The sequence below is a fragment of the Flexivirga endophytica genome, from assembly GCF_014640635.1.
Lineage (GTDB): Bacteria > Actinomycetota > Actinomycetes > Actinomycetales > Dermatophilaceae > Flexivirga > Flexivirga endophytica.
Genome location: NZ_BMHI01000001.1, coordinates 170,077 through 283,438, shown reverse-complemented (window position 1 = coordinate 283,438; position 113,362 = coordinate 170,077). Strand labels below are relative to the sequence as shown.

The window sequence follows — 113,362 nt, the reverse complement described above, 5'->3', positions numbered from 1 at the left end:
CGGACCGTTTCGGGTGCTTCGCGAACCATTCGGCACGCCGATCCAACTGCTCCTGCTCGATCTCGGTGTGCAGCACCGACGGCCGGGGCTCGGACTTGTGGTGCTTGGGTTCGCGCTTCGGCTTCTCCGGCTCCGGGGGCCGCTGGGCGGCCTTGGCTTGCTTCTCCGCCTGCTCCACGTCGTATGCCGCCCGCCGCGCCTGACGCTCGGCGAGGACCTGGTCCCGCTCCGGCGTCTCCGGCGGGTCGTACTGTGCACGCACCGTGGCGACGGACTCCCAGCGCTGCTTGCGAGTGATGTAGGAGTCGCGGATCTTCTGCTCGCGCTCGGCCTGTGCCCGGCGTTCCTTGGCCTTCTTCTCGGCCTTCGCCCGCTGCCGGTCGAGCCGGTCGCGCACCACGCGCGACTTCTGCGCCTGCAGCAAGAAGGTGTCACGTCGTTGCAGTCGTGCTTCCTCGATCGCGGCTTGTTCCTCGGTGCCCACGGCGATCGCGCCTACCTCTCCGTCGTTCTTGGTGTCGGCCCGCGGCGCGGTCGCGTCGCGGGGACCCACCAGACCAGTCTTACCCGAGCGCTGCGACGTGCTGGCAGCACCCACCGCTTGGGCCGCGTGACCGGCAGCCAGTGCCGCCCGGCCGTAGATGTGCGGGTCGCCGGTGGCGTCCCGCATCGCGCTGAGGCGCAACTCGTGCGCGGTGTCGTATTCCCTGGCCGCCTTCAGGTCCTGCTTGGCGAAGGTCGCGTCGTCCTTGGGCGGCAGCAGGATCATCTCCTCGGCCGGAAGTCCGGACTTCAACTGGCGGGTGCGCAACAGTTCCGCGTCGACCTCGGCACCGAACAGCACCGCCAGGTTGGTGATCCACAACCACAGCAGGAAGATGATCGCGTTGGCGAACAGGCCGTACGTCTTCTGGTAGCTCGCGCCGTGGCTGAGTGTGATGTAGATGCCGAGCGCCGCTGACGCCAACAACCAGACGACGAAGCCGATGAGGGCGCCCCACGTGAAGAGGTCCTTCTTGGTCTTGCGCACGTTCGGTGCAGCCCAGTAGAGCATCCCGATGATCAGCACCACGATGAAGACGACGAACGGCCACTTGGCCCAGTCCCAGACGGTGACCGCCGTCTGACCGAGGCCGACCGCGTCACCCAGTTCCTTGGCCACCGATCCCGTGGTGACGATCGCGAAGATCACGACCAGCATCAGCACCACTTCGATGGCGGTGACGACGAACAGCGACGCCTTCAGCTTGATCGTCGAGCGGCCCTCGCGGATGCCGTACATCCTGTTCGTCGCCTTGCTGAACGCGGCGACGTAACCGGATGCGGAGTTGAGGGCGAGCAGGATGCCGACGACGAACGCGATGCCGCCGCCGCCCTGCGTCGTGATGTTCTCGATGAAGCTCTTGATGGTGTCGAGCGACTTGTCACCCGGCTCCTTGCCCACGATGGCGGCGAGCTTGTTGACGACGTCATTGGCCGTCTGTTTTCCGTTGCCGAAGAGTTTCAGCAGCGACAGGATGGCGATCAGTCCGGGGAACAGCGACTGCATCGAACGGTAGGTCAGCGCGGCCGCCAGATCGGTGCACCCGTCGGAGCCGAATTTCCCTGCGGCGCGCTTGAGCGCGACCTTCCAGTCGTTCTTCGCGTAGGTGTCCGGTGTATCCCTGGGGCGCTCTACTTCTTCGTCTTCCAACAAGAGCATCGACATCGGAGGGTGTCCTTCGATCGGGGTCAGAGACAGGCGTCAGCTTCGCAACCTAGCGCAGCCTGTGGGTGAGACCGGGGTACGGACGTGCGCACGCCCCCTCGATTTCATTTCTGCCGGTCGGTCCTGCTATCTTTCTCAGGCGTTGAACGAGCGCCATTAGCTCAATTGGCAGAGCAGCTGACTCTTAATCAGCGGGTTCGGGGTTCGAGTCCCTGATGGCGCACCACACCGAAGGCCAGGACACCAGTCGTGTCCTGGCCTTCGTCGTGTCCCGATCGCTCTCAGCCGCCCGTGCCCGATCTCACATCGGTCCGATCAGGCAGTTTCAGGCCAACCAGCGCAGGCCGACCCCACCCACGATCGCGGACCACTGCCGACCCAGACCCCACGTGTGACCGGCTCCGCAAGCGGCGAGCGCGATCGCCGTTGCGGCATACAGGATGAGCTCGTCGACCACCGGGTTGTTCTCCAGCGGCAGCGAAGCGAGCCACAACGAGCCCATCAGCATGGTCGCTCCCGCGGCCGCGGGGCGCAGAGCGATCCCGAGCAGCAGGGCGGTGCCCACCAGGAACATGCCCGACATGAATGCCCAGTCCACCCACGCCTGGCCGGCCATCGAGTGGGACGCATTGGCGAAGGTGCCGTCAACGCCGGCGAGGAACCCGCTGGTCGGCGACCCTCCGTGCACCCGTGCCCGCGCCCGCGGTGTCGCGAAACCGAGGCCGAACGCCTTGTCCAGGAACGCCCACAGGAAGACGAATCCGAGGAGCACACGCACCGCGGCAAGGGCGACCGGACGCGCCCCGGCACCGCGACAGCGACCAGCACTCGACAACACCGAGCCGTCGCGATGTCCGGGCCGAGTGAGACCTGCACGGGACCTCACATCTGATGCGCTCGGATCTGATGTGGCCACAGGACTTTTGGGCAGCCTGTAACCCCGCTCACATGCTGGACAGCCGCACGTAGCAGACTGTCCGCCGTGCGTGCACTGGCGAAGACAGGTGCCCGGCCGGGCCTGGAGCTGATCGATGCTCCGGAGCCGACCGCTGGGCCGGGCGAGGTCAAGATCAAGGTATGGCGGGCGGGCCTCTGCGGCACCGATCTGCACCTGGAGGGATGGGACGACTGGGCCGCGGCCACCGTCGAACCCCCGTTGATCATCGGTCACGAGTTCTTCGGCGAGGTCGTCGACATCGGACCCGGCGTCACCAGCGTCGAGGTCGGCCAGCGGGTCTCCGGCGAAGGGCATGTCGTGTGCGGCGAGTGCCGCAACTGCCGCGCCGGCCGGCGGCACCTGTGCATCCGCACCAGTTCGGTCGGCGTCAACCGCAACGGCGCCTTCGCGGACTACGTCGTCATACCGGCCACGAATGTCTGGGTGCAGCCGGATGACATGGACCCGGACGTCGGTGCCATCTTCGACCCGTTCGGCAACGCGACCCACACTGCGTTGTCCTTCCCCATCGCCGGCGAAGACGTGCTCGTCACCGGAGCCGGACCGATCGGTGTCATGGGTGCCGCGATCGCCAAGCACGTCGGCGCGAGGTACGTCGTCGTGACCGACGTCAGTGACTACCGGCTGGAGCTGGCCAAGGCCGCGGGCGCGGACCGGGTCGTCAACGTCAGCCGCGAACGCATCGCCGACGCACAGGCCGACCTCGGCATGCGCGAGGGCTTCGACATCGCCCTGGAGATGTCCGGAAACCCCACTGCTGTCAGCGAACTCATCGACAACATGAACCACGGTGGCCGCATCGCGATGCTTGGCCTGCCGGGTGACCCGTTCGCGATCGACTGGGGCCGGGTCATCACCCACATGCTGACGATCAAGGGCATCTACGGCCGCGAGATGTACGACACCTGGTACGCCATGAGCGCGATGCTGCAGTCGTCGCCCGAGCTGGCACACGCCGTGCAGTCGGTCATCACCCACCGCTTCCCCGCCGAGCAGTGGCAGGACGCGTTCAACGCCGCACGGTCCGGGGACTGCGGCAAAGTCGTCATGGATTGGAGCTGAGGAGATATGTACGCCAACAAGGACGCGCTCGTCGCGACACTCCAGGAGATCGAGGACGCAGGGCTTACCAAGCACGAGCGGGAGCTGTCCTCCCCGCAGTCGTCCAAGGTCGAGACCGGCGGCGCCGAGGCGCTCAACTTCTGCGCCAACAACTATCTCGGACTGGCCGACCACCCCGACGTGGTCGCCGCCGCCCGAGATGCGTTGGGCCAGTGGGGATTCGGTATGGCGAGCGTGCGCTTCATCTGCGGCACCCAGACGCAGCACCGGGATCTCGAGCGGCAGATCGCCGAGTTCACCGGCACGGAGGACGCGATCCTCTACTCGTCGTGCTTCGACGCCAACGGTGGCATCTTCGAGGTGCTCTTCGGTGCACAGGACGCGATCATCTCCGACGCGCTGAACCACGCGTCGCTGATCGACGGCATACGGCTGTCGAAGGCGAAGCGGTTCCGCTACCAGAACGCCGACATGACCGACCTGCGCGCGCAGCTCGAAGCGGCGAAGGCCGCCGGCGCGCGCCATACGGTCGTGGTGACCGACGGGGTCTTCTCGATGGACGGCTACTACGCACCGCTCGCCGAGATCTGTGATCTGGCAGAGGAATTCGGCGCCCTGGTGATGGTCGACGACTCGCACGCGGTCGGTTTCGTCGGTGAGGGTGGCCGCGGCACACCGGAGCACTGCGGCGTCATCGACCGTGTCGACATCGTCACCGGCACGCTCGGCAAGGCGCTCGGTGGCGCGTCCGGTGGCTATGTCGCCGCACACCAGGAGATCGTCGACCTGCTGCGGCAGCGGTCACGGCCCTACCTCTTCTCCAACGCCGTGGCACCGTCCGTGGTCGCGGGGTCCATGAAAGCGCTTGAGATCGCGGGCAACTCGCGAGAGCAGCGCGAGAAGCTCAACGCCAACACGGTGCTCTTCCGGACGATGATGGGCGAGGCCGGCTTCGAGGTGTTGCCCGGCAGCCACCCGATCACGCCGATCATGTTCGAGGGCGAGGACGGCGCACGCCAAGCGGCCCAGATCGCCGACGCGATGCTGCGACGCGGCGTCTACGTGATCGCGTTCTCCTACCCGGTGGTGCCGCAGGGCAAGGCGCGCATCCGCGTGCAGCTGTCGGCAGCGCACAGCGAGGACGACGTGCGGGCGTGCGTGAAGGCCTTCGAAGAGGCTCGCGCCGAAGTGCTCGGCTAGAGATACAGACCGGTGTTGCCGGTCTCGACACGCTGCGCGGCGACTGCGTGCAGGTCGCGCTCTCGTAGCAGCACGTAGTTGCGGCTCTGCAACTCGACCTCGGCACGGTCCTCGGGATCGAACAGCACCCGGTCGCCGACCTTCACCTGCCGCACGTGCTGACCGACCGCCACGACCTCGGCCCAGGCAAGACGTTTGCCGACCGAGGCGGTCGCCGGGATGACGATGCCACCGCCCGACTTGCGCTCGCCGCCATCACCGTCGACGGAGACGAGCACGCGGTCGTGCAGCATCTTGATGGGCAGGTTGCCCCCGGAGGGCTCAGCCACGCGCGCGGCGCAGGATGCCCAGTGTCAGCAGCACCGCGGCCACGCCACCGAGGGCGAAGCCGAGCTTCTGGGTGTTGAGCTCACCGTCGGGCGTGTGCGTGAAGCCGCCGACCTTGAGCTTGGCGCCTTCGACCTGGCGCTTGGCGAGCTCTTTGGGCTGTGCACGGAACGCCAATTCGTCGATCGTGCCGGTCAGGCGCTCGCGCGTCGCCGCGAGATCCGCCTCGATGTCCTTGGCGGAACGCGTGGCAGGTTTCGCGGGGGCCTTGTCAGCCATGGTTTCTCCTCGACTCGAAGTTCGTTCAATACACTCGCCGCCGCGTACGTCGGGCTCGCCTGAGACGATAACGGATATCGAATGACGTTCGCAGCGGCCCACACTTCTGTGTGGCGGCGAAGCACCCAGGAGGTTACAGATGGCTCGGCTCGAGATCGGCGACCAGGCACCGGCATTCACACTCACCTCGGACAGCGGGAAACAGGTCTCGCTCGCCGATTTCAGCGGCAAGCGCCTGGTGATCTTCTTCTATCCCGCAGCGATGACACCGGGCTGCACCAAGGAGGCGTGCGATTTCCGCGACTCGCTTGCCACCCTGCAGGGTGCGGGCTACGAAGTCATCGGCATCTCCCCGGACAAGCCGGAGAAGCTGGCGAAGTTCGTCGCCAAGGAGTCCCTGACCTACCCGTTGCTCGCCGACCCCGACAAGGCGGTACTCGAGGCCTACGGCGCGTATGGCGAGAAGAAGCTCTACGGCAAGACGGTCGTCGGCGTGATCCGCTCCACGATCGTGGTCGGCCCCGACGGCAAGGTCGAGCTGGCCCGCTACAACGTCAAGGCCACCGGACACGTGGCATCCCTCTCCAAGGCGCTGAAGCTCGTATGACGAGAGTCTCCCGCTGGGAACAGGGTCACCACGGCTACGGCGCCCGCTTCGCGCAGTTGCTCAAGGACGGCGTGGACATCACCGGTGAGGCACGACTCGCCGACACGCTGCTCCCCCGCTCCGGCAGGGTCCTCGACGCCGGCTGCGGCATGGGACGCATCGCCGCTGCCCTGGAGGAGGCCGGCCACGACGCGTATGGCGTGGACCTCGACGCCGAGCTGCTGGCGCAGGCCGGCAAGACCTATCCGGCACTGCCGGTAGCGCAGGTCCGACTGGAGGACGTCAGCCCGGATTCGCTTGCGGCTCAGGAATTTCCGTCGGCATACGACCTCATCGTGTGCGTCGGCAACGTCATGACGTTCCTCGCCGAGGACTCCGAGCGACCCGTCCTCGCGGCGCTGCGCACGGTGGTGACACCGGAAGGACGACTGCTCGTGGGCTTCCACCAGGGCGGTGGCTCCGGGCGGCGTAACTACCCGGCCGACGAGTTCATCGCCGACGCCGAGGCGGGCGGCTGGCAGCTCGAGTCGCGCTTCGCGACATACGACCTGCGGCCGGAGCCGGGCGAGGACATGTTCTTCGTCGGGATCTTCCGCGCCGCGTGAACGCGCCGCTCGGGCGACGTCATAGACTCCTCGTCCGAGCGGCCGTAGCCCAACTGGCAGGAGGCACGGGTTTTAGGTACCCGACAGTGTGAGTTCGAATCTCACCGGCCGCACCACATCTCAGTGAGTCGCGAGCAGTTCGTCCAACATCTGCGGCATGGCACCGACGCCGACCGACAGGTGTCCCTCGCCCTCCAGCAGGTGCGCGGTGGCACCCGGCACGTTCGCGGCGAGCCACTGACCGTGGGCGAACGGCACCATCAGGTCCGCGCTCCCCTGCCAGACGAACGTCGGCACCGTGATGGCCGCGAGGTCGAACCCCCACGGCACGGTGAACGCCAGGTCGTCGTCGGTCCAGCCGTCGACGCCGTTCTTCAGCGCCTCGCGGAAGTTCGCGGCCATCTCCTCGCCGGCCTCGTCGGTTATCTCCTTGCGGTCGACGTCGGGCAGCAGGGTGCTGAGCTCGCCGAGGATCGCCTCGGGTGTGGCTTCCTTCAGCTCCGCCCGCATGCCGTCCAGCATCGGCCGCAGATCGGCCTCGCCCTTGAGCGCAGCGCCGAACTCGTCGATGTTGCCCTCGCCCATGCCACCCAGGAAATCCAGGCCGTCCGCGTCGTATGGCGCGACCCCCGCGATGCTCAGCACCCCGGTGATGCGGTCGGGCAGCAGCGCACCGGTGGCGAGCGCGTGCGGGCCACCGCCCGACCAGCCGGCGGTCATCGCCTTCTCGACCCCGACGTGGTCCAGGATCGCGGTCACGTCGTCCGCGATGTCGGCCACGGTGCGCCCCGCTCGGCGCGACGAATCGCCATACCCTGCACGGGAATACGTGACCAGTCGGATGCCACGCTCAGTGGCCTGCTCGATCATCACCCGGCGTGGCAGCACCGACCCGGGTGTCCCGTGATGGAAGACGAGAACGGGGCCGTCGTCGGCTCCGTTCACTCGTATGTCGAGGGCACGTCCGTCCGGCAGCGAGATCGAAGTCATGACATCAGCGTGCCACGCGGGGTGCCCGCCCGCAGGCGGTCCCCGCGAAGTAGGTTCGTCGCCATGAGCCCGCGCGCTGCCGACGACTACACCGCTTCGCCGACCCTCGAATCGGTTGTCCTTCCCGTCCGCCTCGGGCAGGAGGACGAGTTCGAGCGGGCCTTCGCCGGCGCCATACCGATCATCAGCCGGCAGAAGGGTTTTCGCGATCTCCGGCTGACACGCTGTATCGAGCGGCCGAACGAATACCTGCTTCAGGTGCAGTGGGAGCAGCTCACCGACCACACCGTCGGATTCCGTGGGTCGGACGACTACCAGCTGTGGCGCGAAGCGCTGCACCGCTTCTACGACCCGGTGCCGACGGTCGATCACTTCGTCGAGGTGTTGCGCGGCTGACGTCCGAACCTGCCGTGCGTGGACCTCCCCGGTGTCGACACCCGCACGGGCAACTCTCGTCCGGCCGGACACCGGTCTCCCCCGTGTCGAGCCCGGTACGGGAAACTCTGCTCTCGCCGTACCGGACTCTCCACCGGGTCGAGTTGGACACAGCCGCGCGACACGAGCTCAGGCGACCCAGGGCGGCACCCCCGCCGACTCACCGTCGCCACGAGTCACCTCGCCGTCGCGGACCGTCACCACACCACTGAAACCCGTTGCACCTGCGGTGAACTGCCGCAGCTGACCCGAGGGGACCACGACGGTGTCGCCCGCCTCGAGTGGATACTCGACGCCGTCGACCAGCACACGCGCCGACCCCGCGGTGATCGACCAGAGCACCTCCCCCGCGAACGAATGCTCAGGGCCGCGTATGTCGGGCGGCATCTCGACCAGCCACAGGCTCGACCCCGCTCCACCGAGGGTCGGCGACGCCAGGGTGATCATGGTCGCGTTCGGAGTGGTGATTGTTCGCCGCTGTGCTGCACGCACGATCTGCATGGCATCTCCTATGATAGACAACATGGTTGACGATATAGACAACCCAGTTGACAATCAAGTCCCTGGCTGGCACCTGGCGCTCCTGCTGCTCGCCGGCTTCCGCGAGCTGGTCGACGAGACTCATCGCCGCCTCGCGGAGCAGGGTCACGCCGGCGCGCGCCCGACACACGGCTTCGCCCTGCAGGCGATCGGCGGTGGCGCGACCAACGCGGAGCTCGCCACCCGGCTCGGCGTCACTAAGCAGGCCGCCGCGAAGACGATCACCTCCCTGGAACGCGAGGGCTACGTCACGCGGACCAACGACACCATCGACGCGCGACGCGTCATCGTGCGTCCGACTGAGCGCGGCATCCAGTTCCTGAGCCTGTCGGCGACCGCCTTCGAACTCGCAGTCGCCGAGTGGCGCGCCCGGGTCGGGACCGACGCAGTCGACCAACTCGGCGCAACGTTGCGGGGCTTGGGTCTCACGACCGGGCGCTTCGACCTGGCTGCCTGGTCGGGCTGATCAGGCGGTGCGGAAAGACACCCAGACATCGTGCGGGACGTCGGAGTCGCCAGGAACCGCCCGCCGCTCGACCGTGTATCCGGCATCGAAGCTGCCCGCGACCGCGGGCCACAGCGCGACGGCAGCGGCGTTCGCGTCCTGGTAGGCCACGTCCCATCGGCCCGGGTACTCCCCGACGACGACCCGGGCGAGATCGAAGCCCAGACCAAATCGTCGAGCTCCCGACACCACGAAGAAACTGTTCAGCACGCGCACCGGCTCGTTGACAGCCCGGACCAGGGCAAGGCCACCCGGATGCTCACCGATCGTCAACATCCAGGCGTGCCAGTCTGATCGGGTCAGCGCGTATTCGAGCCACTCACTGCGGAAACTTCCGTCGGCGCAGGGTAATGATCCGACCACCCCGGACATGTCGTGCCGGTACATCAGCCACAGCCGCTGGAGAACTTCTCGATCATCAGCGCCCGCACGGCGTACACGGATCGGCGTCGGTAGACCGGAGCGGGGCGCGAGATCGATCACCGAGTGAGCTTCTCACCGAACGGTGATCGAGATCGAGTGATATCCGGTCGAACCGTTCGGCGCGGGCGGCGCGGGCTCCTCGATCTGGACGCCACCGTCGGCATCGATCGCACGCACGGTGAGCGTGTGGTGCCCGGGCTTCGCGTCCCACTGGTAGACCCACTGCCGCCATACGTCGGAGTTGCCGGCGGCACCCAGCCGGGCGTCCTGCCAGCCGCCGTCGTCGACCTTGACCTGGACCTTTGAGATCCCCACGTGCTGACGCCATGCCACACCGGCGACCGCGACGGTGCCTGCGTCGACCTTGGCACCGCTGCGTGGGACGTCGATGCGTGATGCGGTCTTCACCGGGCCGAGTGCCGACCAGCCACGCGGTGTCCAGTAGCCGGCATCCTGCTCGAACGTCGTCAGCTTCAGTTCACTGAGCCACTTCGTCGCAGAGACGTAGCCGTAGAGGCCGGGGACGACCAGCCGCACCGGGAAGCCGTGCTCGGCCGGCAGTGCCTCGCCGTTCATCGCGACCGCGATCAGGGCGTTGCGGTCGTCGGTCATCGCTTCCAAGGGAGTCCCGGCGGTGAATCCGTCGACGCTGCGCGACAGCACCATGTCGGCCCCCGGCTTGACGCCTGCCTGCTTCAGCAACTCACGGACCGGCCAACCCGTCCAGACAGCGTTGCCGTTAAGGTGCCCACCGACCTCGTTGGAGACACACATGAGGGTGACCATGGCCTCCTGCATCTGCTTGGAAAGCAAGGTGTCCCAGTCGATCTCGATCTCGTGCTCGACCATTCCGGTCACGCGCAAGCGCCACGACGCCGGGTCGACCTGGGGCACAACGAGCGCCGTGTCGATCCGATAGAAGTCACCGTTCGGGACGATGTACGGCGTCACACCCTTCACCCCCACCGACGCGCCGGGAGGCGGAGTGACCTTCCGTCGAACGTGCGGCATCACGAAGGAGTCACGTGCGGCCTGCACCGCGCGAGCGCCGTTCCCCCAGGCACGACCGACCGATCCGAGCAGCACGGCGACGCCGGCAGCTCCCGCTCCGAGCAGCACCGACCGGCGGTCGATCGAACGGGGCGCGTCGGCGCCGGCGTGGACCCGCAACACGTGTTCGCGCCACAGGTGCAGAGTGATCAGGCCGGCGGCCGCACCGACGAGCAACGGCGCCAGGTCCACGGCGCCTGCATGCGGCCTCGAGGTGACGGCCGCCGCCGCGACCATGATGAGAACGACGAACGTGGTCAATGCGGCCGTGAAGCGCCGCGGCAGCAACCACCCGATCAGCAGGCTGAGCAGGACCAGCACGACGGCGATCCCGCCGAGCAACACGTGTTTGTCGTTCGTGCCGAACGTGTCGATCGCGAAGGTCTTCAGCCACGCCGGCGTCCGGTCGATGAACGCGCCACCGACCGCGAGCACCGGGGACGGCGTGCCGTCGCTCCACCCCTGGCGGAGCAGGACACCGGCAAGGAACTCGGCGATGCCCACCGTGACGACGCCCGCGGCGAAACCACCGGCAGCGGCCAGCACCCCGTGGCGTGTCGTGGGCGACCCCGACGACCGGGAGTCCTGCGACGCTTCGACATGTTCGTGTAGCACGTCTCCATCGTCGCACCGGCGCCGCGGACGGCCTATTGTCCTAACAACTCCGTAATGTCCTGCCGCAGCGCGCGCAGCGCGTTGCCACGGTGTGAGATCGAGTTCTTCTCCTCCGCGCCGAGTTCGGCCAGGGAACGCCCATCGGGCAACTCGAAGATCGGGTCGTAGCCGAACCCGTTGTCCCCGCGCTGGTTCCGCGTGATCAGGCCGGGCAGCTCACCGATGCGCGAACGTTCCGTGCCGTCGGGAAGCGCAAGCACCACACAACACACGAACCGTGCCGTCAGCTTCTCGGCCGGCACGTCGCCGGTCTGCGCCAGCAGCAGGTCGATGTTCGCCTGGTCGGCGCCGTGAGTGCCGGACCAGCGGGCCGAGAAGACACCCGGGCAGCCGCCGAGCACGTCGACCGCGAGTCCCGAGTCATCTGCGATCGCAGGCAGTCCCGTGGCTTTCGCGACCGCATGAGCCTTCAACGAGGAGTTCTCCAGGAAAGTCACGCCCGTCTCCACGACGTCGTCGACGCCGTCGAAGGTCGCCACGGAGACGACCTCGACATCGGACAGCGCGGGCACCTCCGCGACCAGCTGGCGCATCTCGCGCAGCTTGCCCTCGTTGCGCGTCGCGAGGACGAGCTTGGTCACTTCGCGCGCTCCCGAGCGGGAGCCTCGAGGGCCTCCTGCTGCAGTGCCGTCAGATCGCCGATCCCCTTCTCGGCCAGGGCGAGCAACGCATCGAGCTCGTTCCGGTCGAAGGGCGCGCCCTCCGCGGTGCCCTGCACCTCGACGAAACCGCCCTCGCCGGTCATGACGACATTCATGTCGGTCTCGGCGGTCGAGTCCTCCGGGTAGTCCAGGTCCAGGACCGGCTGACCCTTGACGATGCCGACGCTCACCGCGGCGATGGAACCGGTCAGCGGCTGTGCCTTCGCCGCGATCAGGCCACGCTCGCGCGCGTCGGCCACGGCGTCGACCAGCGCGACATACGCACCGGTGATGGACGCGGTGCGGGTGCCGCCGTCGGCCTGCAGCACGTCGCAGTCGAGCACGATGGTGTTCTCGCCCAGTGCCTTGGTGTCGATGACGGCGCGCAGCGAACGACCGATCAGCCGCGAGATCTCATGCGTGCGTCCGCCGACCTTGCCCTTGCGCGACTCACGGCTGGAGCGGGTGTTGGTCGAGCGCGGCAGCATCTCGTACTCGGCGGTGACCCAGCCGGTCCCCTGTCCGGCCAGCCAGCGCGGGACGCCGGCGGTGAACGATGCCGCTACGAGCACGCGGGTCTTGCCGAACTCCACCAACACGCTGCCCTCGGCGTGGTCGAGCCAGTTGCGGGTGATGCGCACGTCGCGCAGTTGGTCGGGGGCTCGGCCGTCATGGCGGGTCACGTGATCAGTCATGCGTGCCAGCGTAGGAGGACGCCCCTCCCGTCTGATTGACCGGCATACCTTGTGATTGAGCGGCATATTGAATCGGGCGGAATCGATATGCCCCTCAATGCAGGGGTATGCCGCTCGATCAGTGGACGGCTCGGATCACTCGAGGCCGAGAATCGCCTTGCGCAGCAATGCATTCAACGCCACCAACTCCTTGGCACTCAGCGCTCCGAGCACCTCCTGCTCACGGCGCATCCCGGCGTGCACGTACTTGTCCCACGCTTCGCGCCCCGCCCGCGTCGGCCGGACGAGCACCCGGCGCCGGTTCGCGCTGTCGGTCTCACGAGTGATCATCCCCGACCGCTCCAGCCGATCCAGCCGACCTGTCATCGACGCCTTGGTGACGCCCACGGCCTCGGCCAGCTGCGTCGGCGTCGCCTCCGTGGGATAGGGCTGCACCATCAGATGATGCAGGGTGTCGTAGTCCTCCATCGTGAAGTCCTGCCCGGCGAACGCTGCCGCATCGCGCCGATTCTTCGCCCGCAGGATGAACTGCATGCGGGTCATCGCACCTTCGATCTCACCGTCGAAGGCCGGGTTGCCCTCCCACAGCGCAGCCCAGCGCGCCACGTGCAGGTCGATCGAGTCCTGGCCCTTCGTCATACCCCCGAGGTTAGTACGTCAACATATAATTCGTTGACGAACAGTTCGTCACCGAACTATTCTTGAATCCATGACCTCGGGCAACACTCATCGGCTCCCCAGCGACTTCCGGCTGGTCGCCGCAGGCCAGGGCCTGTCGTGGCTGGGCAACGCATTCCAGCCGATCGCGCTCTCCGTCGGCATCCTGTTGCACGGCGGATCGGTGGGCGAGCTCGGCTCCCTCATGGCCGTGCTCATGGTCAGCCGCACCATCTTCACGCTCGCCGGCGGCGTGTGGAGCGATCGGCTCTCGCCGCGCTCGGTGATGATCTGGTCGGACCTGGTGCGCGCGGTCGTCGCCGCCCTCACCGGGCTGGTCTTCGCGACCGGGTTCGCGTCGTTCGCGATGCTCGCGCCGCTGACCGTGGTCGCCGGAGCCGCGGGGGCCTTCTTCCAGCCGGCAATGCAGTCCCTGAAGCCCACCCTGGTGCGCGTCGACCAGCGCCAGCGCGGGAACGCCGTGCTGAGCGTGCTCCAGGGTGTCAGCTTGATCGTCGGTCCCGCACTCGCCGGCATCATCGTCGGATTCGCCGGCGCCCCAACGGGCTTCTTCATCAACGCCGCGACCTACCTCGCCTCGTGTGCAACTGTATGGCGGGTGCGCGCGGTCGTCATACGCGGTGACGATCGGGATAGCTTCGTCACCGACCTGCGCACCGGCTGGCGGGCGATGCGCGAACGCGACTGGTTGTTCGTCGGCGTCGTCGCAGCCGGGGTCTATCACGTCGCGAACGGCGTCCTCCTCGTGCTGGTTCAGGTCATCGCGTTGCGCGACCTCGGCGGCGCGCACGCGTTCGGCTTCATCGCGGCCGCAGAGGGTGCGGGCGGCCTGATCGGCAGCGCCATCGCCTTCCGGGTGAGCCCCAAATATCCGTTGCGCATCGGCTGGCTCACCTGCGCACTCATGCCGCTGTGGGCAGCGGGCTACGTCTGGCCCGGTCGGCTCGACACCGTGATCGTCACCGGCCTCATCGGGTATGCCGGGCTGATGTTCTTCAGCGTGATGTGGGAGACCGCGATCCAGGATCACGTTCCGCACCATCTGCTCGCCCGAGTGGCCTCCTGGGACATGCTCGTCTCGTTCGTCGGTATGCCGCTCGGCAGCGCCCTCGCCGGGCCGCTCGCAGCCTACTTCGGGATCAAGCCGGTGCTGCTCGGCTGTGCACCGGTCCTCGCCTGCTGCGCGCTCGCACCACTTGCCTGGCGAAGCAGCCGCGATCTGCGACGAACTGATCCGGAGCCGGAGACCGGGCCGGATCCCGCCGTCGTCGCTGCGGCGGACGCGCGCCATACCTAAGCTGTCCGTCATGGGACTCATGGACAAGCTCAGGGGCGAACTCGTCGACATCATCGAGTGGATCGACGACTCACACTCGGCACTGGCGTGGCGCTTCCCGCGCTACAACAACGAGATCAAGAACGGCGCGAAGCTGATCGTCCGCGAGGGACAGGAAGCCGTCTTCGTCCACACCGGCAAGCTGGCCGACCGGTTCGGCCCTGGTATGTACGAGCTCACCACCGAGAACCTCCCGCTGCTGGCGACCATGCAGGGCTGGCAGCACGGCTTCAACAGCCCGTTCCGCAGCGAGGTCTACTTCATCAACACCCGTCCGGTGACCGATTTCCGTTGGGGCACAGCCAATCCCGTGACCGTGCGGGATCCCGATTTCAAGATGGTGCAGCTGCGGGCCAATGGCCTGTGCATCGTGCGGGTGGTCGACCCGCACGATCTTCCTGCGGGAGGTCATCGGCACCGACAGCCGCGTCGACATCGACGAGATCGGTGAACTGCTGCGCCGGGTCATCACCCTCGCGTTCTCCGACATGATCATGGAGACCAAACTCGGCGTCATCGACCTGCAGGGCAAGCAGGTCGAGTTGTCCGGCAAGCTGCGCGACTTCGTCGCCGAGCGCGTCGACGACGAATACGGCCTGGGCATCGACTCGATCACCATGAACATCTCGCTGCCGGACGAGATCACCAACGCGATGACCCGCGGCGTCGCCAAGGGTGTCGAGGCTTCCGGCTGGACCGGCAACCTCGGCGACATGCAGCGCTACCAGCAGGCGATGGCCGCCGAAGCCATGACGACCGCGGCCGGCAATCCGGGTGGCGGCGCCATGGGCCAGATGATGGCCGCCGGCATGGGTGCGGCGATGGGCGCCCAGATGGCCGGCCAGACCGCCGGCTCGCTCGGCGGCGCACCGGCCGGCACTCCCCCGCCGCTGCCCGGCGGCAAGACCTTCTATCTGGCGGTCAACGGTCAGCAGCAGGGGCCGTTCACCGTCGATCAGCTGCGTGAGTCGGGCCAAGTGGCGCCACAGTCGCTGGTGTGGGCGGCCGGTATGCCGGCCTGGGCCGCCGCCGGCAAGGTGCCCGAGCTCGCGCCACTGTTCGCCCCCACCCCGCCACCGTTGCCGCCGACCGCTCCGCCGGCAACGCCACCCGCCCCGCCGGCCGAATGACGCGATGACCGACGACCGGCTGCCGCCGCTGCCACAACCTGTCAACCTGCCGCAGCCGCCCCCTCTCCCGCAACCGGCGCCGCTGCCCGATCCGGGTGCCCTGCAGGACCCGGCGCAGTTCCAGGTGTCGGAGGAAACCCGCACCTACCCGTGTCCGCAGTGCGGCGCCAACCTCTTCTATCACCCCGGTCACCATGAGCTGGTGTGCCGCTCGTGCGGACACCACGAGGCGCTCAGCGCACCCCGGGGCACCGTCACCAAACGCGATCTCGGGCAGGCCATGCAGCAACTCGCGGAGCGCGTCCGGGCCGGCGAGCGGGGTGGACCGCAATCGCTGACGCGCGAAGTCGTCTGCCAGAACTGCGGTGGCACAACGTCATTCGAGGGAACGCTGACCGCCACCAAATGCCCTTACTGCGCGACACCCATCCAGCGCAACGACCTACAGAAGGCACCCGAGCGTCTCCCCGTGGACGGCGTGCTCCCGTTCCAGATCGATCAGGACACCGCACACACCAAGATCCTCGAGTGGATCAACAGCCGGTGGTTCGCGCCGCGCGAGTTCAAGACCTACCGCGAGCTCGGGTCGTTCACCAGCATCTACCTGAGCTACTTCACGTATGACGCCCAGACCGTCACCGACTACACCGGCCAACGCGGTGATCACTACACCGTGACGGTCGGCAGCGGCGAGGACCGGCATACGGAGACGCGCACGCGATGGTGGCCCACCTCCGGCCGTGTCGGCAACGACTTCCGGGACGTTCTCGAGCCGGCCAACACCGGTCTGGATCACAAGAAGGTCGTCGAGCTCGAGCCGTGGCCGATTCCGTCGGCGCAGCCCTACTCCCCGCAGTATGTAGCCGGCCACCTCAGCCGCACCTACGACGAGGACGCGCAGCAGCGATTCGAGCACGGCGCGAGAGGTCAGATGGACAACGTCATCCGCTCGACCATCCGTCGGGACATCGGTGGCGACGAGCAGCAGATCGACCAGGTCCGCACCAGCTTCAACGCCCTGACCTTCGCCCAGCTGTTGCTGCCCGTGTGGTTGATGACAGTGACTTTCGAGGGCAAGCCGTTCCAGGTCTTCATCAACGGCGTCACCGGAGAGGTCCAGGGACGCCGGCCGTGGAGCAAGGTCAAGATCGCGTTCGCGGTGCTGCTGGCGATAATCGTTGTCGCGATCGTTGTGCTGGCTGTCAAGATGACCCGATGAATGCGACCGAGCTGCGAGACCTCCTGCGCGACGACCTGAAAACCGCTCTGCGGCAACGTGATCGGACTGCGATGTCAGCGTTGCGCTCGGCGCTGTCCGCGATCGACAACGCGGAGTCGGTGCCGACCGCCGCCAGTGCCGGCGCGATCGAGGACGCCTCTGTCGGTGTCGGCACGACGGAGACCGCTCGCCGCGAACTCACCCCTACGCAACTGCGGGACATCATGCGGAGCGAGGTGGACGAGCGTCACGCCGCCGCGGACGAGTGCGTAGCGGCCGCCCCGGACAGTGCGGAGCGCCTGCGTGCGGAGGCCGCGGTCATCGCGTCATACGCCGACTTGAACGGAGCCTGCGACTTCTGACAGGGGTCCAAGGGCCTCCACCGACGCCGCTTCCTTCAAACGTCGTATGACGCGAACGGCTCGGCGAGCTCCACGTCTCCGGGCCACACTGCGGCGGCCTGGTTGCGGCATACCTCACGGTCGTGCCACGCCGGGATGTGTGTGAGCATCAGCCGCCGCACACCACCGGCGGTGACGGCGGCTTCGGCTGCACGCCGGCCGGACAGGTGGATGCCTTCGGCGTCGTCGGTCTCGTCGCAGAACGCCGAGTCCGCGAGCGCCAGGTCGGCGCCGGTGAGCAACGGGGTCAACGCGGGCGTGCTGTCGGTGTCGCCGGTGTAGGCCAGCACCTTGCCATCGGCCTCGACCCGCAGGCCGAACGCCTCGACCGGGTGGTTCACGCGGTGTGCAGTCACGGTGAACGGCCCGACCGTGAACGACGTCAGGTCGGCGAGCTCGCGGAAGTCGAACTCCGGCTTCAGCAGCGCCGGTTGGGTGGCTTCCTCATCGGTGACACCGGCGGCGCGGGCGACGCGCAGGTCGGTGCCGACCGGACCCCACACCGGCACGGTGACGGTCTGTGGGTGCACGGGGTGGTAGCGCAGGACGACGTGCAGCCCGGACAGGTCCGCGCAGTGATCGGGGTGCAGGTGGGACAGCACGATGGCGTCGATGGCCAACGGGTCGATGAACCGCTGCAGAGAACCCAGTGCGCCGTTGCCCAGATCCAGCACGAGGTTCCAGGTCCGGCCCTCGTGCTGCGCCTGCAACAGATAGGAGGAAGCGGGCGAATCCGGTCCGGCGAACGACCCGGCACAGCCCACGATCGTCAGCTTCATGAGACTTCCTTCTGCTGCACCATGAGGCCTGAGATCCGTCTGCGTCGCAGGTCGCAAGCTCCCTGCAACGCGGCGGCTCTCATGCTTCCTGTCCTTGTCGTGAAGAACTTCCGTGCCGGAAATTGCCGGTGAAGACGTGGTCGAACTCCGGCCCAAGACCGAGGAATCGCTTTGCGAGTCTTCGGAATTCGTCCGGGTCACCCGTCGTGGTGAACGAATGCCCCGGGGTGTCGTCGGTGTCCGCACGGAGCAGGTCCGCGTCGGCCAGCACCCGGTAGAGGTCCTTGGCGGTCTCCTCCGCGGACGACACCAGGGTGACGCCCTCGCCCATGACGTAGGAGATGACGCCGGTCAGCAACGGGTAGTGCGTGCAACCCAGCACCAGCGTGTCCACATCGTCCTGCTTCAGCGGCTGCAGATAGGACCGCGCGCACTCCAGCAGCTCCGGGCCACCGGTGACGCCGGCCTCGACGAACTCCACGAAACGCGGGCACGGCACACTCGCGACATGCAGATCGGGCGCTGCGGTGAACGCGTCCGGATAGGCCCGCGACTGGTAGGTGCCTCGGGTGGAGATGACACCGACCCGACCGTTGGTGGTCGCACGCACGGCACGCCGGACAGCAGGACGGATGACCTCGACGAGTGGGACGTCATACCGCTCACGGGCGTCGTGCAACACGGCCGCCGACGCCGTGTTGCAGGCGATCACCAGCGCCTTGACGCCGTGGTCGACGAGCCGGTCGAGACACTCCAGCGCGAGCGCACGCACCTCACCGATCGGTCGTGGTCCGTATGGCGCCCGGGCGGTGTCGCCGAGGTAGGCGATCGACTCGTGCGGCAACTGATCGAGCACCGCACGGGCGACGGTCAGACCGCCATACCCGCTGTCGAAGATCCCGATCGGTGCGTGAGCGCGGCCGGAGGACGCCTCATCAGGCGCGGGCCTGGTCGACGATGAGGAACGAATCGGCGTATCGGACACGCTTTCCAGCCTAAGGCGTTCTCGAGTACGTACTCGCCGGTTCAAGAGTCGAACTCGTCACACCGGAGCGCGAGCTCAGTCCTCGGCCCCGTGCCGGACGAACGGGTTGTCCAGGACGCCGATATCGCCGATCTCGACGGACACCCGCTGGCCGGGTTGCACCGGACCAACACCTTCCGGAGTGCCGGTGAGTATGACGTCACCCGGCAACAGGGTGAACGCCTTGGACACGTAGGACACCAGGGTCGCGACGTCGAAGATCATGTCGGCGCTGGTGCCGTCCTGCACCGTCTCGCCGTCGAGCCGGGTGACAACGTGTTGCTGCGTCGGGTCGAGGTCGGTCTCGATCCACGGACCGAGCGGGCAGAAGGTGTCGAAGCCCTTGGCACGCGACCACTGACCGTCGGACTTCTGCAGATCCCGTGCGGTGACGTCGTTGGCGCAGGTGTAGCCGAAGATCACCGACCGTGCTTCGTCCGGCTCGATGTCCTTGCACATGCGGCCGATGATGACCGCGAGTTCGCCCTCGTAGTCGACGCGTTCGGACTGCGGCGGCATCACGACCGGGTCGCCGGGCCCGGCGACGGCGGTGTTGGGGATCAGGAACATCAGCGGCTCCGCCGGCACGTCGTGACCCAGCTCCGCCGCGTGCTCGGCGTAGTTGCGGCCGATCCCGATGACCTTCGAGCGTGGGATCACCGGTGACAGCAACCGGACCTCGTCGACGGTCGTCGTCACGCCGGTCAGCTGGATCTTCGTGTAGAGCGGGTCGCCGGAGATCTCGGCGATCTTCTCGCCTGCTCCGTCGACCAGTCCGAACGTCGGGTCCTCACCAGTGGTGTATCTCGCGATGCGCACCGAGTCACCCTATAGTCACCCCACGAAGTTTCTCCTCCGCTTCGTCACCCCACGAAGTTCTCCTCCGCTTCGCTCCCCCGATACTTCGCGGGGGCCCCGACCCGCTCCCCCGAATACTTCGCGGGGACCCCGACTCCGACCGCACAGTCGATCGTGTCGTTCGGGTTTCCGCTCACGGCTTGAGGTGGGGAGCCAGCGTCCACCACATCAACGTGTAACCGGCGTCGTTGGCGTGGATGTTCTGCATGCTGCACATCCACGTCCAGGTGCAGATGCGCGCGACGTTGGTCGGCACCTTCCCGAACGAGGTGGTGACCATCGGGGTGTCGGCATCGCTGAGGAAGGCCTTGGCGATGTCGGCGACCGGTGCGTTGATCGTCTTGGCCGCTGTGGCGATCTCGCCGTTGAACGTCGTCGCCAACCCCTCGGACGCCTTGGCGATCTGCTGGCCCTGCGTGCCGAGCAGGTAGGCGGCCAGGAACGGGTTGTAGTAGTTGAGGACCACGATCTTGGAGTTGGGCGCGGCCTTGTGCAGTGTCTGGAGGATCGCCGGCAGCTTGGTCGCGACGTCCGTCAGGCCGCCCTGGAGGCAGGCGAAGTCGATGTTGGTGCCCTTGACACAACGCTGTATGTCGTTGGCTCCCAAGTCGATCGTGATGACGCCCCGGGTGTTGGCGTGCGCCTTGAGGAAGGCCAGCGCCTTGGCCTGCTGGCTCTTCGCCGGGTCGTTGCCGCCGCAGATCGCGCCGCTGGTGAAGGTCTTGGTGTCCTCCCCCGAGCACGCGTAGTTGGTCAGTCCGATGTTGGGGTTCTGCAGCTTGAGCATCTGCAGTGCCCCACCGACATACCCGCCGGTCTTGTCATCGCCCTTGCCGGGCTGGTACCCGGCGGCGAGCGAGTCGCCGAGCGCGAGGTACCACTGCGGGGCGGTCGTCGTCGCGGCCCGCACGACCGTCGTCGTCCGCGTCGGCGAGGCGTCAGCTGCGGTCATCGGAAGCGAGACGGTTGCCGCGGCGATGCCGACGGCCGCGACAACGGAGAGCTGACGGCGCATGGGGGTGGCTCCTTTTCGATACAGACACAGGAGGCAGCATGAGCCTCGGTACGGCCTGAGCAGATTCACTGTAACGACGGAAGCGACCCGGACCACCGACTTCGCGAAAGATAAACTCGAGTAGATGTCGACCCGTCTCCCGTATGCCGCCTGGGCCCCTCTCGCCGCAGCGCACGAGCACCGGGTCGACGAGTTGACGGCCGCGCATCGGCAGCGCCGCCGGGGTGGGCGCGCTCATCCGGTCGAGGACTTCCTCTTCACCTACTACTCCCACCGTCCCAGCCGGTTGCGGCGCTGGCATCCCGGTGTCGGGGTCGCGCTCGAGGACGCCGGCGACCGGGCGAGCTGGCCGCTGCACCGGCAGGTCGACGGCGCCGCGGAGGTCGACCTGCCGCAGTTCCTCGCCAAGCGTGGCTCGACCGTGCGCTTCATCAGTTCGCTGCTGTCCGCGACCGAGGGACGCGCACCGGCCCTGGGCTGTTTCGGGCTGCACGAGTGGGCGATGGTCTACCGGTCCGGCGACATACGTCACGAGGACTGGCCGTTGCGGCTGGGCAGCGCCGGCACCGACGAGGTCGTCGAGCGCCATACGGTGCGCTGCTCGCACTACGACGCCTTCCGCTTCTTCACCGAGGACGCCCGACCGCGCAACACCGTGCAGCCGACCCGTGAGCGGCAGGTCGCCCTGGAGCAACCTGGTTGCCTGCACGCCGGGATGGACCTCTACAAGTGGGCCTACAAGCTGACGCCGGCGATCCCCAGTGATCTGGTGCTGGAGTGCTTCGAGCTGGCTCGCGACGTGCGGGTGCTCGACATGGAGGCCTCGCCATACGACCTGAGTGAGCTGGGATACCAACCGGTGCGCATCGAAACACCCGAGGGCAAGGCCGAATACGTCCGCCGGCAAAAGGAATTCGCCGCCCGCGGCCAAGAGCTGCGCCGTCGCCTGATCGCCGTCTGCGACGACTTGCTCTCGCCGCCCCCTTCGCCGACAGGACAGGCGATGCATTGAAAGGACAGGCGATTGGGCCGATTTCGGACCGAATCGCCTGTCCTCTCGATCGTTGCCTGTCCTCTCGGCATCACTTTCGAGGCTCGACGCCGCGCTTGAGCAGTCCGTAGGTGAACGAGTCGACCAGCGCGACCCAGCTGGCGTGCACGATGTTCGGTGCCACGCCGAGGGTCTGCCAGCTGCCGTTCTCGTCGCTGGTCTCGATCAGCACCCGCGTCGTGGCGTCGGTGCCGTGCGAGGCGTCCAGGATGCGCACCCGGAAGTCGATCAGCTCGAAGGCCGCCAGCTCCGGGTAGGCGTCGGCGAGCGCTTGGCGCAACGCGTGGTCCAGGGCGTTGACCGGGCCGTTGCCCTCGCCGGTGGCGACGGTGCGCTTGCCGGCGGCGGACAGTTTGACGGTCGCTTCTGACAGGGAGGGCTCGCTGCCGCCCGTGGAGTCCATGATGACCCGCCACGACTCGGCGTCGAAGTAGCTGAGCGGTTCGCCCGTGACCTCCTCGCGCAGGAGCAGTTCGAAGGACGCGTCGGCCGCGTCGAAGGTCCAGCCCTGCTGCTCCAGCTCCTTGACCCGCTTGACGGTGCGAGCGGCCAGTTGCGGGTCGTGCGTCAGGTCGTACCCGAGCTCCTTGGCCTTCAGCTCGATGCTCGCCCGGCCGGCCATGTCGGACACGAGGGTGCGCATGGAGTTGCCGACCAGCGCCGGGTCGGTGTGCTGGTAGAGGTCGGGATCCACCTTGAGTGCGGACGCGTGCAGGCCGGCCTTGTGCGCGAAAGCACTCGCCCCGACATACGGCTGACGCCCGTAGGGCACGACGTTGGTGACCTCGCTGATGGCATGGCTGAGGTGCAGGGCGCGGCCGAGACGCTCCGGTGCGACGACCTGCTGGCCCAGCTTCAACTGCAGGTTGCTGACGACGGTCACCAGGTCGGCGTTGCCGGTGCGCTCGCCATACCCGTTGATGGTGCCCTGCACGTGGTCGGCGCCGGCCTGCACCGCGGCCAGCGAGTTGGCGACCGCGCAGCCGGTGTCGTTGTGGCAGTGGATGCCGAGCCGAGCCTGGGTGCAGGTCAGCACGTCGCCGACGACATCGGTCACCTGAGGCGGCAGCATGCCGCCGTTGGTGTCGCACAGCGCGATCACCGAGGCACCGGCCTCGGCGGCGATCCGCACGACCTCCAGTGCGTATGCCGGGTCGGTGCGATAGCCGTCGAAGAAGTGCTCCGCATCCAGAAAGACCGAACGACCCTCTCGGACAAGGAAACTCACAGTGTCCGAGACCATCGCCAGGTTCTCGTCCAGCGTGGTGTGCAGGGCTTCGGTGACGTGCCGGGAGTGCGACTTCGCGACCAGCGTGACGACATCGGTCTGCGCATCCAGCAGCGCACGCACCTGCGGATCGTCGGCCGCCACAGCATGTGCCCGGCGGGTCGACCCGAAGGCAGCCAGCGTGGCGTTCTGCAGGTGCAACTCGGTGCGGGCGCGGGCGAAGAACTCGGTGTCCTTGGGGTTCGCGCCCGGCCAACCGCCTTCGATGAAGCCCACACCCAACTCGTCCAAGTAGGCCGCAATCGCCAACTTGTCGGCCACCGACAGGTTCAGACCCTCCTGCTGGGCGCCGTCCCGCAGGGTCGTGTCGTAGACGTGGAAGTCGGTCATCGTTGCGCCTTTCGAGGCGGGCTGGTCGGGGTCCTCGCGAAGTATCGGAGGCTGCGGGGGGGGAACTTCGTGGGGTGACTATGCGTGGTGTGGAACGTGGCCGCGGCGGGCCGGTCCTCCGCTCGCGCCGGGTGTGGGTGGCCCGGACACGAAAAAACCTCCCGGGGTAACGGGAGGTTGCGCGTCGGACCGGGTCCGACGCGCTAGCTGATAATGACCGATGCGGTGGTAACCGCGGTCACGAAGAGTGCCACGGGCACAGCTTGCCACCACTCATCCGAGGCGTGACACCGGCGTCTCGCCATACGGACGGCTGAGGGCGTGGCTGACCACACCGGCGCGACTCACCAGTTCCAGGGCCAACACAGCAGCGGCAGGCAGACCGGCGGAGGCGGCGTCGGCTGCGGGGGCTTGGTGCGGGTCGGCTTCGGCCGCACCGTCGGCGTCGCCGATGGCGGCGAGGGCCGCGTCGGGGTCGGACTCGGGCTGTGGCTCGGCGGTCGCGTGGTGGTCCGCACCGGCGGCGTCGTGACGACGATCGGCGGGGTGGAGCTGCCGGGCCGGGTCGACGACGGAAGGCTGACCGGTGAGCTGGTGGTCCCGGCGGGCGGCGCCGATCGTGTGGTGGACGCGGCCGAGGAGGGTAGATCACGCGACGAGCTGGGCGCCGTGGAGTCGGTCGACGCCGTCGTCGCGGACGACGCACTCGCCTTCGTGCTCGTGCTCTTGTTCCTGTTCTTGGCCGCCGCGGCGCTGCCGGACCCGGCTGCCGCCGCTCCCGGCGCGGACCCCGCACTCGACGGCGCCTGCGAACTCCGACTCACCGAGTGCGTGGCCGCCTGCGGCGGCGGGTTCGATCCGGTGCGGGTGAGCGCGAAGGCGGAGCAGGTGCCGGCGACCACGACAGCCGTGGCGACCCCGCCGATCGCCAGCTTGCGGGACTGACCGGCGCCGCTGCCCCATTTGAGCCAGAAGACACCTCCGGCGGCGGGCGCGACATGGCCGGCGGTCGCCCAGGCGATACCCGGACCGAGTGTCAGCAGAGCGGGGAGCAACGCGCCGCCGAGGTCGGCGTCGACGATCCGCAGATCCGCCAGCCGCCGGGCGCACGTGGGGCAGTCCTCGACGTGCTCGCGCACGTCGGATGCGGCGACGGTGTCCGCCTCGGGCAGCAGTTCCACCAGTCGCGGGACGTATGGCGCGCACTCCGGGGCGATGCCGTGGGTGGATCCGTGTGCCCGGATGTAGGCCGTCCGGAAACCGGTCCGTGCACGGCGCGCGAGTGCGGCGATCGCATTCGGTGACCGGCCCAGTTCCTCAGCCAGGTCGGCGTTCTTCTCATGGTCGACCGCGGTGCGCCACAGGACCATCTGCCACCGCGGCGGCAGCGTCGCGAACGCCTCACGCACCAGTCCGAGCTCGGCGTGGTGCGCGACCGGGTCGAGGGCATCCCTGTCGGCGTTCTCGAAGTCGGTGATCTCGTCGGTGAGGACATCGCTCGACGACGCGCGCCGTGCGCGGTTGGCCGCCTGGTTGCGGACCGAGGTGAGCAGGTAACCACGCACCGACGCCGACGGGCCGCCGTCGTTGCTGATCGCGTGGAGCATTCCCGAGAAGGCGTCGGAGGCGAGCTCTTCGGCGTCCTTCGGCTGCCGGCTCACCCGGCGTGCGGCAGCGAGCGTCGCGGGATAGTGCCGCGACCACAACTCGGCCATCGCTCGTGGGTCGCCGTCGCGCACCGCCATCAACAGGTCGGTGTCATCGGCTTCTGCCGCAACGGTCATCGCGTCTCTTCTTCGGGGAGGTGCCACCGTCGGATCAGGAGCCCGAACTCCCCAGGTGGCGCCCAGATTCTCGCACAACGCGGCCGCGTGCGGTCGACTCCCGGTTGATCGACCTCGCCGCCAGATCGATCAACCGGTCAGCCGGCGCCCGCGTTCCGGACCATCGCGACGGACGCCTCGCCCACGTCGGAGAGCGCGTGCAGCAGGTCCACCGGATCGATGCTCATCGGCTGGGACCGGGACTGGGCCACCAGCCGGCTGTACGTGCGCACCGCAGCAGCAAGCGTCTGAAACTCCTCCGAACCGGGGTCCGGCCCGATGCGTGGCTCATCATCCGTCACGTCCCGTCCTCCTGACACTGTCGCTCGCCGTTCGCGGCCCCTGTACCTGGTATGACGCACGAGGCCACGAAACGTGACGCGACGGCCGACCGGGCGGGTGTGATCGCCCGTCAGGGACGGGTTCACGGACCTCGCGTCACGGATTCGGGGGTGAGGTGTCTTCTCCTGATGACGGGCAACACTTCTCGGACAGGAGCACACTCATGGACCAGCCGGACCGCGGCACCTTGGCCGCCGAACTCCCCCGCCAGCTGCAGCGAGAGCTCACCCGCGCCCTCGCTTCCAAGCAGGACGCGCCGGACCTGTACCGCTACATCCGCTGGCTCCAGGCCTCGATCAACCGGTTGCACGGCAACCACGGAGCGCAGGAGGCGCAGGCCGTGTATGACGAGTGGGTGGCCACCCGGCCGCGTAGCGCCCGCCGAGCGACGAATTCCGGTCCTCATGTTCATGCCTGAGCCTGCAGCCGCACCCCACCTGCGCCGCATTCGAAGCAAGTCGCCGAGAACGGTCGTCGGTCGATGCCTCGTCAGCGTGGGCCATGTGCTCGAACGGCTGATCGCCGCCGTCGCGCTGGTGCTCGCGTCGCCGGTCTTCATGGGCATGGCGGTGCTGGCTCGGAGGCGGCCTTCGGGTCCGCTGCTGCGCAGCCAGCGCAGAATCGGTGCTCACGGCCGGATCTTCCGGATGCTCGGTTTCCGGACCGTCCGGCGGCACACGGCCCTCGACGCCCTGCCACAGCTGATCAACGTGCTGCGCGGCGACATGTCCCTGGTCGGGCCGCTTCCACCACGCCCGGAGGAACTTCGCCGCCAGCTACGGACGCGACCGGGCATCATCAGCCTGCGCCGAGCCCCCTGATCCCGGCTGGAGCGTTTCCAGCACGCGGGCGACGCCGTCCTCGGCGTTGCTGTCACACAGCCGGTCAGCGGCGGCGATCACGTCGGGGTGACCGTTCGCCATCGCGTATGACGTGCCCGCCCAGCGCAGCATCGGCAGGTCGTTCGGCATGTCCCCGAACGCCCACACCTCGGTGGCGTCGATGCCGAGGGAGTCGCACCAGTGCTGCAGGCCGCTCGCCTTGGTGACTCCAGGTGCCGAGATCTCGGCGGGACCGCCGTGATGCGACTGTGCGACGACGGCGCGATCGCCCAGGACCCGGCTCACGGCGGACACGAAGCGCTCGTCGTCCAGGACTTCACGCCGGGCCAGCAACTTGCCGACGACGGCGTTCGGGTCCAGCTCCTCGACGGGCGCCCGCACGGATCCGTCCGGGAGCCATTCGACGCCGACCTCCGGCAGCCATTCGGTGTCGGCGCCCGGATAGTCGGGCTCCATGTGCACGCCGGTCGCGAGCTCGGCCATGAAGCCGATGCCCGGGAAGCTCCCCCGCAACACTTCGGCGATCTCGAGCACCTGCGCGTGCTCGATGGGATGGGCCTGCCGGACGGTGCGACCGGGCACGTCGTACACGAACGCGCCGTTGGCGCAGATCGCGACGCCGTGGTCGCCGACGACCGCCTCCAGCGCGTGCAGCCACCGCGGTGGTCGTGCGGTCACCACGACCGACTCGACGCCGATCTCGGGCAGCCGCGACCAAGCCGCTGCGGTGCGTGGTGACACCGTCGCGTCCGGTCGCAGCAGGGTGCCGTCCAGGTCGCTCGCGACGAGCTTCGGGAAGATGTGAGACCCCCGGGAATCGGTCCGACGTGAGTTACGCGAGACGGGTCAGCCAGCCGTGGGTGTCCTCGACCCGGCCGTACTGGATGTCCAGCAGCGTGGAGCGGATCTTGCCGGCGACCTCGTCGACGTGACCGTCACGGCGGTGGTCGCAGGACCCGCCGTCCCAGCGCAACTCGCCGACCGGGGTGACGACGGCGGCGGTCCCGCACGCGAACACCTCGGCGAGCTCGCCACTTTCGGCGGCGTCCTTCCACTCCTGGATCGGGATGCGCCGCTCCTCGGGCGAGAGGCCGAGGTCCTTGGCCAGTTCGAGGATCGAGCTGCGGGTGACACCCTCCAGGATCGAGCCGGTGAGCTCGGGCGTGACGATGCGGCCGTCCTTGTAGACCAGGAAGAGGTTCATGCCGCCGAGCTCTTCGATGTAGGTGTGCGTCGAGGAGTCCAGGAACACTGCCTGGTCGCAGCCGGCCGCGATGCCTTCGAGCTGGCCGGCCAGCGAGGACGCGTAGTTGCCACCGCACTTGGCACCGCCGGTGCCACCTTCGCCGGCGCGGGCGTAGTCGGTGGAGATCCAGAGGTTGATCGCCTTGACGCCGTCGCCGCCGAAGTAGGCGCCCGCCGGGGACGCGATGACCGCGTAGGTGACCTTCCTGGCCGGCCGCACCCCGAGGAACGCCTCGGACGCGAACATGAAGGGCCGCAGGTAGAGGGATGCCTCGCCACCGTCGCCAGCCTCGGGCACCCACGCCTTGTCGACCGCGACGAGCTCCTTGAGCGATTGGACGAAGTCCTCCTCCGGCAACACCGGGAGTGCCAATCGCGTTGCGCTGCGGGCGAATCGGGCGGCATTCGCCTCGGGGCGGAAGGTCCAGACCGAGCCGTCGGCGTGCCGGTAGGCCTTCATGCCCTCGAAGATCTCCTGCGCGTAGTGCAGGACGGCGGCTGCCGGGTCCAGCTGGAACGGGCCGTATGCCGCGACGCCCGCGTCATGCCAGCCCGCCTCGGAATCCCACTCGATCCGGACCATGTGGTCGCTGAAGTGGTTGCCGAAACCCGGGTCCGCCAGGACCTTCGCACGGTCGGCTTCGCTCACGCGGTCGGTCCGCTCGGTGACCGTGAACTGCAGGCCCATGACTTCCTCCGGATAACTCTCTTTTGGTTGGACTTCCAAGCAATAGCGTAGGCCCACGCCACCGACCGCTCGCACGCGGTGGTGACGTGGGCCACAGGCTTTCCGGGCCGCGCGTGCTACCCGAGTCGGGCCGCGATCGCGTCGCCGACCTCGGTGGTGGACCGGGGCGTGCTTCCCCGCTCGGCGAGGTCGGCCGAGACGGCGTCCTGGACCCGTTGGGCGTCGGCATCGTGCCCGAGGTGGGCGAGCATCAGACCGACCGACAGGATCGCGGCGGTCGGGTCCGCGATGCCCTTGCCGGCGATGTCCGGGGCCGATCCGTGCACCGGCTCGAACATGCTGGGCGCGGTGCGGTCGGGGTTGATGTTGCCCGATGCCGCCAGGCCGATGCCGCCGGTGACCGCTGCCGCGAGGTCGGTGATGATGTCGCCGAAGAGGTTGTCGGTGACGATGACGTCGAACCGCCCTGGGTCCGTCGTCAGGTAGATCGTCGCAGCGTCCACATGCGCGTAATCGGTCTGTACCTCGGGGAACTCGGCTCCCACTTCCTCGACGGTGCGTCGCCACAGGTGACCGGCGTGGGTGAGCACGTTGTGCTTGTGCACCAGGGTGAGCTTCTTGCGCTCGCGAGCCTGGGCCCGGGCGAAGGCGTCCCGGACCGCGCGCTCGGCGCCGAAGCGGGTGTTGACACTGACCTCGGTCGCGAGTTCGTGCGGCGTGCCGACGCGCAGCGCGCCACCGTTGCCGGTGTAAGGGCCTTCGGTGCCCTCGCGCACCACGACGAAGTCGATGCCGTCCGGTGCCACCCTGGCGATGTCCAACGGGGACGACGTGCCGGGGAACAGCTTCGAGGGCCGCAGGTTGATGTAGTGGTCGAGCTCGAACCGCAGACGCAACAACAGGTTCCGTTCCAGCACGCCGCTGGGCACCGTCGGGTCACCAATAGCACCGAGCAGGATCGCGTCGTGGCCGCGCAGCTCCTCGAGTACACCGTCCGGCAGCGTCTCTCCGGTGGCGTGCCACCGCTGCGCGCCCAGGTCGTACTCCGTGCGTTCGACCTTCGCGTCGGACACCGCGTCGAGGACCTTGAGCCCCTCGGCGACGACTTCCGGCCCGATGCCGTCGCCGCCGATGACCGCCAGATTGATGTGCTGCGTGGGAGCTGTCGTCATACGTTCAGGGTAGGGCGACGTCTCGTCATTCGATATTGGAATCTTGTATGTCGGACATCGGCCGACGCGAGACGCACCAGGGCCCCGACCGGATCACGATCGGGGCCCTTTTAGGAGAATGCATCGAGCGCTGAACACGATGCGGTGCGCGGGAATTCGCCAACACCCGACGATTCCCGCACGTCTATTGCGACGCGGTCAGTCCCGGAGGTCCATGGACTCCTGCAGAGCGCGTCGGGTTTCGAGCTGTTCTTCGGTCATGATGCGGTCCTTCACGTGAAATGCGCGGCCACGGTGCTCCCCCGTGTGGAACCAGGCCGGGCGGAAGTGCGAAAAGTTTGGCGAGTCGTCAGCGCAGCGCGGGATCTCCGCGGCGAGGTGCTGACCTAGAGCTCGCCGCGGCAGCCGATGAGGATGAGGCTCCGCTTCATGTAGCCAAAGCTACGCCTCAGCGTCCGCTCTTCGATACCCAAATCTCATCATTTGGATGATGCGACTGTGACGTACGGCGAGACCCGCGCCTATTAGGCTCAGAGAGTGAGTGTCCGATTGATCGTGCTGCCGGAGGTCTCCTTCGACGGCACACCCATCAAGAGCGTGGCGATCGGACGCCTGACCGCGTGTCTGTCCGCCGATCTGCGCACCGGCGTGAGCAGTGGCCGGCTCATCGACGAACTCTGGCCCCAGCAGCGCCCCGAGCACCCGAACAAAGCCCTCCAAGTCCTGGTGTCGCGCGCCCGGTCGGCGCTCGGCCACGACGTCATCAGCAGCACACCGACCGGCTACCGTCTCGCGCTCGACGAGGAGGAGATCGACGCGACCGCGCTCCGCCTGCGCGCATCGGCCACCCGCAGGGCCGCGCGCGAGGGCGACGCAGCAGCGGCACTCGCGCACGCCGACGCCGGCCTTGCACTGTGGCCGGAGCCGACCGTCGACGATCTCGATGCGGCGGCCAACGCGGACGATCCGGTGCAGCGCCTGCGGCAGGACTCGCTGCCCCACCTGATCCTCCTGCGTCGCGAACGCGGGCTGGCGTTGACGGCCGTCGGCCGCCACGCCGAGGCCCGAGAGTTGCTCGCCTCCTGCCTCGAGGACACGCCCCGCGACGAAGCCGTCCTCGCCGCCCTGCTGCGGTCCGAGGCGGCCACCGGATCCCGTGCGACGGCGCTGGATCGCTATGAACACCACCGCCGTTCGTTGCGTGACGAACTCGGCACCGATCCCGGGCCGGCACTACAGGCCGTCCACCGCGAGCTGTTGGACAGCGACCGCCCGCAGGTCCGCACCGGTGTCGAGCACGACCCCAATCCCCTGCTCGGCCGGGATGACGACATCGACGCGCTCACGGCACTGACCCAGAGCGCTCGGGTGACCTCCATCCTCGGACCGGGCGGACTCGGCAAGACCCGGCTGGCACACGCCGTCAGCCGTCGAGCACTGCAACGATCCGTGCAGTTCGTCGGGCTGGCGGGCGTCACCGACCCGGACCGGGTGGTGGCCGAGGTGGCCTCCGCACTCGGAGTGACCGGGGTGAGCACGCGCGCCGGGCGCGCCACAGAGGCACCCACGGACCTGACCACCGCGATAGCGCGCAACCTCTCCGGCGGTTCGGCCCTGTTGGTGCTGGACAACTGCGAGCACGTCCTCGACGGGGCCGTCCGCCTGGTCAGTGCTCTCGTGGCGATGCTGCCCGACCTGCACATCCTCACCACCACACGCGCCCCACTGGGACTGTCCTCCGAGACCACCTACCCGCTGGCCGAACTCGACCCGGACATCGCGGTCGAGCTCTTCACACAACGTGCCCGGGCGGTGCGGCCGGGCATCGAGTTGCCCGACGACGTCGTACGCCGCCTGTGCGCCCGTCTCGACGGACTGCCGTTGGCCCTCGAGCTCGCCGCGGCACGCACCAATGTCCTGTCCGTGCAGCAGATCGAGCATCGGCTCGGCGATCGCTTCGCCCTGCTCAACCGCGGCGCTCGGGACGCACCTGACCGGCATCGCACCCTGCAGGCGGTCATCGACTGGAGCTGGCAGCTGCTGGGCAGGCCCGAGCAGGAGGCTCTCGCCATACTCTCGGTCTTCGCCGACGGCTTCGATCTCGAGGCCGCGGGCGATGTGCTCGCCAAGGCCGGCTCGACCGCCGGCGACCCCGTGGACATCGTCGAGCACCTGGTCGACCAGTCACTGCTGCGCCGCGCGGACCGCGACAGCCGGCCCCGTTTCCGGATGCTGGAGACGGTGCGCGAGTTCGGTGCCGAACAACTCAAGCGCACCGACTGCACCGAGGCAGCGCTCCGCGCAGTCATCGTGTGGGCCGCCGGAGCCGCCCGCACGCACGGGCCCGTGCTCTTCGGTCCGGCGCCGGACGATGCGCTGGCGTTCCTGCTCGCCGAGGAGGACAACCTCGCCGCGGCACTGCGCGCGGCCGTGGATCGCGAGGACCCGGCCGGAACGGCTGCGCTCTTCGGTGCGCTGGCCGCATTGTGGTCGGTCCAGTCGCGCCACGAGCAGGTCTTCGGACCGGCCGCCGACGCGGTCCGGGTGATCAGCCATTACCGGCCGGACCCGGACGACGTCGAGATCACTCGTCAAGCACTGGTCCTCGCCACGGTCAATCTCACCATCGTCGGCAACCCGACCGGCCTGCGCGCGCTGGTGCTCGTGCAGCGCCTCCCTCCGGCGAGCCGGACAGGTGTCGTCGAGGCGTTGGGGCGACTCGTCACGGACAGCGGTGGCCGGCTCCCGATCGGCGCTCGGGTCCTCGATGCCGATCGGGCGCTCGAGCTGGCCGACTCCGCCGACCCGATGCTGCGAGCCACCGCCATACTGCTCGCATCGCACATCCTGGAGAACGACGGTCGCGTGACGGAGGCACTGCAGACCGCGCGCCGGGGCGTGCAGGACGAGGCGATGATGTCGAGTCTCTGGGGCACCCTCGTCAACCAGTCTCGAGTCGCCGAGCTCGCCTCGTCCCTGGGCGAATACGCGGAGGCCGAGGCGATGGCCGAGCGCGTGCTGCCGCTGTTGGCACGCTTTGGCGCACAGGGCGACATCACCTCGATCCGGTGGATGCTGGCGACGCTGCGCCTGCACCGCGATGACCTGTCCGGAGCGGAGGACCAATTGCAGGCCGCGGGTTTCGATCCGGCGGCGGACTCCTTCGGTGAAGGCACCATGGGACTGACGATCCGCGCCGAGCTGGAGCTCGCCGGCGGTCAGGTCGACTCGGCCCTCCGCCGTTACCGCGCCGCGGTCGAACACGCCGAGACCCGTTCTCATCTGGCGCCGTTCATCGGCGAAGAGACCACCACGCCGTGGGTGACGATCGCCCGCGCCGCCTGCCTCGCCTCGCACGCCGCCAACGGCCGGTTCGACGCGGTCACCGAGCTCCCGGGCAAGCTGATCGAGTCCTTGCGGGACGTGGCGGCCGACATCATCAGCCCGACCTCGCTGGTGATCCGAGTGGATCTACCGGTGTGCGGCGGTGCCGTGCTCGGACTGAGCTACGCGCTCGCAGCGTCCGCCACGACCGCCGCTGAGCGCAGGCACACCGCACGAGGCGTCGCACTCTCGGACGCGCTGGGGGTCTCACGCACGCCCCCGGCCATGTCACGCGATCGTGCCGAACAGCTCGCCATACAGACGGACGCGCCGGCATACGCCTCCGCGACGAAGACGTATGCCGGCGCCGGCCGCGACGAGTTGCTCAAGCAACTCAGCACCTGGCTCGATGAGCTTCCGCAGAGCTGGCGTCAGAGCTGACGTCGATAACCGCGGACCGCGAGCGGGACGAAGATCGCGACCACCGCCGCACAGGCCAGCAGCGCCCAGCCGACCTCTCCGTTGACGGCGCCGTCGTTCGCCAGGGAACGCAGCGCTGACACGACGTGCGACACCGGGTTGACCTTCACGAACGCCTGCAGCCAGTCGGGCATGGTCGACGTCGGTACGTAGGCGTTGGACAGGAACGTCAGCGGGAACAGCACCATCATCGAGATGCCCTGCAAACCCTGCGCCGACTTCATGATGGTGCCCAGGAAAGTGAAGACCCACGACAGTGACCAGGCCGCGAAGATCACCAACAGACCCGCGCCGAGGACACCGAGCACCCCGCCACCGGGCCGGTAGCCCATCGCAATGCCGACCCCGAAGGTCAGCGTGGTGGCGATCGTGTAGCGGATCGTGTCGGCCACCGCAGGACCGGCGAGTGGTGCGACGCGGGACATCGGCAGGGACTTGAAGCGGTCGAAGACACCCTTCTCCATGTCCTCGCGCAGCGTCACGCCGGTCGCCATACACGTCGTCAGTGCGGTCTGCACGAGGATGCCGGGGATCAACATCGGCAAGTACTTCGACACTCCTCCGGCGACGGCACCACCGAAGATGTAGCCGAACATAGGTGTGAACAAAAGAGGTTGGAGCGTCACGTCGAAGAACTGCTCCGGGTTGCGGCGCATCTTGTGCAGGGCGCGACCGGCCATCAGCAGGATCTGCCGCAGCGTCTCGCGCGGGCTGACCCGTGGCTGCAGCTCGGGCAACGCGACGTCGCCGGTCGAGGTGAGCGTGGTCATCGGCTGACCTCCATCTGGTCGTGCTGCGCGTGGGCAGCGTTGTCCGTGCGGTCGTCGCCGGCAATCTCAGGTTCGGCGGTGGCGGGTGCTCCGGTCAGTGCCAGGAACACCTCGTCCAGCGTGGGTTCCTCGACCTTGACCTCCTGAATGCTGATCCCGCCGTGACGCAGTGCGATCAGTGCCTCGGCGGCGTCGTCCGCACGCTCCATCGGCACGGTGAGACGCGCAGCCTCGGGAGTGCGACTGGCCGGGCGGCCCAGGACCTGCGCGACGGCTCGCGCAGCGGCGTCCATGTCGTCCGGATCCGCCAGCCGGACCGCCAGTGTCGACCGGCCGACGGACGCCTTGAGCTCCCCCGAGGTGCCCTCAGCGACCTTGCGGCCCTTGTCGATCACGGCGATCCGGTCGGCGAGCTGGTCGGCCTCGTCGAGGTACTGCGTCGTGAGCAGGATCGTGGAACCCTGCCGGACGAGGTCGCGGATCGTGTCCCACATCTGTCCCCGCGTCCGCGGGTCGAGCCCGGTGGTCGGCTCGTCGAGGAAGATCAGCGGTGGGGAGGAGATCAGGCTCGCCGCGAGGTCGAGCCGGCGCCGCATGCCACCGGAGAACTTCTCCAGCAGCCGGTCACCGGCGTCGGTCAGGCCGAAGCGCTCGAGCAGGTCGTCGGCCGTATGCCGTGCCGCGGCACTCCCTTGCCCGTGGATACGGGCGAAGAGCACGAGATTCTCTCTCGCAGTGAGCTTTTCGTCGACCGAGGCGTATTGCCCGGTCAGTCCGATCAGTTGCCGCACCTTGTGCGGTTCGCTCCGGACGTCGACACCGAAGATGCTCGCGGAGCCGGCATCGATGCGCAGCAGGGTCGCGAGCATGCTCAGCATCGTCGTCTTGCCGGCGCCGTTGGGGCCGAGCACGCCGAAGACCTCGCCCGGACGCACCTGGAGGTCTATCCCATCGACAGCGCGCAGGCTGCCGAACTTCTTGACGAGACCGGTGGCCTCGACAGCCAGTCGGGTCATGGTGGTTGTCTCCCCGTCGGATGGAACGGTGACCCTTCACGGGTCACAGCCGCCGGCACGGCGCCGGGGCATGAGGACAACTTCAACCGACCTCGGATTCGCAGCGGTTTCAGGTCAGTTTCACGCGTTCGAACCTGCCGCCGCATGCGCGTGAGTAGTCTGCCAGGACCGAGTGCCGTGTAGCCGACCGTCCGCGGCTGTCACGCATCCCCGTGGGGCGGAGTCGGAGACTATGAGCAAGCGGTACCTCATGCGGCTCGGAAAGACACCTTTCGAAGCCGTGGACGCTTTCCACACACTCGACCGCAACACCCTGGGCACCAACAACGGCAACCTCGTCTACGGGGCGGCATCGCACAAGCTCTTCTCGACACGGGACACGGTCGTGGACGCCAACCGCTACAAGATCAACGCGGCTATGGCGGACCGGGTGAACGACGAGTACGACGGCTTCATCCTGCCGTTGGCCAACGCGTTCCGACCCGAGTTCGAGAACGAACTGCTGCGCACCGCACAGTTCCTGGAGCGGCTGACCATCCCGTTCCTGATGCTGTCCGGCGGCGCCCAGCTCCCCCCGGACGGCGATCCGGCGTCGCTGCGGAAGATGGAGCCGACCATCCGGCGCTTCGCTCGGGCGGTGCTTGACGGCTCGAGCAAGCTGTCGGTCCGCGGTGAGATGAGTGCCGCATACCTGCGCTCGCTCGGATTCGACGACGTGGTCGTCGTCGGCTGTCCCTCGATGACGTTGCACGGCCCCGGTCACCGGGTCGAGGTCCCGGACACCTTGCAGCCGGGTGCACCGATCGCCTACAACCTGGAGACCAAGGACCCGTTCGGCGGGGACCTGATCGAGGATGCCGAGCACAACTACCTCGCGACCTACCTGCCGCAGGAGCACGGGACCCTTGAGCTGATGCTGTGGGCGACGGCGCCATACTCCGAGGCCGACCTGCGGTTGCCTCTGGACTCCTCGCACCAGCAGTTCGCCTCCGGTCAGGCCGAGTTCTACCTCGACGCCTACCCGTGGATCGACCGGCTGGCCGAGATGGACTTCTCCTTCGGGGCTCGCGCACACGGCAACATCGCGGCCGTCCTCGGTGGCACACCGTGCGTGATGCTCGCGCACGACTCACGCACCTTCGAGCTGGCGCGCTATCACGGCATCCCGTATGTCGTTCGCGGCACCGAACCGTTGCCCGCAACAGTGCAGGAGCTCTATGCACTGGCCGACTTCTCGGAGTTCAACCGTGGCCACACCGAACGCTTCCAGCGGCTGAGCGATTTCATCCACGAGAACGGTTTCGAGCACATCTACGACCCCGGACAGGAGTCGGCGCGCGCGCACTACGAAGCCCGGATCCGGCGCATCGACTTCCCGCCACCGGTCCGGCCGACCTGGCAGGACCGACCCGCGGACGTGGCGCATCGGCACGCGGTGCTGCAGGAGCGGAGCAACCGGCAGAAGCAGCAACAGGCCCAACTACGCCGTGACCTGGGCCGGCTGAAGGCCCACAGCAACGATCAGCTCGCGCAGTTGACCGAGCGAGTGGACCAGGCGGAGAAGCGGGCCGCGGCAGCCGTGCGGCGCGCGGAAGCCGCCGAGCAGCGTGCCACGCGGGCCGAGAAGAAGCTGGCCGCCATCGACAAACGGGTGGCCAAGGTGTCCGCGGAAGCGCAGCGCGCCACCGACCGGTCCCAGCGTGCCGTGCGAGTGCCGACTCGGCTGCGCGGCCTCATCTCCCGCCTACGCCCCTGAACCACGAATGACGGCTCCCTCGACGAGTGACGGCCCAATTGGGCCGTCACTCGCCGAAGAAGCCGTCATTCGTGATGGGCCCCGGGTCGGGAGTCGAAGCAGACCCGAGGACTCAGCGGGCGGCTGATCCTTCGACGTAGTCGGTGTCGGTGTCGCTGTCCTTGAGCCAGCTCATCAGGCCGCGCAGCTTCTTGCCGGTCGCCTCGATGGGGTGCTGGGCACCCTTCTCGCGGAACGCCTTGAACTCCGGCGCGCCAGCATCTTGATCGTCGATGAACCGCTTGGCGAACGAGCCGTCCTGGATGTCGGCCAGCACGGCCTTCATGTTCTCCTTCACGTGCGGGTCGATGACGCGCGGGCCGGAGACGTAGTCACCGAACTCGGCGGTGTCGGAGATCGACCAGCGCTGCTTGGCGATGCCACCCTCGATCATCAGGTCGACGATGAGCTTCAGCTCGTGCAGGCACTCGAAGTAGGCGACCTCGGGCTGGTAGCCGGCCTCGGTCAACACCTCGAAGCCGTACTGCACGAGCTGCGACGCGCCACCGCACAGGACGGACTGCTCGCCGAAGAGGTCGGTCTCGGTCTCCTCGGTGAAGGTCGTCTTGATGCCGCCGGCGCGCAGGCCACCGATGCCCTTGGCGTAGGCCTTCGCCAGGTCCCAGGTCGTGCCGGACGCGTCCTGTTCGACCGCGAGCACGACCGGCACGCCGCGACCGTCGACATACTCGCGACGCACGATGTGGCCGGGGCCCTTCGGGGCGACCATCAGTACGTCGGCGTCGGACTTCGGTTTGATGTAGTCGTAGCGGATGTTGAAGCCGTGCCCGAAGACCAGCGCGGCGCCGGGGTTCAGGTTCGGCTCGATCTCCTCGGCGTAGAGGGTGCGCTGCACCTGGTCGGGCGCGAGGATGACGACGACGTCGGCCTCCTTGACCGCGTCGGCGACGGGCAACACACGCAGCCCTTCGTTCTCCGCCTTCTCCTTCGACTTCGAGCCGTCGCGCAGGCCGATCCGGACGTCGACACCGGAGTCACGCAGGTTGAGCGCGTGGGCGTGACCCTGGCTGCCGTAGCCGATGACGGCGACCTTGCGGCCCTGGATCACCGACAGGTCGGCGTCGTCGTCGTAGTACATCTCGGCCACTGGAATCTCCTTGGTTGATATGTGAAATTGGTTGGTATGTAGACGAATTCAAACCGCGAGGCCTCGAGACGCTCGCTCGTTCGTCACGAGCTCCTCGGCTCACCGTTCTGTGCTACGCGCTGCGCCGACCCCGGTCGGTGATGGACTTGCCACCGCGACCGACACCGACGAGACCGGACTGAACGATCTCGCGGACGCCATACGGATCGAGCACTTCGAGCAACGCCTCGAGCTTGCCGGGCGTGCCGGTCGCCTCGATGACGACCGCATCGAGCCCGACGTCGACGACGTTGCACCGGAACATCTGGGTGATCTGCACGATCTCGGCGCGCGACGCGGCGTCACACCGGACCTTGATGAGCACCAGCTCCCGCTGGACCGACCCGGTCTCCTCGAGTTCGACGACCTTGAGCACCTCGATGAGTTTGTTGAGCTGCTTGGTCACCTGCTCCAGGGCGGTCTCGTCGACGTCGACGACGATCGTCATACGGGAGACCTCGTCGTTCTCGGTCGGTCCCACCGCAAGCGAGTCGATGTTGAAGCCGCGCCGGGAGATGAGACCCGAGATGCGTGCCAGCACACCGGGTTTGTCCTCCACCAGCACCGACAAGGTATGGCGCGCCATCAGCGGCTCCCCTCTGCGTCGTCGTCGCGGTCCCACACGGGTGTCATTGCCCGCGCCGTGGTGACCAGGTCGTTGCTCACACCGGCTGGCACCATCGGCCACACCATCGCATCGCGCTCCACCACGAAGTCGATGACCACCGGAACATCGTTGATCTCCAACGCTTTCGCGATGGTCGCGTCGACGTCCTCGGTCTTCTCGCAGCGTAGTCCGACGCACCCGTAGGCCTCCGCGAGCTTGACGAAGTCGGGGATGCGCGACCCGGCGGCGGACGTATGCAGATCCGTGTTGGAGTAGCGCTCGTTGTAGAAGAGCGTCTGCCACTGCCGCACCATGCCGAGGCTGGAGTTGTTGATGATCGCGACCTTGATCGGGATCTTGTTGATCATGCAGGTGGCCAGCTCCTGATTTGTCATCTGGAAGCAGCCGTCCCCGTCGATCGCCCAGACGACGCGGTCGGGTTCGCCGACCTTCGCGCCCATCGCGGCCGGCACCGAGTAGCCCATGGTGCCGAGGCCGCCGGAGTTGAGCCAGGAGTTGGGGCGTTCGTACTTCACGAACTGTGCCGCCCACATCTGATGCTGGCCGACACCGGCGGCATACACCGCTTCGGGTCCGGTGAGCGCGCCGATCCGCTCGATGACGTACTGCGGCGGGATCGCCGTCGCATTGTCGGCAGGGCTGTAGCCCAAGGGGTAGGTGTCCGCCCAGCCGCGGGTGCGTTCGGCCCAGGCGGTGAAGTCGCCGCCCCGGCCGGCGTCCTGGTCGGACCGCAGAGCGGTGATCAGGTCGGCGATGACGGCCTTGGCGTCCCCGACGATCGGGACGTCGGCGACGCGGTTCTTGGAGATCTCGGCCGGGTCGATGTCGGCGTGGATGACCTTGGCGCCGGGCGCGAAGGACGGGAGGTGGCCGGTGACCCGGTCGTCGAAGCGGGTGCCGATCGCGATCAGCAGGTCCGACTTCTGCAGCGCGGTGACCGCGGCGACCGAGCCGTGCATGCCAGGCATACCCAGGTGCAGCGGGTGACTGTCGGGCACGACTCCGCGCGCCATCAGCGTTGTCACCAACGGGATCCCCGCGACCTCGACCAGTTCACGCAGTTCCTCCGCCGCCTCGGCACGCACGATGCCGCCACCGAGGTAGAAGACCGGGCGCTGGGCCTCCCGGATCAGCTTGGCCGCCGCACGGATCTGCTTGTGGTGCGGCCGGGTCACCGGCCGATACCCGGGCAGCGCGACGTCGGCCGGCCACTCGAACGTTGTCTTGCCGACCATCGCGTCCTTGGTGACGTCGACGAGCACCGGACCGGGGCGGCCGGTCGAGGCGATGTGGAACGCCTCCTTGATCGCGGCGGCGATGCCGCCCGGCTCGGTGACCAGGTAGCTGTGCTTGGTGATCGGCATGGTGATGCCGCGGATGTCGGCTTCCTGGAAGGCGTCGGTGCCGATCGTCTTGGAGCTGACCTGCCCGGTGATCGCGACCATCGGAACCGAGTCCATGTAGGCGTCGGCGATCGCGGTGACCAAGTTGGTCGCGCCGGGGCCGCTGGTCGCCATACAGACACCGACTCGGCCGGTCGCCGACGCGTATCCCTCGGCGGCGTGCCCGGCGCCCTGCTCGTGGCGGACCAGGATGTGGCGCACCTTGGTCGAGTCCAACAACGGATCGTATGCCGGCAGGATCGCACCACCCGGCAGCCCGAAGACGACTTCTACCCCGGCGGACTCGAGCGCGAGCACCAGGCTCTGTGCGCCGGTCACTTCTTCCGCGGGCACCGGCTGCTTCGCCGCCGGCGCCACCTCCGCAGGGGTCGGGATCTGACGCGCAGATTCGTCCCTCATCTCCGCGTCAGCTCTTGATGCTGTTGGCCGTCCTTCGGCCGGACTGTGCGTCGTCACCTTGTCGTCCTTAACTCTTCGGAAGCACGCTCGCGCATAAAAAAACCCTCATCCCGGAGTCCGGGCAGTGAGGGTCAGCGCGCGAGCCGAATGAATCAGCTTGCGCGCTTTGGAAGTACGAGAATTCGTGCCACCGCTCCAGTGTCGTGCGACCGCAATGGAGCGTCAACATTCTGAGATAGCGATCTCAAAATATGGACGTGACGTAAACCACCACCGCCCCGAGGAAACGACCTCGGGGCGGCTTGAACGGGTGTCGGGATCGCAGGTACGACGATGCCCGGCGGGTGAGCGTGCGAACCCGGCGGGAGGAGTACCTGCCAAAGGCACTACAGGATCGCTTGCAGGAACTTCTTGGTGCGCTCGTGCTGCGGGTCGGAGAACATCGCGTCGGGCTCCGCCTCTTCGATGATGTGCCCGGCGTCGAACATCATCACGCGGTGCGAGACGTCGCGAGCGAACTGCATCTCGTGAGTCACCAGCAGCATGGTGATGTCGGTGCTGTTGGCGACGTCGCGCAGCACACCGAGCACATCGCCGACGAGCTCGGGGTCAAGCGCCGAGGTGACCTCGTCGAGCAACAGGATCTCCGGCTCCATCGCCAGCGCCCGGGCGATCGCCACCCGCTGCTGCTGGCCGCCGGACAACCGGGTCGGGTGCTCCTCGGCCCTGTCGCCGAGGCCCACCTGGTCGAGCAGCTTCTTGGCCTTCTCCCGCGCCTCGTCCTTGGACTGGCCGAGGACGTGGATCGGCGCCTCGGTGATGTTCTCGATCACCGACATGTTCGGGAAGAGGTTGAACTGCTGGAAGACCATCCCGATCCGCTTGCGGATGACGGAGATTTCCTTGGGCTTCATGGCCACCCTTTTGCCGGCATCGTTCTTCCGGTGCGTGAGCGGATCGCCGTCGACGTAGATGAAACCGCCGCTGAGCTCCTCCAGAGTCATCAGCAGCCGCAGGATCGTGGTCTTGCCGGAACCGCTCGGGCCGATCAGGGTGACCCGCTCGCCCTTGGCGACATTGAAATTGAGGTCGTTGAGGACGACGTTCTTGCCGAACTGCTTCGAGACGTCCTCGAAAGCGATGCGCGGCCGGCCGTTGCCGTCGAAATCCGGTCCGGTCTGGACCGCCGCGCCCGATTGCTTGGACAGGTCGGGCGCACCCGCACCGTCGGTCTTGTCAGTAGGCAAGCTTCTTCTCCAATCGGCGCATGAGGATGGCGGTCGGATAACTCGCCACCAGGAAGATCAGCCCGGCAATGGTGAACACCTCGATGTAGTCGAAGTGGTCCCCGCCGATCTGTCTGGCTTGGGTCACCATCTCAATGACACCGATCGCCAGCAGGTAGGGCGTGTCCTTGAACATCGCGATCGCCCAGTTGCCGAGTGACGGCAGCGTCGCTCGCAGCGCCTGCGGGATGATTACGACGCGCCATGTCCGACTCTGCGGTAGTGACAGCGCCGTCGCGGCTTCCCACTGCCCCTTGGGCAGCGACTCAATGCCTGCGCGATAGGACTCGGCCATGTAGGTCGAATAGTGAACCGCGAAGACCACGATGCCGATGATCATCAGCCGGTGGTTCAGCTGGTCCGGGCCATCGAGGTGGGCCAGCCAGCCCTGCGGCGTGACGATCCCGTAGGTCACGATCAGCAACTGCAACGGCAGGGGCGTCATCCGTATGACGCCGAGCAGCCACCCCAGGACCTTGCTGAGCGGACCGGGCAGCTCCCGCAACGCAACGGCCCAGACCAGGCCGAGGAGCGCGGACAGAATTGACGCCGCGACGGTGACGAGGAGCGTGACCTCGAGAAACGCCTTGAGGATGTCGGGGAAGGCCTCGTTTGCGAGGCTCCAGTCCCATTTCACGGACGAGCTCATCAGGCCACCGCCTCCGCTGTCGCCTGGGCCGTCTTGACCTTGGAGGGTCTGATGCCCAGTCGCCGCTGCGCACGAACTTCCAGATGACGCAGGAAGGCCGAGAACGCCAATGCCGCCAGGTAATAGAGCACGAAGGAGATGCCGTAGACCGTCCAGGCATCCACGCCGGACTTGCGCAGGTCGTCACCGACCGACGTGAGGTCGGGCAGGCCGATGAACAACGCGATCGCGGTGCCCTTGACCAGCATGACCATCAGGTTATTGAGCCCCGGAAGCATCAGCGCCCACGCCTGTGGCCAGATAACCCGCCGGATCTTGGTAAGCCACGACATGGACAGCGCTGTCGTCGTCTCCCACTGACCAGGTGGCACGGCGTTCAGCGAACCGCGCACGACCTCGGAGCCGTACGCACCGTAGTTGAGGCCCAGTGCGATGACGCAGAAGAGCAGCGGATGCGAACCCACGCTGGTGGCCTGCGGCAACACGTACACCAGGACGAACAGCTGTACGACGAGCGACGTGCCGCGAAAGAACTCCACGATGATGCGGGACACCGTCCGGACCACGGCGAGCCGGGAGATGGCCGCGAGGCCGAGTACGACGGCGACAACGAACGCCACAGCGCCGCCGAACACGGACAGCTCAAGAGTGACCTTCAACCCGTCCAGCAGCGTGTGCCAGTGGTCCTGGAGGGTTTCGACGACGCCAGCCGGTGCGATGGACGACAAATCAGGCACGATCCTTGTGCTCCGATCGTCCGATCACTTACTTCGCGTCCGGCAGCTTGCCGGAGCAGAGGTACTTGGTGTCGGTCGTCTTGCCCTTGGGACGCTCGGCCTCGGTGAAGCCGTACTTACCGACGATCTTGTTGAACTGCTTCGGGTCGTCGATGATCTTCTTGAGTTCCTTGTTGTAGGCCTTGAGGAGCTTGGTGTCGTCCTTGCGGAAGACGGCGGCGCCCGCACCGATCTGCAGCTTGCCCTTGACCTCGGCGGTGAACGCCTTGGTGACCTCGACCTTGCTCTGCGCCTTCTGAGTCTTGACCAGCGTGCGCAGCGAGATCGCGGTCAGCGCGAAGACATCAGCCTGGCCGTTCTCGACCGCACGCAGGCCGTCCTGCGGCGATCCGACGGTCTGGGTCTGGATGCCCATCGTCTTGGCGTAGCCCTGCTCGATGGCGCCGTTCTCGGTGACCAGGTTGACCTTCTTCGCCTTCAGGTCCTGCATGGTGTGCAGCCCCTTAGGGTTGCCCTTGGGCACCAGGAAGGCCGTCTCGTAGGTGATCTCCGGGTAGCTGAACGCCGCCTTCTTGCAGCGATCCGGCAGGATCGACATACCGGCGCTGACCTCGTCGTACTGGCCGGAATTGAGGCCGGGGATCAGTGCGTCCCACTCGACCTTCTTGGCCTCGACCTTGTTGATGCCGAGCTTCTTGTAGACGGCCTTGTCCAGCGCGATGGTGGCGCCGTCCGGCTTACCGTCCTTGCCGATGAAGCTGTAGGGATTCTCGCCGTTGATGCCGACGGTGACCTTGCCGGCCTTCTTCAGCGACGACAGGGTGTCACCACCGCCACCGCCACCGCCACCGCTTGAACCACCACACCCGGAAAGGGCGAGAGCACCTGCTGTCAGCACAGCAGCAGCGGCGGTTGCACGTCGTGTACGCAGTCTCATGTTTCTGGGGCCTTTCGACACACGGGGAGCCACGCCGAACGCACCTCCGGGAGAACGGGACCTCTGGAGGCTATGTCGCCGTCCGGCACATCTCAATCACAGGTTTGGCGCAGGTAATGGGGGGGCCAAGGACGGTCAAACTCCTCTCGAAAGCGTCGCTGACCAGCCAAGACGACACATTGTCGACAAGTAGACGATACTCGCCCCGGGCGGGTTTGGGCCGGGATTCTTCGTTATCACTTTGAGACATTCGGCGGCCGAATCGCGCCGATCTGTGTCATTCGTCACAGCAGTCACACCCGGCTAAGGTGCCGTGCATGCAGGTACGACCGATCGCCGATGACGAGCTCCCCGATTACATAGCGAGCACCATGCGCGAGTATGCAGAGGACAAACACACCAACGGCGGTGTGCCGCTCGAGGAGGCCCACCGGCAGGCCGAGCTGGAGACTGCGCAGCTCTTTCCCGACGGGAAACTGGCGCCCGGGCACGCGGTCCTGATCGCAACGGATGACGCCGGGGACCGGGTCGGACGCCTCTGGATGGCGCGTCGTGGTGAAAGCAAAGAATTCGCGTTCATCTACGACATACAGGTCGAACCCGCCGCCCGCGGCAAGGGTTACGGCCGCGCCCTGATGCAGGAAGCCGCACAGTGGTCACGGGACAACGGTCTCGACACGCTCACGCTGCACGTCTTCGGCGGCAACGACGTCGCCATCAACCTCTACGAGTCGCTCGGCTTCGTCACGACCGACCGCATGATGAAGCTGGCACTCTGACGCCGTCATACCTGCCACGTACCGTCGTCGGGATGGAACAACGAACACGCCGCGCCCTGATCACCGCGAGCACCTCGGGCATCGGGTATGCCGTCGCGCAGGACCTCTTACGTCGCGGCGCGCAGGTGACGGTCCACGGCCGCACCCGCGGATCCGCAACAGCCGCGGCGGAAAAGCTCGACGCAACGGTCGAGTCGTTGCACGGCGACGTCTCGAGACCCGACGAGGTCCGGACGCTCGCCGCCCAGGTCGACGCCGGTCACTTCGACGTCCTGGTCCACTGCGCGGGGCCGTATGCCGAGCACACGCACAGCACTGCAACGCCTGCAGACTGGCAGTCGGCCTACCAGACGAATGTCGTGTCCGCCGTTCAGCTGGCGACCGCGGCATTGGCGCCGATGCGCGACCGTGGCTTCGGTCGGGTGGTCTTCATCGGCACACGCGCCACGCGCACGCCGATCCCCACGATGATCGAGTACTCCGCCGCGAAGGCAGCTCTGGCCAACGCCACGATCAGCCTTGCCCGGACCGCAGTGGCCCCCGGGGTGACAGTCAACATGGTCAGCCCCGGAGTCATCCTCACGCCGGCGATGCAGCGGCTGTTCGCGAGCCGGCCGGAGTCGGCCGGTCGCAGCTGGGATGAGATCGAGGCGTCTCTGGTGGCCGACTACGCGCCGAACCCACAGCAGCGCCTCGGCCGGGCCGAGGAGATCGCCGCGCTCGTCGGATTCCTGTCGACTGATGCGGCGGGCTACATCAACGGTGCGGACATCCCGGTGGACGGCGGCATCACCGGCACCCACTGAGAGGTAGTCGGCGCTCGGTCAGCTCCCGGGCAGCTCACGCACGGCGCCACGGTCGGCCGAGGTCGCCATGGCGGCATACGCCCACAGTGCCTTGCTGACGACGCGATCGCGGGCCACCGGCTGCCACGGGCGCTCGGAGGCGTCCATCTCCGCCCGACGACGCTGCAGTTCCTCGTCGTCGACCTGCAGCTCCAGCCTTCTGCTGACGACGTCGATCAGGATCGGGTCGCCGTCGCGCACCAGGCCGATGGCGCCGCCTGCGGCAGCCTCCGGGGAGACGTGACCGATGGACAGGCCGCTGGACCCACCCGAGAAGCGGCCGTCGGTGACCAGGGCGCACTTCTTGCCCATGCCGGTGCCCTTCATGAACGCGGTCGGGTGCAGCATCTCCTGCATGCCCGGGCCACCTGCAGGGCCTTCGTAACGCACGACGAGAACCTCGCCCGGCTGGATGATCTTGTTGAGGATGACGTCGACCGCCTCCTCCTGGGACTCCACGACCCGCGCGGGACCCTCGAAGTGCCACAGCTCCTCGTCGATGCCGGCGGTCTTGATGACGGCGCCGTCGGCCGCAAGGTTGCCGCGCAGGATCGCCAGGCCGCCCTCGGTCGTGTAGGCGTGCTCCTTGTCGTGGATGCAGCCGTTCTCGGCGTCGGTGTCCAGGTCAGCCCACCGATTGTCGGTCGAGAACGGCTCGACGGTGCGCACTCCCCCGGGCGCCGCATGGAAGAGCTCGAGCGCCTCGTCGGTGGTCTTGCCGGAGCGGATGTCCCAGTCGTCCAGCCACTGCTCCATGGTCGGCGAGTGCACGGTGCTGACGTCGGGCTCGAGCAGTCCGGCGCGACGCAACTCACCGAGGATGGCGGGTATGCCGCCCGCACGGTGCACGTCCTCCATGTGGAAGAACGAGTTGGGCGCGACCTTGGACAGGCACGGCACTCGCTTGCTGATCTCGTCGATGGTGGTCAGGTCGAAGTCCTTGACCTCGCCCTCCTGCGCCGCGGCCAGGATGTGCAGCACCGTGTTGGTGGAGCCGCCCATCGCGACGTCGAGCGCCATCGCGTTGCGGAAGGCCGCCGACGTGGCGATGTTGCGTGGCAGGACCGAGTGGTCGTCGTCGTGGTAGTACCGCTTGGCCAGATCGACCACGACGGACCCGGCGCGCTCGAACAACGCCCGGCGCGCCGAGTGCGTCGCCAGTGTCGAGCCGTTGCCCGGCAGCGCGAGGCCGAGCGCCTCGGTCAGGCAGTTCATCGAGTTGGCGGTGAACATGCCCGAGCAGCTGCCGCAGGTCGGGCAGGCGGAATTCTCGATCGCGGCGAGCGCTTCCTCGTCGACGTTGTCGTCGGCCGAGGCGGAGATCGAGGTGATCAGGTCCGACGACGGGTGCACGACGCCGTTCACCGAAACCGTCTTGCCTGCCTCCATCGGCCCACCGGAGACGAAGACCGTCGGGATGTTCAGCCGCATCGCGGCATTGAGCATGCCGGGTGTGATCTTGTCGCAGTTGGAGATGCAGACCAAGGCGTCGGCCGTGTGCGCGTTGACCATGTATTCGACCGAGTCGGCGATGATCTCGCGACTCGGCAACGAATAGAGCATGCCGCCGTGGCCCATGGCGATGCCGTCGTCCACCGCGATGGTGTGGAACTCACGGGCCACGCCTCCGGCCGCACGCACCCCCTCGGCGACGATCTCGCCCATGTTCTTCAGGTGCACGTGACCCGGGACGAACTGGGTGTAGGAGTTCGCGACGGCGACGATCGGCTTGCCGAAGTCGCCGTCGGTCATGCCGGTCGCTCGCCAGAGCGAACGCGCGCCCGATGCTGCACGACCGACTGTGGTTGTCCGAGACCTCAGAGCTGGCATCGCCACAGTCTACGCGGACGTCCACGGACTGGGACGGTGATCTCAATCACCGGACGTCCGTGCGGTGTGTATGGCGCTGAGCCGTGCCGTCCCGGGTGCCAGGTCCTTCCACTTGACCGCGACCTGTAGCACCGCTGCCGTGCACGTCGGGTACCCGCCCTCGAGATTCGGGCCGCCCTCCTCGACCTGCGCGCCCTCGATGAGGGCGGCCGCGAGGCCCGGCATACCAGGGGCATGCCCGACGACTGCGATCGAGCGGGACGGTCCGCCCTCCTCGGCGATCACGCCGAGCAGTCGTTGCACGGACGCGTTGTAGATGCGCTGGTCGTTGGCCACCAGCGCGCCGAGCCCGCTACTGGCGACGACGTCCGCCCAGGTCTCCCTGGTCCGGACTGCGGTCGAGCACAGCACGAGGTCGACCCGCAGCCCCTGCTCCTTGAACCAGTGGCCGAGCGCTTCCGCGTCGGCGTGCCCGCGCTGGGTGAGCGGGCGGTCGTGGTCGGCCTGGCCGTCGCGCGGTTCGGCGGCCTTGGCATGCCGGACGAGGATCAGCTGACGGGATGCCGACGTCATGCCGGACCCTTCGTTCCTCGGGTGCCGGCATCCGACCTAATGCCTTCTGGGCGCTCGCTTCGCTCGCTCATGGCTGCAGCATTTCACCTCTGCCCGGTGACCACGACATTGCGCAACGGCGCGCCCGCCGCGAACCGAGCGAGCTGCCCACGCAGCAGTTGCAGCGCACGCGGCTCGAACGCAGTGGAGGCACCGCCGACGTGCGGGGTGATCAGCACGCCCTCGGTGCGCCACAACGGATGCTCGGGCGGCAGCGGCTCCGGATCGGTCACGTCGAGTGCGGCCCGCACCCGCCCCGCGGCACACGCCTCGACCAGCGCGTCGGTGTCGACGATCCCGCCGCGCGCAACGTTGACCAGGAGCGAGTCTCGCGGCATACGGGCCAGGAACTGCGCATCCACCAGGTGATGCGTCTGCTCGGTCAGCGGCAGGATGAGGAAGACGATCTCGTGCTCCGGCAGCAGCGTCGGCAGCTCTTCGATGCCGTGAACGCTGTCGACGAAGTCGTCACCGGCGCGCGGCCGGGACGCGACGGCGGTCACCGAAACCTCCATCGCCACAAGCCGTTTCGCGATCGCAACACCGATCGAGCCGTAGCCGATGATCAACGCGTGCCGGTCCGCGAGCGACGGCATACCGGCCAGCCGCAGCCATTCCCCGTCCTCCTGCGCCCGCACCGCCTGCGGTATGCCGCGCTGCGCGGCGATCGCCAGCCCCACCGCGAGCTCCGCGGTCGACGTGTCGTGGATCCCCCGGCCGTTCGCGAGCGCGACACCATCGGGAAGGTAGGGCACTGCGTGCTCGAAGCCCGCGGTCACCAGCTGCACCGCCTCGAGTTTCGGCAGCTCGGCCAGCCGGGCCAGCCGCTTCGGGTTGCCCATGTATGGCGGCACGACCACCGCGATGTCGTCTCGTGGTGGCGCGTCCTTCATGTCCCACACGACCGGCTCGACGCCCTCGACGTCGGCCAGCGCGGCCACCCAATGTTCCTCCGGTAACGACACGACAGCCATGCATTGAACCTAATCGGGACACTCGACCCAGCAGAGCCCGGGCTCGACGTACCCACCCCTTGCGCCGAGAGGACAGGCAACACACCGAGGGGACAGGCAATTCGGGCCAGATTGGCCGAAATCGCCTGTCCTCTCGACGAATGGGTGTCCTCTCGGCGAGAAGAGCGCGGTCAGCTGGTGAGCTTGGCGAGGATGAGTTCGCGGGCCTTGGCGGCGTCGGCCTGACCCTTCAGCTCCTTCATCACCTGACCGATGAGCGCACCGGCGGCGTTGAGCTTGCCGTCGCGGACCTTCGCGGCGATCGGCTCGTTGGCGGCGATGACCTTGTCGACCGCGGCCTCGAGAGCGCCGTCGTCCTGGACGAGCTCCAAGCCGCGGGCGTCGGCGACCGTGGTCGGAGCACCCTCGCCGGCGATGACGCCTTCGAGGACCTGTCGGGCCATCGAGTCGTTGAGCCTGCCGCCCTTGACCAGTCCGTCGAGCTCGGCGACATACGCAGGGGTGACGTTGAAGTCCTCGACGCTCTTTTCCTCGGCGTTCGCGCGGCGGGCGAGTTCACCGGTCCACCACTTGCGGGCACCGGCCGGCGTGGCACCGGCGGCCACACTCGCCTCGATCAGGTCGAGCGCGCCGGCGTTGATGACGTCACGCATCTCCAAATCGCTGTAACCCCAGTCGGATTGCAGGCGCCTGCGGCGCTGCACGGGCGGCTCGGGCAGCGTGCCGCGCAACTCCTCGACCCGCTCGGCGCGCGGTGCGACCGGCACCAGGTCGGGCTCCGGGAAGTAGCGGTAGTCGTCGGCGTCGGACTTGGGACGTCCGGCCGTCGTGACGCCGGTGTCCTCGTGCCAGTGCCGGGTCTCCTGAGTGATCGTGCCGCCGTCGTTCAGCACCGCAGCCTGCCGACTGATCTCGTAACGGACCGCGCGTTCGATCGATCGGAGCGAGTTGACGTTCTTGGTCTCGGTGCGGGTGCCGAGCTTCTCGGTGCCGATCGGTCGCAGCGAAAGGTTGGCGTCGCAGCGGACCGAGCCCTGCTCCATCTTCACGTCGCTGATGCCGAGCGCCTTGACCAGGTCGCGCAGCGTGGCGACATACGCCTTGGCGATCTCGGGTGCCCGCTCCCCCGCGCCCTCGATCGGCTTGGTGACGATCTCGATGAGCGGTATGCCGGCGCGGTTGAAGTCGACCAGCGAGTACTCGGCGCCCTGGATGCGGCCGGTGGCACCGCCCACGTGCAGCGACTTGCCGGTGTCCTCCTCCATGTGCGCGCGCTCGATCTCGACACGGAAGATCTCGGTGCCCTTGCCGGATGCGGCCGGGATCTCGACGTCGAGGTGACCGTCGAAGCAGATCGGCTCGTCATACTGGCTGGTCTGGAAGTTCTTGGGCATGTCCGGGTAGAAGTAGTTCTTCCGGGCGAAGCGGCACCAGGACGCGATGTTGCAGTCCAGCGCGAGGCCGAGGCGGATGGCAGACTCGACGGCCTTGTCGTTGACGACCGGCAGGGCGCCGGGCAGGCCGAGGCAGACCGGGCAGACCTGGGAGTTGGGCTCGGCGCCGAATCCCGTTGCGCACCCGCAGAACATCTTGGTAGCGGTGTTGAGCTCGACGTGCACCTCGAAACCCATCACCGGGTCGTATGTCGCGAGAGCCTCGTCGTAGTCGACGACTGCGTCGGTCATCAGTTGCCCGCCTTTGCTGTCAGTGCCGGGGCTTGCGCCAGGATCGGGCCGCCCCACTTCTCGTGCAGCGCTGCCTCGAGCGCCGCGGCCGCGCGATAGAGCCGCTCGTCCTTGGTGGCCGGCGCGAGGATCTGGAAACCACTGGGCAGACCGTCCTCGGACGCCAGGCCATTGGGTATCGAAATGCCAGGAACGCCAGCGAGGTTCGCCGGGATGGTGGCGACGTCGTTGAGGTACATGGCCATCGGGTCGTCGAGCTTCTCGCCGAGCTTGAACGCCGTGGTCGGCGCAGTCGGGGTGACCAGCACGTCGACCTTCTCGTATGCCGCCGCGAAGTCCCGCGCGATCAGCGTGCGGACCTTCTGCGCCTGGCCGTAGTAGGCGTCGTAGTAGCCGGATGATAGGGCGTAGGTGCCCAGGATGACGCGGCGCTTCACCTCATCGCCGAACCCGGCCTCACGAGTGGCCGCCATGACCTGTTCGGCGCTGGGGCTGTCGACGCCCTCGGGCCCGACCCGCAGGCCGTAACGCATCGCGTCGAAGCGCGCCAGGTTGGAGCTGGCCTCGCTCGGCATGATCAGGTAGTAGGCGGCCAGGCCCTTCTCGAAGCTGGGGCACTCCACCTCCACGACCTCGGCGCCGCGGTCGACGAGCAACTGCACCGATTCCTCGAAGAGCTGCTTGACCCCCGGCTGGAAGCCTTCGCCCGAAATACCTTTGATGACACCGATTTTCATGCCCGAGACGTCGGCCTGACGGGCAGCCTCGACCACCGGCGGCACCGGCGCGTCGATGGACGTCGAGTCCATGACGTCGTGCCCGCCGATGACCTCGTGCAGGAGTGCGGCGTCGAGCACCGAGCGGGTGCACGGCCCGGCCTGATCCAGCGAGCTGGCCAGTGCGATGAGGCCGTAGCGCGACACTCCGCCATACGTCGGCTTGGTGCCCACGGTGCCGGTGACCGACGCGGGCTGGCGGATCGACCCGCCGGTGTCGGTGCCGATCGCCAGCGGCGCCTCGAAGGCAGCGACGGCGGCCGACGAGCCACCGCCGGATCCGCCCGGCGTGCGGTCGAGATCCCACGGGTTGTGGGTCGGGCCGTATGCCGAGTGCTCGGTCGAGCTGCCCATGGCGAACTCGTCCATGTTGGTCTTGCCGAGGATCGGCATACCGGCCGCGCGGAGCTTGGTGACGATCGTGGCGTCATACGGGGGGATCCAGCCCTGCAACATCTTGCTGCCGGCGGTGGTCTCCAGGCCCTTGGTCGCGACGATGTCCTTGACCGCAATGGGGACGCCCGCGAGCGGCCCGAGCTTCTCCCCTGCCGCGCGCGCTTCGTCGACCGCCTTCGCGGCGGCCAGCGCGCCCTCGGCGTCGACCTGCAGGAAGGCGTGTATGGCGCCGTCGACCTCGGCGATGCGGTCCAGGTGTGCCTGCGTGACCTCCACCGAGGTGGTGGTGCCGCTGGCGAGTGCGTCGGCGATCTCGGCAGCCGTGAGCCGGGTGTAATCAGTCATCGTGTTCTTCTCGGCTCTCAGTCCTCGTCCAGGATGCGCGGCACGGCGAATCGCTCGGCCTGCGCGTGCGGTGCGGCGGCAAGCGCCTGCTCGGGCGTCAGGCTCGGGCGGACCTCGTCCGGACGAGTGACGTTCTCCAGCGGCAGCGGGTGCGACATCGGCGGCACGTCGTCGGCGCCGATCTCGCCGACGGTGGCCACGAACCCGACGATCTGGTCCAACTGACCGGCCAGCCGGTCGAGCTCGGCGTCGGTGAGCTGTATGCGGGCGAGCATGGCGACGTGGGCTACCTCGTCGCGGGAGAGGTCAGACATGGGGACAGTCTATTTCGCGTGACTTCGCGCATTTCCTCCGGAGTAGGTCTGCTGCGGGATACGTTCAGGCGTCACACTGGTCACACGCAGTGATACAACTTGATAGCTGAACGAAGTTTCTCCGAGCTCGATGAAGATCATCCACCCGGCACAGGAGGCTGTCATGCCCGGCATCACCATTTCGTCCGCCTACGGCGCAGGGGGCGGAGTCGTCGCACCTCGCGTTGCAGAACGCCTCGGTTTCGCCATGCTGGACCGCGCGATCAGCGCCCGTGTCGCGGGCGAGCTCGATGTCTCGCTGCAGGAAGCCGAGGAGGGCGAGCGGAAGCTCAGCTTCGCCGATCGGTTCTTCCGCAACCTCGCTCCCCTGGCCGACACGATCAGTGGCGGCGCTGCGATCGCCGCCGCCGACGGTGCGGCCGCCGAGGAGTTCCGGGCCGAGGCGAACAAGATCATGTGCGAGGCGCTGACGGATGGCGCCGTCATCCTCGGCCGTGGTGGCGCCGCCGCCCTGCAGAACCGCACCGATGTCCTGCGGGTGCGGCTCTACGGCAGCCCCGAGGAACGCATCAAGGCTGCCGAGAAGTTCGGCGAGGGCAAGGTCTCCCCGGAGCAGGCTGCCAAGAACCTCGAGCAGGTCGACGCCGCCCGCGCCAAATACGTGCAGCACCTGTACTGCCGGGACATCGACGACCCGACGCTCTACCACCTGCAGGTCAACACGCCCCTGCTCGAGCTGGAGCAGTGCGTCTCGATGATCATCGACGCCTACCGCGCGTTCGCCGCCGGCCCCGGGGCGGGCAGCGACGCGCCCACCTACGCCCCGGATGCCGATTGAGTCCGGCGCCGATCGACAGGACGCGCGACGCCGAACAGCTCCATCGCGACCGGTCGCGTGCCGAGTCGTTCGGAGCGGTCGCTGCGGAGTATGACGAGCACCGCCCGGCATACCCGCCGGCTCTGATCGAAACCGTCCTCGCCGAGGTTCAGGCCGGCGTTCAGGCGAGCGCCGGCTGCACCCCTGAGGTGCTCGATGTGGGATCGGGCACCGGTATCGCCGCCCGACAGCTGCGTGCGGCCGGGGCGAATGTCCTTGCGGTCGAACCCGATCCGCACATGGCGGCGGTCGCCCGGGCGGGTGACCTCGACGTAGAGGTCGCGACGTTCGAGGCGTGGGACCCCTCCGACCGCAGTTTCGATGTCGTTTCCTTCGCGCAGTCCTTCCACTGGGTCGAACCTGCCTCTGCCGCACGCAAGGCGTGGGACGTGCTCCGGCCCGGTGGTGGACTCGCGCTCCTGTGGAACCGCTTCACCGAGATCGATCCGCCCCGCGAACGCATCTCCGAGGTCGACGAACGCCACCTGACCGCCGTGGGCAGCGCACGACCGTCGGAGAACCGCGAGGCATCCGTTGACGGTCTGCTGCGCGGCATCGGGTTCACCGTCGAGCGACGCACGTTCCACGAGGACCGGCGATATGCCCGAGATGCCTGGCTGGACCTGCTCTTCACTTACTCGCGATATCTCGTGCTCGACGACGCTCATCGAACCGCGGTGCGCGCTGAGCTCTCCGCGCTCGTCGGCTCGGGCGGCGTCCGCATCGAAAATGACGCGCTTCTGGTGCTGGCACGCAAGCCGGTCTGAGCTGCGTCCGGGAGTTCGGACCAGCAGAACGTGCGGTGCGACGCACCGCGTTGGGGCCATCACGGGCGAGAGTCGCACTACCCTGCCGGTATGGCGACCAAGTCCGAGCCCACGATCGTCGAGTGCACCGGGGAGACCGAACTCATCGGCGACCGGATGATCGTCCGGCTGCCCGACGACACGAGCATGGCGTTGCCGTCGCGAGGGCAGGTGGCTGCCACTGTGCTGGTCGACGGGCACACCCATCCCACCGTGATCGAACCCGACGGCCGGCGCGGCCACTGGATCGCGATCGATGACGGACTGCGCAGCGAACTCGATCTCGCAGCGGGGACATCGGTCGACCTGGAGATCCAGCCGACCAAGTCCTGGCCGGAACCCGATGTCCCCGAGGACTTTTCGGCCGCAATCTCCGAAGCGAGTGACGTCAGCGAGCTGTGGGACGACATCACGCCGATGGCACGGTGGGAGTGGGTCCGCTGGATCAACGCGACCAAGAACCCAGTGACTCGCGATCGTCGCGTCGAGGTCGGAGTCTCCAAACTGCGGTCCGGCAAGCGACGCCCGTGCTGCTTCGACCTGTCGTCGTGCACCGATCCGGAGCTGGCCAAGAGCGGCAAGCTCGTCGAGCCCGAAGAGCGCGGGTAGCGTCGCCACACAGGAGCAGTGGAATGCCGCCCTCGGCCCGCCAACTGACCGGTGACGAGGAAGAACTCGTCGCTCTCGCGGGGCGGACGATCGATTCAGGGACCGACACCGGCCCGGACGAGGGCGGCGTGCACACGAATCGACGAGGGCTCGGCGATGGTCTGAGCGGCGCCCGTCCTCAGACGCGGGAGCGCACGATATCGGCCGTGATGTCGAGGTGCCCGCGATGCTGTGCAAGCTCTTCGTAGACATGCATCAGCACGCCGCCCTGGGTGCGGACCTCGTCCCGGTCCATATTGTGCTCCTCGAGCGTCCCGCGCGGGACCGCCTCACCGTCGAAACCCTGCAGATCAGAACGGAAGGCCGCCCCCTGTCGCTCGACCAGCGCGACGAGCTCGTCGACCGTGCCGGAGGAGGTGAACTCGGCCGGGCGGTCCCGGGAGATGGTCCGGTCGGCCAGCACCTGGCCGCCCCAGAACTCCAGGACGCCGCAGCAGTGCCGCACGATCTGGTATGCCGTGTTGCCACCGGGCAGACCGGTCTGCGCGTTCGCCAGGTCGTCGCCCAGCTCGCGCAGGGTTGCCGACATACCGTTGAGTGCGCGGTCGATGTGGACCAGCGCGACGTGCAGTGGGACTGCTTCGCTCATGTGAAACTCCTTGCCCAAATTGCTGATTCGCGACACGGCACTTGGTCTCGAGTCGGCCGTCCCTACTCGGCGTCGTCGGCTTCCGGTGGGCCGTTCTCGAGGAGCTCCTCGAAGCCTTCCTCGTCCAGCGTCGGAACGCCCAGTTGCTCGGCCTTGTCGGCCTTGGAGCCGGCGTTGGCGCCGAGCACGACGTACGAGGTCTTCTTGGAGACCGAACCGGCCGCCTTGCCGCCGCGCGCGATGATCGCCTCCTTGGCCGAGTCACGACTGAAGCGCTCGAGCGAACCCGTCACCACGATCGTCAGTCCGCTCAGTGTCTGCACGATCGACTCGTCGCGCTCGTCGGCCATCCGCACGCCGTCCTCGGCCCACCGCTCGACGATCTGTCGGTGCCAGTCGACCTCGAACCAGTCGATGACGGCCTGTGCGATGACGCCTCCGACGCCGTCGGAGGCTGCCAAGTCCTCAACACTCGCCGCTCGGATCGCCTCGATCGAGCCGAACTCGGTCGCGAGCGCACGTGCCGCGGTCGGGCCGACGTGCCGGATCGAGAGTCCGACAATCACCCGCCAGAGCGGCTGCTCCTTGGCAGTCGAGAGGTTGTCGAGCAGCCGAACACCGTTGGCGGACAACACCTTCCCGTCGACGATGTCGTCCTCGGAGTCGGTCTTCTTCGCTGCACGCGTGTAGATCGGGACCTGCACGAGCTGCTCACGGGTGAGCCGGAACAGCGTCGACTCGTCGGTGATCACGTCGGACTCGAGCAGCGCGACCGCGCCCTCCCAGCCGAGCGCGTCGATGTCGAAGGCACTCCGCCCGGCGAGGCTGAAGAGCCGCTCGCGCAGCTGCGACGGGCAGGTGCGCGAGTTGGGGCATCGGATGTCCTTGTCACCGTCCTTCTCGTAGGCCAACTCCGTGCCACAGGACGGGCAGTGGGTGGGCATCTCGAACTCGCGCTCCGAGCCGTCGCGCAGGTCGACCACCGGCCCGAGGATCTCGGGTATGACGTCACCGGCCTTGCGCAGAACCACCGTGTCGCCGATCAGCACACCCTTGCGCTTGACCTCGAAAGCGTTGTGGAGTGTGGCATTCGCGACCGTCGAGCCCGCGACCACGACCGGCTCCATCACCCCGAACGGCGTCACGCGCCCGGTCCGGCCGACGTTGACCTCGATGTCGAGCAGCTTGGTGTTGACCTCCTCCGGCGGGTATTTGTAGGCGATCGCCCAGCGCGGGGCGCGCGAGGTCGAACCCAGCGCGCGTTGCACCGGCACTTCGTCGACCTTGACGACGACGCCGTCCAACTCGTGCTCGACGGAGTGCCGATTGGCGCCGGCCCACTCGACATACTTCTGCACCTTGGCGGCGGAGTCGACGACCTTGTAGTGGCTCGACACCGGCAGGCCCCACTCGCGCAGCAGGTCGTAGGCCTGCGACTGCCGCTGTATGTCGAACCCGGTGCGAGCACCGATGCCGTGCACCAGCATCCGCAGCGCACGGCTCGCGGTGACCCGCGGATTCTTCTGGCGCAGCGAACCGGCCGCGGTGTTGCGCGGGTTGGCGAACGGCGGCTTGCCGGACTCGACGAGCGCGGCGTTCAGCTGCTCGAAGTCGGACATGCCCATGAAGATCTCGCCGCGAACCTCGACGAGCTCCGGGATGTTGTCACCGGACAAACGGTGCGGAATGCCTTCGACCGTGCGGACATTGGAAGTGACGTCCTCACCGGTCGTGCCGTCGCCACGCGTGACGCCACGCACGAGGCGGCCCTTCTCGTAGGTCAAGTTGATCGCCAACCCGTCGATCTTCAGCTCGCAGAGGAAATGCAGCGGCTGGTCGCCCACCTCGCGCTGTACCCGGGCGATCCAGGCGCCCAACTCCTCGGCGCTGAACACGTTGTCCAGGCTGAGCATCCGCTCGGCGTGCTTGACCGCTGTGAAGTCGGTGTTGAAGATCGCGCCGCCCACCTGCTGGGTGGGACTGTCGGGGGTGCGCAGCGCCGGGAACTCCTCCTCCAACGCGTTGAGACGCCGCATCAGCTCGTCATAGGCACCGTCGCTGATCGTCGGGGCGTCGCGCACGTGGTAGGCGAACTGGTGACCGCGGGCCTCCTCAGCGAGCTCGGTCCACTCGTGCCGCTTTTCCACCGGTATGCCGTCCGTCTCGCTCACCCGCCCAATCCTGCCGTACGGCGCAGACAATGGTGCAGGCACTTGATCAGCGTTCGGCCAGGTCGCGTATGGCGTGCGCCGCGTCGACCGTGAGCCGGCCGATCCGCTGCGCTTCGGCCGGCGAGAGACCGGACAACCCGCACGCCGGCGTGACAACGACCTGCTCCAGCAACGCGGGCTCGAGACCGACCCGGTGCCACTGCCCCACGAACGGGTCGACGTGCTGATGGAAGGACTCGTACCTCGCCCTTCCATCAGGCTCTGCGTCATTGGCCGTCCTTCCGCCGGACTGTCGTGGATGCCGCGCGGTCGAATCGGTCGGCACCAGACCCGCCCACAGGCGCCGTCCGGACTCCACCAGCTCGGCGATGCCGTCCCACTGCGCCGCCCTGATGAGTGAGGTGTCCAAGCCCAGCTCGAGCCCGGCGACCTGCCGCACGAGCGGCACGGGAACATCGGCCGCGCAGCAGTGCATGATCTGCGAATCCGCTTCACGCCCAACGGTTTCGGTGAGGCGCAAAAGACCGTCGCGCACGACGTTCGGGTCGACTGCACGGACCCGCCCGTAACCCGAAGCTGTCGGCAGGCGGCCGGCCAGCACCGCCGGAAGCGCCGGCTCGTCCCACTGCACGGTCGCAACGGCCCCCGGCACCAGTCGACGGACCTGCTGCAGGTGCTCCACGACGGTGTCGGCCAGCGACTGCACGATGTCCCGTGCCGCACCGGGGTCGCTGACCACGCGCTCACCACGCGGCAACGCCAGCGTCGCCGCGAGCGTCCACGGGCCGCAGAACTGCACCTTGAGGGCGCCGGTGTAGCCGTCATACACCTCGGCGAGCACGTCGAGGTCCTGTCGCAGGTAGGCGCGGGCACGGGCGGCGTCCCGTCCGGCGGCATCGGTGAGCCGCCATCCCGCGGGCTGCAGGTCGACCGCCAGGCCGGTCAGCTGCGCCGCGGTGCGCCCGATCAGGTCGGCGCCAGGGCCACGGGCGGGCAGCTCCACGAGGTAGGGCAGGCCGCCGTCGCCATACAGCTCACGAACCGCACGCGCGGCGCCCTCGACGTCGGTGCCGGGCAGCGACCCGATCCCGCTCGCCGCTACTGCATTCATCGATAGTCCTTCAGCGGTTTGGTCTTGATGTCCTTGACGGACTTGGTCAGCTTGTCGCCCTTGATGTTGACGAAACAGGTCGCGTCGTGATCGCCGGCGTTCCACTGTGACTCGGACGGGCCGAGGGCGCCAACTACAAGGTCCTTGCGCTCGACCCCACCGAGGTGCTCGCGCACTTCGGGGGTGCAGACCTTCCGCATCGTGGCGCGTAGCGCCTTCTCCTCGGGATAGGGATCGGTGAGCTTGCCCAGCGACAGATCGGTCACGGCCTCCGAGGCGTGCTCCTGCGAACAGCGCACTGGCTCCGCCGTGCCCGAGTGGGTTGTCACCTCGGCGAGGCAGACGCGCCGAGACGCCAGTTTCTCCGGGTCCGACAACTGGCCACGCATCGGTCCGAAGGTCTGCACGATCTTCTCGTCGGGGGCCGATTGGTGAGTCAGGCAGACGATCCGGTCGGCTGACTTGGGGTCGGCCGCTGTCGGCAGCGGCACTGCCTGGAAGAAAGTCGCAACGATCGGCCCACCCAGGTATGCCGCGGCCACCTCGTTACAGGTCCACGTGCGCAACGCGCTGCGCGCCACGGCGTCGTGCTTGTCCCACTTGCTGGGCACGATCGCCGAGACCTCGAATTCGTGGCCCTTTGCGCAGTCCCCGCTCTTCCATTCGCCGGCGGGCTGGTCCAAGCAGTCGCCCACGGTGATGCCCTGCAGATAGTCCTCCGCCGGACTCGACGTCGAAGCCGATCCTGCGCTGCTACCCGTCGAGGCTACGGGTGGGCGGTCGGTCGTCACGGCAACGCTACCGTCCGACCCGCACCCGGCCAGTACGCCGACCGCGAGCGCGGCGGCGGCCAGGCCCAGCGATCGGCGTGCCATCACTTATATGCGGACAGTGGTTTGTTCTTCATGCCCTTGAGCGGCTTGGTGAAAGTGCCCTTGGTGGCCTCCACGAAACAGGCGGTCATCGTCGTGCCGCGCTGCCAGCCGGACTTGCCGGTGCTGTTGGCCGACGCGATCACGTCACCGCGGGCACCGCCGAGGTAGGTCTTGGCCAGGGGCACACACTTCGCCAGGGCCCGCTTGTCGACTGTCTTGCTGCCGGGGTACTTCCCGTCGGCCTTGCCGATCACGTAACCGCCGATGGTCTCGGCCTTGTGCGCCTGGGTGCACGGAACGATGTGCGGCGAGTCCGTCTTGCTCGGCCGATCGCTGGTGCAGATGCGGTAGTTGGTGTAGCCCTTGTCCTTGATGCGGTTCTTCAGGCGGTAGCTGATCTCCTCGTAACCGGAGTCGTCCGGCTTGGTGACCGCGGCCGCGCAGACGATCTGGTGCGCGGCGTTCGGGTCGGTGGACGCCGGCACCGGCTGGGCCAGGATCCGCGCGAAGCCGGAGCTCGGGCTGCCGAGGTAACCGGCCAGCGCGTTGTTGCACGACCAGGTCCGCAGCACGCCTCGCTTGACGATGTCGTCCGCGTCCTTGGACGTCTTGACGACCGAGATGACTTCGAGCTTGTGCGGCTGATCGCAGGACGCCGTTCCCCAGTCGATCGTGTTGTCGAGGCACTGCCCCGCCTTGTATGCCGTGGTCGCTGCGCTGCTGGAGCTCGACTCCGACGAGCTCGTGGGCGACTCGGACGAGGGGCTCGTCGAGGACGTGCTCGGGTCGGGGGTCGGCGCCGCCGACGTGCTCGACGAGGTCGATGTGCCCGGTGTCACCGTGAGCGAGGAGTCGCTGCCACCACAGGCTGCGAGCCCGAGGCAGAGCGTGCTGATGGTGGCGACGGCCAGCAACGGACGGGTCGGGCGGTGGTGGATCAAAGCCATTGCGCAGTCTCTCGTGTCCCTGAGGCGTGCTCAGACGTAACTTCCTGGGTGATCGGCCGCAACGATAGCTGGTGGCGCGTCGGGCCTACGTCATCCTGACGCGCGCGTAACCCGATCGGTTTCATCCGGACACCGGGTCGTCATGACCGGGACGCCTCGAGAACGCGGCTCAGGAGCGACCGGTGGACGTGATCGTCGCGGACCCGACGACACGCGTGCCGTCATACAGGACGACCGACTGTCCGGGTGCCACACCACGTGCCCGGCGGTCCAGCCGCACGGTCACGCGTCCGTCCTCGGCAACGGCCCGGCCGGCGAACTCCTCGCCGTGCGCCCGCAGCTGGGCACCGACCTGCAGCTCGCCCGTGGGCTCGGCGCCGCACCAACGGGCGTGGTCGCCGACCACGACGTCGATGCCCAGCAGGTCCTCGGTGCCGACGACCACCGTGTTGGTGCGCGGCTGCACGTCGACGACGTAGCGCTTGGCGCCGTCCTCGCGCGGCACCTTGAGCCCCAGCCCGCGGCGCTGCCCGACGGTGTAGGCGAACGCGCCCTGGTGCTCGCCGACCACGTCGCCGTCGGTGTCGACGATCTCGCCGGGCTGCTCCCCGAGCCGCTGGGTCAACCAGCCCTTGGTGTCGCCGTCGGCGATGAAGCAGATGTCGTGGCTGTCCGGCTTCTTGGCGACCGAGAAGCCGCGGGCCGCCGCTTCCTCGCGGATCCGTGGCTTGGTGGTGTCGCCCAACGGGAAGAACGAGCGCGCCAACTGGTCGGCGTCGAGCACACCCAGCACGTAGGACTGGTCCTTGGCCATGTCGACGGCGCGATGCAGCTCGCGGCCGTGCGGGCCGTCAACGATCTGGGCGTAGTGGCCGGTCGCAACCGCGTCGAAGCCGAGCGCGAGCGCCTTGTCCAACAGCGCCGCGAACTTGATCCGCTCGTTGCAGCGCAGACACGGGTTGGGCGTGCGTCCGGCGGTGTATTCGGCAACGAAGTCCTCGACGACGTCCTCCTTGAACCGCTGCGCCATGTCCCAGACGTAGAACGGTATGCCGACCTTGTCCGCCACCCGGCGTGCGTCACCGGCGTCCTCGATCGTGCAGCAGCCGCGCGCCGACTCCCGCAGCGTCGCTGCGGACTGGGACAACGCGAGATGCACTCCGACGACCTCGTGGCCGGCCTCGACCATGCGCGACGCGGCGACTGCCGAGTCGACTCCCCCACTCATTGCTGCGACGACCCGCATCAGCGACCACCCCGGCTCGCCGAGCGCGCCCGACGGGCGCGGTCGACCGCGGCAGGCAACGCCGCGAGGAAGGCCGCGACGTCCGCGTCGGTGGAGGTGTGCCCGAGGGTGAGCCGCAGCGCGCCGCGTGCGTCGTCCTCGCTGATGCCCATCGCCAACAACACGTGGCTGGGTTGCGGAACACCGGCCTGGCAGGCCGAGCCGGTCGAGCACTCGATGCCGGCGGCGTCCAGCAGGTAGAGCAGCGAGTCGCCGTCGCACCCGGGCACCCGCAGGTGCGCGTTGCCGGCGAGCCGCGCCGTCACGTCACCGACCTCGTGTGCGCCGGTCACCTCGATGTCCAGGCCGAGATCGAGCGCACCGCGGATCAGCTTGTCCCGCAACGCAGCCAGCTTCTCCTGCTCCTGAGGGAGCTCCTGCATCGCCAGGGTCGCCGCGACCGCCATACCCCTGATGCCGGGGGTGTTGAGGGTGCCGCTGCGCAGCTGGCGCTCCTGGCCACCGCCGTGCGTCAGCGGCACCAGCGACGCGTCTCGCCGGGCGACCAGCACGCCGACGCCCTGTGGCCCGCCGAACTTGTGCGCGCTCGCGGTGAGCAGGTCGGCGCCGGAAGCGGTGAAGTCGACCGGGACCTGTCCGATCGCCTGCACCGCGTCGGTGTGCATGGGTATGCCGTGCTCGTGTGCCACCGATGCGACGTCGGCGACCGGCTGGATGGCGCCGACCTCGTTGTTGGCCCACATCAGGGACACGAGGGCGACCGAGTCCGGGTCCCGCTCGATCAGCTCGCGCACCTGTGACGGGTCGCTGCGGCCCGACCGGTCGACGTCGATCCAGTCGACGATTGCGCCTTCGTGATGGACCAGGTGCTCGACCGCGTCCAGCACGGCGTGGTGCTCGGTGGCACCGATCAGCAGCCGGTTGCGCTTCGGGTCGCCGCCACGTCGTTGCCACCAGGTGCCCTTGACCGCCAGGTTGTCGGACTCGGTGCCGCCGGAGGTGAAGACGACCTCCGAGGGGCCGCACCCCAGCGCGTGCGCGACAGCTTCGCGGGATTCCTCCACGACCTTGCGCGCTGCCCTGCCGACGGTGTGCAACGACGAGGCGTTGCCGCCGGTGGCGAGTTCTTCGGTGATCGCGGCGATGACCTCCGGTCGCGCCGGGGTCGTGGCCGCGTGGTCGAGGTATGCCAGGGACTTCACCCGTCAAGGGTACGCGCGGCCTCCGATGGTGCTCGTGCGCCACCGGTTGCCGGAATTTGCGACACTGTGCCGTGTGTCAGCACTCGCACGCCGCTCACAGCCTCGCTCCCGCACACTGCTCGCCGTTGTCGCGTGCGCAGGTTCGCTCGCGCTGACGGGTTGCAGTTCGTCGAGCCACGACGGGGCCGCGCCGAGCACGACCGCGACCACGTCCGCCGGCCCGACCCTCTGCTCCTCGAAGTCCGGGGCGCACGTCACCGGCACCGCCGTACCCTTCGGCACGGCCGCACCCACCGGATCGTCCTCGGCGCTCGAGATCAGCGCCGGGCGGCCACGGGTGAGCTCGGTGCCGTCCGGCCGGCACGGCTACCGGCTGGTCCAGGTGCCGATCAAGGCAGCCGTCCGGACCAACGGCACGTTCGCTGTCGACCACGGCCAGTTCGAGCTCGTCGACCGCTCGGGCCACGTGTGCCGTCAGCCCTCGATCAACCCGTTGTCCGACGGCTTCGTCGCGCTCACCGTCGATGAAGCGCACACCGGGTCCGGGGTGGTCGCCTTCCTCGTCCCCGGGTCGATGCCGACCGGCCTGCTCGGAGTGCGATATCTGCCCGCCACCGATGCGACCTCGGCGAGCCTGGCCTGGCAGGCGACGGCGCCGACACCGGCGGCCACCAAGGCTTCGAACTCCTGCGACGGGGGCAAGGCGAAGCTGTCCACCTCCGGCAGCGACCAGACCGCCTTCGGAGACACCATCAGCCACGGCGACGACGTGGTCTCGGAGTCGGTGCGCGCCGGGAAGCCCCATCGGAGGGCGTTCAAGCCCGGACCGACCCAGCCCAACGACGTCGACGCCATCGACATCACGGTGCGTGTCTCGGCCAAGGGGGCGGACGCGTATGTCGACCGCCGCGCCTTCGCCCTCGTCGACGGCACCGGTCGGTCGTGCCGCAGCTCCCAGCTCGGTAGCCAGGGCGAGACCCTCACCAGCGCACTGGTGAAGAAGGGCCACTCCAAGGACTACACGATCGTCTTCTGGGCGCCGAAGGGCAGCGCCATACACGGACTGCGGCTGGTGCAGCTCAGCAAACCCGGTGGCACCAAGGCGCAGTCGGTCTGGTCCGACTCCAAGCTGACACTCAAGCCGCTGAAGGGCTGAGCAACGGCGACGGCTCGGCACCCCTTGCGGGATGCCGAGCCGTTGCTCGTATGACGTCGGTCAGCTCTTGGCGGCCTGCACTGCGTCGTTGGCCTGCGGCAGGACGGTGAACAGGTCACCGACGACGCCGAAGTCGACCAGCTCGAAGATCGGGGCTTCCTCGTCCTTGTTGATCGCCACGATCGTCTTGGAGGTCTGCATCCCGGCCCGGTGCTGGATCGCACCGGAGATGCCGCACGCGACATACAGCTGCGGCGAGACCTGCTTACCGGTCTGGCCGACCTGGTTGGAGTGCGGGTACCAGCCGGCATCGACCGCCGCACGCGAGGCACCGACCGCAGCACCCAGGGTGTCGGCGAACGCCTCGACCGGTGAGAAGTCGCCGCTGGTGCCGCGGCCACCGGAGACCACGATCTGGGCCTCGGTCAGCTCCGGGCGCCCGGACTTGGCCTTGGCCTCGGTGCCGGTGATCTTGGCGGCCTTGGCCACCTCGGACACGGTCACCTCGACCGGCACCACCGTCGCACCGGCCTGCGCCGCCGCCGGCGCGGCCGCGTTGGCCTTGACCGTCACGATCGCCGGCGACTTGGTGACAAGCGACTCCACCGTGTAGTTGGACGCGAACGCCGACTGCGTCGTCGCCACGCCGCCGTCACCGGGCTGCACATTGGTCGCGTCGGTGATCAGACCGCCACCGGTCTTGACCGCGAGGCGGGCACCGGCCTCCTTGTTGACGCCACCGGTCGGCAGCAGGATCGCCGCCGGTGACGCCTGCTCTGCCACCGCGGCGAGCGCCTCGGCCAGCGGCGCCGCGACCGCGCCGGTCACGTCGGGGTTGTCCACGACGTAGACCTTGGCGGCGCCGAACTGCGCCAACCGCGGACGCGCGGCCTCGACGCTGCTGCCGATGAACACCGCGGACGGCACACCCAGGGCACGCGCGAGCGTCAGCAGCTCGGCGGTGTTCTTCTTGACCTGTCCGTCGGTGTGATCGACGAGAACGAGGACTTCAGCCATGATGAATCTCCTTGCAAAAGAATGTCATTGGCAGGCACTCCTCCTCCGGGCGGACTCGCAGGCTCGTCCGTCCCGGCATCGTCATACCTGCGCCCAAAAGTCAGTCAGGAACGAGGGTCAGATCAATTTCGCCTTGGCGAGGAACTCGGCCAGCTTGGTGCCGCCGTCGCCCTCGTCGGTCACGATCTCGCCCTGCTCGCGCGGCGGACGCGCGGTGAAAGAGGTCACCTTCGTAGCCGCGTTGTCCAGACCGACCTGACCGGCATCGACACCCAGGTCCGCCAGCGACCACGTCTCGACCGGCTTCTTCTTGGCCGCCATGATCCCCTTGAACGAGGGGTAGCGCGGCTCGTTGATCTGGTCGGTCACCGACACCACGGCCGGCAGCGGCGCCTCGAACGAGTCCGACGCGGTGTCGCTGTCCCGGCGACCCTTGACCACACCGTCGGCCACCTCGAGCGTCGACAGCTGCGTCACCTGCGGCAGACCCAGACGCTCGGACAACATCGCCGGAACCACGCTCATCGTGCCGTCCGTGGACGCCAGACCCATCAACACCAGCTCCGGAGTGCCGCCGGAAGCCTTCTTCACGGCCTCGGCCAGCACCAGCGACGTCGCCGGCGCATCGCTGCCGTGGATCGCGTCGTCGAGCACGTGCACACCCTTGTGCGCACCCATCTGCAACGCCTTCTTGATCGCGTCGGCAGCACCATCGGGGCCAACGGTCAACACCGTCACCTCGTCCTCACTGCCCTCCACGAGCTTCAACGCCGCCTCGACGGCGTACTCGTCGAGCTCCGACAACAAACCATCCACATTCGAACGATCCGTCGTGTTGTCCTCATTGAACGTGCGGTCGGCTTGCGCATCCGGCACGTACTTGACACAGACCACGATGTTCATGTGTCTATCGTCCTCTTCCATCAGGGTGCGGGTGTCTGACGTCAGTCAGCGTTCTCGGGCGAGTCCGGGGGCTGAGCCCCTTGCCTGCGGCGATCGTATGCCGCAGCCGATCCGTCCGTTACCCGCAGCATGCTACCCGCGAGTAACAAGCTTTCGCGAGTGCCCTTCACCGAAGTCCCCGACGAACGAGGCTCAGTGGTGACGCAGCCAGATCGCGATCATCCCCACGACGGTCAGCGCGACGATGATCCATGGGGCGAGCTTGTTGAGGATGAACTGCATGGTCGTCAGCTGCTGGTCGGGAGCGACGACATAGACATCGGAACGGGCTCCTGCGGCGAGGTCGAAGACCGCCGCGCCGACGACGACGACCGCACCGACAACGAAGATGAGCCACGGCGGCAGACCGATGGTGCTGTCGACGTCCTTGGCGACGCCGGTCCAGCCCAACAACGCGACGAACATCCCGACCAGGCCGACGACCGCAACGGTGATAGCCACGAGCCGGCTGCGCTCGGCTGCTTCACTGCCCGGCGCAACCGGGACCTGCTGGGTGCTCATGCCGTGCTCCTCCTTCGTCGGACCCCGCCATTCGCCCTGAGCCCTTGATCGCTCGCCAGCTCACGCATGTGCCGTGCTCCTCCTCATACCGCCGGGGCCGGTGGTGACGCTGACATTAGCGCCACCACCGGCCCCGGTGGGTGTGTTCGAGAGTTACTGATTACTGCTGGTCTCCAGCGGCATCGGCCTGGGCGGCATCCGCCATCGCCTGGGCGACGGCGGGCGGCTCGGACGAGTTGGCCGCGTGCGGGCCGTCGCTGGTGACGGCCTGGTGCCACAGCTGCACGGCCGTGAGCACCATCTGGGTCGTCGACTGGACCAACGTCTTGACGTCTTCCGCGGCGGAGACCAGGTGCTCGCCGGTGACGATGAGGTTGCCGTTGGCCAGGCCGGTCTTGACGATGTTGAGGCTCAGCGACACGTCGTTGGCCGCGAGCAGCTGCTTGGTGATGTCCTGGGGCAGGTCGTCGGTGATCTGCCACTGGCCGAACACGCGCATCATCGCGGGCTCGCCGTCGACGCAGCGCACGAAGAGCTGCTGGCCCTCGACCTTGTAACTGACGTCGCCGTCAGCGTCGAGCTCGGGGCGGAAGCCCTCCTCCTGCAGAGCGGCCATCACGCGCTCCTGCAGTTGACCGCCACCGGCCGGAGCGGACGAGGCCGGGGCGGGTGGGGAGAAGTTGGGCAAAGAAGTCGGATCTGTCATATGACCCACGCTACTTCACCAGAACGCTCGGTAGCACCTCCCCGGGTAGTGCGGAGAATCAGAAATAGCTGCCGCGGATGCAGGCTCCGCCGTAGACGGCCCTGACGTGACTACTCTCCCGTAGGTGCCTGACCTCACGAACGACACCTCCGCGGCAACCGCACGGACCTCCCCCGACGCGCCGCCGCCGCTCGGCGCGACCGTCGACGACCGGGGCGTCGAGTTCAGCGTGTATGCCGGAGCAGCGACCGCCGTCGAGGTCTGCCTCTTCGACGACACCGGTGCCGAACACCGCGTCGCCCTGCACGAGCACGCCCACGGCATGTGGGCCGGACATGTGTCGGGGATCGGGGTGGGACAGCTCTACGGTTACCGCGCGCACGGCCCGTGGGATCCCACGCACGGCCACCGCTACAACCCCGCGAAGCTGCTGCTGGACCCCTATGCGCGTGGTGTGGTGGGCGAGATCGACTGGCGTCCGGAGGTTTTCGGTCACACGGTGGGCGCCGATCTGTCCGGTGACGACGGTGTGCAGGACGGGCGCGACAGTGCGCCATACATCCCGCGAAGCGTGGTCGTCGGCAACGGCTTCGACTGGGGTGACGACCGGCCCCCACACACCCCGTGGGACCGCACCGTGCTCTACGAGACGCACGTGCGTGGCCTCACCGAGCAGCTTCCCGACGTGCCGGAGCACTTGCGCGGCACCTACGCGGGCGTCGCGCACCCAGCGACGATCGCGCATCTGACCAGGTTGGGTGTCACCGCCGTTGAGCTGCTGCCGGTGCACGCGTTGACCTCCGAGCCACAACTGGTGCAGCGCGGGCTGACGAACTACTGGGGCTACAACACGCTGGGATTCTTCGCGCCACACCCGGCCTATGCGTCCGCACGGTCTCCGCAGGAGGCGATCCACGAGTTCAAGGGCATGGTCAAGCTGCTGCACGCAGCCGGCATCGAGGTGATCCTCGACGTCGTCTACAACCACACCTGCGAGCAGGGCAGCGGAAGCGGCGCGACGGTCTCCTGGCGCGGCCTCTCCTCGGAGACCTACTACCGCCTGGACGAACGGGGCGACGACGTCGACGTGACCGGTTGCGGCAACACGCTGGACATGCGGCACCACGAAACTGTTCGGATGGTGCTCGATTCGCTGCGCTACTGGGCGACCGAGATGCGGGTGGACGGCTTCCGCTTCGACCTGGCGCCCGCACTCGCCCGTGGCCTCGACGACGCATTCCACCCCGACCACCCCTTCCTGATGGCCCTGCGCACCGACCCGGTGTTGTCACGGGTCAAACTCATCGCCGAGCCGTGGGACGTGGGGTCGCACGGGTGGCGCACCGGCCAGTTCCCGGCACCGTTCGCCGACTGGAACGACCGCTTCCGCGACACGGTCCGCAGCTTCTGGCTGACCGACCTCGCTGCCGACCAGGCAGGTCATTCCGGCCACGGCGTCGGAGACCTCGGCACCCGCATCGCCGGCTCGAAGGATCTCTTCGGCTCCCGGTCGCCGCTCGCCTCGATCAACATCGTCAGCACCCACGACGGCTTCACGGCGGCCGACCTGACCTCTTACAACGGCAAGCACAACGGGGCCAATGGCGAGGACAACCACGACGGCAGCGACAACAACCGCTCGTGGAACTTCGGTGTCGAAGGACACGAGACGGCCGGCGAGGGTGTCGAGACGTTCCGCCGGCGCGCGGTCCGCAATCTGCTGGCGACCATGTTCACGTCGGCCGGAGTGCCGATGCTGTTGGGCGGCGACGAGTTCGGTCGCACCCAGCAGGGCAACAACAACGCCTATTGCCACGACAACGAGATCAGTTGGTACGACTGGGATCTCGCCACGTGGCAACGGGACCTCATCGAGACGACGACGTTCCTGGCGGAGTTCCGCGCGGCGCACCCGGTGCTGCGGCAGCGCGCGTTCTTCCCCGGTGATCCGATCGACGGCGACGCGCTGGCGGCGCTGCACTGGCACGGCGCCGACGGATCCATCATGACCGCTGACCAGTGGAACGACGGTGGCACGCGCATCCTGCAGGTCGTCTTCGACGGCTCCGACGTCGACGACGACCGGATCCTGTTGGTCCTCAACGGTCGCGCGCAGGACACCGCCGTGCGCGTGCCGGAGCAGACCGGCGTCAGCAGGTGGGAGCTCGCCTGGGACAGCCGCTACGAGCGCCCCGACGAGTTGCCCCGCATGTCGATCCCGGTCGGCGACGAACTACCCGTCCGTGCCGGGTCGTTCGCCATACTCCTCGGCGCGTAGGTCCCACGAAGTTCTCCCCCGTTCCGGCACCGCGACCGGGGACCACCTGACCGAACGGACAGCATCCATACCGAGCGGACAGGAGAATGCGACGTTTTCGCGCATGTTTTCCTGTCCGCTCAGCGCTTTCCTGTCCGCTCGGTCAGGGGACCTCGTGTGTCGCGCTGACGTTGCGGTACCAGTCGAAGCTCGCCTTCGGGGTGCGCTTCAGCGTGTCGTAGTCGACGTGCACCAGCCCGAAGCGCGGCTGGTAGCCGCGTGCCCACTCGAAGTTGTCCATGAGTGACCAGAGGTAGTAGCCCCGTATGTCGACGCCCTTGTCCATCGCGGCCTTGACGGCCTTGAGGTGATCGCCGACGTAGCGGATGCGGTCCTGATCGTCGACCGAACCGTCCTCGCGCACGACGTCCGGGCAGGCGATGCCGTTCTCGGTGATGTAGATCGGCGGGAGGGCGTCGCCATAGGCGTCCTGCAGCCAGGTCAGCAAGTCGGTGAACGCACCGGCGTCGACGGGCCAGCCCATCTCGGTGAGGTATTCGCCGTCGTGCACGACCGACTCGACGCCCAGGTCGGACGCGACGCGCTTCGCCGGGTCCGGCTCGTTGTGTGCGACAGCCTTCGGCCGGCTCGGGAAGTAGAAGTTGACGCCGAGGAAGTCCAACGGCTGGTGGGAGGTCGCCAGGTCACCGTCCTGGATGAAGGAGAAGTCGGTGATCGGCGCCCACACCTCACGGGCGTGGTCGGGGTAGGTCCCGGCCAGCACGGGGTCGGTGAAGATCAGGTTACCGATGAGCAGGTTGCGGCGAGCCGCCTCGGCGTCCGCCGGTGAGTCCGAAACCTGTTGTACGGAAGCAAGGTTGAGTGTGATCCCCACCTGTGCGTCAGGCACCGCGGACCGGACCTGCTGGGTGGCCAGTCCGTGCGCGAGCATCAGGTGATGCGCGGCCTTGAGGGCGCCCTCACCCTCCTGCGCGCCCGGTGCGTGCACGCCGTCGGCATACCCGAGGATCGAGGAGCAGAACGGCTCATTCAGCGTGATCCACTTCTTCACCCGGTCGCCCAGGTGACCGGCTGCGACGGCGGCATACTCCGCGAAGCGCTCGGCGGTGTCGCGCTCGCGCCAGCCGCCCCTGTCCTCCAGCGTCTGCGGCAGGTCCCAGTGGTAGAGCGTCGCGGCCGGCTCGATGCCGGCGGCGAGCAGCTCGTCGACCAACTTGTCGTAGAAGGCCAGCCCGGCCGCGTTGACCGGCCCGTCGTCGGGCTTGATACGCGGCCAGGCCAGCGAGAAGCGGTAGCTGTCAAGCCCCAGCTGCTTCATGAGGGCGACGTCCTCGCCGAAGCGGTGGTAGTGGTCACATGCAACGTCGCCGTTCTCGCCACGGGCGACCCTGCCGGGCGTGTGGCTGTAGGTGTCCCAGATCGACGGCCTGCGGCCGTCCTCGGCGACGGCGCCTTCGATCTGGTAGGACGCAGTCGCTGCCCCGAAGGTGAACTCGGCAGGAAACTGGACGGTCACGGTGTTTCTCCTTTGGGCGTGATGCGTTGGGTCTGACGGTAGTCTGCGGCGCTCGTGCTCGACAGCGCGAAGGGCGTGTCGGGAAGCTGGACGACGGCGACTTCGTATGGCGAAAGTTGCTCCACGCCATACGTGTCCACCTCGACGGTGTCGTCGGACAGGTTGATCAGCCAACCGAATTCGCGCCCGTCGCGATGGGTCAGTCCATCGGTCAGCACGCGCGGATCGGCGACGTTGATCGGACGCTCGACACCTGCCGCAACCGCGAGTGCGTCATACAACCGCCAGGTGTCCTCGGGGTTGACGCGCGGTGCGTTGGCGGCGAAGTACTCGACCGGGAGGGTGCACAGGACGGCCTGACCCGATCCGTGCCACTTACGAGTCAGCACCGGCCGATCGTGCTGATCCACGGCGATGATGTCGGCGTCGAGCACCTCGACCGGCAGGATGCTTCGCCCACCGGGCGAGCCGACGGCGTCGAAACGCAAGGTCTCCCCTGCGGTGAGCGAGCCGAACTCGGCCAGGACGCGGACCTCCACGACGTCGTCCCGGACGGGTTCGACCATGCCGTAGCGCAGTGTGTGGCGCACGCCGAATGTCGGCTCCAGCCCGGTCCACCACGGCCCCCGCTGCGTGGGCGAATCGCCCAAACCGTAGGAGACGTAGACGGTTCCGCCCGCCAGGGCGTGATCAGCCAGGTCGTACCAGGTCGGCACGGTGAGCGCCTTGACGGACGGGACGATCATCAGCCGTGCTTCGGTCGGCAACAGCTCCTGCTCCCGCACGAACGCCGGCCCGAGTCCGGCTTCCCGACAGGCGACATACGCCTGCTCGAGCGCGGCCGCGATGTCGGTGCGCTCGCTCTCCTCGAAGGTCCAGTGTTCCGGGGCGTCAAGGTATGACGAGACGAGCAAGGCCACCTGCGCCGGCCAGCGGGTGCAGTGCGGCAGGTCCAGCTCGTCGACCACCGCACGGAACGCGGTGATCTCGTCCAGTTGCGGCTTCGGTGACCCGTCCACCCGGGTCAGTCCGAAGTGCAGCTCGAACGGGTGGTGCCGATAGGGATCCTGCTCGGGCAGGTTGTCGAAATCGGTGTTGTTCCACGCGAGCCAACCGGTCGCACCCGCGAGGAGCGTGGTGTGCAGCACCTGCCGGTAGTACTGCTCGGCATGCGCGTCCGAGGCGAAGTCGGAGCTGACCCCGAACTCCTCTAGCACCACCGGAAGCCCTGCCACGCTCGCCAATTCGCACACGAACGCTGAGCGCAGGTGCTGCCGGACGACGTCGTCGCCCATCGGGTAGACGTGCGGGCCGACGAAGTCGGTCAGCTCGGCCAGGTCACGCACGCTGAAGCCGTTCTCCTTGCCCGTGACCTCCTGACCCCATGCGCCGTCGCCGATCGACACCGGCTTGACCGGATCGCCGGCGCGGATCGCCGTGACCATCAACTGGGCCCACGCGGTCACGTCGGCGCGTTTCGCGGGGCCGCCGTAGATCGGCATCTCGTTGGAGACCAGCCAACCGACCACAGCCGGGTGCGTCGCGAAGCGGGCGGCCACCTGAGACAGGTAGCTGGACTGCTGCGCCACCATCCAGGTGTCGGTGTAGAGGTCCCGGTCGCCGCGCCAGGACGGGTCCCAGTTCTCGCCGGACATGTGACCGACGAGAAACGTTGGGATCGTGTGCATCCCGAGCTCCTCGTGCAGGTCGAGGAAGCGCGCGTAGCGGTCCATGACCTCCGGGTCGAGGCGCCCCGGCTCCGGCATCGCATGCGGCCAGAAGAGGAACGACCGGGTGACGTCGAGACCCGCGCCACGCATCGTGGCCAACTCCTCCCGCACGAGGGTTTCGTCATACGACTGCCACATGAACGGCCCGCCGCCGCGGGACCAGAAGTTGCTGCCGAACCACACCCGGCCGGCGCCGGAGTCCGGCACGAAGCGCAGCGGCCGTTCGACCCCTTCCCTCACTTGACCGCACCCGCGGTCAAGCCGGCCACCAGATAGCGCTGGAGCAGGAGGAAGGCGAGCACCACCGGCACGCTGACCACGAGCGAGGCAGCCATGACCTGGTTCCAGTAGACGTTGATCTGGGTGGAGTAGCTCTGCAACCCGATCGACAGGGTCTGCGTCTTCGGACTGGTCATCTGCGAGGCGAAGAGGACCTCACCCCATGACGTCATGAACGAATAGACCGCGACCGCGATCACACCCGGCCGCGCGGCCGGCAGCACCACGCGCAGCAACGTCGTGAGCGTCGACGCACCGTCCACTCGGGCTGCCTCGTCCAATTCCCTTGGTATGCCGTCGAAGTAGCCCGCCAGCATCCAGATGGCGAAGGGCAGCGAGAACGTCAGGTAAGTGACGATAAGACCGACCCGCGTCTGGTAGAGCAGCGTGAAGCCGAGCGCCTTGTCGATGTTGACGAAGAGCAGGAAGAGCGGCAGCAGGAAGAGGATGCCAGGGAACATCTGCGTCGACAGGATGGTCGTGGTGAAGACGCTGCGCCCCCGGAACGTCCAGCGGGACACCGCGTAGCCGGCGAAGATCGCCACGATGACGCTCAGCACCATCGAGATCGAGCAGACGATCACGCTGTTGAGGAAGTACTTGCCGAGCGGCACCGTGCTCCAGATGTCCTTGAACGGCTGGAACGTCACGTGACTGGGCCACCATTCGAACTTGCCCTGCACGTCGCCGAGCGGCTTGACCGAGCTGGTGAACAGCACCCACATCGGCACCAGCACGAAGAGCGTCAGCACCGTGAGGATCACGACACGGAACACCTTGAACGACAACGGTTCACGCACGACGTGACCTCCGGTTGAAGATGAGCAGGTAGGCACCCGTGACCACGAGCAGGAACGCGAGAAGCAGCACGGACATCGCCGAGCCGAACCCGAAGTCCCAGTTGACGAACGACGCTCCGTAGATGTGCACGGAGATGATGTCGGCCGACTTCGGTGGCTGTGCGCCGAAGAGCACGAACGGTGTGTTGAAGTCGTTGAAGGTCCAGAGGAAGAGCATCAACACCATGACCAGGTTGACCGGCCGCAGTGCCGGCATCGTGATGTAACGGATCTGCTTCCAGATGCCGGCACCGTCGACCGACGCGGCGTCGTAGACGTCGTCCGGGATGTTCTGCAGCCCGGCGAGCAACATCAGGAACGCGAACGGCCAGGAGCGCCATACAGCGATGATGACCATCGACCAGAAGGCGTTGCTGCCGATCAGCCAGAAACTGTCCCCGTTGGTCAACCCGAGCGACTTCAGCACGTGGTTCACCAGACCGTTGTCCCGCTGGAGCATGAAGCTCCAGGTCATGATGCCGGTGTAGATCGGCATCGCGTAGGGGACGAGGAACAACGTCCGGAAGAAGCCACGGCCGCGAAAGTTGCGGTGCAGTACCAGGGCCGCCGACATACCGAGGAACCATGCGCAGCCCACCACGAGAACCGTGTAGAGACAGGTGACTTCGAAGGAATGCAGGAAGCTGTTGCCGATCGGCGACGAGAAGTCCAGCGCCAATTTGTATGACGACAGGCCCTTCCACGGCGCGGTCGACCAGTTGGCGATGAATGCCTGGGTCAACCCGACGAAGGACATCCACACCCCGACGATCATCGGGAGGATGTGGATCAGCAGCTCGAGGATGATCGCCGGGGCGATCAGGAAGTAGGGAGTGAGCCGACGGGCGTTGCCACGCCCGCCGGCTCGCTTCACGGTGGGGCGGGACGTCATCAGCCGGCGGACGCCATCTTGTCCTGCGCCTGCTGCAGCGCGGCCTTGATGTCACTCTCCGACGGTGCCTTGCCGGTGGCGGCCTGTGCGATCAGCTGGTTGACGGCGTTGCCGACATTCGTCTCGTACTGCGACTCGTTCGCCACCAGCGGCAGCGGAACGGCCTTGGTCGCCAGGATGTTCTGGAACGTCTTGGCCTCCGCCGCGTTCTTGGTGAAGTTCGGCGTCGCGCCGGCGTTCACCGGAAGAGCCGCGAACGGCACATCGAGGATCTTCTGCTCGGCCGGACTGGTCATGAACTTCACGAACTTGAGCGCGGCGTCCTTGTGCTTGGTGTTCTTGAACACCGACATGTTGATGCCGGCAACGAAGCTCGCGGTGTCCTTCTTGCCGGTCGGCGCCGGTATGGCGACCACGCCGTACTCGCTCGTCTTCATCCCGTCCGCGACGAGGGTGTTGTCGGCGTTGTTCTGGCTCATCAGCATCGCGGCCTTGCCCTTGGCGAAGTCGCCGGGAGCCTCCGGGCCGTTCTTGTACTGAACGCTGCTGGGGTTGACGACCTTGTTGCTCATCAGGTCGACGTACTGCTTGACCCCGGCGACCATTCCGGGCGAGGTGAAGTTCGGCTTGCCGCTGGAATCGAACGGGTCGGCGCCGTGCTGCTGGCCGAAGATGAAGGAGAAGTGCACGCTCTCGGTGTAGCTGCCGCCCTCCATCGCCATGCCGTAGGTGCCCTTGTCCGCGTCCGTCAGCTTCCTGGCGTCGGTCTGCAACTCCTCCCACGTCGTCGGCGGTTTGAGGCCGGCCTCGGCGAACATCTTCTTGTTGTAGTAGAGGCCGTAGACCAGCGAGTAGAGCGGGACCGAGGTCGGGTCCTTGCCCTTCACCCCACCGGTGGCGAACGACGCAGGGACGAACTTCGACTTGCCGCCGATGGCGGTGAGCGCGCTCGAATCGAAGGGAAGGAATGCCCCGGTCGCCTGCAAGGACGGCGCCCAGGTGTTGCCGATGTTGAGGACGTCAGGTCCCTTGCCGCTCGATGTCGCGGCGAGGATCTTGTTGAGCAGGTCCGGCCACCCGATGACCTGCAGGTCGACCTTGATGCCGGTCTGCTTCTCGAACTTCTTCAGCTCGGGGCCCAGGACCTTCTTGTCGACATCGATGGACGAGCCCTGGTTGCTCGCCCAGTAGGTCAGCGTGGTGCCCGAACCCGAATCACCACCACCGCCGTCCGACGAACCGGACCCTGAACTGCCGCCACAGGCGGCCGTGCTGGCAACCATTGCCGCGACCACCAGCGCTGGAATGAGACGTGTCTTCACGATTGGAAACCTCCGGGCCACCCATGCGCGACGGTTTGTCGCGCGGGTCACATCAGACCACTTACTCGCGTAAGTAGATAGTGCCGTTATCGGATCGTTACCACGTGATGCATGCCGGACGATCAGCCGATCGGGCCGGAACTCGACCTCTCCCGAAGCTGCGAGCGTGCCACCGCGACCAGGGACGGGTGCTGCCCTGCCACCAGTCCGAGCAGCGCTTCCGCGGCCTGCCGGCCGTATGCCTGGTTGTCGCGGAACAACGCCGTCAGCTGCGGCTCGACTGCCTGCGTGAGGGGCGAATCATCCCAGCTGACAACGGAAACTTCGGTCGGCACCGATTTGCCGAGGGCCCGCAGTTGTTGCAGGCCGGCCACCGACATGTGGTCGTTGCTGAAGATGAACGCGGTCGGCGGGTCGGGCTCGCTCATCAGCTGATCGACCGCGGCACGTGCATCCCCCGGCGCATACGTTCCCTCGATCGTGGTGACCGAAATGCCGTGTCGTGCGGCTGCCGTCCGCACCCCTCGCTGGCGACCGCGCTCGTGCACGAAGTCCCGCGGCCCGCTCACGTGGGCGATGCGTCGGTGCCCGAGTCCGGAGAGGTGCTCCACGATCAGCGCTGCGTCACCGGCCTGGTCGGTCCAGACGCACGGAAGCTCGATCCCCTTGCGAGGCCCGCCGCACAGGACCGCGGGCAGGCCGATCTCCTCGACAGCAGCGATGCGCTCGTCGCGATGACGCTCGTCGACGAGGATGACGCCGTCGATGCGCCCCTCGCCCCACCACCGCCGATAGGTCTCGATCTCGACCTCCGGGAGATCTCCGATGACACGCAGCAACAGGCTCCAACCACGTTCTACCAGAACGCTTTCGACGCCTGCGAGGAACTCGAAGAAGAACGAGTCAACAGCGAAGGTGTCCGTCGGGCGAGACAGCGCAAGACCGATGACCTTGATGTCCGAACCCGTCAGGGCCCGGGCGCTGGCGCTCGGATGCCAACCCAGATCCGTCGCCAGCTTCAGCACGGCCTCGCGCGTGTCCGCAGCCACCCCGGGCTGTGCGTTGAGCGCATACGAGACCGCCGCACGGGAGATGCCGAGCTGCTTGGCGATGTCGGCCATCGTGGCTTTGGCGGCCATCGGGTCCTCCCTTGTCATGGCGAATTGCCACGCAGTCTACTTACTCGCGTCAGCAGACTCTGCGCTCCAGGTCGGTGCCCGCGAGCCGGCGTAAACGCGTCCATCCGGCCAAGGCTAGTGCGAGGAGACCGCGGCGGCCTCGTCCCCCGACAGCAGCGCGTGCAACCCTGCGGCCAGCAGGAGACACAGCGGCGAGTACACGACGGCATTCAGCACGCGGTAGCGCGGATGCCGGCTTCCGGTCGGCCCGATCAGTCCAATGACGCCTCGCGCGCCGAACACCGCCTCTGCGATGCGCAGTGCCACGTCGAGCCGGCGAGTGGAGGGGATGCCTGCAGCTCGCAACACATCCGAATACGGCTGCGCCACAACCAGACCGGCCAGACCGACGAGGGCTGCGCCCACAGCCGCGGTCGGGACGGCCGACGGCAGTCCCCCGGACTTGCCCGTCGTACCGATGACCGCGTGTGCCAGCTCGCGTCGGGTCCGCGCCGGGAAGCTACTGCCGGCAGCCCAGACGAGGTGCAACGCCCCGGTTGAACCGATGACGCCGGCCACCAGGCGTCGTACCGACCGATGCCCGGAGTCCGGGTCCGGTCGCGCCGCAGCCGCCAGCAGATAGCGCCAGCGGCTACCACCCGGCCACCGTCTGCGCGGATATCGCGCGCCGCCCGATTCGGCGTCATCCAACAGATGCTCGATCAGTGCGTCATGGAGTTGTATGACGAAACAGCGATCTGTCGCGGATGGCCGATGGAGCCGGGCTTCGTGCACCAGGACGTCGCCCTCGACGCCCTCGACGCGGAATTCGTGCCAGCCCTCTCGATCCCCGCCGAAGGAGAATCGCACCCGCCGGGAGTCGGAGTCGATGACGCGGTAACGGATCGGCCCATGCCCTCCGTCCGACCCGACACGGAGGCCGTCGTCCAGCACGAGCGGCGGCCAGGCATCCGAGGGCCACAGGCGGGCGGCCGGGTCCAACAGTCCGCCCAGGAACCCCGTCGGCACACCGCCCTCGATCCTTCGCCGGTGCTCGTCGACCAGCCAGTCACCATCCCAACGCACCCATGGCGTCGTGACTTTTGTCGTTTTTAGAATACTAATTCTAGATTTCATGTTCGTAAACTACGCGATACAGTCGTCGGGTGGCAAGACCTGCGAAGTTCACCGATGACAACCTGCTCGACGCGGCCCGCGAGAGCGTCTTCAGCCATGGCGCGAGCGCAACCATCGGGCAGATCGCTGCGGCCGCCGGTGCCCCGGTCGGGTCGATCTATCACCGGTTCGGCTCTCGGGAAGAGTTACTGACTCGCCTGTGGATTCGAGGGATCCGTCGTTTTCAGGCTGATCTGCTCGAGTTGGGTGGGTCGCCCGACGCGGCCGTCGCGCTGGAGACCGCCGCGATCCACGTGCCCCGGTTCTGTCGAGAGAATCCCGCCGAGGCCAACGTCCTGACGCTCTACCGCCAGCCCGCCCTGGTCTCCACGGCTCCCACGGATTTGCGGGACACGGTCGAGCACCTGAACGACGAGGTCTTCGGCGTCATGGCGCGCCTGGCGAGCCGCTACTACGGCCGCGCGACCCAGCATCGGCTCCAGGTCGTGCGGACGGCCTGCCAGCAGAGTCCCTACGGTCTGGTGCGCCCATACATCGGGCGGCGCGACTCGACGGCGTCGATGCCGACCTGGCTGGAGGACGCGGTGCGCGTCTCGACACGGGCGATCCTGACCGTCGGCGGCCCTCACGCCTGAGGTGGGTTCGGTCGGCCGTCATACCCCGACACCGGGGAGACTCGTGCACGCCGCGGACCTGGCAAACCCGTCACACCTCGACACTGGGGAGACCTGTGCACACCCCGGCCCTCCAAACCGGTCACACCCCGACACTGGGGAGACCTGTGCACACCCCGGACCCGGCAAACCTGTGCCCACGCCAGGCCCTCCAGACCGATCACACCCCGACACTGGGGAGACCTGTGCACACCCCGGACCGGCCGAGCCCGTCATACCTCGACACTGGGGAGACCTGTGCACACCCCGGACCGGCCGAGCCCGTCATACCCCGACACTGGGGAGACCCGTGCACGCCCCGGACCCGGCAAACCGGTCACACCCCGACACTGGGGAGACCTGTGCACACCCCGGACCGGCCGAGCCCGTCATACCTCGACACTGGGGAGACCTGTGCACACCCCGGACCGGCCGAGCCCGTCATACCCCGACACTGGGGAGACCTGTGCACACGCCAGGCCCGCCAGACCGATCACACCCCGACACTGGGGAGATCCGTGCACGCCCCAGGGCCAGGGCGACCGATCAGCGTGATTCGTTGCGCCGCAGCCACCACAGTCCGAGGATCGGCAGGATCAACGGCACGTAGCCGTAGCCCTGCCCGAACTTGGACCACACCGTCGTGTCACCGGCGCTGCCTTGTGCCACGAAAGCAGCCTTGTCGACATACGACCAGATGCCGACGGCGAGAACGCCGAAAAGCTCGAAGGTGATCGTTCCCAGGGCAACGCGAGCACTCGCTCGAGCCAGCGCGACGGTCGCGACCAGGTAGACGACCGCCGCCACCGCGGACAGCCAATAGGGCAGATGCTGGTCCGGCCAGGTCTGGGCGATCTGCAGGATCGAGCGACCTGTTGCCGCAAGCCCGAGCAGTCCGTAGACCGCCACCAGCATGCGGCCCGGCCCACTGTTGATCCGAGTCTTGGAGCTGGAGGAGTTCGGGGTGTCTGTCATACGCCATTCCAGAGTTGTAGAAGGCGAGCCACCATGACCAGTAGGCCGAGGGTCGCAACGAGGAGAACGCCTGTCCCCCATCGGGACTCGCGCTCTGCGATCCCCCAGAAACCAGCCACTGGCAGGACACATACGAGCCCTGCCAGGTAGGCGACGAACAGTCCCTTGGACATGTGCGCGTCGGCGTCCCCGATGCGGGCGATCCCGACCACGAGCTGCGCGATGACCGCGAGCTCGGCGGCACAGGCGAGGAAGAACATCGGGTTGTCGACCGGCTTGCCGCGCGCGGTCAGATATGCCGCATCGATGGCCAAGACCGCAAGCAATGCGATAAGCACGATGGTGAGGGGCAACAGCACCCGCACATCGTACGGACCCGTCATGCTCAGCAAGTACGCAGCTGGGGCCCACACGATGGCCGGGCTGAACGGTGTCCCAGGTATTCGACGGAGACGAGGAGCAGACGAATGGTGCGATGGCAGCAGGCAACAGCCCTGGCGACGGCAGGGTCGCTGGCGGGCCTGGCAGTGCGGGATCTCGTGCAGCGCAAGCACTCGGTGCTTCGCAACTATCCGGTGGTCGGCCACCTGCGCTATCTGCTGGAAGACATCCGACCGGAGCTCCAGCAGTACTTCATCGAACGCAACTGGGACGGTCGGCCCTTTGACCGCGACACCCGGTCGATCATCTACCAGCGCGCCAAGGGGACGATGGCCGAGCAACCGTTCGGCACCGAACGTGACGTGGACCGCGCCGGTTACGAGTCGCTGGTGCACTCGACGGCGCCGCTCGAGAAGCCCGAGGACCCGCCGCGTGTCCGGGTCGGCGGACCGGACTGCAGCAAGCCCTACGACATGTCGCTGCTGAATGTCTCGGCCATGAGTTTCGGCGCCTTGTCCGCCAACGCGATCCGTGCGCTCAACAAGGGTGCTCGACTCGGCGGTTTCGCGCACGACACCGGCGAGGGAGGACTGACGCCATACCACCAGGAGTTCGGTGGCGACCTGGTTTGGGAGATTGGCTCGGGCTACTTCGGTGCACGCACCAAGGACGGTGACTTCGACCCGGAGCTCTTCCGGGACAAGGCCACCGACGATCAGGTCAAGTGCGTCTCGCTCAAGCTGAGCCAGGGTGCCAAACCCGGTATCGGTGGCGTCCTTCCCGCCGCCAAGGTCACCGCCGAGATCGCGCAGTTCCGAGGCGTTCCCGAGGGTGAGAAGTGCGTCAGCCCGGCGCGGCACAAGGTCTTCTCCACCCCGGTCGAGCTGATCGAGTTCATCGCGAAGATGCGCGACCTCAGCGGCGGAAAGCCGGCCGGCTTCAAGCTTTGTGTCGGGTCGCGCATGGACGTGCTGGCCATCTGCAAGGCGATCCGCGAGGTCGGCACGGCTCCGGACTTCATCATCGTCGACGGGTCCGAGGGCGGCACCGGAGCAGCACCGCTGGAGTACGAGGACCACGTCGGTATGCCGCTGACCCACGGCCTGATGGTCGTGCACAACGCCCTGGTCGGCACGGGGCTGCGAGACAACATCAAGCTCGGCGCGAGCGGCAAGATCGCCGGCGGTGCCGACATCGTCAAGCGGCTCATCCAGGGAGCGGACTACACGAACGCCGCGCGCGCAATGATGATGGCTGTCGGCTGCATCCAGGCACAGGAGTGTCACACCGGCAAGTGCCCCGTCGGAGTCGCCACCCAGAACCCGCGGCGCGCCCGGGCGCTCGACGTGCCGGACAAGAGCGAGCGCGTGCACCGCTATCACCAGGCGACCGTGGAGCAGGCCGCCCAGATCATGGCGACCCTGGGTGCCCGCGAACCGCACGAACTCAGCCCGCACATGCTCCGGCACAACATCTCACCGAACGAGAGCCGTAGCTATGCCGAGTTGTTCACCTGGCTGCAGCCCGGTGAACTGCTCGAAGCGGCGCCGGAGGAATGGGCGAAGGACTGGCAGGCCGCCAGCGCCGATGCCTTCACTCCGCAGATCTCGACCTACCGCGCCGGGGAAGGGAAACCCGCATGAGCGACATCGCCGAACTGATCGTTGCAGCACTGGCCGACCACGGGGTGACCCAGGTCTGGGGCGTCGTTGGTGACGCGCTCAACCCGATCACCGATGCGATCCGCCGCCGAGACGGCATCGAGTGGATCGGTGTCCGCCACGAGGAGGCTGCCGCCTTCGCTGCCGGCGCCCAGGCCCAGATGACCGGACGCATCGGGGTCTGCATGGGCACCGTCGGCCCCGGCTCGATCCACCTGCTCAACGGCTTGTATGACGCCAAGAAGTCGCACGCTCCGGTGCTGGCAATCTGTGGGCAGGTTCCTACGCCGGACATCGGCAGCGACTTCTTCCAGGAGGTCAACAACGACGTCCTGTTCGCCGACGTGGCCGATTTCGCGCAGACCATCACCAGTCCCGGCCAACTGCCACAGCTGCTGGAGCAGGCGGTCAACATCGCGTATGCCGAGCAGGGAGTCGCGGTGCTCACGTTGCCCGGAGACGTCGGCTCGCTCGAGGTCGAGGACGACCGGCCGCCGAAGTTCGCCCCGCAATCCGCCGAGGTGGCGGCACCGGCCAATCAGGTCGCGGCCGCCGCAGACGTGTTGAATGCTGCCGACAAGGTGACGCTGCTGGTCGGGTGCGGCGCTGCGCAGGACCGCGCCGAGGTGTTGTCACTGGCCGAGCGGTTGAAGGCTCCAATGGTGTTGACCCTCAAGGCAAAAGCCGGGTTGGACGCGGACAACCCCTACCAGATCGGCCAGTCCGGGCTGATCGGCAATCCGTCGACCAAGAAGGCATTCGACGACTGCGACGTGCTCTTCCTGATCGGCACCGATTTCCCCTATCGGGACTGGTATCCGCAGGGCAAGACGGTGATCGCGCTCAACTCGCGGGCGGGACACATCGGCCGTCGTACGCCGGTCGATCACGCGCTCGTCGGGCACGCCGGGCCGACGCTGCGGGCTCTGAACCAATCACTGTCGACCAAGGAGAGCGACAAGCACCTGCGCGCCGCGACCGACGCCTACGCGAAGTGGCTCGAGGATCAGGCCAGGCTGACCGATCCCGGCCACGACCGGAAATGGTTGGGCAAGCTGCGCAGCAAAGCCGACAACCCGGACGAACGCATCCGCCCGGAGGTCGTCGCGGACGCCCTGAACAGGCACGCGTCCGACGACGCCGTCTTCACCAGCGACACCGGTATGTCGACGGTCTGGCTCAGCCGCTTCGTGCAGATGCGCGGCGACCGCAAGCTGGTCGGGTCCTACAACCTCGGCTCGATGGCCAACGCGATGCCGCAGGCACTCGGCATACAGGCGCTCGATCGAAAGCGCCAGGTGATCGCTAACTGCGGCGACGGCGGCCTGATGATGCTGCTCGGGGACTTGCGGACCGCGGTGACCTACCGGCTGCCGGTCACGTTCGTGGTCTACGACAACGGACGTCTCGGGATGGTCAAGCTCGAACAGGAGCAGGGCGGTCTGCCGGAGTTCGGGACCGAGCTGGACAACCCGGACATCGCCGAAGTCGCAGCGGCTCTCGGCCTGCGCGCGCTCCAGGTCTCGCGAGCGGAGGACGTCGACTCCGCCATACAGGAGGCACTCGCGCACGACGGGCCGTTCCTGCTGGACTTCCTCACCAACCCCGACGAGATCGCGCTACCGCCGAAGGCAACGCCCTCCCAGGCGTGGGGCTTCGCGATCGCCAAGTCCAAGGAGTTCCTGGAGAGCCGGTAGCGCCCGCCCCAGTTGCACACATCGCACGGTCTACCGCGCGATGTGTGCAACCGGAGCGGAGAGTCGGATCAGCTGAGTGGGAAGGACGTGTTCAGCGCGGCCCGCTTGGCAGGACCGGCCCACGAGATCGACGTAGCGGGAACGCTCATCCAACCGGCGCGCTGTCGCACCACGATCTGGCCCGCGCCAGCCAGTTGGACGCGTTCCAACGCGCCCACATCGGGAATGACCACTTCCGGCATCGGCACGACGAGTTGATGCACCGGTGCGGTAACTGCTGTTGCGGTTGCGTGACTCATGGGGCCCTCCCGAGATCTCTCTTCGAGACTAGCCCTGTCCGGGGCGTGCAGATAGCGCGGTGGAGCGCACCATCTGCAGGCGTGGTCTCGACACACCTCCTCCGCTGCGCTCCCCGGGCACTCGACCCGCTTATGCGTTGACGACCAGCCCGAGCTCGGCGACGTTCGCCAGGCCGGGATGCCGCGGCAGCACGCGCACGCTGTAACCGAACGCCCCGGTGCGCCCCAGGGTGACCGCGCCCTCGAAGCGCGCCCGCCCGTCGCCGAGATCCTCGACCGGGTAGAGCTCGGTGGTGTCGGTGTCGTGCAGCTCATCGGTGTCGCTGGCCCGGCCGTGCACGATCTGCACCAGCACCTGCTCCGGGCGTAGGCCGGCGAGTGCGACATACGCCCGCACGGTCAGACGCTCACCGAGCAGCGGGGCGTCGGTGACGCCGTCCGCCTCGACATGCTCGATCCGCAGGTGCGCGAAGGCTTCCCGCGCCTGTGCGCTGTATGACGCAAGGTCCTTCGCGAGTCCGAAGTCGTCGCGGGCCGCTGCACGCCCGGCAATCGCGGCGGGCGTGTAGAGCTTGGTCGTGTAGTCGCGCACCATGCGGGTGGCGAGCACCTTCGGCCCGAGCACGGCCATGGTGTGCTCGACCATCTCCAGCCAACGCTGCGGGACGCCCTGACCGTCCAGGTCGTAGAACCGTGCCGCGACCTGGGTCTCGATGAGGTCGTAGAGCGCGGCGGCTTCCAGGTCGTCACGGCGCTCCGGGTCCATGGTGGAGCTGGCGGTGTCGTGTGCTGGATCCGCCGAAGGGATCGCCCAGCCATTGCTGCCGTCGAACCATTCGTCCCACCAACCGTCCAGGATCGACAGGTTCAGGCCGCCGTTGAGCGCGGCCTTCATCCCCGACGTCCCCGACGCCTCGTAAGGACGCAGCGGGTTGTTCAACCAGACGTCCACGCCCGGCATCAGCGACTGCGCCATCTGCATGTCGTAGTTGGGCAGGAAGACGATCCGGTGCCGCAGCTTCGGGTCGTCGGTGAACTGCACCATGTCCTGGATGAGCTTCTTGCCGGTCTCGTCGGCCGGGTGCGACTTGCCCGCGATGACCAATTGCACCGGGCGCTCGGGGTCGAGCAGCAACTTGGCCAGGCGCTCGGGGTCGCGCAGCATCAGGGTGAGGCGCTTGTAGGTCGGCACCCGTCGGGCGAAGCCGATCGTGAGCACGTCGGGGTCGAGCAGGTTGTCGAGCCAGCCGAGCTCGGCGTCGCTGGCGCCACGGAAGCGTGCCGAGTCGCGGACCCGGTCACGCACGTCGAGCACCAGCTGGCGGCGCAGCTCGCGCTTGACCGCCCAGATCTCGGTCCGGGGCACGCGTGCGACACGGTCCCAACCGATCGCCTCGCGCACATCGGTCTCACCGAGGTATTTGCGACCGAGCTCGATGACGCGCGGATCCATCCATGTCGGAGCGTGAACGCCGTTGGTGATGCTGGTGATCGGGACTTCTGAATCGTCGAACCCGGGCCACAGCTGCTCGAACATCGAGCGACTCACGGCACCGTGCAACTGGGAGACCCCGTTGCTGCGCTGCGCCATCCGCAGGCCCATCACAGCCATGTTGAAGATGCCGTCCTGGCCACCCTCGTAGTCCTCGGCCCCCAACGGCAGGATCTGCTCGACCGGCACGCCGGCCAGCTGCGCGCTGCCGCTGAAGTGGGTGCGCACCAGCTCGGCGTCGAACCGGTCGATGCCGGCCGGCACCGGCGTGTGCGTGGTGAAGACGTTGCTCGCCCGCACCGCCCGACGGGCCTGCTCGAAGTCCAGCCCGGCGCCGGTCACCATCTCGCGGATCCGTTCCACCGAGAGGAATCCGGCGTGGCCCTCGTTGCAGTGGTAGACCTCCGGGTGCGGTGCCTGCGTCAGGCGGCTCCAGGCGCGCAGCGCCCGCACACCGCCGATGCCCAGCAGCATCTCCTGCTGCAGCCGCTGGTCACCGCCCCCGCCATACAGCCGGGAGGTCAGCTCGCGGGCCGACGGGTCGTTGGCCTCGACGTCGGAGTCCAGCAGCAACAACGGCACCCGGCCGACCTGGGCGCGCCACACCCGGGCGTGCAGGGTGCGGTCCTCGGGCAGCGCGAGGGTGATCTCCACGGGCGTGTCGTCGGCCTCGCGCAGCAGCGTCAGGGGCAGGCCGTCGGGGTCCAGCAGCGGGTAGCTCTCCAGCTGCCAGCCATCGGCGGACAACTGCTGGTTGAAGTAGCCCTCCTTGTAGAAGAGGCCGACGCCGACGATCGGCACCCCGAGGTCACTGGCGGACTTCAGGTGATCGCCGGCGAGGATGCCCAGGCCGCCGGAGTACTGCGGGAGGACGTGCGTGATGCCGAACTCCGCGCTGAAGTAGGCGATCGACGCCGCGGCGTCGTTCTGCTGTCCGAACTCGTCGTACCAGGCAGGGGCCGTCAGGTATGTCGACAGGCCGTCCGCCGCGGCACGCACCCGTCCGACGAATTCCGCGTCGGCCGCAAGCGCAGCCAGCCGCTGGGGTGTCAGGCCGGCCAACAGGGCGACCGGGTCACCGTGCACCCTGTCCCAGACGACCGGGTCCATGTCCCGGAACAGATCACGGGTGCGACGGTGCCACGACCAGCGCAGGTTGGTCGCGAGGTCCGACAACGGGGCCAACTGCTCGGGCAGCGCGGTGCGGACATTGAAACGACGAATGGCTTTCACGGCACCGATCGTAGGGGCGGGAACGCCCCACGTGAATTCGTTGCCGTTGACGTCCCGAACGCCTCCGGTCACCACGCCACTGGTGTCCGCGACGGCCGCAGATCTTGTAGCGTCGCTCAAGTGACTGATCAGCAGCCCGCCGCTGCAGCGCGGCCGACCTCCAGCCGGGCCACGCCCTCGCCGCAAACGCAGCTGTGCGAAGTCGGCCGGATTCCGGTCGTCGATGTCCAGCCGGCCGTCAACGGTGGCGCGTTCGCGACCAAATCCGTTGTCGGAGAGTCATTTCCGGTCACCGCGACGGTGTTCCGCGAAGGACACGACGCGGTGAACGCCACGGCGGCGCTCACCGACCCGGACGGCACCACCCATTACGTGCCCATGACCTGCACCAATCCGGGGCTGGACACCTGGCGTTGTGAAGTGAGCGCGGATCGTCCCGGAGTGTGGTCCTTCTGTGTCGAGGGGTGGTCCGATCCGTACGCCACCTGGACCCACGACGCCGTGATCAAGATCGCAGCCGAGGTCGACACCGAGGTCATGCTCGAGGAGGGTGCCCTGCTGCTGGAACGGGCACTTCGTGAGGTCGACCACGACGCGACGGCGCGCCGGATCCTCACCGCCGCCGTGGACGGGCTGCGCGACACCGAGCAGCCCGCCGGCGCCCGGATCTCGGCCGGCACCTCCAGTGACGTTGGGCGCGTGATGTCCGCGACGCCGCTGCGTGATTACGTGAGCCCTAGCGCGTCATACAGCTGGTGGGTGGAGCGGGACCGGGCACTGAGCGGCGCCTGGTACGAGATCTTCCCGCGCAGCGAGGGTGCCCGCTTCGATGAGAAGACCGGGAAGTGGACCTCCGGGACGTTGCGGACGGCAGCAAAGCGTTTGCCCGCGATCGCGGGGATGGGATTCGACGTCGTCTACCTGACGCCGGTGCACCCGATCGGGCAGACCAACCGCAAAGGTCCCAACAACACGCTGACGGCGGGCCCGGACGACCCCGGGTCGCCATACGCGATCGGGAGCGCGGACGGCGGCCACGACGCGATCCACCCGGACCTCGGCACGTTCGCGGACTTCGACGCCTTCGTCGCGGCTGCTCGCAAGCAGAATCTCGAGGTCGCGCTGGACCTGGCGCTGCAGTGCTCCCCCGACCACCCGTGGGTCGCGGCGCATCCCGAGTGGTTCACCACCCGCGCCGACGGGTCCATCGCGTATGCCGAGAACCCGCCGAAGAAGTACCAGGACATCTACCCGGTCAATTTCGACAACGACCCCGCAGGCATCTACGCGGAGGTCCGCCGGGTCGTGCAGGTGTGGATCGACCACGGGGTCACGATCTTCCGGGTCGACAACCCGCACACGAAGCCGGTGGAGTTCTGGCAGTGGCTGATCGCCGATGTGGCTCGTGAGCACCCGGACATCGTCTGGCTGGCCGAGGCGTTCACCCGTCCGGCGATGATGGCCACGCTGGCGAAGGTCGGCTTCCAGCAGAGCTACACCTATTACGCCTGGCGCAACGAGGCCGCCGAGCTGCGCGAGTATGTCGAGGAGCTCGCGCGCGAATCCGCGCCATACATGCGGCCCAGCTTCTGGCCGACGACCCACGACATCCTCACGCCATATATGCAGTACGGCGGGCCGACCGCCTGGAAGCTGCGGGCCGCGCTGGCGGCGACGCTCTCCCCCACCTACGGCATCTACGCCGGCTACGAGCTGATCGAGCACGTGGCGCGGCCGGGCGCGGAGGAGCAGATCGACAACGAGAAATACCAATACAAGGACCGGGAGTGGTCGCGCTACGAAGCCGGCGGCGACCGCGAGGGGCAGTCGCTGGCGCCGTACCTGACGCGGCTCAACCTGATCCGCCACGAGCACTCGGCGCTGCACTGGTTGCGCAACATCACGTTCCACCACGTCGACGACGGGCAGATGCTGGCCTTCTCCAAGAAGGACGGCGACGACGTGATCATCGTGGTGGCCAACACCGACCCGCACGCCACCCGGCAGTCGACGGTCCGACTCGACATGGGAGCGCTCGGCCTGTCCGCCGGTGACCGTTTCGTGGCGCACGACCTGATCACCGACGCGAGTTGGGAATGGGGCTCGGACAACTACGTCCGGCTCGGACCCGACACCGAACCACTGCACATCGTCCACCTCAGGAGGTTCTAGAACATCGTGGCATCAACAGGTTTCAACCTCCCGCAGCCGGGCTTGCGCCACGACCCGCACTGGTTCCGCAAAGCGGTCTTCTACGAGGTGCTGGTGCGCGCCTTCGGCGACTCGACGGGCAACGGCTCGGGCGACTTCACCGGCGTCATCAATCGGCTCGACTACCTGCAGTGGCTCGGCGTCGACTGTCTGTGGATCCCGCCGTTCTACGCGTCACCGCTGCGTGACGGCGGCTACGACATCGCCGACTACAAGGCGGTGCTGCCGGAGTTCGGGACGCTGCCGGAGTTCACCGAGTTGGTGTCGCAGGCGCACGCCCGTGGCATCCGCATCGTCACCGACCTGGTCATCAACCACACCAGCGACCAGCACCCGTGGTTCCAGGCGTCGCGTTCGGAGCCGGACGGCCCCTACGGGGACTACTACATGTGGTCCGACACCGACGAGAAGTATGCCGACGCGCGCATCATCTTCGTCGACACCGAGGTGTCGAACTGGACCTTCGACCCGGTCCGCCGGGAGTTCTTCTGGCACCGCTTCTTCTCCCACCAGCCGGATCTCAACTTCGAGACCGACAAGGTGCACGAGGAGATCTTCGACATCGTGCGCTTCTGGATGGACCTCGGGATCGACGGGTTCCGTCTCGACGCCATCCCCTACCTCTACATCGAGGAGGGCCACAACGGCGAGAACCACCCCAAGACACACGAATTCATCGCCAAGCTGCGTGCGATGGTCGACGAGGAGTATCCCGGTCGGATGCTGCTGGCCGAGGCCAACCAGATGCCCGACGAGGTGGTGGACTACTTCGGCACCGAGGACGACCCCGAGTGCCACATGTGCTTCCACTTCCCGATCATGCCGCGGCTCTACTACGCGTTGCGGGACGAGAAGGCGACCCGGATCAACGAGGTGATGGCGGAGACTCCCGCCATACCCCGTGGCGCGCAGTGGGGCACGTTCCTGCGCAACCACGACGAGCTGACGCTGGAGATGGTGACGCCGGACGAACGCGCCGCGATGTACGGCTGGTACGCCCCCGACCCGCGGATGCGGGCGAATGTGGGCATCCGGCGCCGGCTGGCCACGCTGCTGGACAACTCGCGCGCCGAGACGGAGCTGATCCACGCACTGCTGCTGTCGATGCCGGGGTCCCCGTGCCTCTACTACGGGGACGAGATCGGCATGGGCGACAACATCTGGCTGCCGGACCGCGACGCGGTGCGCACCCCGATGCAGTGGACCCCGGACCGCAACTCCGGATTCTCGACCGCTGACCCCGGAAAGCTTTATCTGCCAATCATTTCCAGCCTCGTCTATCACTACAACAACGTGAACGTCGAAGCTCAGATGGAGTCGACGTCGTCGCTGCTGCACTGGGTCCGCGAGATGCTTGCGATTCGCAAGCAGTACCCCGTCTTCGGGCTGGGTGACTACCGGACGGTGGATGCCGACAACGACACGATCCTGGCATTCACCCGCACGGTGCACGACGAGGACGACCCCGACGACGAGATCGAGACCCGCAGCGTGCTGTGCGTCAACAACGTGTCGAGCAGGCCGCAGTCGGTGACGGTCTCGTTGCCAGAGGAGTTCGCCGACGCGCGGGTGCGGGACCTGTTCGGAGGCGGCCACTTCACGCCGGTCGCAGCGGACGGAACCCTCACACTCACGCTCGGGTCCCGCGACTTCTTCTGGCTCTCACTGCAACTGCCGGGAAGTGACTGATCGTGGCGATCCTGCACTCCGGCGCGACGCTGACGCCGACGAAGCTCGAGCTGATCAGCGGCTGGATCGGCGACCGTCGCTGGTATGCCGGCAAGGGCAGCGACCCGCGACTGACCATCCTCGGCGGCTACCGCTTCGACGACCCGGCCGGTGAGGTGGGGGTCGAGGTCCAGATCGTCGCCGACGACTCCGGTCCCGTGCCGGTGGTCTATCAGGTGCCGATGACCTATCGCGGCGCACCGCTGGCCGGCGCCGACTCTGCGTTGATCGGCGAGATGGAGCACTCGGTGCTCGGTCACCGGTGGGTCTACGACGGGTGCCACGACCCGGTCTTCGTGGCGACCTTGCTGCGCACGATGATCACCGGTGGGCGGCAGGCCGAGCTGGAGACGCACGACGCGTCGGGCGCTGTCGGGCATCGCGACGCCCCGGTCACCGTGCGGGGCAGCGGTTTTCGGCATGCCACAGTGCCACGGGTCCGGACGTCCACGGTGCTGTCCGGCGAGCAGTCCAACACCTCGATCATCGTCGCGTCGGACGACGAGGAACCGTTGATCATCAAGGTCTTCCGCGTCATACATCCCGGCGACAACCCGGACGTCACGTTGCAGGCCGCGCTCAGCCAGGTCGGCAGCGAGCGCGTGCCGCAGATGATCGCGTCGTTGAGCGGCGACTGGCCGTCACCGGACGGGTCCGGCCGGATGCAGGGCCATCTCGCCTTCGCGCAGGAGTTCCTCCCCGACGTTCAGGACGCCTGGCGGGTCGCGCTCGAAGCCGCGGGCGACGACCGGTCGTTCGCGGCATCGGCCTACGCCCTGGGTGCCGCGACCGCAGAGGTCCACCATCAGTTGGCCGAGGCGATGCCGGTGGCGCCAAGCTCCCCGGAGTCGATCCGCGGATCGCTCGACGCCATGCGACGCCGCTTCGCGCTGGCTGCCGAGTCCGTCCCTGAGTTGCACGACCGGACCAGCGACTTCGACGCGCTGCTCGACGGCGCACGAGACGCCGATTGGCCTGCGCTGCAACGCATTCACGGCGATCTGCATCTCGGCCAGGCGCTCGATGTGCCCGAACGCGGGTGGATCCTGCTCGATTTCGAGGGCGAGCCGTTGCGGTCTCTGGCCGAGCGCAACGAGCCCGACGTGCCGCTTCGGGACATCGCCGGCATGCTCCGATCGTTCGACTACGCGGCGGGCTCGGTCGAGCACCGGGACGCAGTGACGGACCGCCGTGAGTGGGCGGACCAGGCTCGCACGGCGTTCCTCGACGGATACGCCGCGCAGACTGGGATCGACCTCGCGCCATACCGGCGCCTGATCGAGCTCTTCGAGATCGACAAGGCGAGTTACGAGGTCGTCTACGAGATCCGCAACCGGCCCGATTGGCTGGACATCCCACGCAGCGCGATCCTGCGACTACTGCCTACGAGGAAGAGTGACGCGATGAGCGACGACCGAGGCGAGAAGCGGGGTCCCCGCGAAGTATCGGAGCGAGGTACGAGCGGAGAACTTCGTGGGGTGCAGGACACGAACGCAGTGAGGCCCGGAGCCGAGGGCAGAGGCGCGACCGAGGGCATGAGCGACGACCGAAGTGAAGGCACCGCAGCGAGTACGGCCATTCGGACCGAGGTCGCGGACGAACTGCTCGCCGGGCGGTTCGGCGACCCACATCGCCTACTCGGCCCGCACCTCGACGGATCGCGTGCATTGGTGCGGGTTTTCCGGCCACTGGCGAGCACCGTGCAGGTGCAGCTTCCCGACGGCACCCGGGCCGACCTGCACCACGACCACGAGGGGCTGTGGAGTGGCGAACTGCCCACCGCGGAGGTGCCCGACTACCGCGTCGTGACGACGTATGACGACGGCGTCGAGCACGTCACCGACGATCCCTACCGGTTCCTGCCGACCCTCGGCGAGATCGACCTGCACCTCATCGGCGAGGGTCGCCACGAGCAGCTGTGGACCGTGCTGGGCGCACACCTGCACCGCTACGAGAGTCCGCAGGGAGACGTCGAGGGCACCTCGTTCGCGGTGTGGGCGCCGAACGCCCGCGGAGTCCGGCTGGTCGGCGACTTCAACACCTGGAGTGGCCAGGGACACCCGATGCGCCGCCTCAGCGGCGGAGTCTGGGAGCTCTTCGTCCCCGGCATCGGAGCCGGAACGCGTTACAAGTTCGACATTCTCGGACCCGATCTGATCTGGCGGGAGAAGGCGGATCCGCTTGCCCGCCAGGCGGAGACGGCTCCCGCGACCGCATCCGTGGTGACCGCCTCGACCTACGAGTGGGGTGACGGAGGGTGGCTCGAGCAACGTGCCGCGACCGCGGCGCACGAACGCCCGATGAGCGTCTACGAGGTGCACCCGATGTCCTGGCGGCAGGGCAAGTCGTGGCGCGAGCTGGCTGACGAACTCGTTTCGTACGTCACGGAACTCGGCTTCACCCATGTGGAGTTCATGCCCGTCATGGAGCATCCGTACCCGCCGTCCTGGGGTTACCACGTCACCGGTTATTACGCGACGAACTCCCGGCTCGGACACCCGGACGACTTCCGTTTCCTGGTCGACCGACTGCACCAGGCCGGCGTGGGTGTCATCCTCGACTGGGTTCCCGGGCATTTCGCCACCGACGAGTGGGCGCTGGCCCGCTTCGACGGCACGGCGCTCTACGAGCACCCCGACCCACGACGCGGCTGGCACCCCGAATGGGGTTCCTACATCTTCGATTTCGGCCGACCGCAGGTACGCAACTTCCTCGTCGCGAACGCCGTCTACTGGATGCAGGAGTTCCATGCCGACGGCCTGCGGGTCGACGGTGTGGCCTCGATGCTCTACCTCGACTACTCCCGAAACGAGGGCGAGTGGCTGCCGAACAAGCACGGTGGCCGGGAGAACCTCGAGGCCATGCAGCTGCTGCAGGAGACCAACGCCACGGCATACCGACGCATGCCCGGCACGGTCATGATCGCCGAGGAGTCGACCTCCTGGCCCGGTGTCACCAAGCCGACCAGCCAGGACGGGCTCGGCTTCGGCTTCAAGTGGAACATGGGCTGGATGCACGACACGCTGGATTACGTTGCGCAGCAACCGATCTACCGCAAATACCACCACAACAAGATGACGTTCTCGCTCGTCTACGCGTGGGACGAGCAGTTCGTGCTGCCGATCAGTCACGACGAGGTCGTCCACGGCAAGGGCTCGTTGCTGCGCAAGATGCCAGGTGATCGTTGGCAGCAGCTGGCCGGCGTCCGGACGCTGCTCGCCGACATGTGGAGCCACCCGGGCAAGCAGTTGCTCTTTATGGGTTGCGAGTTCGCCCAGGAGGCCGAATGGGCCGACGGGCGCAGTCTGGACTGGTGGCTGCTGGATCAGCCAGCGCACCTCGGCGTCGCACACCTCGTGTCGGACCTCAACCGGCTCTACACCGAGCATCCGGCACTGTGGAAGCTGGACCACGACCCGCAGGGTTTCCGGTGGATCGACGCGAACGCTGCCGACGCGAATCTCTTCTCCTACTTGCGTTTCGACACGCCCGAGCAGGATGGCGACGTCGTCGCGGCGGTGCTCAACTACAGCGGCGCGGAGGCACGCGACGTCAGGGTCGGACTCCCCCGCCCCGGTCGCTGGCTGGAGACGCTCAACACCGACGCGGAGCGGTATGGCGGCTCCAACCGCGGCAACCTCGGCGGCGTCGACGCGACGGACACGCCATACGACGACCAGCCGTGTTCCGCAGTCGTCACCGTCCCGCCGTTGTCCGCGATCTGGTTCACGCCGGAGAAACGATCCGATGACGCTGTCCGACGCTGATCGAGCGCCGGAGCGGGTCGAGCGCCGGAGCTCGTCGAGATCGAGTGCCTCGCCGGACAGCATGGTCGCCACCCTGCGCGCCATACCGTCACTGACCGGGACGGCTCCGTCGATCGAGCTCGGTCGGCTTCCGGCTGATCCACTGGAGTTGTTCCGCGAATGGTTCTACACGGCAGTCGGCCTGGAGGTGCCCGAGCCGGCTGCGATGACCCTGTCCACGATGGACGACGACGGGGTGCCGGACAGCCGCACCCTGATCCTGAAGGACGCGGGACCACGTGGGTTCGCCTTCGCCGGAACGGCGTCGTCCCGCAAGGGCCGGCAGATCGCCGCCCATCCGACGGCAGCGCTCAATCTCTGGTGGCAACCGATCCTGCGTGCCGTGCGGATCCGCGGCGAAGTCGCCCCCGCCGATGCCACCGAGTGTGAGGCGGATCTTGCGGCGCGCAGTCCGCAGGCACGTGCCGGCATCGAGCCCGGCGACTGGCGGCTGTGGTGGTTGCGACCGGCCCGAGTGGAGTTCTGGCAGGGCGCGGTCGATCGTCAACATCTGCGGGTGGTCTACACCTGGGAAGAGCGGTGGTCCCTTCGGATCAGTCGCGGCGAGACCGAGATTCGCGGCTGATCACCGGCGGGGTTGTTTCCGTTGTGCCGAGCGTGCGCCATACCGCACATCCGGCATACCCGAACCAGCACGACGCCGCGGTGTCGATACGCCCTCCTCCGCTGCGCTCCCCTGGGCTACTCAACCTGCATGCACGAGGCGCCTCCCGGTCTGACCGGGAGGCGCCTCAATTCACTTGCTGCTGAACGGAATCACTTCAGTGCGTTGATGAACTCCTTCGTCGAACTGGGCACACCGAAGCCGGTCAGGTTGTCGTACCCGCGGTCCGAGACCAGCGTCTGGTCCTGGACCTGCTGGGAGTTGATGCCGACCGTGGCGACGGTGCCGGAGGTCTTGTACTCGAAGCCGTGCCGCAGGGCGTTGCCCTTGACGTCGGTCAGGCCGGCGTGGCCCTTGGCGTAGATCGCCGGGTTCAGGAATCCGACGCGCTTGCCGGCCAGCGCGAGCGTGCCCGCGGTCCAGGGTGAGGACCAGCTCGTGCCGCCGATCTTCTCCAGGGAGAAGTTGTTGCCGGCGTCGCCGTCGTGGTAGCCGATCAGATATCCGGTGTAGGGATCGCCGGCGCCGGCCATGTCCGGGTAGGCACGGTGCGGGTCGACTCCGGTGAATCGGGTTGGTACCACGCCCTTCTGGTAGTAGGGCTCCTCGTGGTACTTGCTGACGCCACCACCACCGCCATACCGGTACTGCCAGCCGCTCCAGGCGTCGTCCTGCCGCAGGTTGTAGGAGGTGTTCCAGGCCTGCTCGAACTGCACCTTCGAACCCTTGGCGTTGGCCGTCGCCAGCGAGGTGCCGCCGACCGCGGTGACCCACGGGTTCGCCGCCGGGTAGTCCGGCGACGGTGCGGTCGTCTGCTGGTCGCCGTTGGTGTTGTCGCCGTAGTCACCGGAGGAGAACAGCACCGAGATCCCCTGCGCGGCCGCCTGCATGAAGATGGCCGAATAGGCGTCGTTGGTGGCGGGGTCGTCCACCTCGCTGCCGCCCCACGAGTTGGTGAACGAGTCGACCTTGTTGTCGTCGATCAGCTTGTGCATCGAGGTCATCAGCGCGTCGTCGAAGGGACGCGAAGCCGCCGAGTAGACGATGCTCGCGTCAGGTGCGGCGCCGTGGATCGACTGCACGTCCAGGGCCTGCTCGCCGTTGACACCGCCGGACCCCTGGTCGTCGCAGTAGAGCGGGTCGTAGCCGCCGTCGGGCTCGATGACCGTCAGCTGGTTCTTCTTCAACAGCTGGAAGCCGAGGTTCTTGGCCCACGTGTTCGTGTCGGCCTCGATGCGAGGGTCGTTGCACCACAACGTGATTCCGACCGTCATACCCTTGCCGGTGTTCTTGGCCGTCATACCGCGTGCCGCCCGCATCTGCTGCGGGGTGTAACCGCACAGGCTGCCGGGCTGGGTGCCCTTCAACGGCTGCGCCGCCTTCGGGACAGGGGCAGGTGGTATTGGCCGTAGTAGGACGAGCACGCGTCACTCGCACCGGACTTCGCGTTCGGCTTGGCCCCGAGCGAGGACAGTGTTCGCGCGGTCTTGTGCTGGGCCGAGGCCTCGTTGGTGCGCACATTGGTGGTGTGCAGGACCCGTGAGTGGTCCAGGCCGACCACGCCGCTCACGACCCCCGCGACGCTGCTGGGCATCGTCACCGCCTTCGCCGGCGCCGAGAAGGTGCGACCGTTCTTGGTGTAGGTGTGCATGGAGGTGCCGAAGGCCTTGTTGACCGCGGCGACCGATCCGCTCACCTCGACGTAGCTGCGGCTCTTGGAGACGGCGCCGGTCTTCAGCCCCTGGCTGCGCAGCCAGGTGACGGCCTTCTGGACGTCGGACTTCGACGCGGCATAACGCTTGGTGAACTGGGACGGCGACAGGTACTTGCCGTGCTGCGGGTTGCTGGGATCCGAGACCGCACGCACGAAGGACTCGGCTCCGGCCTGATCACGCAGTTTGAACGTGACGATGAAATGTTCGGTGGTAGCTGTCGACGCGGCACCGAGGGATCGCCCCGGTGACTGAACGCTGTGTGCCACGACCTTGCGATGGGTGTTGGTGTTGCCGGACGCGAAGGCGGGACCCCCGATGGCTCCTGCGGCAAGGGTGACGGCGCCGAGAAGAGCGATGTGTGAACGCATATAGCTTCCCTTCATAAAACGTGGATGTTTCGAAGCTAGCCATGTCCATCGCCCCGTGGGGAGATGGCGATCAACCACTTGTCCGGCAACAGCGAGACGCCCGCTGTATGGCGCAGCGATGCCACGACGCTCCGTCTCATGGCAAGGTGGAGCAATGAGCGACACGCGAGCCGGACAACCTGCTGCTGCGAGCGACCTGGTCGACGTCCCGCATCTGGTCACCAGTTACTACGAGATCGAGCCGGATCCCGAAAACGTCGACCAACAAGTGGTTTTCGGCACGTCCGGGCACCGCGGCTCGTCGCTGAAGGGCGCGTTCAACCAGGCGCACATCCTGGCCACGACACAGGCGATCGTCGACTACCGCCGCGATCAGGGGTATGACGGCCCGCTCTTCATCGGCCGCGACACCCACGGGCTGTCCGAACCGGCCTGGGCCTCGGCGCTCGAGGTGCTCGCCGCCAATGACGTGCAGGTGCTGGTGGACTCCGGGGACGGCTACACCCCGACTCCCGCCGTCTCGCACGCGATCCTGCGCGCGAACGCGGGCCGCACGAGCGGCTCCGGACTGGCGGACGGCATCGTCGTGACGCCATCGCACAACCCGCCGGCCGACGGTGGATTCAAGTACAACCCGCCACACGGCGGTCCCGCGGACAGCGATGCCACCAAGGTCATCGCCCAGGCCGCCAACGACTACCTGCGCGCCGGCCTCGACGGTGTCGCGCGAGTGCCGTTCGGTCGGGCCCGGGCGACGGCCGGGGCCTACGACTTCATGGCGACGTATGTCGAAGACCTACCGAACCTCGTCGACCTCGACGCGATCAAGTCGGCCGGGGTCCGCATCGGTGCCGACCCGCTCGGCGGTGCGTCCGTCGCCTACTGGGGAGCTGTCGCGGACCGCTTCGGCATCGACCTGACAGTGGTCAATCCGCTGGTGGATCCGACCTGGCGTTTCATGACCCTGGACTGGGACGAGAAGATCCGGATGGACTGCTCGTCGCCATACGCGATGGCGTCGCTGATCGACAAGCGCGACGCCTTCGACATCGCCACCGGCAACGACGCGGACTCCGACCGGCACGGCATCGTCACGCCGGACGGCGGGCTGATGAACCCCAATCACTATCTCGCAGTGGCGATCCAATACCTGTATGGCGGGGCCCGCCCCGGCTGGTCCTCCGACCGTGTCGGCAAGACGCTCGTCTCGTCGTCGATGATCGACCGGGTCGTCGCCTCTCTCGGTGCCGAGTTGTGGGAGGTCCCCGTCGGCTTCAAGTGGTTCGTGCCCGGATTGCTCGACGGCAGTGTGGGCTTCGGCGGAGAGGAGTCGGCCGGTGCATCCTTCCTGCGCACCGACGGATCCGTCTGGACCACCGACAAGGACGGCATCGCGTTGGCGCTGCTCGCGTCCGAGATCCTCGCCCGCACCGATCAGACGCCGAGCCAGCACTACGCGAGACTCGTTGCGACCCATGGAGATCCGACATACGCACGCATCGACGCGCCGGCGACTCGCGAGCAGAAGGCCAAGCTGGGCGCCCTCTCCCCCGACGACGTGAAGTCCACCTCGCTGGCCGGGCAGTCGATCACCGCGAAGCTGACTCGCGCACCGGGCAACGACGCTCCCGTGGGCGGCCTGAAGGTGACGACCGAGGATGCGTGGTTCGCTGCCCGTCCGTCCGGCACCGAGGACGTCTACAAGATCTACGCCGAGTCGTTCCGCGGTGCCGAGCACCTTGCCGAGGTGCAGTCGGAGGCCAAGGAGATCGTGTCCGCGGCACTCGACGGATAGCCGTTGCCCCGTCGGCGAATACGGCTATAACGTGACGCGATGACCTCGATGACCACCCCTGGGCGGCTCTTCGTGATCTCTGGCGCCCAGGCTGCCGGAAAGTCGACGGTGGGACGCGCCCTGGCCGACCGGCTGGCCAGAGCGGTCTTCATCGACGGCGATGCCATCGGCGACTTCGTCGTCACCGACCGCTCCCCGATGACCGACCCACCGACGGTCGCCGCTGTCGAGCAACTCTTTCTCCGCTACGCCGGCGCGCTCACCGTGGCCGACGTCTACCGCTCGGCGGGCTTCGACGCGGTCGTCGCCGACAACATCTTCGGCACCTTCATGGACGACTTCCTGGTCATCGCGGCACCGGAGCCGGTGCACTTCGTGATGCTGACGCCGGACGCGGATACCATTCGGGCACGCGAGTACGCCCGTGGCAAGAATGCCTACCGCGACGGCTTCACGGTCGAGGGCTTGGTGAAGTCCGTGGAGCACGGCACGCGGCGGGTCGGACTGTGGATTGACAACACGGATCTCACTGTGGCCCAGACGGTTTCGCATATCCTGGCCTGCGCCGAGGACGCTCTCGTCGACACCGAGGACTTCGACGTCCCCGACGACACGACACCCGGCGCCCAGTGAGTCAACGCGTCGGGTCACCCGACACCCGGCTCGTGGTGCTGCGCGGGAACTCCCGAGCGGGCAAGTCCAGCCTCGCAATGGCACTGCGCGAACGGCCGATGTCCGTGGTCGGCCAGGACCACGTGCGACGCATCATGCTGAAGGACCGTGACAAGCTCGAACTCACGGCGGCCGTCGAGCTGATCGACCTCAACGTCCGCTTCTGCCTGGACCATGGCAAGGACGTTGTCCTGGAAGGCATCCTCTGGTCGCGGAAGTATGGCGAGATGATCCGGCAGCTCCTGGCCGACCACCACGGTCGCAACCTCGTCTACTACCTGCGGGTGGACCTCGACGAGACCATCGCTCGGCACGCCGCGAGCCCGGACGCCGACGACTGGACCGCCGACCACATGCGCGCCTGGTGGACCGGGGACGACCCTCTCGGCATACCGGGCGAGCATGTGTTGGACGCGAATCTCCCTGCGGACCAGCTGCTTTCGCGTATCCGCGCTGACCTCGGAGACTGAACCCTCCTGATCAGCTCCTACTTCGCCCGATGGGCGCCCTGAGCAGGCACCCGGACCTTCAGCACGCCGGGACGGATGCGCAGCGTCGCCGGTGTGTGCGCGACCGCGTCACCGTCGGCGAAGATCTCGACCCGTTCAGCGCCTTCGGCCGTGTCGATGTGCACCTCCCGAGCGTGGCTGAAGCCGATGTCCGGGTGCAGGTTGTGCTTGCCGAGGTTGAACGGCACCAGCTCCAGTCCGAGCTTCGGCAGGAACACGTCACGCAGCAGCACGACGTCGATCAGGCCGTCGTCGACCTCGGCCTCCGGCGACAGCTTGAGGCCACCGCCGTAGCGACCCGAATTGGCGAATCCTGCTGAATAGCCACGGAACTCCGTGCGTTCGCCGTCGATCGTGAGCACCAGGTTGATGCGACACGGCTGCAGGATCGCACGCGCGACGCCATACGTGTAGACCCAGTGACCCTTGATCCGCTGCGCGGAGTCGGCGTAGTGCTGCACGGCGGAGTCCAGCCCCATGCTCACGTTGCCGACGCAGATGCGGCCGTCGAGGTCGAGGACGTCGATCGTGCGGTCCTGCCCGTTCGCGATGATCGCCGCGGCCTCGGCGATGTCTTTCGGGATGCCGAGCTTGCCGATGAAGTCGTTGCCGCGACCTCCTGCGACGATGCCGAGCGCGGACTCGGTGCCCGCGAGTCCGGCCGCCACGGCGCGCACCATGCCGTCACCGCCGAGCGAGACGACGACAGGGACGCCGTCCGCGGCGAACCCGGCGGCGAGCTCGGTGGCGTGTGCTTCGCTCGTGCTCTCGACGACTTCGGCGCTCAGTCCGTTCGCGTCGAATGCGGTGCGCAACGTTTCGACCCGCTCGAGCACGGCCCCGTTGCGAGCTGACGGGTTGAGGATGACGGGGACCGACGACGTGGTGCTCACAGCTCCTCCGGACCGTTCATCAGCTTGCCGGGATTCATGATCCCGGCCGGGTCGACCTCGGCCTTGGCAGCACGCAGCATGCGCGGCCACAGCTCGCCGGTCTCCTTCGGCAGCCAGGGCGCGTGGTCCGCGCCGCAACCGTGGTGATGGGTGATCGTGCCGCCGCCGGCCATCATCGCGTCGCCGGCCGCCGTCTTCAGCGCGCGCCACTGATCCATCTCGGCGCCCGCCTCCTGACGTGCGAAAACCGTGTAATAGAGCGAGCATCCGGCCGTGTAGAGGTGCGAGATGTGACAGAGCACGAAGCCCGGGGTGCCGCGCTCGAGCAGCGCTGCTTCCATGTCGCGACGGATGGAGTCGTGCAAATCCTGCACCTCGCTCCACGGCGCCGAGGTCTCCATCGTGTCCACGAGCACACCGTGGGTGAGCAACTGATCACGCAGGTATGGCGTGGAGAAGCGGTGCTTCTCCCACATGGTCTCGGGTGCGCCGCCGATGCTGACGCCGCCCAGTTCCTTGGCGATGGCACGGCCGGCGGACTTGCGGGCCTTGGCATCGGACGCCTTGCCGTCATACCGCAGCACCATCAGGCAGGGCGTCTTGATGCCGCGGACCCGCAGGTAGGCGAGCAGCCCCTTGCGCTGCAGCTCGCTGCCGAGCTGGGCCAAGCCGAAGGCCGTCTCGTTGACGTCCGACAGCCGGGCGATGTCCGGGCGCAGGCCCTCCTGCTCCAGACGGCGGATGGCCGCCGCACCGGAGGCGAAGTCGGGGAAGAACCACGCGTCCGGGACCGTCGCCTCCGGTTGGCGCTTGATCCGCAGGGTGGCCTCGGTGATGATGCCCAGCGTGCCCTCGCTGCCCACGAACACCTGCCGGGGGTTGGGGCCGGCCGCGGTCGCCGGGGTGGTGCGTAATTCGACGACGCCGGTCGGCGTGGAGCAGCGCAGACCGAAGACGTTCTCGTCGATGCGGCCGTAACCGGTCGATTGCTGACCGGCCGAACGTGTCGCGACCCAGCCGCCGACGGTGCTGAACTCGAACGACTGCGGAAAGTGACCGAGCGTGAATCCCTTTTCCTGCAAGTCACTCTCGAGGTCGGGTCCGAACACACCGGCCTCGACGGTCGCCGTCAGCGACTCCTCGTCGATGGAGACGATGCGGTCGAGACGAGCCAGGCTGATGCACACGCAGCTCTCGAAACCACCACGGAAGGCGTCGACGCCGCCCACCACGCTGGTGCCGCCGCCGAACGGCACGACGGCGATGCGCTCCTCGTGGCAGATCGCGAGCAGTCGGTCGACGTCCTGCGACGACGCCGGGTAGAGCACCGCGTCGGGTGCGTAGGGCAGGTCGCCGCCACGCAACCGGAGCAGGTCGGGATAACTACGTCCCGCGGCGTGCGAGACCCGCGTGGCGCGGTCCTCGCGGATGTGGTCCGCTGCGACGACGGCCGCCAACTTCTCGCGCGCAGCGTCGGGCAGCGTGCTCGTGGGCAACTGCACCGCATCGAGCTCGATGGGCGGGTTGTCGACGCCGTCCGGCCAACCGCAGGCCTCGGTCAACATCGCGCGGGCACCGGGCTTCACCGGACCGTCGTTGCCGTCCTCACCCCAACCCCACCAGCGCATCCTGGGTCGCGTGTTGTCCATGGTGGTCATCCTTCTTCCTGGTCGATGTCGATGAGCTCGGGGGCGTGCCGCCGAACGGCAGCAACGAGGTCGTCCCTGTCTTCGTCCACGAGGCCCCACCGGGTGCGGCGGTCGACGACATCGCTCACCGTCACTGCGAGTTCATGATCAACGGCAAACCGAATCTCCGCACCGGTCAACGGGATTCCGTCGCGGACCGGCCGGTCGAGGGTGCCGCCGGTCGCGCCGTATGACGCAACGGTCGTCGCGTCCGTGCCATAGCGCGCGATCCACTGCTCGGGCAGGCCCGGCCCTGTGGTGCCCGCTCCCACCAGCGACAGATGCGCCGTACGGCAGGGGCCGGCGCTGAGGCCGCCCGCGTCGACAGCGGCGTCGACGGCGTCCTGCGCCATCCGTCGGTAGGCAGTGAGCTTGCCGCCGACGATGGTCAACGCACCGGTGCGTGCATCGCGGATCAACGCGTGCTTGCGGGAAAGGTCGGCGCTCGAGCCGCCGTCGCCCTTCAGCAGGGGGCGGAACCCGGCGTAGCTGCCCACCACGTCGTCCGGTGTCAGCGGCTGCTCCAGCACGGCGTTGAGGGTGTCGAGCAGGAAGGTCTGTTCCCCCTCATCGGGACGCGCGCGGTCGGGTATGGCGCCGGTGTGCGGATCGTCGGTGAGTCCGATCATCACCAGGTCGTCGTGCCACGGCACCGCGAAGACGAACCTGCCGAAGTGGCCGGGGACGGGGGCCGTGACAGCGGCCCCCGCGGGTGGCTCAGCCGCTCGGCACGGACCAGCAGGTGCGAGCCCTTGCTCGGCGCGAGCTGGACCCGCTCGGACAACTCGTCGGCCCAGACCCCGGCTGCGTTCACGACCTGTGTGGCACGGATCGTGTGCCGGTCACCGGTGAGTTCGTCCGTCACCTCGACGCGGCCGGATTCCACCGCGGTCGCCGCCGCGTAGGTGATGATGCGGGCGCCGTACGAGGCCGCCGTCCGAGCGATCGTGACGACGAGTCGGGCGTCGTCGATGAGCTGGCCGTCCCAACTGAGCAGTCCGCCGCGCAGGCCGTGCGAGGTGGTGGCGGGCGCCATCCGGCGGACGAGGCTCTGCGAGATCCGGCTGGGGTGCGGCAACAGGGAGGCCCGCGTGCGAGCCGCCATACGCAACACGTCGCCCGCGGCGAAACCGGCGCCGAGCAGTGCGGTGTCCCGATGACTGACGCCACGGTGCAGCGGCAGGATCATCGGCATCGGCCGGACCAGGTGCGGTGCGATGTCGGTCATCAGGTGACCGCGCTCGACGGCTGACTCCCAGGCGATCGGGACGTCCAGCTTGGCCAGGTAGCGCAGTCCACCATGTGCGAGTTTGGAGCTCCAGCGGCTGGTGCCGAAGGCCAGGTCGTGACGTTCGACGAGGGCGACACTCAACCCACGGGTCGCGGCATCGAGCGCGATGCCGACTCCGGTGACACCGCCACCGATCACGAGCAGATCGACCCCGTCACCGGAGGACAGCTCGGCGAGTTCACGAGCCCGGCGGCCGGCGTTCAAGGCCGTGTCGCCGGAGATGGAGGAAACCATGTCGTCCTTTCTGGTACGAAGCCGTACCAGTTTGCGATGTGCCCTCGAAGTTGTCAAGATCCCTTCATGAGCAACACCTCGAAGAGCGAGCGGGCACGCCCGTATGCCGGCGAGAGCCGAGCGACCCGCGAGGCCGCGCGGCGCGAGCGGCTGATCGCGGCGGCGATCTCGGTCTTCGGCACCACCGGTTACCGCGATGCGACCGTCGGCGGGGTGTGCGAGGTCGCCGGCCTCAACAAGCGCTACTTCTACGAATCGTTCGCGACCCTCGAGGACCTGCTCTGCGCGGTCTACGAAGTGGTCGTGGCCGACCTGCGGCGCGCGGTGCTCGCGGCCGAGGGAAATGACCCCGTGACGGTGGTGCGCGGCTTCATCGACGGATTCCTGCGCTGGGTGCAGGACAACCCGGTGGAGTCACGTGTCCACCTCTTCGAGGTGCTGGGCGTCAGTGCTCGGGTGGACGAGCTCTACCGCGGACACGCGCGTTCGGTGGGTGACGAGCTCTGCGATCGGCTGGTCCCGACGATTCCCGGCCTCGAGCCGACCCCGGGGCAACGCCGCTTCGTCGGGGACGCGCTGGTGGGTGCCGGCATACAGATCGCCGTGGACTGGGTGCTCAGCGAGCAGCAACCCCCGCGCGAGGAGCTCCTCGCCGAGCTCGACGGCGTGCTCGGCTCCCTGCTGCAGCTGCTGTAGCCGACCGCGATCAGCCGAGCAGCTTCTCCTCGTCCTTGGCCCACAGCCCGGTCAGGCCGCGGAAGTGTCCGAGGAAGCGCTCGTGCTCGTGCTCGGGATAGGTCGACTTGACCGTCTCGACCAGGAGCCGGTCGAAGTCGTCGGACAGCACCCAGTCCAGCACCATCTCGTCGACGTCGGCGAGGGATGAGTCCACGAACTCGCGATAGCGCTCCGTCTCGAAGTATTTGTCCGAGAGACGTTGATATGCACCAAGTTTCGCTTGGTAGTCGTCGCCTCGGTCGGCGATCTCGAACCACGGATCCGGGTCGACCTGGGTGTAGCCCTTCCGTCCCGTGACAACGCAGAAGATCGACCACTTCAGCAGCGATTTGATCGCCCACGGGAAGTAGTAGTGCAGCGATGTCACGGCGACGTCCGGACAGGCGTTGGCGTAGTCGATCGGATAGACGACTCCGTCCTTGACCAACATCTCGCAACTGTTGAACTCCCACCGGAAGAAGGCATTGACCGTCTGCGCGATCGTGTGCGTCTCGGCGCCGATATCGGGTGTGAGGAAGTCGTAGGCGACCTCGTATCGGTTGTGCATCGGCTCGTCAGGCCGGAACTTCATCACCATCGTCTCGGGGCCGATCGTGAGCGCCCGCGCGAAGACCTCGAAACCGTCGACCGCGCGCTGCAGGTGCATCAGCATCTCGCCCGATTCGTCATAGCTGCGCTGCAGATCCGCCTCGTCGCGGATCATCGAGACGCCCCGCCACGCACCGCCGTCGAAGGGCTTCATGAACATCGGATAGCCCAGCTCGGCCGCCACCGAAGGCAGGTCGAACGACCGGTTGTACTTCGACGACGTGTAGGCCCAGCGCACGTTATCGATCGGGTTCTTGTAGGGCACGAGCACGGTTTCGGGGACATTCATCCCCAGCCGCATCAATGCGCAGTATGCCGAGTGCTTCTCCATCGACTGGAAGGTGAACGGGCTGTTGAGCAGGTAGACGTCGTCCATCAGCGCGGCCTTCTTGAGCCACTCGCGCGGGTGGTAGTACCAGTGCGCCAGGCGGTCGATGACCAGGTCGGTCTTCGGTTTGTCGCGCAGGTTGAAGGGCTCGATCGTCATACGTTCGGTGCGTATGTCGTGTCGGGAACCGTCCGGTGCCGTGACCGGACCGACCCGGCGGATGAGCTCCTCGAACGCGCGCGGCCAGTCCTCCTCGGCACCCAGCAGCAGGCCGATCAAGTGCTCGGTCATCGTGCGCTCCGTTCCCTCGCGATGTGGTGGTTGATGCCGTCAGCAGAACCGCGGCAGATGGTGGGCGAGTTGCTTCTGCCACCACGGCCAGTCGTGTGCACTGTCATGTCCCCACACGTCCAGCTGATGCGGAATGCCCTTCTCCGACAACAGGTTTGCGAAGGCGGTCGTCGAAGGGAGTGCTTGCGTCGGCGACACCTCGAACGGCCCTTCCCCCACGACGAGGAGCACGCTGGCGGTGTCGCGCAACCAATCGAGGTGGTCGCCGTGCATGCCGGCGACATACGCCATCGGATTGGCGAAGTAGGTGGCGTCACCGTGCTCGCCGTGCCCGTGCCACGACGTGACGTCGTAGCTGCCGGACATGCCGATCGCGAGCGGTGCCCGATGCGCATGCGTGAGCGTGAAGTTGACCGCGTGATAGGCGCCCATCGAGACGCCCAGGGTGATCAGCGGTCGCTCGCCGCCGACCTGCTCCGCGATCCAGGGCAACGCGGCACTCTCCAGCCAGCGCGTGTAGCCGTGGTGCCGGCTCGCGCGCTCCTCGGTGGTCGCGGCGTTGTCCGACCAGGTCCACCGGTCGGCCGAGTCCACGCAGAAGAAGGAGACGCGTCCAGCATCGACGAGGTCCTGCACCGCCTCGACCATGCCGTTGCTCTCGAAGTCCTCGGCGCTGCCCGCCTCGCTGGGGAAGACGAGCACCGGGCGGCCCCAGTGGCCGTGCCGGATGACGCCCAGCGACAGGTCCGTCCCGGGCATCGGCAACTCGACGCGTTCACCCACCCGCTCATCCTGACGCACGTGCGGCGAAGTGCAAGGGATTCGACGGATCGAGTTTGCGGGATGGGTGATTCACACCGAGCGCGTCGACGCCGACGCGCATGGCCGTAGGCTCGATCGCGTGACGATGGATTACCGCCCGCTGGGCGACTCAGGACTGATGGTCAGCGCGGTCGGCATCGGCTGCAACGCGTTCGGGCGACGGGTGGACGCGGCGGGGGTGAGCGCCATACTCGACGCCGCGCAGGACGTCGGCGTCACCCTGCTCGACACCGCTGACACGTATGGCGGCAACGGCGCCAGCGAGGAACTGCTCGGTGCCGCCCTCCGGGGACGTCGCGAAAACTTCGTGTTGGCAACGAAATTCGGCATGGACACCGGTGGGCTCAACGGTCTCGATCACGGCGTGCGCGGCTCCCGTCGCTACATCCGACGCGCGGTCGAGGGCTCGCTGCGCCGACTGCAGACCGACTACATCGACCTCTACCAACTGCACGCGCCGGACGACGTCACGCCGATCGAGGAGACCCTGTCGGCCCTGACCGATCTGGTCCAGGAGGGCAAGGTCGGCTACGTCGGCTGCTCGAACGTCGCCGGCTGGCAGATCGCGGACGCGGACTGGGCCGCACGCACCGTCGGACTCGAGCGCTTCGTGTCGGTCCAGAACCGATACTCGTTGCTCGACCGGTCGATCGAGGACGAGGTCGTGCCGGCCGCCGAGACCTTCGGCCTGGGCGTCCTGCCGTTCTTCCCACTCGAATACGGCCTGCTCACCGGCAAGTACCGCCGCGGCCAGGAGCCGCCGGCCGGATCACGGGCGACCTCCGGACCGGCGCCGTGGTTGGCGAACGCGGACTGGGACCGGATCGAGGCGCTCAAGGCGTATGCCGCCGAGCGCGACCTCTCGGTGCTCGACGTCGCGATCGCCGGACTGGCGGCGCAGCCTGCCGTCGCGTCGGTCATCTCCGGCGCGACGTCGGGCGAGCAGGTCCGCACCAACGCGGCGGCCCTGCGCTGGAAGCCGACCGCGGACGATCTCGCCATACTCGACGAACTCACCCGCGCCGATTGACGGCTTCTTCGCCGAGTGACGGCCGGATAGGAACGTCAGTCGGCGAGGGAGCCGTCCTTCGGCATGAAGGGCGCCAGCGGAGCGGCGCGACCGAGTTGCGTAATCTCGCGTCATGCCGTGGACGACGACGTATGAGTTCGGCGAAGACTTCGAAGATCTCCGTCGCGATCGGAAACGAGCGTCCGCATTTGAGCAGGAACTGGTCCGGGAAGTGTCAGCGGGCCATCCGCTGCATGGGCGCTCGTGGACGGTGATCGCACTGGCATTCGCGCAGGACGAGGTGGTCGTGGAGTCCGACGACGAGGTGGCGCTCGTGCACCTCACCTGGCGTCGAGGGCCCGAGCCGTTGCCTTGGCCCTCGACGGAGTTCTTCACGTCAGCCAAGGAATTCGGCGCCGCGACGACTGACCGTTACTAGCGATCGACGTACCGGATTGGCGAGGCTCGGCCTTCGATCGGCATACGAGCATCCTGCGACCACTGCCGCCGAGTGACGGCTTCTTCGCCGAATGACGGCCCGATATGACCGTCATTCGGCGAGGGAGCCGTCATTCAGCATGAAGGATGGCCGCACGAAACGAGGCCGCGTGGCGACGACCAGCAGGTCCGGCGTGCGCGAGCGAGCCTGCGAGCCGCGCCGTTGGGGCTGTTGTGAGGAGCCGCGCGAAAGGATTCAGTACAGCGCGGACATGAGGGCGGTGCGGGCCTTCTTGACGCGCTCGTCGGTGGGACCGACGACGTCGAAGAGCTGCACGAGGTGCTCGCGGGCCGCGTTGCGTTCGTCGCCGACTGTCGCCTTGACCAAGTCGATCAGCCGGGCGAACGCGTCCTCGATGTGCCCACCCAGCACGTCCAGGTCCGCAACCAGGGTCTGCTTCTCGACGTCGGTCGGCGCCGCGGCCGCCGCTTCGCGTGCGGTGTTGAGGTCGACTCCGGAAGTGCGCTTGAGCAGACCAACCTGGCCGAGACCGAGGCGGGCCTCGTCGTCGGCCGGGTTGTCCTTCAGTGCCTGCTCGTATGCCGCGGTCGCCGCGTCGAAGTCGCCCTGCTCGATGGCGTCGAACGCCCGCTGGTGGATCTCCGGCAGCTCCGGCTCCGCGTCCTCCGCCGTGTCCTCGTCGCTCGCTGGGGCGGCCTCGAGCCGCCCGGTCACACCGTTGGCCGCCGCGGCCTCGAGCACCTTGTCGAGCACCTGGCGGATGGCGTCGGCGGGCTGATCGCCGACATACAGCGGCACCGGCTGACCGGCGAGTATGGCGAGCACCATCGGCACCTGCTGGACCTGCAGCGCCTGGCGGATCTGCAGCGACACGTCGATGTCGACCGTCGCCAGCTGCATCCGGCCGGCGTAGGACCGCACCTCTTGGGCGAGGGCGTCGATGTGACTCTTGGTGTCCGGACGGCTACCGGACCAGAGCGCGACGATGACCGGGACCTGTGCCGAGGTCTGCATGGCGTCGGCGAACGTGGCGTCGTCGACCGCGATCACCAGGTTGTCATTGGCATCGGACTCGCCGGTGACGGAGCTCGGCCCGAACGTCGGCCTGGCGGACGCCGGGCGCGCGAGGGCGGACAGGTCGACGGCACCGCGCAGCGACGCCGGGGTGATGGGCTGGTCAGTCATTCGTCCATTGTTACTTACCCCTCATGTGCCCGCCACGCGCGCCGCCCCCTTCGCCGCCTCGGTCGGCCCGCCACCAGCGCCGACCCGACGGATCGCCCGTCGCCGTCATCCCCACAACGCAAGTGCACGTGCCAGCATGGATAAGAAATCGTTTTCTCACCTGTTGAACAGATCCGCCGCACGGGCCCATCCATCGGATGTGTCTCGGTAGCATGCGGCGCAGGTCACATCAGGTCACGCGCAGCGAGACCGCCACAACAGCACCTGTCCTCGACACCCGCTGGAGATTCGATGAGCACACAGGACGCGCATGCCGAACGCCCCGCGAATCGTCGGAGCGAGGGGGCGGTGTCCCCGCGAAGCATCCGGGGGAGCGCAGCGGAGGAGGAACTTCGTGGGGTGCAGCTGCTCGCCATGTCCGGCATCACCAAGACCTTCCCCGGCGTGCGGGCGCTGGACGGCATGCACCTCGACTTGCGACGCGGCGAGGTGTTGTCCCTGGTCGGCGAGAACGGCGCCGGCAAGTCGACCCTGATGAAGGTGCTCTCCGGCGTCTACCAGCCCGACGATGGCGAGCTGCGAATCGATGGAACACCAATGCGATTCGCGAATCCGAAGGAGGCTCAGCAGGCAGGCATCGGCATCATCTTCCAGGAATTCAACCTGATGCCGGACCTGACCGTCGCGCAGAACATCTTCATCGGACGCGAGCAGCCGCAGGGGCGCTTCCTGCTGCGCCCGCGCATCCTCGAGCAGCGAGCGGCAGACCTGTTGGACCGCTTGCAGCTACCCCTGGATCCGCACACCCTCGTCGGACGACTCTCGGTCGCCGGTCAGCAGATGGTCGAGATCGCCAAAGCCCTGTCGCTCGATGCTCGGGTGTTGATCATGGACGAGCCGACCGCCGCCCTGAACGACGCGGAAGTCGCCACTTTGCACGAATTGATCCGACGTTTCGTCACCGACGAGACCGGGGTCATCTACATCTCGCACAAGATGGACGAGCTCAAGGCCATCTCCGAGCGCATCACCGTCATCCGGGACGGGCAGTTCATCCGCACCCTCGACGCCGCCGACACGACGATGCGCGAGGTCATCTCGTTGATGGTCGGACGCGACCGCGAGCCGGCCCAGCACGCTCGCGCGGACACCCCCGCCGAGGACGCGCCGATTGCCTTGCAGGTGCGCGGCGTGGAGACCCCGAAACTGTTGCGCGACATCAACTTCGAGGTCCGGACCGGTGAGATCGTCGGATTCGCGGGACTGATGGGTGCCGGCCGCACCGAGGTCGCGCGTGCGGTCGTCGGCGCGGACCGTCGCACCGCCGGCGTGATCAGCGTGCACGGCAAGGACGTCACACCGCGCAATCCCGCACAGGCCGGCGCGGCGGGTATCGGCTATCTGTCCGAGGACCGCAAAGGCCTCGGCCTGCTGCTGCAACAGACCGTCACCCAGAACATCGCCCTCCCCTCGATGGGGTCCAGGTTCTCCCGCGGCGGATTCGTCAACGACCGACCGGCCGCCGCGGACGCCCGCCGGTTGGTGGACGAGCTGCGGATCAAGACGCCGTCGGTGCGCGCGATGGTCGGCAACCTCTCCGGCGGCAACCAGCAGAAGGTCGTCATCGCCAAGTGGCTGCTGAAGGACTGCGACGTGCTCATCTTCGACGAGCCGACACGAGGCATCGATGTCGGAGCCAAGGAGGAGATCTACGCGTTGATCGGCCGCCTCGCGGCCGAGGGCAAGGCCATCGTGGTGATCTCCTCCGAGTTGCCCGAGGTGCTGCGACTCAGTCACCGCGTCGTCGTCATGGCGCAGGGACGCATCACCGGAGAACTCACTGCGCAGGACGCCACGCCGGAGTCGGTGATGCACCTTGCGACCACCGAGACACCGGCACCCACCGCCACCGTGTGACAGCGCGAACTCACCTGTCGCCATACAGCATTCGAAACAGAAGTTCGTCCCGAGGAGCACGACATGCCGAGCGAGACCGCCAGCGCTTTGCTGGACAAGAAGCCACCGGAGGACGTCCCTCCCGCAGCGCGCGGGATGAACCCGCAGGTGCGAATGCGCCTACAGCAGCTGGCCGCGTTCGCCGGGTTGGTGATCATCACCATCTTCTTCGCGATCGCAGGTGACAACTTCTTCACCTACGACAACCTCGTCAACAACGTGCTGCTCTCGTCGGTGCTGATCGGAGTGCTGGCGCTCGGCACGACGTTCGTGATCGTCACCGGCGGCATCGACCTGTCGATCGGCTGGGGCATTGCACTGACGGGTATGGCGGCCGGCACCTTCCTGATCACCTGGGACCTGCCGCTCGGTCTCGGACTGCTGATGGCGTTGCTCGTGGGGCTGGTCATCGGTCTGGTCAACGGCTTCAACGTGTCAATCCTGGGCATGCCGCCCTTCATCGCGACCCTGGCGATGATGCTGGTCTGCCAGGGGTTGCCGCTGGTGATCAGCGACAACGGCGCGACGATCTACACCAACACGCAGTTCCCGCCATACGCCGACCTGTCCGGCGGTGAGCTCATCCCGAACTTCCCCAATGCGGTGCTCATCTTCCTCGGCCTGGCCGTCATCGCCTGGGTGCTGCTGAACCGCACGGTCTTCGGGCGGTATGCCGTCTCGATCGGCAGCAACGAAGAGGCCACCGAGCTGTCCGGCATCAACGTACGCAAGTGGAAGCTGGTCATCTACGGGGTCGCAGGCGTGTTCACCGCGTGCGCCGGGATCCTCTCGTCCGCACGCATCGGTGCCAGCCCGACCGCCGGTGGCGGGATGGAGCTGCAGGCGATCGCGGCCGTGGTCATCGGCGGCACGTCGTTGGCCGGAGGCAAGGGCACGATCGTCGGCTCGGTGATCGGTGCTCTCATCATCGGAGTGCTCAACAACGGCCTGCAGATCATGGGCGTCCCACAGGAGTGGCAGTACGTCATCCTCGGCGTCGTGATCCTGGCCGCCGTCTACGTCGACATGCTGCGCAAGCGCAGCGCGGAGGTGGTCTGAAGTGA

General features: G+C 67.6%; 106 protein-coding genes and 2 tRNA genes (2 of these 108 running past the window's edge). 41 read left to right on the top strand and 67 right to left on the bottom strand.

The genetic code is table 11. The annotated features are described in order from the left end of the window. Positions 1-1,708, bottom strand: partial view of a YihY/virulence factor BrkB family protein gene (locus tag IEX71_RS01340; RefSeq protein ID WP_188835170.1) — the 5' portion only. It extends 8 nt beyond the left edge of the window; the window shows 1,708 of its 1,716 coding nt (coding positions 1-1,708); the start codon lies at positions 1,706-1,708; its stop codon lies off the left edge, out of view. A gap of 150 nt (positions 1,709-1,858) precedes the next feature. Between IEX71_RS01340 and IEX71_RS01335 the strand changes: the two genes are divergently transcribed. Continuing rightward, positions 1,859-1,934 (top strand) — tRNA-Lys (locus IEX71_RS01335). Between the two features lie 99 nt (positions 1,935-2,033). On the opposite strand, the gene IEX71_RS01330 is transcribed toward IEX71_RS01335, so the two are convergent. Further along, the gene (locus IEX71_RS01330) at positions 2,034-2,486 is read right to left on the bottom strand and encodes a hypothetical protein (RefSeq protein WP_188835169.1); all 453 of its coding nucleotides are present in this window, start codon (positions 2,484-2,486) and stop codon (positions 2,034-2,036) included. A 204-nt stretch (positions 2,487-2,690) separates the two neighbouring features. On the opposite strand from IEX71_RS01330, the gene tdh reads away from it, so the two are divergent. Both tdh and IEX71_RS01320 read left to right on the top strand, forming a co-directional pair. Further along, the gene (tdh, locus tag IEX71_RS01325) at positions 2,691-3,728 is read left to right on the top strand and encodes an L-threonine 3-dehydrogenase (protein ID WP_188835168.1); all 1,038 of its coding nucleotides are present in this window, start codon (positions 2,691-2,693) and stop codon (positions 3,726-3,728) included. A 6-nt stretch (positions 3,729-3,734) separates the two neighbouring features. Next, entirely contained in the window at positions 3,735-4,928 is a 1,194-nt protein-coding gene (locus IEX71_RS01320) for a glycine C-acetyltransferase (RefSeq protein WP_188835167.1), read from the top strand. Here the strand turns inward: IEX71_RS01320 and IEX71_RS01315 are convergent. Both IEX71_RS01315 and IEX71_RS01310 read right to left on the bottom strand, forming a co-directional pair. Then, entirely contained in the window at positions 4,925-5,221 is a 297-nt protein-coding gene (locus IEX71_RS01315; protein ID WP_188835822.1) for a GroES family chaperonin, read from the bottom strand. The two genes, IEX71_RS01320 and IEX71_RS01315, sit on opposite strands and share 4 nt — an antisense overlap. A 28-nt stretch (positions 5,222-5,249) precedes the next feature. After that, positions 5,250-5,534 carry a DUF3618 domain-containing protein gene (locus IEX71_RS01310; RefSeq protein WP_188835166.1) on the bottom strand — a complete coding sequence of 95 codons (285 nt, stop codon included), beginning with the start codon at positions 5,532-5,534 and terminating at the stop codon, positions 5,250-5,252. 139 nt (positions 5,535-5,673) lie between these two features. On the opposite strand from IEX71_RS01310, the gene bcp reads away from it, so the two are divergent. The 3 genes from bcp to IEX71_RS01295 all read left to right on the top strand — a co-directional run bounded on the left by bcp (position 5,674) and on the right by IEX71_RS01295 (position 6,862). Beyond that, complete coding sequence (gene bcp, locus IEX71_RS01305; protein WP_188835165.1) at positions 5,674-6,141, top strand: thioredoxin-dependent thiol peroxidase; 468 nt, start codon at positions 5,674-5,676, stop codon at positions 6,139-6,141. Further along, positions 6,138-6,746, top strand: a complete 609-nt coding sequence (locus IEX71_RS01300) for a class I SAM-dependent DNA methyltransferase (RefSeq protein WP_188835164.1) — start codon at positions 6,138-6,140, stop codon at positions 6,744-6,746. Before bcp ends, IEX71_RS01300 begins: the two co-directional genes overlap by 4 nt. 38 nt (positions 6,747-6,784) lie before the next feature. Beyond that, positions 6,785-6,862: transfer RNA gene (locus IEX71_RS01295), tRNA-Leu, on the top strand. A 4-nt stretch (positions 6,863-6,866) separates the two neighbouring features. Here IEX71_RS01295 and IEX71_RS01290 read toward each other — a convergent pair. After that, positions 6,867-7,736: an alpha/beta fold hydrolase gene (locus IEX71_RS01290; RefSeq protein WP_188835163.1), complete on the bottom strand. Its 870-nt coding sequence runs from the start codon at positions 7,734-7,736 to the stop codon at positions 6,867-6,869. Between the two features lie 63 nt (positions 7,737-7,799). Here IEX71_RS01290 and IEX71_RS01285 point away from each other — a divergent pair, with 63 nt between their 5' ends. Next, a complete protein-coding gene (locus IEX71_RS01285) occupies positions 7,800-8,132 on the top strand; it encodes an antibiotic biosynthesis monooxygenase family protein (RefSeq protein WP_188835162.1) in 333 nt (110 codons plus the stop codon). Between the two features lie 168 nt (positions 8,133-8,300). On the opposite strand, the gene IEX71_RS01280 is transcribed toward IEX71_RS01285, so the two are convergent. Continuing rightward, positions 8,301-8,672, bottom strand: a complete 372-nt coding sequence (locus tag IEX71_RS01280) for a cupin domain-containing protein (protein ID WP_188835161.1) — start codon at positions 8,670-8,672, stop codon at positions 8,301-8,303. A gap of 22 nt (positions 8,673-8,694) precedes the next feature. Here IEX71_RS01280 and IEX71_RS01275 point away from each other — a divergent pair, with 22 nt between their 5' ends. Beyond that, a complete protein-coding gene (locus IEX71_RS01275) occupies positions 8,695-9,177 on the top strand; it encodes a MarR family winged helix-turn-helix transcriptional regulator (RefSeq protein ID WP_188835160.1) in 483 nt (160 codons plus the stop codon). Here the strand turns inward: IEX71_RS01275 and IEX71_RS01270 are convergent, their stop codons facing one another. The 5 genes from IEX71_RS01270 to IEX71_RS01250 all read right to left on the bottom strand — a co-directional run bounded on the left by IEX71_RS01270 (position 9,178) and on the right by IEX71_RS01250 (position 13,339). Further along, complete coding sequence (locus tag IEX71_RS01270) at positions 9,178-9,699, bottom strand: GNAT family N-acetyltransferase (protein ID WP_229749367.1); 522 nt, start codon at positions 9,697-9,699, stop codon at positions 9,178-9,180. Between the two features lie 12 nt (positions 9,700-9,711). Then, a complete protein-coding gene (locus IEX71_RS01265; RefSeq protein WP_229749366.1) occupies positions 9,712-11,304 on the bottom strand; it encodes a molybdopterin-dependent oxidoreductase in 1,593 nt (530 codons plus the stop codon). 32 nt (positions 11,305-11,336) lie between these two features. Next, on the bottom strand, positions 11,337-11,945 hold the full coding sequence (rdgB, locus tag IEX71_RS01260; protein ID WP_188835159.1) for an RdgB/HAM1 family non-canonical purine NTP pyrophosphatase: 609 nt from the start codon (positions 11,943-11,945) through the stop codon (positions 11,337-11,339). Beyond that, a complete protein-coding gene (gene rph / locus IEX71_RS01255) occupies positions 11,942-12,700 on the bottom strand; it encodes a ribonuclease PH (RefSeq protein ID WP_188835158.1) in 759 nt (252 codons plus the stop codon). Before rph ends, rdgB begins: the two co-directional genes overlap by 4 nt. Positions 12,701-12,835: 135 nt before the next feature. Next, positions 12,836-13,339: a MarR family winged helix-turn-helix transcriptional regulator gene (locus tag IEX71_RS01250; protein ID WP_188835157.1), complete on the bottom strand. Its 504-nt coding sequence runs from the start codon at positions 13,337-13,339 to the stop codon at positions 12,836-12,838. 70 nt (positions 13,340-13,409) lie between these two features. On the opposite strand from IEX71_RS01250, the gene IEX71_RS01245 reads away from it, so the two are divergent. The 5 genes from IEX71_RS01245 to IEX71_RS01230 are packed head-to-tail and all read left to right on the top strand — an operon-like array spanning position 13,410 to position 17,425. Then, the gene (locus IEX71_RS01245) at positions 13,410-14,675 is read left to right on the top strand and encodes an MFS transporter (RefSeq protein WP_188835156.1); all 1,266 of its coding nucleotides are present in this window, start codon (positions 13,410-13,412) and stop codon (positions 14,673-14,675) included. Between the two features lie 10 nt (positions 14,676-14,685). Then, positions 14,686-15,165 carry an SPFH domain-containing protein gene (locus IEX71_RS22345; RefSeq protein ID WP_229749365.1) on the top strand — a complete coding sequence of 160 codons (480 nt, stop codon included), beginning with the start codon at positions 14,686-14,688 and terminating at the stop codon, positions 15,163-15,165. Next, entirely contained in the window at positions 15,071-15,844 is a 774-nt protein-coding gene (locus tag IEX71_RS01240) for an SPFH domain-containing protein (RefSeq protein WP_229749364.1), read from the top strand. The genes IEX71_RS22345 and IEX71_RS01240 overlap by 95 nt, the downstream gene beginning before the upstream one ends. A gap of 4 nt (positions 15,845-15,848) precedes the next feature. After that, positions 15,849-17,063: a TFIIB-type zinc ribbon-containing protein gene (locus tag IEX71_RS01235; protein WP_188835155.1), complete on the top strand. Its 1,215-nt coding sequence runs from the start codon at positions 15,849-15,851 to the stop codon at positions 17,061-17,063. Beyond that, on the top strand, positions 17,060-17,425 hold the full coding sequence (locus tag IEX71_RS01230; RefSeq protein ID WP_229749363.1) for a GatB/YqeY domain-containing protein: 366 nt from the start codon (positions 17,060-17,062) through the stop codon (positions 17,423-17,425). The genes IEX71_RS01235 and IEX71_RS01230 overlap by 4 nt, the downstream gene beginning before the upstream one ends. 35 nt (positions 17,426-17,460) lie before the next feature. Here the strand turns inward: IEX71_RS01230 and IEX71_RS01225 are convergent, their stop codons facing one another. From IEX71_RS01225 to IEX71_RS01210, 4 genes are all read right to left on the bottom strand, one after another. Next, positions 17,461-18,243, bottom strand: a complete 783-nt coding sequence (locus IEX71_RS01225) for an MBL fold metallo-hydrolase (RefSeq protein ID WP_188835154.1) — start codon at positions 18,241-18,243, stop codon at positions 17,461-17,463. A 79-nt stretch (positions 18,244-18,322) separates the two neighbouring features. Then, positions 18,323-19,213, bottom strand: a complete 891-nt coding sequence (gene murI / locus IEX71_RS01220; RefSeq protein ID WP_188835818.1) for a glutamate racemase — start codon at positions 19,211-19,213, stop codon at positions 18,323-18,325. 90 nt (positions 19,214-19,303) lie between these two features. Further along, positions 19,304-20,086 carry a fumarylacetoacetate hydrolase family protein gene (locus IEX71_RS01215; RefSeq protein WP_188835153.1) on the bottom strand — a complete coding sequence of 261 codons (783 nt, stop codon included), beginning with the start codon at positions 20,084-20,086 and terminating at the stop codon, positions 19,304-19,306. A 172-nt stretch (positions 20,087-20,258) separates the two neighbouring features. Then, positions 20,259-21,140: an SGNH/GDSL hydrolase family protein gene (locus IEX71_RS01210; protein ID WP_188835152.1), complete on the bottom strand. Its 882-nt coding sequence runs from the start codon at positions 21,138-21,140 to the stop codon at positions 20,259-20,261. Positions 21,141-21,264: 124 nt separating this feature from the next. Here IEX71_RS01210 and IEX71_RS01205 point away from each other — a divergent pair, with 124 nt between their 5' ends. Next, the gene (locus tag IEX71_RS01205) at positions 21,265-22,152 is read left to right on the top strand and encodes a 3-methyladenine DNA glycosylase (RefSeq protein ID WP_188835151.1); all 888 of its coding nucleotides are present in this window, start codon (positions 21,265-21,267) and stop codon (positions 22,150-22,152) included. Between the two features lie 70 nt (positions 22,153-22,222). Here IEX71_RS01205 and cimA read toward each other — a convergent pair whose 3' ends face one another. The 3 genes from cimA to IEX71_RS01190 all read right to left on the bottom strand — a co-directional run bounded on the left by cimA (position 22,223) and on the right by IEX71_RS01190 (position 25,934). Further along, on the bottom strand, positions 22,223-23,809 hold the full coding sequence (cimA, locus tag IEX71_RS01200) for a citramalate synthase (protein ID WP_188835150.1): 1,587 nt from the start codon (positions 23,807-23,809) through the stop codon (positions 22,223-22,225). 344 nt (positions 23,810-24,153) lie between these two features. After that, a complete protein-coding gene (locus tag IEX71_RS01195) occupies positions 24,154-25,593 on the bottom strand; it encodes an RNA polymerase sigma factor (protein WP_188835149.1) in 1,440 nt (479 codons plus the stop codon). Positions 25,594-25,730: 137 nt separating this feature from the next. After that, on the bottom strand, positions 25,731-25,934 hold the full coding sequence (locus IEX71_RS01190) for a hypothetical protein (RefSeq protein WP_188835148.1): 204 nt from the start codon (positions 25,932-25,934) through the stop codon (positions 25,731-25,733). Positions 25,935-26,137: 203 nt separating this feature from the next. Here IEX71_RS01190 and IEX71_RS22340 point away from each other — a divergent pair, with 203 nt between their 5' ends. After that, a complete protein-coding gene (locus tag IEX71_RS22340; RefSeq protein ID WP_229749362.1) occupies positions 26,138-26,392 on the top strand; it encodes a hypothetical protein in 255 nt (84 codons plus the stop codon). An 85-nt stretch (positions 26,393-26,477) separates the two neighbouring features. Beyond that, positions 26,478-26,795, top strand: a complete 318-nt coding sequence (locus IEX71_RS22335) for a sugar transferase (RefSeq protein ID WP_229749361.1) — start codon at positions 26,478-26,480, stop codon at positions 26,793-26,795. Here IEX71_RS22335 and IEX71_RS01180 read toward each other — a convergent pair. From IEX71_RS01180 to IEX71_RS01170, 3 genes are all read right to left on the bottom strand, one after another. Then, complete coding sequence (locus IEX71_RS01180) at positions 26,751-27,617, bottom strand: HAD family hydrolase (RefSeq protein WP_188835817.1); 867 nt, start codon at positions 27,615-27,617, stop codon at positions 26,751-26,753. The genes IEX71_RS22335 and IEX71_RS01180 overlap by 45 nt on opposite strands. A 31-nt stretch (positions 27,618-27,648) precedes the next feature. Next, positions 27,649-28,749, bottom strand: a complete 1,101-nt coding sequence (locus IEX71_RS01175) for a branched-chain amino acid aminotransferase (protein WP_188835146.1) — start codon at positions 28,747-28,749, stop codon at positions 27,649-27,651. 116 nt (positions 28,750-28,865) lie between these two features. Then, positions 28,866-29,921, bottom strand: a complete 1,056-nt coding sequence (locus IEX71_RS01170) for a 3-isopropylmalate dehydrogenase (protein ID WP_188835145.1) — start codon at positions 29,919-29,921, stop codon at positions 28,866-28,868. A 537-nt stretch (positions 29,922-30,458) separates the two neighbouring features. On the opposite strand from IEX71_RS01170, the gene IEX71_RS01165 reads away from it, so the two are divergent. Beyond that, positions 30,459-33,686 carry an AfsR/SARP family transcriptional regulator gene (locus IEX71_RS01165; RefSeq protein WP_188835144.1) on the top strand — a complete coding sequence of 1,076 codons (3,228 nt, stop codon included), beginning with the start codon at positions 30,459-30,461 and terminating at the stop codon, positions 33,684-33,686. On the opposite strand, the gene IEX71_RS01160 is transcribed toward IEX71_RS01165, so the two are convergent. Next, positions 33,677-34,495, bottom strand: a complete 819-nt coding sequence (locus IEX71_RS01160) for an ABC transporter permease (protein ID WP_188835143.1) — start codon at positions 34,493-34,495, stop codon at positions 33,677-33,679. The genes IEX71_RS01165 and IEX71_RS01160 overlap by 10 nt on opposite strands. After that, a complete protein-coding gene (locus IEX71_RS01155; protein WP_188835142.1) occupies positions 34,492-35,511 on the bottom strand; it encodes an ATP-binding cassette domain-containing protein in 1,020 nt (339 codons plus the stop codon). Before IEX71_RS01155 ends, IEX71_RS01160 begins: the two co-directional genes overlap by 4 nt. Before the next feature lie 232 nt (positions 35,512-35,743). On the opposite strand from IEX71_RS01155, the gene IEX71_RS01150 reads away from it, so the two are divergent. Beyond that, positions 35,744-37,267 (top strand): polysaccharide pyruvyl transferase family protein, encoded by a 1,524-nt coding sequence (locus tag IEX71_RS01150; RefSeq protein ID WP_188835141.1) that lies wholly within the window; start codon positions 35,744-35,746, stop codon positions 37,265-37,267. Positions 37,268-37,379: 112 nt separating this feature from the next. Here IEX71_RS01150 and ilvC read toward each other — a convergent pair whose 3' ends face one another. From ilvC to IEX71_RS01115, 7 genes are all read right to left on the bottom strand, one after another. Next, on the bottom strand, positions 37,380-38,414 hold the full coding sequence (gene ilvC, locus IEX71_RS01145; RefSeq protein ID WP_308420943.1) for a ketol-acid reductoisomerase: 1,035 nt from the start codon (positions 38,412-38,414) through the stop codon (positions 37,380-37,382). 112 nt (positions 38,415-38,526) lie between these two features. Further along, on the bottom strand, positions 38,527-39,039 hold the full coding sequence (ilvN, locus tag IEX71_RS01140; RefSeq protein ID WP_188835140.1) for an acetolactate synthase small subunit: 513 nt from the start codon (positions 39,037-39,039) through the stop codon (positions 38,527-38,529). Continuing rightward, positions 39,039-40,883 carry an acetolactate synthase large subunit gene (locus IEX71_RS01135; protein WP_188835139.1) on the bottom strand — a complete coding sequence of 615 codons (1,845 nt, stop codon included), beginning with the start codon at positions 40,881-40,883 and terminating at the stop codon, positions 39,039-39,041. Before IEX71_RS01135 ends, ilvN begins: the two co-directional genes overlap by 1 nt. A 386-nt stretch (positions 40,884-41,269) precedes the next feature. Continuing rightward, positions 41,270-42,025: an ectoine/hydroxyectoine ABC transporter ATP-binding protein EhuA gene (ehuA, locus tag IEX71_RS01130; protein WP_229749470.1), complete on the bottom strand. Its 756-nt coding sequence runs from the start codon at positions 42,023-42,025 to the stop codon at positions 41,270-41,272. Between the two features lie 94 nt (positions 42,026-42,119). After that, positions 42,120-42,818 (bottom strand): amino acid ABC transporter permease, encoded by a 699-nt coding sequence (locus IEX71_RS01125; protein WP_188835138.1) that lies wholly within the window; start codon positions 42,816-42,818, stop codon positions 42,120-42,122. Then, positions 42,818-43,555, bottom strand: coding sequence for an amino acid ABC transporter permease (locus tag IEX71_RS01120; protein WP_229749359.1), 738 nt, complete (start codon positions 43,553-43,555; stop codon positions 42,818-42,820). The genes IEX71_RS01125 and IEX71_RS01120 overlap by 1 nt, the downstream gene beginning before the upstream one ends. Before the next feature lie 28 nt (positions 43,556-43,583). After that, positions 43,584-44,492 carry a transporter substrate-binding domain-containing protein gene (locus IEX71_RS01115; protein ID WP_188835137.1) on the bottom strand — a complete coding sequence of 303 codons (909 nt, stop codon included), beginning with the start codon at positions 44,490-44,492 and terminating at the stop codon, positions 43,584-43,586. 317 nt (positions 44,493-44,809) lie between these two features. Here IEX71_RS01115 and IEX71_RS01110 point away from each other — a divergent pair, with 317 nt between their 5' ends. After that, positions 44,810-45,271, top strand: a complete 462-nt coding sequence (locus IEX71_RS01110; RefSeq protein WP_188835136.1) for a GNAT family N-acetyltransferase — start codon at positions 44,810-44,812, stop codon at positions 45,269-45,271. Positions 45,272-45,303: 32 nt separating this feature from the next. After that, positions 45,304-46,077 (top strand): SDR family NAD(P)-dependent oxidoreductase, encoded by a 774-nt coding sequence (locus IEX71_RS01105; protein WP_188835135.1) that lies wholly within the window; start codon positions 45,304-45,306, stop codon positions 46,075-46,077. An 18-nt stretch (positions 46,078-46,095) separates the two neighbouring features. On the opposite strand, the gene ilvD is transcribed toward IEX71_RS01105, so the two are convergent. The 6 genes from ilvD to gatC all read right to left on the bottom strand — a co-directional run bounded on the left by ilvD (position 46,096) and on the right by gatC (position 53,048). Then, a complete protein-coding gene (ilvD, locus tag IEX71_RS01100) occupies positions 46,096-47,946 on the bottom strand; it encodes a dihydroxy-acid dehydratase (RefSeq protein WP_188835134.1) in 1,851 nt (616 codons plus the stop codon). Positions 47,947-47,988: 42 nt separating this feature from the next. After that, the gene (locus IEX71_RS01095; RefSeq protein ID WP_188835133.1) at positions 47,989-48,519 is read right to left on the bottom strand and encodes a SixA phosphatase family protein; all 531 of its coding nucleotides are present in this window, start codon (positions 48,517-48,519) and stop codon (positions 47,989-47,991) included. 83 nt (positions 48,520-48,602) lie between these two features. Continuing rightward, on the bottom strand, positions 48,603-49,532 hold the full coding sequence (locus IEX71_RS01090) for a 2-hydroxyacid dehydrogenase (protein WP_188835132.1): 930 nt from the start codon (positions 49,530-49,532) through the stop codon (positions 48,603-48,605). A 170-nt stretch (positions 49,533-49,702) separates the two neighbouring features. Further along, on the bottom strand, positions 49,703-51,217 hold the full coding sequence (gene gatB / locus IEX71_RS01085) for an Asp-tRNA(Asn)/Glu-tRNA(Gln) amidotransferase subunit GatB (RefSeq protein WP_188835131.1): 1,515 nt from the start codon (positions 51,215-51,217) through the stop codon (positions 49,703-49,705). Then, positions 51,217-52,734 (bottom strand): Asp-tRNA(Asn)/Glu-tRNA(Gln) amidotransferase subunit GatA, encoded by a 1,518-nt coding sequence (gene gatA / locus IEX71_RS01080; RefSeq protein WP_188835130.1) that lies wholly within the window; start codon positions 52,732-52,734, stop codon positions 51,217-51,219. The genes gatB and gatA overlap by 1 nt, the downstream gene beginning before the upstream one ends. A gap of 17 nt (positions 52,735-52,751) precedes the next feature. Then, entirely contained in the window at positions 52,752-53,048 is a 297-nt protein-coding gene (gene gatC / locus IEX71_RS01075; RefSeq protein ID WP_188835129.1) for an Asp-tRNA(Asn)/Glu-tRNA(Gln) amidotransferase subunit GatC, read from the bottom strand. Positions 53,049-53,211: 163 nt separating this feature from the next. On the opposite strand from gatC, the gene IEX71_RS01070 reads away from it, so the two are divergent. The 3 genes from IEX71_RS01070 (at position 53,212) to IEX71_RS01060 (ending at position 55,340) form a co-directional block, all read left to right on the top strand. Then, on the top strand, positions 53,212-53,886 hold the full coding sequence (locus tag IEX71_RS01070) for a cytidylate kinase-like family protein (RefSeq protein WP_188835128.1): 675 nt from the start codon (positions 53,212-53,214) through the stop codon (positions 53,884-53,886). Next, entirely contained in the window at positions 53,883-54,692 is an 810-nt protein-coding gene (locus IEX71_RS01065; protein WP_229749357.1) for a class I SAM-dependent methyltransferase, read from the top strand. Before IEX71_RS01070 ends, IEX71_RS01065 begins: the two co-directional genes overlap by 4 nt. Before the next feature lie 90 nt (positions 54,693-54,782). Further along, complete coding sequence (locus IEX71_RS01060) at positions 54,783-55,340, top strand: YdeI/OmpD-associated family protein (protein ID WP_188835127.1); 558 nt, start codon at positions 54,783-54,785, stop codon at positions 55,338-55,340. A 178-nt stretch (positions 55,341-55,518) separates the two neighbouring features. On the opposite strand, the gene IEX71_RS01055 is transcribed toward IEX71_RS01060, so the two are convergent. The 7 genes from IEX71_RS01055 to IEX71_RS01025 all read right to left on the bottom strand — a co-directional run bounded on the left by IEX71_RS01055 (position 55,519) and on the right by IEX71_RS01025 (position 63,541). Then, positions 55,519-55,989 (bottom strand): mycothiol transferase, encoded by a 471-nt coding sequence (locus IEX71_RS01055; RefSeq protein ID WP_188835126.1) that lies wholly within the window; start codon positions 55,987-55,989, stop codon positions 55,519-55,521. Positions 55,990-56,051: 62 nt separating this feature from the next. Next, positions 56,052-58,160, bottom strand: a complete 2,109-nt coding sequence (gene ligA, locus IEX71_RS01050; RefSeq protein ID WP_373284530.1) for an NAD-dependent DNA ligase LigA — start codon at positions 58,158-58,160, stop codon at positions 56,052-56,054. A gap of 46 nt (positions 58,161-58,206) precedes the next feature. Further along, entirely contained in the window at positions 58,207-59,271 is a 1,065-nt protein-coding gene (locus IEX71_RS01045; protein ID WP_188835125.1) for a uroporphyrinogen decarboxylase/cobalamine-independent methonine synthase family protein, read from the bottom strand. Then, positions 59,268-60,146: a septum formation family protein gene (locus IEX71_RS01040; protein ID WP_188835124.1), complete on the bottom strand. Its 879-nt coding sequence runs from the start codon at positions 60,144-60,146 to the stop codon at positions 59,268-59,270. Before IEX71_RS01040 ends, IEX71_RS01045 begins: the two co-directional genes overlap by 4 nt. After that, complete coding sequence (locus IEX71_RS01035; protein ID WP_188835123.1) at positions 60,146-61,093, bottom strand: septum formation family protein; 948 nt, start codon at positions 61,091-61,093, stop codon at positions 60,146-60,148. The genes IEX71_RS01040 and IEX71_RS01035 overlap by 1 nt, the downstream gene beginning before the upstream one ends. 169 nt (positions 61,094-61,262) lie before the next feature. Then, positions 61,263-62,339, bottom strand: coding sequence for a tRNA 2-thiouridine(34) synthase MnmA (gene mnmA, locus IEX71_RS01030; RefSeq protein WP_188835122.1), 1,077 nt, complete (start codon positions 62,337-62,339; stop codon positions 61,263-61,265). After that, entirely contained in the window at positions 62,339-63,541 is a 1,203-nt protein-coding gene (locus IEX71_RS01025) for a cysteine desulfurase family protein (RefSeq protein ID WP_229749356.1), read from the bottom strand. Before IEX71_RS01025 ends, mnmA begins: the two co-directional genes overlap by 1 nt. Positions 63,542-63,614: 73 nt before the next feature. On the opposite strand from IEX71_RS01025, the gene IEX71_RS01020 reads away from it, so the two are divergent. Next, a complete protein-coding gene (locus IEX71_RS01020; protein WP_188835121.1) occupies positions 63,615-64,697 on the top strand; it encodes a hypothetical protein in 1,083 nt (360 codons plus the stop codon). A gap of 60 nt (positions 64,698-64,757) precedes the next feature. On the opposite strand, the gene IEX71_RS01015 is transcribed toward IEX71_RS01020, so the two are convergent. The 4 genes from IEX71_RS01015 to IEX71_RS01000 all read right to left on the bottom strand — a co-directional run bounded on the left by IEX71_RS01015 (position 64,758) and on the right by IEX71_RS01000 (position 67,884). Beyond that, a complete protein-coding gene (locus IEX71_RS01015) occupies positions 64,758-65,714 on the bottom strand; it encodes an electron transfer flavoprotein subunit alpha/FixB family protein (RefSeq protein WP_188835120.1) in 957 nt (318 codons plus the stop codon). Positions 65,715-65,831: 117 nt separating this feature from the next. Then, positions 65,832-66,617 (bottom strand): electron transfer flavoprotein subunit beta/FixA family protein, encoded by a 786-nt coding sequence (locus tag IEX71_RS01010; RefSeq protein WP_188835119.1) that lies wholly within the window; start codon positions 66,615-66,617, stop codon positions 65,832-65,834. 192 nt (positions 66,618-66,809) lie between these two features. Further along, entirely contained in the window at positions 66,810-67,178 is a 369-nt protein-coding gene (locus IEX71_RS01005) for a hypothetical protein (RefSeq protein ID WP_188835118.1), read from the bottom strand. Between the two features lie 160 nt (positions 67,179-67,338). Next, positions 67,339-67,884: a T3SS (YopN, CesT) and YbjN peptide-binding chaperone 1 gene (locus tag IEX71_RS01000; protein ID WP_188835117.1), complete on the bottom strand. Its 546-nt coding sequence runs from the start codon at positions 67,882-67,884 to the stop codon at positions 67,339-67,341. Between the two features lie 124 nt (positions 67,885-68,008). On the opposite strand from IEX71_RS01000, the gene glgX reads away from it, so the two are divergent. Then, entirely contained in the window at positions 68,009-70,162 is a 2,154-nt protein-coding gene (glgX, locus tag IEX71_RS00995) for a glycogen debranching protein GlgX (RefSeq protein ID WP_188835116.1), read from the top strand. Between the two features lie 142 nt (positions 70,163-70,304). Here the strand turns inward: glgX and IEX71_RS00990 are convergent, their stop codons facing one another. The 7 genes from IEX71_RS00990 to IEX71_RS00960 all read right to left on the bottom strand — a co-directional run bounded on the left by IEX71_RS00990 (position 70,305) and on the right by IEX71_RS00960 (position 78,944). After that, the gene (locus IEX71_RS00990; RefSeq protein WP_188835115.1) at positions 70,305-71,678 is read right to left on the bottom strand and encodes a GH1 family beta-glucosidase; all 1,374 of its coding nucleotides are present in this window, start codon (positions 71,676-71,678) and stop codon (positions 70,305-70,307) included. Further along, a complete protein-coding gene (locus IEX71_RS00985) occupies positions 71,675-73,648 on the bottom strand; it encodes a glycoside hydrolase 5 family protein (protein WP_229749355.1) in 1,974 nt (657 codons plus the stop codon). The genes IEX71_RS00990 and IEX71_RS00985 overlap by 4 nt, the downstream gene beginning before the upstream one ends. Next, positions 73,645-74,487 carry a carbohydrate ABC transporter permease gene (locus tag IEX71_RS00980; RefSeq protein ID WP_229749354.1) on the bottom strand — a complete coding sequence of 281 codons (843 nt, stop codon included), beginning with the start codon at positions 74,485-74,487 and terminating at the stop codon, positions 73,645-73,647. Before IEX71_RS00980 ends, IEX71_RS00985 begins: the two co-directional genes overlap by 4 nt. After that, a complete protein-coding gene (locus tag IEX71_RS00975) occupies positions 74,480-75,418 on the bottom strand; it encodes a carbohydrate ABC transporter permease (RefSeq protein ID WP_188835114.1) in 939 nt (312 codons plus the stop codon). Before IEX71_RS00975 ends, IEX71_RS00980 begins: the two co-directional genes overlap by 8 nt. Continuing rightward, a complete protein-coding gene (locus IEX71_RS00970) occupies positions 75,418-76,740 on the bottom strand; it encodes an ABC transporter substrate-binding protein (RefSeq protein WP_229749353.1) in 1,323 nt (440 codons plus the stop codon). The genes IEX71_RS00975 and IEX71_RS00970 overlap by 1 nt, the downstream gene beginning before the upstream one ends. A gap of 122 nt (positions 76,741-76,862) precedes the next feature. Further along, complete coding sequence (locus tag IEX71_RS00965) at positions 76,863-77,879, bottom strand: LacI family DNA-binding transcriptional regulator (RefSeq protein WP_188835113.1); 1,017 nt, start codon at positions 77,877-77,879, stop codon at positions 76,863-76,865. A 114-nt stretch (positions 77,880-77,993) separates the two neighbouring features. After that, entirely contained in the window at positions 77,994-78,944 is a 951-nt protein-coding gene (locus IEX71_RS00960) for a DUF3995 domain-containing protein (protein WP_188835112.1), read from the bottom strand. An 80-nt stretch (positions 78,945-79,024) separates the two neighbouring features. Here IEX71_RS00960 and IEX71_RS00955 point away from each other — a divergent pair, with 80 nt between their 5' ends. Next, on the top strand, positions 79,025-79,630 hold the full coding sequence (locus tag IEX71_RS00955) for a TetR/AcrR family transcriptional regulator (protein WP_188835111.1): 606 nt from the start codon (positions 79,025-79,027) through the stop codon (positions 79,628-79,630). Positions 79,631-80,194: 564 nt separating this feature from the next. Here IEX71_RS00955 and IEX71_RS00950 read toward each other — a convergent pair. After that, positions 80,195-80,623: a hypothetical protein gene (locus IEX71_RS00950; protein ID WP_188835110.1), complete on the bottom strand. Its 429-nt coding sequence runs from the start codon at positions 80,621-80,623 to the stop codon at positions 80,195-80,197. Next, positions 80,620-81,006, bottom strand: a complete 387-nt coding sequence (locus IEX71_RS00945) for a hypothetical protein (protein WP_188835109.1) — start codon at positions 81,004-81,006, stop codon at positions 80,620-80,622. The genes IEX71_RS00950 and IEX71_RS00945 overlap by 4 nt, the downstream gene beginning before the upstream one ends. A gap of 84 nt (positions 81,007-81,090) precedes the next feature. On the opposite strand from IEX71_RS00945, the gene IEX71_RS00940 reads away from it, so the two are divergent. Beyond that, entirely contained in the window at positions 81,091-82,647 is a 1,557-nt protein-coding gene (locus IEX71_RS00940) for an FMN-binding glutamate synthase family protein (RefSeq protein ID WP_188835108.1), read from the top strand. Further along, positions 82,644-84,362, top strand: a complete 1,719-nt coding sequence (locus tag IEX71_RS00935; RefSeq protein ID WP_188835107.1) for a thiamine pyrophosphate-dependent enzyme — start codon at positions 82,644-82,646, stop codon at positions 84,360-84,362. Before IEX71_RS00940 ends, IEX71_RS00935 begins: the two co-directional genes overlap by 4 nt. 68 nt (positions 84,363-84,430) lie before the next feature. On the opposite strand, the gene IEX71_RS00930 is transcribed toward IEX71_RS00935, so the two are convergent. Both IEX71_RS00930 and glgP read right to left on the bottom strand, forming a co-directional pair. After that, entirely contained in the window at positions 84,431-84,661 is a 231-nt protein-coding gene (locus IEX71_RS00930) for a hypothetical protein (protein WP_188835106.1), read from the bottom strand. Positions 84,662-84,791: 130 nt separating this feature from the next. Next, positions 84,792-87,386: an alpha-glucan family phosphorylase gene (gene glgP / locus IEX71_RS00925; RefSeq protein WP_188835105.1), complete on the bottom strand. Its 2,595-nt coding sequence runs from the start codon at positions 87,384-87,386 to the stop codon at positions 84,792-84,794. A 120-nt stretch (positions 87,387-87,506) separates the two neighbouring features. Here glgP and IEX71_RS00920 point away from each other — a divergent pair, with 120 nt between their 5' ends. The 4 genes from IEX71_RS00920 to IEX71_RS00905 are packed head-to-tail and all read left to right on the top strand — an operon-like array spanning position 87,507 to position 95,717. Then, the gene (locus IEX71_RS00920; RefSeq protein WP_188835104.1) at positions 87,507-89,558 is read left to right on the top strand and encodes an alpha-1,4-glucan--maltose-1-phosphate maltosyltransferase; all 2,052 of its coding nucleotides are present in this window, start codon (positions 87,507-87,509) and stop codon (positions 89,556-89,558) included. A gap of 6 nt (positions 89,559-89,564) precedes the next feature. Then, positions 89,565-91,286 (top strand): maltose alpha-D-glucosyltransferase, encoded by a 1,722-nt coding sequence (treS, locus tag IEX71_RS00915; protein WP_188835103.1) that lies wholly within the window; start codon positions 89,565-89,567, stop codon positions 91,284-91,286. Between the two features lie 2 nt (positions 91,287-91,288). Further along, entirely contained in the window at positions 91,289-95,092 is a 3,804-nt protein-coding gene (gene glgB, locus IEX71_RS00910; protein WP_188835102.1) for a 1,4-alpha-glucan branching protein GlgB, read from the top strand. Beyond that, on the top strand, positions 95,073-95,717 hold the full coding sequence (locus IEX71_RS00905; RefSeq protein ID WP_229749352.1) for a pyridoxine/pyridoxamine 5'-phosphate oxidase: 645 nt from the start codon (positions 95,073-95,075) through the stop codon (positions 95,715-95,717). The genes glgB and IEX71_RS00905 overlap by 20 nt, the downstream gene beginning before the upstream one ends. A 191-nt stretch (positions 95,718-95,908) precedes the next feature. Here the strand turns inward: IEX71_RS00905 and IEX71_RS00900 are convergent, their stop codons facing one another. Then, complete coding sequence (locus tag IEX71_RS00900) at positions 95,909-97,123, bottom strand: S53 family peptidase (protein ID WP_188835101.1); 1,215 nt, start codon at positions 97,121-97,123, stop codon at positions 95,909-95,911. Beyond that, positions 97,120-97,839, bottom strand: coding sequence for a protease pro-enzyme activation domain-containing protein (locus IEX71_RS00895; RefSeq protein ID WP_188835100.1), 720 nt, complete (start codon positions 97,837-97,839; stop codon positions 97,120-97,122). The genes IEX71_RS00900 and IEX71_RS00895 overlap by 4 nt, the downstream gene beginning before the upstream one ends. Before the next feature lie 154 nt (positions 97,840-97,993). Between IEX71_RS00895 and pgm the strand changes: the two genes are divergently transcribed. The 3 genes from pgm to IEX71_RS00880 are packed head-to-tail and all read left to right on the top strand — an operon-like array spanning position 97,994 to position 100,776. After that, positions 97,994-99,634: a phosphoglucomutase (alpha-D-glucose-1,6-bisphosphate-dependent) gene (gene pgm, locus IEX71_RS00890; RefSeq protein WP_188835099.1), complete on the top strand. Its 1,641-nt coding sequence runs from the start codon at positions 97,994-97,996 to the stop codon at positions 99,632-99,634. 39 nt (positions 99,635-99,673) lie between these two features. After that, positions 99,674-100,267 carry an AAA family ATPase gene (locus IEX71_RS00885; protein WP_188835098.1) on the top strand — a complete coding sequence of 198 codons (594 nt, stop codon included), beginning with the start codon at positions 99,674-99,676 and terminating at the stop codon, positions 100,265-100,267. After that, the gene (locus IEX71_RS00880; protein ID WP_188835097.1) at positions 100,264-100,776 is read left to right on the top strand and encodes an AAA family ATPase; all 513 of its coding nucleotides are present in this window, start codon (positions 100,264-100,266) and stop codon (positions 100,774-100,776) included. The genes IEX71_RS00885 and IEX71_RS00880 overlap by 4 nt, the downstream gene beginning before the upstream one ends. Before the next feature lie 17 nt (positions 100,777-100,793). Here IEX71_RS00880 and IEX71_RS00875 read toward each other — a convergent pair whose 3' ends face one another. The 4 genes from IEX71_RS00875 to IEX71_RS00865 are packed head-to-tail and all read right to left on the bottom strand — an operon-like array spanning position 100,794 to position 104,921. Further along, positions 100,794-101,708: a diacylglycerol/lipid kinase family protein gene (locus IEX71_RS00875; RefSeq protein ID WP_188835096.1), complete on the bottom strand. Its 915-nt coding sequence runs from the start codon at positions 101,706-101,708 to the stop codon at positions 100,794-100,796. Beyond that, the gene (locus tag IEX71_RS00870) at positions 101,705-103,357 is read right to left on the bottom strand and encodes an FAD-binding oxidoreductase (protein ID WP_188835095.1); all 1,653 of its coding nucleotides are present in this window, start codon (positions 103,355-103,357) and stop codon (positions 101,705-101,707) included. The genes IEX71_RS00875 and IEX71_RS00870 overlap by 4 nt, the downstream gene beginning before the upstream one ends. 5 nt (positions 103,358-103,362) lie before the next feature. After that, a complete protein-coding gene (locus IEX71_RS22655) occupies positions 103,363-104,049 on the bottom strand; it encodes a glycerol-3-phosphate dehydrogenase C-terminal domain-containing protein (RefSeq protein WP_268235897.1) in 687 nt (228 codons plus the stop codon). Next, positions 104,025-104,921, bottom strand: coding sequence for an FAD-dependent oxidoreductase (locus tag IEX71_RS00865; RefSeq protein WP_268235896.1), 897 nt, complete (start codon positions 104,919-104,921; stop codon positions 104,025-104,027). Before IEX71_RS00865 ends, IEX71_RS22655 begins: the two co-directional genes overlap by 25 nt. 66 nt (positions 104,922-104,987) lie before the next feature. Here IEX71_RS00865 and IEX71_RS00860 point away from each other — a divergent pair, with 66 nt between their 5' ends. Continuing rightward, entirely contained in the window at positions 104,988-105,617 is a 630-nt protein-coding gene (locus IEX71_RS00860; RefSeq protein ID WP_188835094.1) for a TetR/AcrR family transcriptional regulator, read from the top strand. A gap of 10 nt (positions 105,618-105,627) precedes the next feature. Here IEX71_RS00860 and IEX71_RS00855 read toward each other — a convergent pair whose 3' ends face one another. Then, entirely contained in the window at positions 105,628-106,866 is a 1,239-nt protein-coding gene (locus tag IEX71_RS00855; protein ID WP_188835093.1) for an ATP-grasp domain-containing protein, read from the bottom strand. Between the two features lie 39 nt (positions 106,867-106,905). Next, positions 106,906-107,649, bottom strand: coding sequence for an esterase family protein (locus IEX71_RS00850; RefSeq protein ID WP_229749351.1), 744 nt, complete (start codon positions 107,647-107,649; stop codon positions 106,906-106,908). Positions 107,650-107,773: 124 nt separating this feature from the next. Between IEX71_RS00850 and IEX71_RS00845 the strand changes: the two genes are divergently transcribed. Then, positions 107,774-108,718 (top strand): aldo/keto reductase, encoded by a 945-nt coding sequence (locus tag IEX71_RS00845; protein WP_188835805.1) that lies wholly within the window; start codon positions 107,774-107,776, stop codon positions 108,716-108,718. Positions 108,719-108,830: 112 nt separating this feature from the next. Beyond that, complete coding sequence (locus tag IEX71_RS00840; protein ID WP_188835092.1) at positions 108,831-109,136, top strand: hypothetical protein; 306 nt, start codon at positions 108,831-108,833, stop codon at positions 109,134-109,136. A gap of 255 nt (positions 109,137-109,391) precedes the next feature. Here the strand turns inward: IEX71_RS00840 and IEX71_RS00835 are convergent, their stop codons facing one another. Beyond that, positions 109,392-110,342: a tetratricopeptide repeat protein gene (locus IEX71_RS00835; RefSeq protein WP_188835091.1), complete on the bottom strand. Its 951-nt coding sequence runs from the start codon at positions 110,340-110,342 to the stop codon at positions 109,392-109,394. Positions 110,343-110,633: 291 nt separating this feature from the next. Between IEX71_RS00835 and IEX71_RS00830 the strand changes: the two genes are divergently transcribed. The 3 genes from IEX71_RS00830 to IEX71_RS00820 all read left to right on the top strand — a co-directional run. After that, a complete protein-coding gene (locus IEX71_RS00830) occupies positions 110,634-112,259 on the top strand; it encodes a sugar ABC transporter ATP-binding protein (RefSeq protein ID WP_188835090.1) in 1,626 nt (541 codons plus the stop codon). Positions 112,260-112,322: 63 nt separating this feature from the next. After that, entirely contained in the window at positions 112,323-113,357 is a 1,035-nt protein-coding gene (locus IEX71_RS00825) for an ABC transporter permease (protein ID WP_188835089.1), read from the top strand. A gap of 1 nt (position 113,358) precedes the next feature. Next, on the top strand, positions 113,359-113,362 hold the beginning of the coding sequence (locus tag IEX71_RS00820) for an ABC transporter substrate-binding protein (RefSeq protein ID WP_229749350.1). 1,043 nt of this gene lie beyond the right edge of the window; the window shows 4 of its 1,047 coding nt (coding positions 1-4); its start codon is at positions 113,359-113,361; its stop codon lies off the right edge, out of view.

Bases quoted from the DNA above. Each gene is read 5' to 3' on its own strand.
- IEX71_RS01320 (WP_188835167.1), top strand. From the start codon at position 3,735: ATGTACGCCAACAAGGACGCGCTCGTCGCGACACTCCAGGAGATCGAG.
- IEX71_RS01315 (WP_188835822.1), bottom strand. From the start codon at position 5,221: ATGCTGCACGACCGCGTGCTCGTCTCCGTCGACGGTGATGGCGGCGAG.
- IEX71_RS01310 (WP_188835166.1), bottom strand. From the start codon at position 5,534: ATGGCTGACAAGGCCCCCGCGAAACCTGCCACGCGTTCCGCCAAGGAC.
- bcp (WP_188835165.1), top strand. From the start codon at position 5,674: ATGGCTCGGCTCGAGATCGGCGACCAGGCACCGGCATTCACACTCACC.
- IEX71_RS01300 (WP_188835164.1), top strand. From the start codon at position 6,138: ATGACGAGAGTCTCCCGCTGGGAACAGGGTCACCACGGCTACGGCGCC.
- IEX71_RS01290 (WP_188835163.1), bottom strand. From the start codon at position 7,736: ATGACTTCGATCTCGCTGCCGGACGGACGTGCCCTCGACATACGAGTG.
- IEX71_RS01285 (WP_188835162.1), top strand. From the start codon at position 7,800: ATGAGCCCGCGCGCTGCCGACGACTACACCGCTTCGCCGACCCTCGAA.
- IEX71_RS01280 (WP_188835161.1), bottom strand. From the start codon at position 8,672: ATGCAGATCGTGCGTGCAGCACAGCGGCGAACAATCACCACTCCGAAC.
- IEX71_RS01275 (WP_188835160.1), top strand. From the start codon at position 8,695: ATGGTTGACGATATAGACAACCCAGTTGACAATCAAGTCCCTGGCTGG.
- rph (WP_188835158.1), bottom strand. From the start codon at position 12,700: ATGACTGATCACGTGACCCGCCATGACGGCCGAGCCCCCGACCAACTG.
- IEX71_RS01250 (WP_188835157.1), bottom strand. From the start codon at position 13,339: ATGACGAAGGGCCAGGACTCGATCGACCTGCACGTGGCGCGCTGGGCT.
- IEX71_RS01245 (WP_188835156.1), top strand. From the start codon at position 13,410: ATGACCTCGGGCAACACTCATCGGCTCCCCAGCGACTTCCGGCTGGTC.
- IEX71_RS22345 (WP_229749365.1), top strand. From the start codon at position 14,686: ATGGGACTCATGGACAAGCTCAGGGGCGAACTCGTCGACATCATCGAG.
- IEX71_RS01240 (WP_229749364.1), top strand. From the start codon at position 15,071: ATGGCCTGTGCATCGTGCGGGTGGTCGACCCGCACGATCTTCCTGCGG.
- IEX71_RS01235 (WP_188835155.1), top strand. From the start codon at position 15,849: ATGACCGACGACCGGCTGCCGCCGCTGCCACAACCTGTCAACCTGCCG.
- IEX71_RS01230 (WP_229749363.1), top strand. From the start codon at position 17,060: ATGAATGCGACCGAGCTGCGAGACCTCCTGCGCGACGACCTGAAAACC.
- IEX71_RS01225 (WP_188835154.1), bottom strand. From the start codon at position 18,243: ATGAAGCTGACGATCGTGGGCTGTGCCGGGTCGTTCGCCGGACCGGAT.
- IEX71_RS01210 (WP_188835152.1), bottom strand. From the start codon at position 21,140: ATGCGCCGTCAGCTCTCCGTTGTCGCGGCCGTCGGCATCGCCGCGGCA.
- IEX71_RS01205 (WP_188835151.1), top strand. From the start codon at position 21,265: ATGTCGACCCGTCTCCCGTATGCCGCCTGGGCCCCTCTCGCCGCAGCG.
- cimA (WP_188835150.1), bottom strand. From the start codon at position 23,809: ATGACCGACTTCCACGTCTACGACACGACCCTGCGGGACGGCGCCCAG.
- IEX71_RS01195 (WP_188835149.1), bottom strand. From the start codon at position 25,593: ATGACCGTTGCGGCAGAAGCCGATGACACCGACCTGTTGATGGCGGTG.
- IEX71_RS22340 (WP_229749362.1), top strand. From the start codon at position 26,138: ATGGACCAGCCGGACCGCGGCACCTTGGCCGCCGAACTCCCCCGCCAG.
- IEX71_RS01175 (WP_188835146.1), bottom strand. From the start codon at position 28,749: ATGGGCCTGCAGTTCACGGTCACCGAGCGGACCGACCGCGTGAGCGAA.
- IEX71_RS01170 (WP_188835145.1), bottom strand. From the start codon at position 29,921: ATGACGACAGCTCCCACGCAGCACATCAATCTGGCGGTCATCGGCGGC.
- IEX71_RS01160 (WP_188835143.1), bottom strand. From the start codon at position 34,495: ATGACCACGCTCACCTCGACCGGCGACGTCGCGTTGCCCGAGCTGCAG.
- IEX71_RS01155 (WP_188835142.1), bottom strand. From the start codon at position 35,511: ATGACCCGACTGGCTGTCGAGGCCACCGGTCTCGTCAAGAAGTTCGGC.
- IEX71_RS01150 (WP_188835141.1), top strand. From the start codon at position 35,744: ATGAGCAAGCGGTACCTCATGCGGCTCGGAAAGACACCTTTCGAAGCC.
- ilvN (WP_188835140.1), bottom strand. From the start codon at position 39,039: ATGGCGCGCCATACCTTGTCGGTGCTGGTGGAGGACAAACCCGGTGTG.
- IEX71_RS01135 (WP_188835139.1), bottom strand. From the start codon at position 40,883: ATGAGGGACGAATCTGCGCGTCAGATCCCGACCCCTGCGGAGGTGGCG.
- IEX71_RS01125 (WP_188835138.1), bottom strand. From the start codon at position 42,818: ATGAGCTCGTCCGTGAAATGGGACTGGAGCCTCGCAAACGAGGCCTTC.
- IEX71_RS01115 (WP_188835137.1), bottom strand. From the start codon at position 44,492: ATGAGACTGCGTACACGACGTGCAACCGCCGCTGCTGCTGTGCTGACA.
- IEX71_RS01110 (WP_188835136.1), top strand. From the start codon at position 44,810: ATGCAGGTACGACCGATCGCCGATGACGAGCTCCCCGATTACATAGCG.
- IEX71_RS01105 (WP_188835135.1), top strand. From the start codon at position 45,304: ATGGAACAACGAACACGCCGCGCCCTGATCACCGCGAGCACCTCGGGC.
- ilvD (WP_188835134.1), bottom strand. From the start codon at position 47,946: ATGCCAGCTCTGAGGTCTCGGACAACCACAGTCGGTCGTGCAGCATCG.
- IEX71_RS01095 (WP_188835133.1), bottom strand. From the start codon at position 48,519: ATGACGTCGGCATCCCGTCAGCTGATCCTCGTCCGGCATGCCAAGGCC.
- IEX71_RS01090 (WP_188835132.1), bottom strand. From the start codon at position 49,532: ATGGCTGTCGTGTCGTTACCGGAGGAACATTGGGTGGCCGCGCTGGCC.
- gatB (WP_188835131.1), bottom strand. From the start codon at position 51,217: ATGACCGACGCAGTCGTCGACTACGACGAGGCTCTCGCGACATACGAC.
- gatA (WP_188835130.1), bottom strand. From the start codon at position 52,734: ATGACTGATTACACCCGGCTCACGGCTGCCGAGATCGCCGACGCACTC.
- gatC (WP_188835129.1), bottom strand. From the start codon at position 53,048: ATGTCTGACCTCTCCCGCGACGAGGTAGCCCACGTCGCCATGCTCGCC.
- IEX71_RS01070 (WP_188835128.1), top strand. From the start codon at position 53,212: ATGCCCGGCATCACCATTTCGTCCGCCTACGGCGCAGGGGGCGGAGTC.
- IEX71_RS01060 (WP_188835127.1), top strand. From the start codon at position 54,783: ATGGCGACCAAGTCCGAGCCCACGATCGTCGAGTGCACCGGGGAGACC.
- IEX71_RS01055 (WP_188835126.1), bottom strand. From the start codon at position 55,989: ATGAGCGAAGCAGTCCCACTGCACGTCGCGCTGGTCCACATCGACCGC.
- IEX71_RS01045 (WP_188835125.1), bottom strand. From the start codon at position 59,271: ATGAATGCAGTAGCGGCGAGCGGGATCGGGTCGCTGCCCGGCACCGAC.
- IEX71_RS01040 (WP_188835124.1), bottom strand. From the start codon at position 60,146: ATGGCACGCCGATCGCTGGGCCTGGCCGCCGCCGCGCTCGCGGTCGGC.
- IEX71_RS01035 (WP_188835123.1), bottom strand. From the start codon at position 61,093: ATGGCTTTGATCCACCACCGCCCGACCCGTCCGTTGCTGGCCGTCGCC.
- mnmA (WP_188835122.1), bottom strand. From the start codon at position 62,339: ATGCGGGTCGTCGCAGCAATGAGTGGGGGAGTCGACTCGGCAGTCGCC.
- IEX71_RS01015 (WP_188835120.1), bottom strand. From the start codon at position 65,714: ATGGCTGAAGTCCTCGTTCTCGTCGATCACACCGACGGACAGGTCAAG.
- IEX71_RS01010 (WP_188835119.1), bottom strand. From the start codon at position 66,617: ATGAACATCGTGGTCTGTGTCAAGTACGTGCCGGATGCGCAAGCCGAC.
- IEX71_RS01005 (WP_188835118.1), bottom strand. From the start codon at position 67,178: ATGAGCACCCAGCAGGTCCCGGTTGCGCCGGGCAGTGAAGCAGCCGAG.
- IEX71_RS01000 (WP_188835117.1), bottom strand. From the start codon at position 67,884: ATGACAGATCCGACTTCTTTGCCCAACTTCTCCCCACCCGCCCCGGCC.
- IEX71_RS00975 (WP_188835114.1), bottom strand. From the start codon at position 75,418: ATGACGTCCCGCCCCACCGTGAAGCGAGCCGGCGGGCGTGGCAACGCC.
- IEX71_RS00965 (WP_188835113.1), bottom strand. From the start codon at position 77,879: ATGGCCGCCAAAGCCACGATGGCCGACATCGCCAAGCAGCTCGGCATC.
- IEX71_RS00950 (WP_188835110.1), bottom strand. From the start codon at position 80,623: ATGACAGACACCCCGAACTCCTCCAGCTCCAAGACTCGGATCAACAGT.
- IEX71_RS00945 (WP_188835109.1), bottom strand. From the start codon at position 81,006: ATGACGGGTCCGTACGATGTGCGGGTGCTGTTGCCCCTCACCATCGTG.
- IEX71_RS00940 (WP_188835108.1), top strand. From the start codon at position 81,091: ATGGTGCGATGGCAGCAGGCAACAGCCCTGGCGACGGCAGGGTCGCTG.
- IEX71_RS00935 (WP_188835107.1), top strand. From the start codon at position 82,644: ATGAGCGACATCGCCGAACTGATCGTTGCAGCACTGGCCGACCACGGG.
- IEX71_RS00930 (WP_188835106.1), bottom strand. From the start codon at position 84,661: ATGAGTCACGCAACCGCAACAGCAGTTACCGCACCGGTGCATCAACTC.
- IEX71_RS00905 (WP_229749352.1), top strand. From the start codon at position 95,073: ATGACGCTGTCCGACGCTGATCGAGCGCCGGAGCGGGTCGAGCGCCGG.
- IEX71_RS00895 (WP_188835100.1), bottom strand. From the start codon at position 97,839: ATGCGTTCACACATCGCTCTTCTCGGCGCCGTCACCCTTGCCGCAGGA.
- pgm (WP_188835099.1), top strand. From the start codon at position 97,994: ATGAGCGACACGCGAGCCGGACAACCTGCTGCTGCGAGCGACCTGGTC.
- IEX71_RS00885 (WP_188835098.1), top strand. From the start codon at position 99,674: ATGACCTCGATGACCACCCCTGGGCGGCTCTTCGTGATCTCTGGCGCC.
- IEX71_RS00870 (WP_188835095.1), bottom strand. From the start codon at position 103,357: ATGGACAACACGCGACCCAGGATGCGCTGGTGGGGTTGGGGTGAGGAC.
- IEX71_RS00865 (WP_268235896.1), bottom strand. From the start codon at position 104,921: ATGGTTTCCTCCATCTCCGGCGACACGGCCTTGAACGCCGGCCGCCGG.
- IEX71_RS00860 (WP_188835094.1), top strand. From the start codon at position 104,988: ATGAGCAACACCTCGAAGAGCGAGCGGGCACGCCCGTATGCCGGCGAG.
- IEX71_RS00855 (WP_188835093.1), bottom strand. From the start codon at position 106,866: ATGACCGAGCACTTGATCGGCCTGCTGCTGGGTGCCGAGGAGGACTGG.
- IEX71_RS00845 (WP_188835805.1), top strand. From the start codon at position 107,774: ATGGATTACCGCCCGCTGGGCGACTCAGGACTGATGGTCAGCGCGGTC.
- IEX71_RS00840 (WP_188835092.1), top strand. From the start codon at position 108,831: ATGCCGTGGACGACGACGTATGAGTTCGGCGAAGACTTCGAAGATCTC.
- IEX71_RS00835 (WP_188835091.1), bottom strand. From the start codon at position 110,342: ATGACTGACCAGCCCATCACCCCGGCGTCGCTGCGCGGTGCCGTCGAC.
- IEX71_RS00830 (WP_188835090.1), top strand. From the start codon at position 110,634: ATGAGCACACAGGACGCGCATGCCGAACGCCCCGCGAATCGTCGGAGC.
- IEX71_RS00825 (WP_188835089.1), top strand. From the start codon at position 112,323: ATGCCGAGCGAGACCGCCAGCGCTTTGCTGGACAAGAAGCCACCGGAG.